This window comes from Paenarthrobacter sp. 10N417, assembly GCF_056394745.1.
The window spans coordinates 1-111,293 of record NZ_JBFTIL010000017.1 but is presented as its reverse complement, the minus strand read 5'-3'; the positions used below and the strand labels follow the sequence as shown (position 1 = coordinate 111,293).

Here is a 111,293-nt window from a genome sequence, read left to right as displayed (position 1 = left end):
CTCCTGATGAACACCACACCGGTGACACTAGAACAAAACCCCTTAGTGCGTGAAAAAGCAGCATTCCGCCAACATCACCGCAGGTCAGAGCCTCGACCCACCCCGAAGCCGCGAGCCGTGAGCCAAGTCAGGTCCGATGCCTTAAAGCTGAAGGGCTCGTGGCCCTGGTGCGAGGATGTTCTCTAAGCCTTGATCAAGAGTCAGGAGCCATGAGTCTTGTTCGGTGCCAACCTTCCGCAGCCCGCTGCTGCGAACGACGTTTCATTGGCCCGCTTATCGCGTGGCCCGCACCGAGATCCCCAACGTCGAATAGCCTCTGGTCGGTGCCTAGGCCACCGTTGGGGCCCTGGTTGCCGAACCGATTGGCTTGGTCGAGGCCCAGCGCCGGTTCCACTGTAATCAGTACCTGTGCCACACAAGACCTCCACCGAGGTCCCACGGCGGGCACGGTCCGCACACTGACTAGGTGACACCCTGGCGGCCGAAGTACTACGGCCGAGGTGCCCCGCAGCAGCGCCTTCCTCGTTCGGCGTCTTGTGGTGGCTGGAGCAGCCTTCTTGGATTTCACAGCTAACTGTGCCTCACACCGATGCACTTTCCCCGGGGGAGGCCGGGTATTTGATGAACACCCCTCTCGGAAAATTTGGTTCCTGCTCGAACCGGCCGTCGATGCTTCGCAAGGCTACGAACCGTGGATGGCCACCATTGTCATCTCGACTTGCCAGCTTGTGAGGGTCCTGGTCGGCCGCGACCGCGAGGCATCGGAGGCTGGCTGCTCGCTGGACCATTGAGTGTTGCACCCGCCAGAACACCCGTCATGGCAGCATAATCATTCTGTACCAATCCTAGGTCACGACCGGCGGCGTTTTGCGGAAGAAGCAGCTATCGCTGGCACTCCACCTAAACCGCCAGACTGGCTGTAGTAGGTGTACGAATATGCGTCCGGACCCTTGATTGGCAACCTATTAAGCACAATGCCCAAGATATTAGAACTAACCATCTCAAGAGCACTCAAAGACTTTTCCAAGTCCTGCTGACGCAACTTTTGCGACCCAACGACCACGACGACGCCACCAACGTTCTGTGAAAGAACGGCTGCGTCCGTGACCGGTAGGAGCGGTGGCGCATCCACAATGACAGTGTCAAATGTCTGCTCCAGGCGATCTATGAGGTTCTTCATTTCAGTGGATCCCAACAGTTCGCTTGGATTGGGCGGAATCTGCCCAGAAGTCAGAACATATAGATTATCGTCACCCCAGTGCTGAAGCAGATCGTTAACGTCTGCTGCACCTACGAGAGCAGTCGTCAGCCCTGCGTTTCGATCCAGGGCCAGATAGTCGTTCACCATTGGTCTCCGGAGATCCGCGTCGACAAGGCAGACCGTCTGGCCAGCCTGGGCCAATGCAATTGCCAAGTTCGTGGCTGTTGTGCTCTTCCCCTCACCGGGAAGAGACGAGGTCACAAGGACTGAGCGAGCTTGGCCCGTCACATTAGCGAACTGAAGGTTTGTGCGCAGCTGGCGGAATGACTCCGCCCTAGGACTCTGAGGAGCTGCCTGAGTAAGCAACGGTTTTTTAGCGGCATCTTGGTCAAACGCAATGCCGCCCAGAAGCGGCGCATTGGTTATACGGCGAACGTCAGCTTCTCCCCGGATGCGATTATCCATCGTTGAGCGCAATACGGCTGCGCCTATTCCCACCGCTAGACCACCCACGAGGCCAACCAGAAGGCTTAACTTCGTATTCGGAGCTGAAGGTTCGGCTGGTGCTGTTGCTGGCATTATGATCGAAAGGTTCACAGGAGATGTACCGCCCCCCTTTGGTTTTTCCAAGGTGTCAACGGCTTTGACTAGACTGTTTGCGATAGCCTCCGCGATCGCTGCAGCCTGTATCGGCGAGCTGTCCTCGACAGCAATCGTTATTAAAACGGTGTTAAGGTCGGTCGTCGCTGTAACATTTCGAGACAGCTCCTCGGAAGTGATATTCAGACCCAACGCATCAATAGCTGGTTGAAGAACTACAGGCGAATTCACTGTCTTAACGTATGACTGGACGCGAGCCTGTCCAAAGGTGTTTCCCTGCTGCAATTCCTGCACCGATCCAGAACTCTGGATCGCTACAAAGAGTTGGGTTTCTGACGTATAAGTTGGCGTGCTCAGAACGGCAACGCCGCCACCGGCTACAATCCCCAATAGCGTCACGGCGCTGATCAAAATCCAACTCCGGCGAAAGATGTGTAAATAGTCACGCAAGTCCAACGGGATCCCCCTGAGTCAATCGCGGCCGGCAACCTAAGGCCTACGCCCAAGGATTCTGGTTTCTTGTCCATAATTCTACTTGCGAAGTGCTGCAACTTGGACCTAGATGTCGCCAAGGGACCGGTGTAACGCCGGACCTGAGTGCGTTCATGTGACGCACTGATTCCCGAGACAGACCAAGCTGTTTCAGCCAGGATTGAATGTCCTTCACCCAAGCATCCTCGCTCCAAGGCCAGAAAAAATGCATGTGGACCTCTACCGTCTCCGCCCAGCAATCCCAAGTGTGTCTCTCGTTCAACCAAACATCTTCGTCAAACCATCATCAGGCCCAAGATTGGCAGCCTGTGAAAGATCCTTCAGCAGTGCCTCATAGGCATGGAAAACAGGTTCCCAACCATATGCCCGTGCCCGAAGCCGACACGCCTCGCCTAATTCAGCCAGCCTCGTTGGCGAGCATTCAACCGCCCAGTAATCGATGGCATCACGCAAACTCTCTGGGGTTGGCTCACAGATGAGCCGCGACGAAAGCTCCCTGACAAGTTCAGGGGAAGCCCCTGCGGAGGTAACAACTGGTACAACGCCACGGGCCATCGCCTCGACCGTCGCCAGCCCAAACCCCTCAAGCGCACGCGTTGGCAAAACCGACAGCGATGCGTCGTCCAACAGGCTTGCCCTCTTCTCCTCCGAAACACGACCGTGGAAAACAGTACTTTCGCCCAAACCGAGCTCGTCTGCCTGCGTACGTAGTGCCGTCAGCTGCGAACCGGTACCGACGATATCCAAGATCCACCCTTCCTGCCTAGCGGACGAGGCCGCGAAAGCTTGGAGAAGGATGTCGATCCCCATCCGCCACTCCAATCTGCGTAAAACAACAATCCGCCGACGGCCTTCAGACGAGGTGTGTCGCGCTGGTAGGGATGCCACTTCAGGGATTCTCGTGCCCCCAGGAATCATGACCAAGCGTCGCGGCGAGTGTCTGGGATGCAAATCTCTTAGCAAACCCCGAGAAAACTCGCTAAGAACAACTACTGCGTCAGCGGAAGTAATACACCTACGCTCCAGGTAGAAGAGTGTTTCTGCCTTGATCCTCGTCACTGCTGACACGCTGCCTCGAGATGCTGCCTCGACAAGTAGCTCATGTGCTGCGCTTGCATGAAATACGTAGATTTGCGGCTTTCTACTTCTCCTGGGCATAAAAGCAGCACCTATAACGGCTGTATGAAATATGGCATAATCTGCTTTGAGTTTGACTCGCCCGAAGGAAAGAATGCCACAGATCAAAAGAGCTGCGCCACGAAGTCGGCTTGGCACTCTGTGCGTGACATCGTGAACGCTAAATGCAGCCCCTACCTCGGCGAACACTTCTTGTAAACCGGCACGGCGCCATTCACGAGTCCACAATGCGCCCTCGTGCCCCTGCTTACCGGCTTCAACAGCCAGCTCGGTGGCGTAGCGTTGCAATCCTCCAGTCCAATCAGGATAGAATGCATCACTAAAAAAATTAAATCTAGGCACCGGCCACTCCTCCCACTAAAAGTCCTAACACGAGCGTACTAGTGACCAGCGCGATCGCATGCGCTGTTTGATTCCACTTCCTGCCTAGATAAAGGCATTGAACTAGCTGGGTGACGACAGTTGAAACAGCAATACCAGCGACGCCAAAGAAAGCAACGAATCCAAAGTTTCCAATCAAGTTCACTCCAAGAAGGAGACATGCAAGAAAGAGCATTTCACGTACACTTGCCCGTCTGTTCCAGACGCGAATCCACACTTGGTTTAGCAAAGCAACGGGTAGAGCAAGGGCAAAAATTACCAAAAGTTTGGCAATGGAGGCGCCGCTTCCATTGTCATAATCGCCTCTCATATCGATGTACCAACTAGCCGGCAGAGCAGAAATCGCAAGACCAGCTGCACACAAGATACCCAAAACAAGGGGGAACTTGATTCCCGCTCGAGAAGTCGACGTAAATGAGCGGGCGACCGCGGCGTTGCCCAAAGCCAAACCCAAAGTTCCAGTGATTGCAGAAAAGGCGATTGTACTCAGATTCAGCAGAACCAAACTCGAATTACCAAGGCCTGACGCGAAGAGTCGATCAATAATCGGCGACGCAATGTTTGCACCAGAAACCGCAACGATCGCGATACCGTCAATTAGAGTACTGCGTCGGATTCCAAAATGCGGCCTAGGGCCCGTACGGAATGCGAAATGGAAGACAATCGCTGCCATCAGGATGGCACCGGCGAGATTACCGCACGAAGCACCTTGAGTTAGTTGTGGCCAAGGAAGTGCTATAACAAACATGGCAACAACTGGCTGCAGAGCCGCAGCGACCATCCCAACTGCCACGCGGCCTTCCCGAATCAGCCGACCGTTCGCGACACCATAGGCTGCAAACAATGGCAACATCGAAGCGAGACAAAAAACGCTTAGAGGGTCCTTTTGATGTGTATTGAAAAACAGGATATATAATGCCGAGGCGCCGAGACAAATAGTGGACGCCAACAAAACGACGGGCATCACGTGTTTACCCCGTCCGCCATCGCGGATCATCAATGCAGATGCAACCCCAGAGAGCAGGCCCCCGAGAGCTAGGAATACAGTGGAGGCCATCACATATTCCGACAATTGATCTGTCGGTCCAAGCTCATGTGCCAGCCACAGCTCTCTAGCTGCGGAGAAAGCACGCCCAATGGCAAGCGCAGCTCCCCCGATGAAGACTGTACGCATACCGCTCACAGGCGCAGAGCTCTCCCGCTGGGACTATTTTCGGTATCGGGCACGAGGCCTCCTGAGCCTAGCGGTGATTCCGGCGGTGAAAGAACCAGTAGCAGAAACAGTGGGGTTATTATCCATGCTCCAAATAGTCCGTTCCAGAAGAACAGACTTACGACTAGCGCAAACAGAGCTTGAACGGTCGCGCTGAACCTGTGCCTAATCGTATAAGCTCCGACAAGAAGTAATGAAAGTCCGATCATTATTGCACCACAATCAGCAGCCATTGCTAACCAGGTCGACTCGATACCGAAGCGGGAGCCTCCAGCAACTGGACTGAGCATTCGTTTGTCGATAAGGGCCGATCCGATAGGATTTCCGCCAGCAGGATGGAGCCCGATCCAGTTCCAAACAAAATCGGTGGTAAAGGCGCGATCAGGATCGGAATTTCGTAAATCGCTGAAGACCGCAAAACGACGAAAAATGCCACCGAATGCGTGATCGGCAGCTGTTTGCAGCCCGACTAAGACTCCAATAATGACACCAGTGGTCATCGCCAACTGCCTGAGTCCTCCCGATACAGCAAATAGCAAGGCGCCCAACACTAGTCCAATAATTGCACTCTTGGATCCGGTCAGGACAATTGCCAAGACAATCAAGAGGCGACCAATCATGCTGTGCATATTTGTCTTCGGAGGCAGGAAGAAGGCAACCATTAGTACCGAGCTGGTAAACAATGGATTTCCAGTTATTCCCAAAGACCTACCGCTGCGCATATACTCCTGGACAGAAATATTTGACTGGATCAGCTGATTGGACGAGAAGCCCGTGATCGCCTCAATGATCACGAGCACCGCCATTAGAACCCCCAGGTAAAACATGTGCCGGCGAACCAAGTCAGCATTCGGGGGTACTAGCGTTAATGACATGGCAAGGGGAAGATAACTAAATATCCACGTCATTAAGCTAGGTTCGGCGACTCCAAAAAAAACACCGGAAAGAAGATAGCTCGCCGGCAACAAAAACACGGCTGTAGTCGCAAGTTTTGATGAGCTAGCAATGTCAACACGTCGAGCGGTTGCTAACCGCATCAGTGCAGCCCAAAGCCAAGGGTTCAGGAGTATGTTAGCGCTGACTCCAGGCAAGAACTGCCAAGGAATGACGAGCAGCCAAATGAGCGACGCGTCGCGCCCTAATCGGACAAGCACAAACACAAGCACCGCGCCGGCAATGGCTGCCAACGCTAGGGACGGCCGAAATCCCGCGAGTGCTCCGAGGGCAATACTCATTGCAGCAGCCAGGAGCGCGATCATCAACAATACGGATGAAGAATTCGAACCCATGCCCACCGGCGCAAACCGCCCCCGTGCAGCGATAGCCATCTTTGCTGAGATACTAGATGTCGTCACGTGCAAGTCTCAGGGCTTTGGCTGCCACAGCAACCTCCCCTACCTTCATGTCGTCGACGACTACGGCATTAGCTCCGACGGTCGATCCATCACCTATCGTGATTGGCCCCAGTATCTTTGCGCCAGGGAATATTCTGACATTGTTGCCGATTTTAGGAACGGGATAGTGGCCGCCTCGACCACCGATTACAACACCTGGAGACAGTATACAATTGTCTCCTATGACAACGCGCGGATGAATGACGATCCCGGAACCGCCGTATGCGACTTTACAATCAGCTCCAATTTGGCAGCTTGCCGGAATATATGAACCAAGAATTACCTGGCCAACAACAGTCATGATCTTGGGCAGGAACGGCACGCTGTTCCTGTGTAGGAAATTTCCTACTCTATAAAAAAACAATGACATTTCAGTTCGCTCTTCTTCGATCCCAGTACGCGCGAGACACAATCGTAATGAATTGGAGATTACCAATCATGTATCTTTTGAACATTCGTCGCGGCTCCTGCAGGAGGCGGAAGAACCACTCCAATCCGAGTCTCTGCATCATGAGAGGAGCACGCTTAGAAACACCAGCAACGACGTCAAAGGATCCTCCAACACCGACGGCGAGGTTAACGCCGAGTTCCGGAAGATTGCTGGACAGAAAAATTTCCTTATTTGGCGACGGAATTGCGACGAATATAACATTGGCACCACTGGCCTTTATCCCTCGAACTAAGTCCGAATCAGACATATGGGAGCGCCAGTAACCGTCATGGAAGCCGACAATGTTGGCTCCCCGTCTGGTGAATTCGGCGGAAACACGAGAGACAACGTCAGCTTTCGCACCGAGGAGATATATGGAGAAGTCCCATTGTGCCGAAGCGTCGACTAAGGCATTCATAAAGTCAATTCCGGCCACGCGTTCAGGCAATGGATCCTCTAGGATCTTACTGGCCCAAACCACTGCCTGACCGTCTGCGTTTACCATAGAACAGGCGTTGATTGCAGCGCGCAAAGTTTCGTCATTCTGCGCCGAAACCACCTTTGCAGCATTTACAACGACATGTTGGTGTGTTCCGCCACTCTTGATTAGCGTGATTGCCCTCTCAACTGACTCCGCCATGGTTAGACGGTCGATGTGAAGGCCGAGAAAGTTGGCACGGGAGGGTAGGCCCTGGTGAGGATTTTCCATCAACGGTTGATCCATTTCGTTAGCGCATGAGCTGCGTGAGCTTGGTTCCAACGCATGAAAACCGGTCCACTCGGCCGGTTTCTAAACGCCCCGTCTACACCTTGGAATTTCCTCAACATCGACACAGCCTCATATCGATTGCCGATACGCTCCGCGCTGATCCCGAGCGACGCTAACGCGCTGACTGCAGTCGCCACGTTATGGATGTCACTTGAGGCGGCCTGACTTGAGGCAAAGTAGAGAGGCTCACCCGAAGGGAGAAAAAGGTTTTCCAGCCAGTAATCGATGCCAAGTTGAATAACATCGCTACCTACAAGCTCTTGCGTTTGCAAATAGTTCAAGCTCTCGAGAACATATGCGGTGTGAAAGTTATCTACCCAGCCAAGATCTTTTCCAAGTCCGTAAGACCAGGAACCATCTGGCCGTTGCGCGTTCACAGTTACCTCGACTGCTGCCCGTACATCGGAGGTATCCCCCGCCAGTCGCATGACAGACTCCGCCGCTAGAAGATTACCATTGTGAATCAGGCGATCGGACATTTCCGTATAGGCAAAGTAGCCATCCCCCCTGCGGAGGGATAGAAGCCACTTCTTTGTCGCATCTGAAACTTCATGGACGCGATTCAGAGAACAAAGGGCACGTATAGCAAACGAAGTCGCTATGACATTTGGTGAACCCGCAGGGTAGTGCGCCCATCGAGTCTGAACGTCGAACTCGTAGCCCCAAGGCCCGCCCCTCGCCGATAGAAGCAAATCATCGGCGAGCTTGTGAGCTAGCTCATATTCGCCGAGATTCGCTGCCGCCATTGAAAATAACGCCAGCGACTTGCTCATTCGCACGTTGGGTATTCCGAGGATCTGACGAGTGAGCTCCCCTTGTCGCTTAATAAGCTGAACCCACACCTGACGGGTGATCCGCGAGGGCAACACACGCGCAACCGGAGAGAGAAGTCCGTCATATGGGTCCCTTCCCGAAAAGTCTCGGGAAGCTGCGTAACAGAGCGCTTTCTCTGCGGCAGCTCGGTGCGGAATCATTCCCGTCTGGTTCATGGAGGTCTTATCCTTTCAAGCAAGCTTCGTAAACGTCGTCTAGACGGTCACGATAGGCAGTCATGGAGTAGCCAGACTCCCATTTGAGGCGGGCAGCGGTTCCGATCCTCTTTGTTAATGCGGGATCAGAAATGAGGGTAAGTAGGGCGGCGCGGATGGAAGTCGGGTTTCCAACCTCCACGAGAACTGCATTTTCGCCGTCAGTTACTACATCAGATATTGACCCTACGTCGGTGACGATGGGGGCTAGGCCCCACGCCATTGCATCCAGGAGCGAAAGAGGAAGCCCTTCTGCGTGAGAAGGCAACACAAATATAGAACTTGCCTTAAGCACGTCCTGCAGTTCAATCTGAGACAACCAACCCACGGTCTTCACGGCGGGAGGTACGTCCCGCAGCATCGCCAGCAATTCATCATCGACAACATCGCCGGCCAGGGTCAACGACCAACTCGGCTTTGCTGGCATACCACGGACCGCATCCAGCAATTCAGGAACACCCTTGCGTTTGCCCAAGCGGCCGGTGAACAGTATGTTGCTTTCCAGCCCACTCCGATTCGGTAATGCCGCGGGGCCAGGAACAGCGTTTGGCAATATGACGGAAACCTCCTGATCGCATTCGAGGGTGCGAACAACGAATTGCTTCCAATCGTGACCTAATACCAAGACGCGGGCCGCTTGAGTCATCATCTTTCGGCAAAGAACCTGTACGGACTTGGAAGATTTGTCGTAGAATTCCCGGAACTCCGAACCATGAAGATGCACGAGGTAAGGCTTTCTGGTCACCCGGAGCGCCCACGAGAGAATTATTTTGCGATAACAGCTGCCTCTCGACGAGAGGTTGATATGGGCAGCATCATAGGTTCCTCGTTGAGCTAGGATCCATGCTATCGCCCGGATGAAGGACCAGCCCCGCCATTTCCCAGTTGATCCGGGATCAAGAAAAGTGAGTCTCGAACGCTTTGACTCTGTGCCCGACAGATGGGTCATCATCGTACCGATGCCCCCGGAAGTTCCAGGGAAAGGACCAAGCACGAGGACCCTTATAACTGCTGCGGCAGCATCGTCGTTTGCGCCTATATATCCTCTGTTCACGAATCGGTCCGTCGATGTAGAGGTAGCAAGATGAATTTTGTCAAGTGATGACTCTGCATAGATTACCTGTTTCTGGCTCCCACTACTTCTATCTCACCGAGTTTCGACGAGCTATCCATCAATGAACGTAGACGTGAATTTCAGACGCAACAAACGCCTACGTCCACTTCATACAAGCTATCAGTGGATGGTTACGACAGTTCGTAGAGCCGTCCGCAGTCATGCACATAACGAAATCGCCTGAGAACTCTCAAGGATCCTTCGATGCGGCCTAAAGGACGCCCCGGCGGAATCTCGTGCTAGCGACTCTCGGGAGTGCGCACGACTCTAAACATTCGGATTCCCTATCGCAAGTACCCAGTCCGTCCAGTCGTAAGTTTAGAGCACGGACAGACCATCCAAAGCGCCACCGGGCATGCCTGATACGAACCACACACTTGCCGGTCCAAACGAGGTGTCCTGTAGGCTACGCAGGGGCTGCGTGCCCGATTCATCTAAGTCATGGGGAAGAAAATTGGGGACGGAGTCAAATTGGCGGTCACGCGTGTCACGCCTATTGGGTGTCGTGGACGCGTTCGTGATCACTTGGGCGGTAACCGGCGCGTACGTAATTCGGTTCGGACTGGACCCAGACGGCTTCGCGCTGACGCAAGATACAAACTACGCGTGGTTTTCAGTTGCGCTGGGTATTGCTTGGTGGTTGATGCTGGGCGCCTGGAGTAGCCGCCAAAGTCGAATCCTTGGCGCCGGGCCTGACGAGTACAAACGGGTGGCTGCTGCGTCTCTATGGCTTTTTGGTCTCATAGCTATCTTTTCATATGTGTTTCGTATAGAGACAGCGCGGGGCTATGTCGGTATTGCCCTGCCAGTTGGACTAGCAGGGATTCTTTCGGCCCGGTGGGTTCTCCGTCAACATCTGAGTGTGGCTCGAAGAAGAGGCCAGTGCATGTCACGTCTCCTGATCCTAGGAGGTCCGAGCGCAGTAGCACATTTAAGTTCATCTCTCCATCGCGTTAGGCATGCTGGCTACCTTCCAGTCGCCGCGTACACGCCAGGTGTGCCAGACCTTACCTCAGTCTCCCAAGAGTCCGGGCTTCCTGTCCTCGGGCATGACTCGGACACGGTGTCCATTCTTCAAGCGGTAACCGGCTGCGATGCAGATACCGTAGCAATTTCGGCGGGCGTTCAGCTCCATCCGCAAGTCATTCGTCACCTTGGCTGGGAGCTGGCAAACAGGAACATAGGGCTGATCATGGCACCTGCACTCACCGATATCGCTGGTCCTCGCATTCACACTCAACAGGTCGCTGGCCTCCCGCTCATCCACGTCACGACGCCGTCACTTGAAGCTGGACAGCGGATCGCCAAGAGGCTCTTCGATGTGCTGGTTTCAACAACACTGATCGCAATACTGAGCCCCCTGCTTGCCTTTCTAGCCCTCCTTGTCAGACTTGACAGTCGGGGTCCTTCCCTGTTCCGTCAGGAGAGAGTCGGAGTCAGAGGCAATAGCTTTGAAATGCTCAAGTTCCGATCCATGGTTCACAACGCAGAAGTGCAACTGCCTGACTTGGTCGAACGCAGTGAAGGAAACGGTGTGTTGTTCAAGATGAGAAACGATCCTCGCGTCACCCGACTCGGACGTATTCTACGCCGATACAGCTTGGACGAATTGCCCCAGCTATTCAACGTATTGGGGGGAACAATGAGTCTCGTTGGACCCCGGCCTCCGCTACCCAGCGAAGTAGCAAAATATGAACAGGATGTTCGCCGGAGACTGCTTGTCAAACCCGGCGTGACAGGTCTTTGGCAGGTCAGCGGCCGATCTAATTTGTCGTGGCAGGACTCCGTTCGACTAGACCTCTATTACGTAGAGAACTGGTCGTTGATAGGAGACCTTGTAATCTTGCTTCGCACTGTGCGCGCGGTGTTCGGCAGCAGCGGTGCTTACTAGACGGGACTCATTCCATGACTTCAAAAGTTCCCCCCAAAAGGTCACGAACTCGATCCAGTGCAGTCCATACAGGCATTGATGCCGCTCGGCAAGAACCGGCATTACAAACCCGCGCTACGAAACGTCGTGCCCGCATGCTCACGGCCATTCTTGTTCTAGGGCTCATAGCGGGAGGCGCGGCGATTTGGCTAAGTGTCAGGGCTTCTTCGATAAATACGGAACTGCAAGCAGCTACCCATCTGATACCTGAACTAAAAGCAAGCGTTATCGAACATCGAACCGACGACGTTTCCGCCATTATGGACCAGCTTAGGGAGCACACAGGCAACGCCCGAGATGCCGCTTCTGACCCGCTTTGGTCTGTTGCTTCTGCACTTCCATGGTTGGGTAAAAACTTTTCGGCTACTTCAGAAATCGTCCAGTCAGCCGACGAAGTCGTATCTCTCGGGATCGCCCCGCTGGTTGATCTCTACAGCACCTTAGGTTGGGACAAGCTAATTCCCGGCAGTGCAGGTGTTGATCTCGGGGCTCTGCAGAATGCCGGGCCGGCGGTCTCATCGGCGGCGCAAGCCGTCGAAGTCTCTACTGAAAGACTCGAAAGGCTGGATGCTGGCAGCCTTTTGCCACAAATCGCCGAACCCCTTCAGCAGGCACGAGCGGAACTCCGTTCGCTGACAAGAACCCTAGACACTGCTTCCGACGCGGCAAAGATCGCTCCTAGTATGCTCGGTGCGCAGATCCCACGCCGATATCTGTTACTAATGCAGAACAACGCCGAGTCCCGAGCGACCGGAGGCATTCCAGGCGCTCTAGCCGTTCTTACTGTCGATAAGGGTAGGTTGAATCTGGAATCGCAGAGCAGCGCCGGCGCCTTAGGCGTCTTCACACCCCCCCTGTCAACAGATCCAGAACAGGTAGCCATATACTCTCCCCGACTAGGCAAGTTCATGCAGGACGTCAATCTAACACCCGATTTTCCGACGAGCGCCAAAACCGCGCAGGCAATGTGGAAGGAACGCACAGGAGAACGATTGGATGGGGTCCTCTCCGTAGATCCCATAGCACTCAGCTTTATCCTAGAAGCCACCGGGCCGGTCACAATCACAGATCCAGTTACCAGACAAATAGGGAGTGGTCTACCCAATGAACTCTCGGGCGAAAATGTTGTAAGAACGTTGTTGTCAGACGCCTACGGGAAAATCACTGAGAGCGGTCTTCAAGACGTCTACTTTGCAGGGGCGGCCAAGGAGATATTTGATGCCCTTTCGTCCGATGCTGCTGATCCGAAAAAACTGATAGAAGCGATTTCGAGGGGCGTAGAGGAGCGGAGGATACTCTTATGGTCCAGCGCCGCCGAAGAAGAGGACACGATTGGGCGGTACCCACTCAGTGGCAAAGTCTCGGGCTCCTCTGTATCACCAGCTGAGTTTGGTGTCTACTTTAACGACGGCACCGGCGCAAAAATGGACTACTGGATGAAGCGAACTGTGCAAGTGGTCAAAGACTGCTCCCGGAGTGGCTACCGTGAAGTCACTGTCCGCGTGACTAGTACCAACATGGCCCCAACAGACGCTGCGAGCTCTCTGCCGGCATATGTCACCGGCGGTGGGTTGTACGGCGTCCCGGCCGGATCCGTGCAAACGAACGTCGTTGCCTATGGTCCGGCTCAGTCTAATATTGACACGGTTGTCAAAGACGGCGAAAAAATCCCGTTCGCAGCGCAGCGCCACGATCAGAGGGCTGTTGGAACAACCACCGAGCGAGTCGCCCCAGGACAGAGCACCACCGTTGACTTCAATTTCGGTCACATCGTCCAGCACGCCGATCCTGCAATAGTTGTCACGCCCACAACCCAACCGGCCAAGGATGTGGTTCTTGCAGCACAAATGACCCCTTGTGAATAGAACAAGCTGAGTTCGTTAATCTTTTGTAACGGGTTTGGATTTTCTTTGCTGTGACTAGCGCTGAAATGGTAAGTTCTATCTGGGCAACACATGAGATTTCGCCTAAGGGTCGCTCAGGGCCTCGGAAATCTCCATCACACACGTGGTAACCAAATCGGGTCTCAGGGGGACACACATGAAGAAATCTCTTGCAGCGCTTACGCTCGCAGGCTCCATCGCACTTGTCGGCGCAGTTCCAGCCGTCGCAACCAACTACCCAGCACCGAACTCTGGCGTTGCAGTTTCCGACGCATCGGTGGCACCGGGCGAAGCATTTACTTTTAGCGGCACAGGTTTTACTCCCGGTGAAGGCATTACCATCACCGTCACGCCGACAGGCACTCCGGCAGCTAGCGGCGGTAGCGTTTCCGCCGGCAGCCTTTCCGTCTCAGGCCGCATTCCGCTGGCGCCCTCAACACTGGGTGCTGTAGCTGACGCAAACGGAGCCTTCGCAGCTCCTGTTGCAATCGACACTCCTGGGGCATACGCCCTGACTGCTACTGGCAACACGTCGGGCCACACGGTTGGTCCCGTCACCGTGGTAGTCGGAGGCACCGCCCTTTCCAACACGGGCGGCAACTCCGGCACCGGAACGGGTCTGGCCAACACTGGCGGCGTTCCCCTCGCAAACACTGGCGCTGACTCCAGCCTGATCCTGTGGTCCATCGTGGGCGCAGGCGCGCTTGCCGCCGGTACCGCATCCGTGGTGGTCGCCCGCCGCCGCGCCAAGAACACTGAGGCTGCTGCCTAAGGCACCACGCTTCTAACCCAGGATGGCTTGTCGACGAAGATTGTTTCGTCGACAAGCCACCCTTTTCTTTTTTCGCGTTCCTGATCCGAGACCTTCTGTGGTATTCATATGATCATGGGGCGACATTGGCGTAGGCGACGGTGGCATTTCGAGCTACGTTTGCCTGCATACCGGATACCGGCACTGCCGCAGGAATTTCCCCAATATGTTCTCCTGGCACTGCTGGCAGTTGCCGCCGCGAGCGTCAGCGCTTGGGCACTAATCCGAACTTCCTGAGGTCCAATTGAAAAATACACTCCCCTCTCGAATAGCGTTAGTCGCCTATTTGGGGGGCTTAGCTGTTGTTGGTTTTTGGCCATCTCCAGTAGACCAACCCATCCAAGGAACACTCGGGACGTTGCTGAAGTTCCTCCACGGGCATGGCGTACCGTCCTGGTTCAACTACCAGGTAGTGGAATCCTCGGCGAACGTAGTCATGTTCATTCCCCTCGGAATCCTTGCCGCTATGGCCTTGCCAAAGCGAACCTGGTGGTTCATCGCTGGGTTTGGAATCATAGTTTCCACCTGCATGGAGCTTGGGCAATTACTGTTCATTACAGCTCGCTTTTCAAGCGTAGTTGATGTTGTCATGAACACGCTTGGGACTGTCATTGGCATCGCAGCAGTGCGGTTGATGGCCCGGACTCGGCCAGTAAAGTTCACCTAGTCCCAAGGCAATTCCTAACCGATGAAGCCCTTCATCCACGTCTTCAGATCCTCGCCGAATTCAGGGCGCTCGGAGGCCAGAGTGATCACGGCCTTCAGGTAGCTGAGCTTGTCGCCTGTATCGTAGCGGCGGCCGCGAAAGACTACGCCATAAACACCTGAGCCATCGCCCTCCCCTGCGGCGAGGGGTTTGCAGGGCGTCAGTCAGCTGAATCTCTCCGCCACGGCCGGGCCCAGTGTTCTCCAAGACGTCGAAGACAGCCGGGTGGAGGACATAGCGCCCAATAATTGTCAGGTTTGACGGCGCATCTTCCACTTTGGGCTTCTCAACCAAGCTATTGACGCGGACATAGCCGTCACCGTCAATGGAAGAGATGTCGGCACAGCCGTAGGCGCTGATCTGTGATGGCTCCACCTCGATCAGAGCGACGACCGAGCCGCCAGTCTTCTGCTGAACTTCCATCATTGTGGTCAGGAGTTCGTCGCGTTCATCGATAAGGTCATCTCCCAGCAAAACCGCAAATGGTTCATCACCCACATGCTGGCGAGCACAAAGTACTGCATGGCCCAAGCCTTTTGGTTCCCCCTGGCGAACGTAGTGGATAGGCCCAAGCGCCGATGCGTGCTGGACCGCGTCCAAACGCGCTTGGTCGCCCTTCAGCTCCAAGGACCGTTCAAGTGCCGGAGTCCTGTCGAAATGGTCTTCCAGCGCCCGCTTGCTTTGGCCCGTGATCATGAGGACGTCAGTTAGGCCTGCGTTTACGGCTTCCTCGACCACGTACTGGATAGCCGGTGCGTCCACAACCGGCAGCATCTCCTTCGGCATTGCCTTAGTGGCGGGCAAGAAACGCGTACCCAGTCCAGCAGCCGGAATTACAGCTTTGCGCACAATTTCCCCCCGTGTAGTCATGAGCAAACTCTATAAAACCTTGCGGGAGTTACGAAATTTGATATACGAATATTAGTTAATTGCTTTCAGGGTGTCTACCTTTTGATTCAGAAGCAGCTTCAACTTCATGGGCAATGCAAGGGCAGGTGCTTTCCGGTTTCCTGGGAAGCACCTGCCCCTGTAAAGCCGTGTTACTTGCTGAAACCTAAGCCTTTGCTTTGGCCCGACGAATCAGCGCTGCCGATGCTGCGCTGGCAGCCAGGGCGCCTCCGCCAACCAGCGACCACAGGACCAGGCTGGAATCGGCATCGGTATTGGCCTGGCCGGTTGCGCCCACGGCTGTAACGCTGGAAGCACCAGTGAATCCGGAAGCCCCCTTGCCGCCCCCGTTGTTGCCTCCGCCTTTGCCGGCGTTAACAGTGATGGCTGCCCAGCGCGTGTTGCCGGACGTGGCGCCGACGGCGCTGATGGTGTACCTACCACTATCCGCGAAGGTAATGGAGGTGGAGAAAGCGCCGGTGCCGTCAGCAATAGCGCTGAAGCTGGACGGAGCGGGCCGTTCGCCGTCCGAATTCTTCTTGCCGCCGGTCCGTTGGAACGAAACGTTGATGGTTTCGCCGGGGATGTAGCCAGTGCCGGCGAAAGTGATGGATTCGCCGGCAGCTATGGTGCCGTCGGAAACGGTGCCCTGCTCGTTGCCCGGCGCCGGGTAGGTGGTGGCCACGGCCGGAGCGGTGCCAGTCAGTGCGATTATTCCTGCGAGTGCAAGCGCTGCAATAGACTTCTTCAAATTGTCCCCCCTGAGACGAATTACGATATTCATGTGATGTAGCGGATGCAGATCCCCCATGGAATAGCGTTCCGAAATCCCAGCTGTCTATCCTGGGACGACGATATCATTCACGGCTTGCTCACAGCAGGGCTACTTCACAGTAGTTACAAAGGGTTAACCTACGGTCTATCTGATCGACGCACAGTCATGAAGTCATGCAGCGTGCGATTTATCGACTATTTTTGACACCATACTTGCGGCAAATGACAAGCCCATGAGCGGATCTGACGGCTAATCGGTCAGGGGCTCAGTGCCTCAGCGCGTTCCATCGCGGCCTGAGCGGCTCCGGCGTCGCCCGTACGCTGGTAAATCGCCGAGAGAATGCGCCAAGGTGTGTCCAGCGTCGGATCGAGTGAGGCTGCCCTTTGAAGGTCATCAATGCTCTCGGAGGTGCGTCCAAGTCCGAAATTCGCCACACCACGTTGAACAAAGAGACTGGTCGATGAGGGCGCCTCCGCCAGCAACTGGTCCAGCAGTTCCTTTGCGTCGCCCAGTTCGCCGCTGTAGATGTATCCGATGGCAAGCGCAAGACCGGCCTCTTGGGAATGCGGAGTAGCCTCGCGCGCCAGGCGCGCCCATTCAACTGCGTGCTGGGCTGAGAGCTGGTCCCCCGTTGTTGCAGGTCCGGCAAAGGCCTGGGCCGCGAGCAATGCCGTATCGCTGTCCCACGGCCGCAGACTGTGGGACAGCTGAAAGGCCTTGTCGGCACCTTCAGGATCCCCTGTCCGCGCCGCTTGGGCGCCAGAGCTCATTGACCACTCCGCAAGAGTGGCCGGAATCGCCACTGCCAGGCAGGCAAATACAAACACGAGCCCTCCGACGCGCGAAAGCAGGGGGCCGAACCTCGTTATCGATGTGACGGCTGGTGGTATGACAACGGTGGAGGCCACCGGAACGCTGTCCCGCCCCACCAGACCGCCGCACAGCAATGCCACCAACGCGGTGGTGCCGATGGAAGTGAAATGCGTCAGGAGAGCAACCCAGTACGCCACTATGGCAACGCCCGTTATCACCAAGTACCGCTTGAGATCGGGGTCCTGAGCCTCCATTAGACGCTTTCGGACCAACCACACAGCGGTCCCCCCGCACGTCAGAGCGAGTAGAAGCAAGGGAACGCCGCCCGCGGCCAAAGCTTGCAGGATCCAATTGTGCGGAGAGTCGGTGGGGAAAGTATCGCCAACACTTTGGGCCCAGTCATCATTCAGGTACGCAGTCAAAGCGTCGACGAAGCCACTGGGGCCAACCCCGGATAGCGGATGGTCGGATATCAAGGCCAGGCTTCTATCCCACAGGAGCAATCGCCCGTCCACGGTTCCGGCTGTGAGCAGCCGTTCCCTCGTGGCCGGGACGATTAAAACAGCCAGGGCAAACCCCGCAGTAACCGCTCCGGCCCCCAACACAGTTCTGAATCCGGACCATTTTCGGCTTCGCATCCACAGGATGGCGACATACAAGGAAACCATCGCCAACCCGAAAAGAGCTGCTCGCGATCCGGAGAGGATGGCAACGAAGGCACAGGATGCCAGCCCTGCCCGCCGCAGCCACAATTGCCAACCGTCTTCACCGGAAGACTGTGAAGACAGAACACCTACGATGATGAATCCGATAAGCCCCTGATCCGTTGCGTTGCCCAAGGTTGCACCCGGGCGGTCATCCAGGCCGCCGCCCAAAGGGCGCAGGCCTAGGGATTCCATGGCAGATATGGCAAGAAGGGGAAGGGCAACGGCGGCCAACGACAGGCGCAGGACCTTCCATTGCGGAAGAGACCCGCTACCGCCCAGCACCTTGGCGCCCACCAGGAAAATGGCCAAATACAATCCGAGAGTCAGAAGGCCCTCGTACCGGGGCCACCGTCCGACGAGGCTGGGCCAAGGGCTTCCCGACAGCGACATTGCGATCAGGATCCACAACCCAAGGCAAAACACCAGGATCTTCAACAATCGTGGAACCCGGGCCCCCGCCGGCGAAAGAACACCGAAAAGAACGGCCAATATCATTACCGCGATTTTGATCCAGACGAATCTGAAGAGCCCGCCAGGCTGAAACGCCAGAATAGAAAGGGCCGTGAACAGGAGACACAGCCTAGGAAGCCGGGAGGCTGCAACGGAGGTGCGAAGCTGGCTCTTATTTTTGCCCACAGTCTTCCCCAATGTTTTCTTCTCTATTAAGCAAACTGCCCAGTGCCCCAAGAATGCGCCATCTCATTCGACACCTTTGCAGGGCGGAAGGTGCTTAGCTGCATATCCAAACTCCAGAATGGAGCAGCTGCACATCCCTGCCAAAGATTGCCCAGGCCCCGTTGTCATTATTTGACTTCTTAGCAGGATCGTGGTTTTCGTCGCTACACTGAGCCTAAATTACAAGCTTTGGGGCTCAGAGACTTCGTTCACCTCTGGGAGCTGCTTGTGCATATTGGGGGGCCTATGCTGCACTTTGCCAAAAATCTGCGTGTCTGGATTTCCGTCTTACTTGCTGCGGCAGCCGGGATGTTTTTCTTAGGCGCCCTCCAAGCAACTGCTGCCGAAACTTCACTTGCCAGCATTAGCGGTAAGGTCACCGCTCCTACAGGAGTCATTCTCAACAACGTGAGAGTGGAGGTGTATGAAACCAATTCGCCTGACTTCTACGTCGATTCTGTTTCGGTGGCTTCCGATGGCAGCTACAACGTGCCGGGACTCCAACCAGACAGCTACAAACTGAAATTCTCGGCCAACGGCACAGGCGCCCTGGACACGTGGTACACCAACGCTTCCACGTTCGACGACGCCACTGCCGTCACGCTCACCGGCGGTCAGAACCTCCTTGGGGTCAATTCGACGCTCGTCAAGGGCGCCACCATCAGCGGCAAAGTCACCGCGCCAGCCAGCGTCACCCTCAGTGGCGCAAAGGTGGAGGCCTACCCAACCAGCGGGGGCGACCAGTTCGCGGCGTCCGCGTACGTTAGTTCTGACGGTAACTACAAGATCGTCGGCCTTTCTGCTGGCACCTACAAACTCAAGTTCACCGGCTACAACACTGGGGCCTTGGATCAATGGCATAACAACGCCGTGTCCTTCGAAACAGCCACCGCCGTTTCCCTCACCGCCGGGCAGGACGTCACTGGCATCAACGCTACCCTCGTAAAGGGCGCCACAATCAGCGGCAAAGTCTCCGCACCTGCCGGCATCGACATCAATGGCGCAAGCGTTGAGCTCTACAAGGCAAGCTCGGAGAATTCCTTCGTAGGCTCCGCATACGTCAATTCAGACGGCACCTATAAGTTCATTGGGCTGCAAGCCGGCAGCTACAAGCTGAAGTTTGCCGGTGGTGACACAGGCGCGCTGGATCAGTGGCACAGCAACGCGGCTTCTTTCGGTGCCGCGACCGCCGTCGTCATGGCCTCCGGCCAGGACCTTACAGGCATCAATGCCACCCTCATCAAGGGCGCCACCATCGGCGGCAAGATCACGGCACCGGCCGGCGTCAGCCTTCAGAGCACGCGCATCTACGTCTACAAAACCAGCGACCAGTCGTCCTATGTCACCTCTGCGTATGCTGCGACTGATGGAAGCTACAAAATCATTGGACTTCCCGCCGATACCTACAAAGTGGAGTTCGCCGGAAATAACAATGGGGCCTTGGAGCAGTGGTACAACAACACCCCGTCCTTCGAAACCGCCACCCCCGTTGCTCTCACCGCCGGCCAGGATCTTACTGGCGTCAACGCCACCCTGGTCAAGGGCGCTACCATCAGCGGCAAAGTCACAGCACCCGCCGGAGTCACCCTAGCCAACACGTACGTGTACCTCTATAGGGCCGACGACGCCGGCTCGACCGTCGATTACACGTGGGTTGGTTCCGACGGCAGCTACAGTTTCATAGGTCTCCCTGCGGGGTCCTACAAGCTGAACTTCAAGGGTTACAACAGCGGGGCCCTGGATCAGTGGCACAGCAACGCGGCTTCCTTCGACACCGCCACTGCAATTACCCTCACCACCGGTCAGGACCTCACCGGCATCAACGCCACCTTGGAAAAGGGCGCTACCATCAGCGGCAAAATCACAGCTCCCGCTGGAGTAAGTCTCGGCAATATGTACGCCTCTGCCTACAGCGCCAGCTACTCCAGCTCCCCCCTTGAGTCAATCTCGGTCAGTTCTGATGGCAGTTACAAGGTCATCGGGCTTCCAGCGGGCAGCTACAAACTGAGGTTCAGCGGGTACGACACCGGCGCCCTGGACCAGTGGCACAGCAACGCGGCATCCTTCGACACGGCCACTGCAATCACTCTCACCACTGGGCAGGACCTCACCGGCATCAACGCTACTCTGGTCAAGGGTGCCACTATCAGCGGCAAGATCACCGCCCCATCAGGAGTTGATCTGACGAACACGCGGGCAGCGCTGTACAAGACAAGCGATTCTTATTCTCAGGTAGCGTCTGCCTACGCCAGTGCGGACGGCACCTACAAATTCACGGGCTTGGCTGCTGGCAGCTACAAATTGAAATTCTCAGGCTACGGCACGGGAACGCTGGATCAGTGGCATCTAAGGGCGAACTCGTTCGATACTGCCACTGTCATCACCCTCACCGTTGGCCAGGACCTCACCGGTATTAATGCCACCCTCGTCAAGGGCGCCACCGTCAGCGGCAAGATCACAGCACCCGCCGGCATAGACGTCCAGGACACCAGGGTGCTGATCTACAAATCCGACTCCTCCTACCCCACCATGGGCTCCGCATACCCTGCTTCGGATGGCAGCTACAAGATCACCGGGCTTCCGGCCGGTAGCTACAAAGTGAAGTTCGACGGCGATGGCACCGGCGCCCTCGAGCAGTGGCACAGCGGCGCGGCCTCCTTTGAAACCGCGACGGCGGTCACTCTCACCAGCGGTCAAGACCTCACAGGCATCAACGCCACGTTGGCCAAGGGCGCAACGATTAGTGGCAAGGTCACGCCACCGGCCGGACTCAGCCTCGGATATTTGCAGGTCTCCATCTACAGTCCCGACAACAAGTACTCGTATGTGGATTCCACCTACGTTGGTTCCGACGGCAGCTACAAATTCACTGGGCTTCCGGCTGGCAGCTACAAGGTGAACTTCGGCGGTAACGACGCAAGGACCTTGGGCCAGTGGTACAGCAACGCGGCGTCGTTCGAAACCGCCACGGTGGTCTCCGTCACTACCGGCCAGGACCTGGCAGGTATCAACGCCACACTCGTGAAGAGCGCGACTGTCAGCGGAAAAGTCACCGCACCAACCGGCGTCGACCTTGCGAACGCGAGGGTCTATGTGTACAAGTCCGACGACCCGGGATCCTACGTGTCGTACTCGTACGTCGGTTCCGACGGAACTTACAAGGTGACAGGCCTCGTTGCCGGCAGCTACAAAGTGGACTTCGATGGAGACAACACCGGTGCCCTGGAGCAATGGCACAGTAATGCCGCCTCCTTCGACACCGCCACGGGGGTCACTCTGACAACGGGTCAAGACCTGGCAGGCATCAACGCCACCTTGGTGAAGGGCGCCACCATCAGCGGCAAAGTCACCGCACCCGCCGGCGTCAATCTAACCAACACCCAGGCCGAGCTCTATAAGACCGACTCGGCCTACAGCGTAAGCTCGGCCAACATCGGGTCCGACGGAAGCTACAGGTTCAGCGGGCTCACGGCTGGCAGCTACAAAGTGAAGTTCACCGGAAACGAGACGGGGGCATTGGATCAGTGGCACAGCAACGCCGCTTCCTTTGAAACTGCTACCGCTCTCGCCGTGACCACCGGGCAGGACCTCACCGGCATCAACGCCACCTTGGTCAAGGGTGCAACGATCAGCGGGAAAGTCACCGCCCCGGCGGGTGTCAGCCTTTCCACCATCAGGGCCTACGCCTACAAGTCCGACAGCGACTCCTACCCGATCGCGAACTCCGTCCTCAGTTCCAATGGCAGCTTCAAGGTCATTGGGCTGCCGGCTGGCAGCTACAAACTGAATTTCTCCGGTTCCGGCTCCGGAGCGCAGGACCTGTGGCATAGCAACGCGACGTCCTTCGCCACCGCCACGCCCATCACCCTGACTACCAGCCAGGACCTGATCGGAGTCAGTGCCACGCTTGTTAAAGGCGCGACGATCAGCGGCAAAATTACGGCACCGGCCGGAGTCAGCCTGGGCGGTGCCAGCGTCGCCGTCTACAAATCCGACAACTCCTACTCGTCCGTCACGAGCACTTACGTCGGTTCCGACGGCAGCTACAAGCTCATCGGGCTTCCCGCCGGCAGTTACAAAGTGAATTTCGGTGGAAACAACACCGGGGCTTTGGACCAGTGGCACGCAAATGCTACCTCCTTCGCCACGGGCACCGCCGTCACCCTGACCACGGGCCAGGACCTCACTGGCATCAACGCCACCCTCGCCAAGGGCGCCACGATCAGCGGCAAGATCACGGCACCAGCTGGGGTCAATCTGGACAATGCCTACGTTTACGCTTACAAGGCCAATGACTCCAGCTGGTACGTGCAAAATGCATCTATCGGTTCAGATGGCAGCTACAAACTCATTGGCCTGCCGGCCGGAAGCTACAAACTGAGTTTCAGCGGATACAACACCGGGGCTCAGGAGCTCTGGTACAAAACCGGTACTACCTTCGCCACGGGCACGGCCGTGACCGTCACCGCCGGGCAGGACCTCACCGGTGTGAATGCCGCCTTCATCAAGGGCGCCACCATCAGCGGCAAGATCACCGCGCCCGCGGGCATAGTCGTTCAAGATACGAGGGTGGATCTTTACAAGAGTGATTCGGCAAACTCCTTTGTGGATTCCGCATGGGTCGGTTCGGACGGCAGCTACAAGTTCATCGGACTTCCTGCGGGCAGCTACAAGCTGAAATTCGCGGGAAATGGCTCCGGTGCCTTGGACCAGTGGCACGCCAACGCGGCTTCCTTCGCCACCGCCACGACCGTGACGCTGACCACCAGCCAGGACCTCGTCGGCGTCAACGCCACCCTCGCCAAGGGGGCGAGCATCAGCGGCAAAATCGCTGCATCTACCGGAATCAACCCTGCCAACATGTACGTCGAGGTCTACTCAGCCACCAGCGCCAGCTCGTCTCTGGTTTCGACTCGGGTCAACATCGACGGCAGCTACAAAATCGTGGGACTGCCTACAGGCTCCTACAGGGTAAAGCTGGTGGGTTCCAGCAGCGGAGCGACTGACCAGTGGTATGGCGGAGCCTCGTTTGAAACGGCATCATCCTTGGCGCTGACCGCGGGGCTGGAGAAGGCATCTGTCAATTTCACGGCCCAACTCGGCGGTTCAATCGCCGGCAATGTCTCAGGATCCAAGCAAGGATATTCACCAGTCACGGTCCTGGACGGAACCGGCAAACCCGTCAAGCAAGGCTACTCGGATCAGGCCGGCAACTTCAGCGTCGTGGGACTTGCTGCCGGCTCCTACAAGGTGGCGTTCAACCGTTCCAGTGGTTACTCCACTGAGGAAGCCCAGTTCTACCAGAACAAGCCCGAGTCCGTGGGTGTAGGACAGGCCTCCACGCTGACAGTCCAAGCTGGAAAGCCAGTCCTGAACGTCAACGCGGCTCTGACCTCCGGCAGCACCCTCAGCGGATCTGTTCTCGACAGAACAGGAAAGCCTGTGGCCAGTGTTCGTGTGTACGCCTACACAACCAACGGCTCGCTGGTCACGCGCAGTTCCTACACGGACTCAACGGGTAAATACTCGATTCCAGGGCTGAGCACGGGCCAGTATCTGGTCAAGGTCAGTACCGGGAAGCCGGAACTGGGAGACCTGTATTCAGGGAACATGACAACCGAAGCTACGGCAAAGCCCGTGGCCATGGTCAGCGGCAACACGACAACGCTCAACCTCGCCTTCCCAGCCCAAGTGCTGAGTCCGGCTCCGGTGCCGACCATCACTGGAACGGCGAAGGTCGGGTCGACCCTCACCGCAGTACCGGGTGTGTGGGGACCAGCCCCGGTCACGCTGACCTACCAATGGAAAGCCAATGGTGTTGCGGTGGTTGGCGGCACGGCGGCCACGTACATCCCGGTGGCCGGCGATGTGGGCAAGACCCTGACGATCACCGTCACGGGGAGCAAGGTCGGGTACACCACTTCCACTAAGACCTCCGTGGCGACAGCTGCGGTCTTGGCGCTGCCTTCCTTGGCGCCGGCTCCCGTGCCGACCATCACCGGAACAGCGAAAGTCGGATCGACACTCACCGCAGTACCGGGTGTGTGGGGACCAGCACCGGTCACCCTGGCCTATCAGTGGAAAGCCAACGGTGTCTCGGTGGTTGGCGGCACGGCGGCCACGTACGTGCCGGTGGCCGGTGATGTGGGCAAGACTCTGACGGTTACGGTGACGGCCAGCAAGGTCGGATACACGACGGCGAGTAAGACCTCCGTAGCGACAGCCGCAGTCCTTGCCCTCCCGTCGTTGTCGCCAGCCCCGGTGCCGTCCATCACCGGCACAGCGAAGGTCGGATCAGCCCTCACCGCGGTACCGGGTGTGTGGGGACCAGCCCCGGTGACTCTCGCGTACCAGTGGAAAGCCAACGGTGTCTCTGTGGTTGGCGGCACGGCGTCCACGTATGTCCCTGTGGCCGGTGATGTGGGCAAGACTCTGACGGTTACGGTGACGGGCAGCAAGGTCGGATACACGACGGCGAGCAGGACTTCTGTGGCGACAGGCGCAGTCCTTGCCCTCCCGTCATTGGCGCCGGCTCCGGTGCCCACAATCACCGGCACGGCCAAGGTCGGATCGACAGTTACGGCCGTACCTGGTGTGTGGGGACCAGCACCAGTCAGCCTGGCTTACCAATGGAAAGCCAACGGCCTGGTGATCACCGGCGCCACTGCCGCGACCTACATCCCGGTCACCGGCGATGTGGGCAAGACCATCACAGTCACCGTGACCGGCAGCAAAATCGGCTACACCACCGCCAGCAAAACCTCCGCAGCAACCGCCGCGGTCCTGGCCCTCCCAGCACTGGGACCGGCACCGATACCCACCGTCACCGGCACCGCGAAGGTCGGGTCAACCCTCACCGCGGTACCGGGTGTGTGGGGACCGGCTCCGGTCACGCTGGCGTACCAGTGGAAAGCCAACGGCTTGGTGATCACCGGCGCCACCGCCGCCACGTACATCCCGGTCACCGGCGATGTCGGCAAGACCATCACGGTCACTGTGACCGGCAGCAAAACCGGATACACCACCGCCAGCAAAACCTCCGCACCAACCGCCGCGGTCATGTGAGAGATGCTCCACGTCAGCATCGACAAGTCTCCGTGAATGGGCAGCCCTCTACCCGGCAATACCAGACAGAAACGCCCCCACATCCTCAGCAACCCGTTCCGGACACTCCCACAACACCAAGTGGCCCGTCTTCTCGTAGATCTTCAATTGAGCCCCGGGGATACGGCTGGCAAGGGTTTCTTGATGGTGCCGCGGCACTATGTGGTCATGTGCGCCCCACAGGATGAGCGTCGGGTCTGAGATGGTTCCGGCTTCGGTTGGTGGTACCGCCTCGTAGTAGCCGCGCAAGGAAGCCTTCCAAACGGCTGCCGGCATGGCCAAACCGTCATTCACCCTGTCCTCGATGTAGGCAGCGGGCACAGCGTGCAGCAGCCGGTACCAGGACAAAGACTCCCTGACCCAGCCCTCCGAAACCGGATCAGTGAGCTGCTCTACCTCATTCGCAAACGGTGGTTTCCCCTGCAGGCTCAACGGAGACCCAACCAGAATCAGTGATGCCAAGAGCTCCGGATGCATGACAGCGAGTTGTTGCGCCACGTAACCACCGCTGGATGAACCCAAGACGTGAGCCCTCGCTACACCCAACGCATCAAACACTGCGACTACATCTTCCACAACCGCTGTCAGCGAGTACCCGTCTTCAGGCTTGTCCGCCCCACCATGGCCGCGCAGGTCCGGCGCCACCAGAGTAAAGGATGGAAGCGAGGCAATTAGCCGATCAAAACTCCGCCAGGATTCACTCCACGCATGCAACAGGACCAAGGGCACGGCGCCGTCGTCGTTCGCTTCACCAAGGTGACCCTGTACAAAGCAGGGCACATTGATCCGGGTGCGCAGAGCGATTGTCCTGACCTCGGACTCCATGCGGTCAGCGTACGCCGGCCTTGGCTACTGCACGACCGTCTTGGCTGAATCCGTTGCCGCCTGGCATTCCGCGCAGCAGCCCGAGTCCTCCGAGGACTCATCACTGACGTCTGCAGCGGGCACAGCGCAACAAACGTCCCCACGCCACGCGTTGATTCCTTCGCGCACGGCGACGGCGGCAATCGCCAGAGCTGCGCCGGCGTCGGCCCACCACCAACCCAGCGTGCTGTTCAGGACCAGACCAATAAGCAGCACAGCAGAGAGATACGTGCACAACAACGTCTGCTTGGAGTCCGCAACGGCAGTCTTGGAACCGAGCTCTCGCCCGGCACGGCGCTGGGCCCAGGACAACACGGGCATGATCGCCAGGCTGAGGCCCGCGATCACGATGCCTGGCGTCGAGTGCTGGGCCTCTCCCCCACCCGTGAGGGACCTGATGGCATCGAACGTGACGAAGGCAGCGAGGGCGAAGAAGGAAATCGCGATGATCCGCAGGGTTAGGTGCTCGCGCCGCTCGGGGTCCTTGGCTGAGAACTGCCAGGACAACGCCACAGCGGAGGCAACTTCGATCACGGAGTCCAGCCCGAAACCAATCAGGGCCGACGAATCCGCTGCACCGCCAGCCCATAGTGCCACTGCCGCCTCGATAACGTTGTAGGTGATGGTGGCGGCAGCGAAAAGTCTGATCCGACGTGTCAGGACGGTTCTGCGTTCCGACGCTTCCCGCAGGTCCGTGCTCATGCCAGGCACGTCCCATCAGGAGCACAGCAGTTGGGGTCCACCGCCAGGACCACACCGATCAGGTCCTTGATGGCGTGGCCCAGACGTGCGTCGGCCAGTTCATAGCGGGTCCTGCGCCCGTCGGGAACCCCGATCACAAGGCCGCACCCGCGCAGGCAGGTCAGGTGGTTGGACATGCTCTGGCGGGAAACGCCCAGGGAGTCTGCAAGCTCCGACGGGAAAGCCGGAGCATCAGCCAGGGCCAGGAGTACACGGGCCCTGGTGGCGTCCGAGATCGCATAGCCGAACCGGGCCAGCACCGGAGCGTGGGTGAGGGTTTCCATGCCGTTAAAGTACAGCTGTGGCTGTATTCAGGCAATTGTGTACTGTTACGCACCGCCGAAACACCCAGGCCGTGCCCTCCCGCCCAACCCGGCGGCAGCTCCGCCGTCGTACGCTTTCCCGACACGACAGAGGCGGAGCCACCCTGGTAGGTGGCCCCGCCTCTGGTGCGTTGGGATTATCCAGTCCTGCCCCCGTCTGTCGGGTTACCTGTTGCGTTGGTATGCAGGGTGGGTCCCACCGCGTACCGACCTGGAATTGCCGGCAGTCATGTGAAAAGTTGTGGTTTAGAGGATGCCGGTCGGAACCAGGAGGGCCCAGGCCAAGGCGGGCGCCACAAGGACCACTCCACCGGCGTAGATCATCAACTGCTTGTAGACGCGCTGACGGTCTGATTCCTGGGCGTTGGCCACGATCAGTGCGCCGTCGGTGGAGAAGGGCGAAACGTCCACCACAGTTGCTGCGATAGCAAGGGCTGCAACCGTTCCTGATGCACTCAACGTGCTGGACGCCAGCAGCGGCCCGGCGAGCGGGATGAACGCGGTCAGCAGCGCGGTGGACGAGGCAAAGGCTGAACCGACGCCGATGACGTAGCAGAGAACCAAAGCGATCAGCAGCGGTGCGCCGAGCGCCAAAGCCATCTCAGCAAGGGTGTCGATAACGCCCACATGCTGCAGCAGGGAGACATAGGTGATCATGCCAGCCACCAGAAGGACGGTGGACCAGGAAACGCCGCCGATGAAGGTCCGGTGTTCCTTGATGTTGACCAGCGCCAGCAGCAGGCCAGCGGACAGAGCAACAAAGCCAATCGGCATCCGGAAGCCCAACGTGCAGACGAGCATTACACCGATCAGCACGAGCGTCAGGATCTGCTGGCCATGAGGCCGCGTGGTGCGGGGAGTTTCGAGGTCCACGTTCTGTACCCCTGCGCCGTCCTTCAGCTTTCCAAAGACGGCGAACAAAGCCAGGGAGAGCGCCGAGAGAAGCAGGTTGATGGCGAAGCTCGCCGCGAAGAGTCCGCCCTGGGAAATGGGGAAGCCGTTATCGTGGGCGATGTTGTGGACCAGGACGCCGGCAACCGAGAGTGGCGAGAACCCACCGGCGTGTGCGCCATTGATGACGAAGGCACCCATGAGGACAGGGTGGATGCGCGACTCGTAAGCGAACCCCATGGCGGCAGGTGCCAGAAGCGCGACGGCGGCAGGCGAGAACGTGCCCAACGAGGTCAGCGCGGCAGCAATAAGGAAGAAGACCCATGGCAGCAGCATCGTCTTACCCCTGACGAGGCGCACACAATTCTGCACGATGATATCGATGGTTCCATTGCGGTTTGCCATGCTGAAGAAGTACGTCACGCCGATGATCGTCAGGACGATGCTGGCCGGGAAGTCCTCCAGGATCTCCTTATCGGACATTCCCAGCATGAAATACCCGACGCCGAACGAGGCTACCAGCCCCATCACACCAATGTTCAGGGGCCACTTGGTAGCGACAACGAACATGAGGACGAGGATGACCAAGGGAATGATCTGGGTAGCGGTCAGGGTCTGCTCCGTTCCCGAGGTGGCCGCCGGGTTGAAAATGGCGCCTCCGAACATCAGAGCGGCCAGACCCAGGACAGCAATCACGGCTGCTGTTATCAGCAGGATACGGCGGCTGCGGTTCGGACGTTTGGAACCAGCCTCCTGAACATCATCCACTGATGTGGAGGCGGCTTGGTAATCGGTCTTAGTCATGATCTTTACTCCTCGTTGAGTGGGCTGATGTCACTGAGCGGCTGATGCGAAGGAAGGCTCCACGGCGCTGCCGAGGAGTTCCGGGAGATGCAGGGTGGTGCTGGCGATAGTGCGTGCAGTACGGTCCACCCCGACCAGCAGGGACCCGTCGCGCTCTTCGCTCCAGGTCTCGATCACGCCCGCAGGAGTACGCAGCCGCAGGATGGATCGCGGTTCGCTGCCCGTGATGCTGTTGAGGACAGTTCCTGAGGTACTTGCTGCAAGCGTCAGGGCGATGCTTCCGGTAATTGCCAGGGCCGGGTGGGGCTTACCCATGGAGAGCATCATGACGTTGACGTCGGCAGTGTCGTCTGCGCCGGGGGCTCCGACTATTGCGAGCTTGGGAATAGCGCGGGCAGCGTCCTTAACTGTTGGGGCAAGGCCCATGCGAACGGCGGCCTGCCGCCGGATCTGGTCCAGGGTGTCCAACTGCAGCTTCACTCCGGCCTGCCAGCTCTCGAAGCGGGCGGTGTCCAGGCCCAGCTCCTCGGCCTTGACGATCACAACTGGAGCTCCGGCGTCGACCATTGAAACTGTCCAGCGCGTCCCGCCGGCACTGATCGTGTCCGTTGGTTCACCGGTGGGCAGCAACTTCCCGGTCGTCTTTCCGGCGGGATCCTTGAAGCCCAGGCCTACCCGGTAGCCGGGAAATACGACGCCGGGCATCTCGGCAGCCGGGACGATCGGCAAAGCGCCTGCTGGGGTGGCAACGCGCTGGATGATGATCTGGCCGGTGTTGGTGTTGCGCGTGACGATCCGGGTGTTGTCGCCGCTTGGCGTGACCCAGCCCTTCTCGATCGCGTAAAGGCCAACAACCGCGGAGCAGTTTCCGCAGTTACTCCCCCAGTCCACGGCCGCTTCCTCGATACCGACCTGAGCGAAAGTGAACTCGACGTCGACATCCGGGTCGGCAGGACGGCGCAGAATCATGGCCTTGCTGGTGGTGGAGGTTGATCCCCCGACGCCGTCGATTTGGCGGTGGTCCGGGCTTCCGAAAAGCCGGGGCAGCAAAGAGTCCAGATCCTTGTGGGTTTCGTCCAGGTGTTCACCTTCGAAGACCCAGCACTTGCTGGTGCCTCCACGCATCCATTCCGCTTCAATCTTCATGGCAATCCGTCCATCTCCTCATGCCGCGCTGGGTTTCAGGGGCCTATTAGAAGAATGATCCGGATCACAAATGAAGACAATGTTGGATATTTGATGGGGTGTGTAGAGATGCTTCATTCATTGAGGTTCTGGCGCTTACAGGCTATGTGCTTTGTGCGTGTTGGCCGTTTTCCGGGCAGTAGCTAGGGGAAATCGCGCAGGATTGCATAGAATGAACTAAAATCAGAGGAGAGTTAACTGATGCTTAATGATCACGGCCAGGAATTATTCGACATTCGGCGGTTGGCTCTGCTGGTTGAGGTGGTGGAGCAGGGATCCATCACTGCTGCGGCCGATCTGATGCTCTACACGCCATCGGCGGTTTCCCAACAATTACGGAAGCTGGAACAGGAAGTAGGGCAGCCGCTTCTTACCCGACGCTCGCGTGGTGTGGTGCCGACAGAAGCCGGCCAGGTGCTTGCCGGGCACGCCCGGAAGATGGTGGGACAGATGCGCGCTGCCCGGAACGACCTCGACCAAATCGCCGGCCTCCGCCGCGGTTCCCTCACCGTGGGCACGTTTCCCACCCTCGCCGGATCGTTCTTACCGCTCGTGATCCGCGCTTTCAAGAAGCGATACCCGGCCATTAGCCTGTCCGTCCGCAGCGCGCGTTTTGAGGAGCTGGTCTCGGACCTCGAGTCCGGAGAGACCGGCCTTTGCCTGCTCTGGGACTACCCTTGGAATCGCTTCCATGACGACGCCATTCGGACAACCGAAGTGTTCCAGGAAAGCACGGTCATCCTCGTGGCCAAAGGACACCACCTCGCCGACCTCGAGGAAGTAAAGATGGAGGACCTGAAAAAGGAATCCTGGATCGTCCGTGCGGATGCTCATCCTGTGGTGGAAGTGCTCCGGCGGTCGGCCAACGAAGCCGGCTTCGAGCCGACCATCGGATTCCTGGCCAACGACTATCAGGAAGCGCAGGCCATGGTCAGCGTCGGAATGGGCGTCGCAATGGTGCCCAAAACCGCCGTCGCTCTTCAACACCCGGACGTCCGGGTGCTAAGCCTCGGCGCTGCTGCGCCACTGCGCCGGGTCCTCCTGGCCCAGCGCCAGGACAAGGTCTACGCCCCGGCAGAGGTCGCGTTCCACACCACACTGTTGGAAATCGCCCGGGAGCATGTTGGGGATTACCTCTAGGGTTGTCACTGGATCCCAGACCATCCCCTTCACCGCTGGAACGGATATCCTTTGTTATGCCCATCCCGGACCAACCGTCGTCGAACACCCCCGGAGACTCGGGAGACATGTCCGGGCTACTACACGACAAGCTCACTATCCCGGAACGGCACGTTGCACCGCGCAGCCAGAACGTCCTCTATGTCATCGCGGTTGTCCTTGCGCTAGTCGGCGCCGGATCCTTCTTCCTCATCCTCGCCGAAGTAAAGCAAAAAATAGATCTGGCCACGGTGGACGAAACAGTCAGCACGTGGTTCGTGAGCCAACGCTCACCGACGGCGACCACGGTCATGGCTGTCCTCGCCACGATTTTCGGCCCAATAGTCATGCCCATCATCGTGGCGGTCGTGACGGGGATCTGGATATTAAGAGCGCGAAGGCTCTGGCGACCTCTCTTGCTGGCCGGGGCCATGCTGACCGGCGTGATCCTCGCCCAAGTCATTACGCGCTTGGTCGAACGGCCAAGACCGCCCATGGATCTCATGGTGCTCGGCGCCGACAGCACCTACTCTTTTCCGTCGGGCCACGTACTCGGCGCCTCCGACTTCCTTCTTGTCGGAGCGTTCCTCGTCTTTTCCCGCCGCCGCAAGATAGGTGCCGTCATAGCCGGCTTCAGTGCCGCCGTCGCAGGGATCGCCACCCAAGCCATCAGCAGGCTCTACCTCGGCTACCACTGGCTGACGGACGTCCTCGCCTCCGTCTCTTTGTCACTCATCGTGCTGGCCGCAGTGATTGCCTTGGACACGTGGCGCACCACTAAGGCGCTACCCGGACCAGAAGAGATGGCCGCGAAAAAGCGCGGCTGACGGCAGGACCACTTCCCGTGCACATTGCGTAGTCTCGTGCCTTGCGCCTGACTGCTTCAGAATACGTTCTGAACTAGAGTGGCCACATGAGCGCAGCAAAATCACGGAGGACCGTCGTGCCTTCCGAAGCCCCAATCCAGCCTTTCAAGACCCGGACGTCATTCCAGTCTTCTGAACTGAGCCGCTCCTCCGCAGATGTCTTTGCAGCAGCGTCGGACCACCCCGTCCGGATCACCCGCCGCGACGGGGAGGCCCTCGTTCTAATGTCCGCGAGCGCAGATGCGGCACGCATCTCCCTGCTGGAACTGGCAGCCCAGCTCGTTGCAGTCTCAACGAGCACGAACGGAACGTTTGCAGCCCGCATGAGCGATCGCTTCCCCTGGATGCTTGCCCTGAGTCCAGCTGACCGAGAGGCTTGTGCCGATGATGTCCTGGCCGCAGCCAGGGCGTCCTTCGCCACCAATCAGCCCCATCTGGCCATTGCAGAATTGACCTCATGGCGAGAGAGTGCCACGGCGATCGCTGCCGGCCTCGGCAAGGAACCTTTGGAGTGGCTCCACGAGCCGGAAGCCGTCGAGCGTCCTTAGTGGTGGCTCCGCCTCGGAGCGGTGGCGTGAAATCGCTAGATGACTACCTCTTCGACATTGACAACAGGCCGTCGAACGGTGAACTTCGGTTTTGGGTCGGGTTTCAAGTGGTGGTCTTCGGCGCCCTTGGTTGTACGGTCCCTTTGTTCATCCTGCACTGGGCTGGTGTGCGCCCATGGGCGCTGGTCATTATTCCATTGCTCTGCGCGGCCGTGTCAGTGTGGTGGTTCTTGCGATTCCTGCTCGTTCCGTTAGGTTCGCAGCCGAAGCTTGGCTGCGCGTTCGATTAGCACTGGCACGTAGTCCCGAATCGGCCCCCCACTGAGGGCGATGTATTCCTCGGTAACGATCTCTTCGACCTCGGACCGAGGAGCCTCCGGGAATTTCTTGACCAGCCTGTCGATAACTGCCGCCACAGCTTGCGCTTCGTCATGTTTAGCCATGGGCTCAGTTTCAGGCTGGGACGGTTTCGTAGTCAACGGAAAACTTTGCAACGCGGTCCCATGCCGAGGATTCAGTCTTAGGTCGCCGGGAGTATCGCTCGGACTCTTTGATCGCTTGCTACCTGTCAAGCAGTGTTAGCGTGGAATCGCAGAGGTTCCTGATTGGTTTGCGCAGGCGTCCCGGCAATTCGCTCCCGTCCACCGCGTCCTTTTCTTCTCGGATAACTTCATCCAGCGCATCAGGGATTATCGTGGCCAGAGCCCTCACTGTGGCCACCAGCCAGTCCTCCTGAAGCCTGGCGTCAGCGGCGAATTTGTTCCAATGTCGGCGTCCTACCCTACCGAACCGCCGCTCACCACCGATTGCCATTGCGGCCTTGCGCAGGCCATCTTTCCTATTTTGGAATCCATCTTCATCTAGATGCTCATAAGGCAATCCCGAGGCAACGTCATAGAGGGGCGCTAGGGCGACCACGCCCGGAGCGAGGATAATCGAATAATTCTTTGCATGTGCATCCGGTGCACCCAGGAGGTAGTTCCCCACCAGACCCTCAACGAACCGAAGGACTTCCTCTTCGTTCGCCCCCGATTGTCGCAAGGTTTGGATAATTTTGAGAGCCGTAGGGCCTTTGTTGGATTCATACTTGTTCTTTGGTGGCGTCGACGTCGCCTGACAGAAGTCCTCTTGATGGATGCGAATCACGCGGCCATTCTCAACGAGCCGGTCATAGCGCTCGACCACGATTGCGAATGAACCATCGAACTCCACATAGCTGGTTTGCGCTACGGAAAGGCCGGACTTAGACAGGGTCCTGAGGGACAAGTGCTCATTTAGGGCCTGGTCTTTGAAATCGTGTATGCCTGGTTTGAAGATGTGGGTTGTCGGCTCAGCCCCTGTCGCCTCGTACCAGCCGTCCGCCCATCTAAGAGCAAATTTGGACTGGGCACCCGCCAACGACCACCGCTCCCGTTCTACAATCCAAGATCCTTTGGGCTCGGAAATAAGTGACCGCAAGCGATTTCCAACGTCCTTCTCCGTACACGGAACCAGGTCTCCCGAACCTAAAAGAGCCGACTCCAGCTCATCAGGGCGCACGAATTGGACGGCTCCCGCGCATTCCAGTCCGATGTGTTCCAGAAGCGCGAAAGGGTTCTCAGGAGAAACGCCAAACTGATCTGCAAGGGCCTGACGTACACCTTCTCCTTCGGGAAGCAGACCATCGATAAACGGTTCGGTCCTACGTTTAGGGTAAGGATCAATGCGGTAAGGCAACGCCAACGAAACCTCGGTGGAGGAGTCTGAATTTTCCAGGTATTGAAATGTTCGATTGCCCTGATTGTTTTGCCTCAGGACACCGACGACCTGCCGATGAAGCAATACGAACAGTTCCTTCACTCTGTCTCGCCCTGCGCTCGGCGGGTGGCGTTGAGAGTGCCTTCGGGCAGTGCGGCTTGGCGGATTGCTTCGAGAGTGTTAGCCGGTAGGGCGGCTTGGCGCATGGCTTCAATGGCTGTCAGCGCCTGACGGGTGCTCAGGGCGACGTCCGCAGTCTCGTCTGCGAACTTAATGGCCATCGTGTTTTCCTGCGCTCTTATGGCAGCTTCGCGTGAGCTAACCTTGGGACCTTCTCGCCCCTCGAAGAGCTGAATGGAAAGCTCAAGGGCGCGCAGGACGTCAAAGACTTTGCCTAGTTCAGCCCTTGTTCGCGCACCTTGCTCGAGGCCAATGAGCCACTTACGAGAAACCCCAGCACGCGCAGCAAGCGCTGCCTGTGTCATACCTGCTCGAGTGCGAGCGTCGTGGACCGCCGTCCCTAGTTGACGCGCAGTAGAAATTGCTCGCTCCTTCATGGAGTGAACATACCATCACATTCTTCAATGTGTACATACCATCACATTCTTCAATGTGTACATACCATCACATTCTTCAATGTGTACATACCGTCACAGTTTTCAATGTGTACAAGCTGACACATCGCAGGATGCGTACATTCCGTCACATTAGAAATTGGGAACGATCCGTGACCCGTACCGCGTGACCGCAGCGCGCGAGTACCGCCCCTTCCTGCTGCTGGTGCACTGCCGTAAAGTCGGGCCATGAATGCTTCGGCTTCTGGTCCGGATCCAGTCCTCGATCCCACCGCCTGGTTCCGACGCCGCAGCGCCGCGATCGCCTTGCCGGTTGCCTTCGTCTGTCAGCTAGTCTGCAATTCGCTCTACGCCGGGGCATCAACCTCGACCGGCCTCAGCGACACGGGCAGCTCCGCCGGTGGCCTCGAGCTCGCCGCTGCGGCTCCCGGTGCCTTGCTGGCAGCCGTCATGTTCGCTCTCGTCGGATCACTGCTGGCAGTGCTCGGGCTTCCCGTTGCGCTGCGACTGCTTCGTCCGGCTCGTCCGCGACTGTCCTTGTGGGCTGTGGCACTCATGGTTGCCGGCTACATCAGTTACTTCGGTATCAGCTTCGCCAACCTGGACAGGATCGCCCTGGCCACGAGCGGCGTGGATGCGGCCGCCGCCCTGGATGCGTCACCCGCCGGGACGTGGGGCCAGCCGTTCTACCTGCTCTTCGCCATCGGCAATATTATTGGCACGCTACTGCTCGGCCTCGCGGTGACCCTGGCCGGCCGCGCCGTCGGGGTGCCGTGGTGGGCTGGCGCGCTCATCATCTGCTGGACCATCGGCCACGTCACCAACATCGTCGTCGGCAACGAGTGGTTCGCCGTGGCCGGTGGCGCGCTTGAGATCGTCGGGCTCACATTCGTTTCCGCGGCGGTGTGGCGGTCGACGAACGCGGACTGGGTGGCGCGCGGCTGACCCATGGTCTCCCCTCTCATTGATCCAAACTTGACGGGTCGAATTCGCTTGGACTGAGAGACGATGGAGGAGAAGGAGGAGCCATGTCAGCACTCACGCACACCATAGAAATCGACCGTCCGCCAGATGAGGTTTTTGCGTATGCGAGCGACCCCCTGCGCTTCCCGGAGTGGCAGGCTGACGTCCTGGAGGTGCACTTCGAGGGCGACGGCGGCAGGGAGGTCGGGTCGCGGTTCACCACCACCCGGCGGATTGGACCCAACGAGCGAACGATGACCCAGGAGATCACGGACGTCGAGCCGCCCCATCGGTTTGCCGCACACGGCGTAGAGGGCCCGATCCGCCCTCACGCGAGCATCGACGTCGAACCGCTCGACGACGGCGCGAGGTCGCGTGTGACGTTCGAGCTCGATTTCGAAGGGCACGGCTTCGGCAAGGCGCTCGTGCCCGCCGTACGTCAGCTCGCCTCGCGCGGTGCCCCAGCGAGCCACCGGCGGCTTAAGGAGCGGCTCGAGGGCCGCGGATAGCAGCTTTGAGGGAGCGAACACCTTCTTGCCGAAGGATTCTGATCGTCATAACAATGACAAGACCGTGCAGAAGGCACCACGCAACTTTGAGTGGGTCAACCGATGGCCCGGTGAAGAAGAGCAACAACATCACGATGGAAGCCGCGGAGAAAACGATAGCTGCGATCAGCGGCGCGGGGGTCATTGTTTTCAAATCACTCAGATTCCAGATCCCAACAAAGATGCCGGCGAGAGCAACCACGCCGAAGGCTACGCAGATGGCAACGACGGCAGCGATCCATCCGGCCGGTACGGATTTGCCCGCAGCCTGGTAGTCCTGAAACTGCCCGTTGCCCCCTACCGTGTACACGACCGTAATCCACGCAGTGAACACCCCAAACATCAGATCGATGAATCCCAGACAATAGCGCCTGAACCTTGTGGCACCGTCAGGAATAAGTGCGGGCGCTCCGCTTGTTGGCACCGTCTCAACGTCGTACTGACCTGCAGAATCTGACTGATCGGTCTGCGGCTGTTCTTGTCCCATTGGCGCGCCCTCTCGCATGCAACGGGGACGTCCCCCACGTTGCCATCACGAAGTGTATCCCGGCCCCACTGACATTGCCGCGGGAAGGGCGTTATCTACGAGGACGGCTGCGATGGCGGCAGCGGTGGCGAAGGTGTCGGTGTTCAGGACCCGGCTGCGGGCTGAGGCGCCGTCCAGGAGCAGCGCCAGTTGCTCACCCAGCTCTTCGGGGTTGTTGGCGCCGGCCTCGCGGGCGGTATCGATGAGCCGGGCGGCAAAGTCTTTCTTGTAATTGCGGGCGTACTCGCGTGCCGGGTGACCGGGGTCGGGGATTTCGACGGCCGCCGCGATGAATGGGCACAGGGGCGCATGGATGTCGAAGATGGCGAGGAGCCGCTCGCGGGGTGTGAGGTCGGTGCGGTCGAAGACCTCGGGCAGGATATCGGGATCGAACTGCCGGAGGCACTCTGCGATCAAATCGTCCTTGCCGGGAAAGTGCTGGTAAAGCGTTCGCTTGGACACCTCAGCCACCGAGCACAGCTGGTCCATCCCGGTGCAGTTGATGCCTTGGTCGCGGAACAGCTGTTGTGACGCACAGAGGATGCGCTCCCGAGCACCTCTACCGCGGCGCAGACCCCGCGGCCCCTTCTCCAACTCCGTCATGGAACCAGCTTAGCCCAAAAACGGTACTGATCGGTGTACTTAACTTGCACTCCATCCAATGACGTGGATACGTTAAGCACTCAGATCGGTGTACTTAGCATCGGCGCGGCAATGAATGGAGCACTCATGGGAAAGCTTGATGGCAAGGTCGCTGTGATCACCGGTGGATCCACCGGCATGGCACTGGCAGGGGCAAAACTGTTCGTCGAAGAAGGAGCGCATGTCTTCATCCAGGCCCGACGGCAGGAAGCTTTGGATGACGCCGTCAAACTGATCGGCCGCAACGTCACCGCCGTCCAGGGTGACGCGGCCGACTTGGACGACCTGGACCGCTTGTACGACACCGTCAAGCGGGAAAAGGGTTCGATCGATGTGCTGTGGGCAAGCGCCGGGATGGGCGAACCAGCCGCCCTCGGCGAGATCACCGAGGAACAGTTCCACCGCGCTTTCTCGCTCAACGCGCGCGGCACCCTGTTCACGGTGCAGAAGGCGCTGCCACTGATCAACGACAACGGCTCGATCTTCATGACCGGATCCAACGCCTCCCTCGGCGCCTTCCCCGGATGGAGCCTCTACGCGGGAAGCAAAGCTGTTCAGCAAGCCTGGGCCCGTGTCTGGCTCAACGAACTGCGCGACCGGAAGATCCGCGTCAACGTCCTGACCCCCGGTCAAGTGGCCACGGCCAAACAGGCAGAACTTTTCGACGACGCAACCAAGGCAGCATTCGAATCCCTGATCCCCCGCGGAACGATGGGCCGCCCCGAAGAAATCGCCTCAGTCGCCCTGTTCCTCGCCTCCGCCGACTCCAGCTACGTCAACGGCCTGGAACTGGTGGCAGACGGCGGCACCACCGCACTCTGAACCCCACCTTGAGAAGAAGAAAAGAGCACAAGTCATGAGCAGCATTACTCTTATCGGTACCGGAAACATGGCCCGCACCATCGGCACGCTCGCGGTGGCAGGCGGCAATACCGTCGAGGTCATGGGACGCGATCAGTCCAAGGCCGATCACCTGGCGAAGGTTTTGGGCGGGGGTTCGACGGCGGGTACGTGGGGTGCCGCACCTGCGGGGGACATCGTCATCACGGCCTTGTTGTACGACGGCGTCGTTCCGGTCGTCGCCGAGTACGGAGACGCCCTGGCGGACAAGGTCATGGTGGACATCAGCAATCCCTTCAACCCCACGTTCGACGGGCTGGCCCATAAGGACGAGACCTCAATCGCGCAGGAAGTCGCCAAAATTGCCCCTGTTGGCTCCAGCGTGGTGAAGGCATTCAACACGATCTTCCGCAATGTCCTGGAGAAGGGTCAGCCAGACGTCTTCGTCTCCGGCGACAATTCGCAGGCCAAGGCGGACGTGGCGGCATTTATCGAGAGCCTCGGACTCCGCGCGCGGGATGTCGGCGGCCTGAAAATGGCTCACTGGCTCGAAGGAATGGGCCTGGTCACGGTGGGCCTCGCTGGCAACGGGGTGGGCCACTGGGACTTCGCCCTGGGCGCCAACGAATTCACCGGCTGAACCACCTGGGCACAGGGACCTTCACCTAGTCCTGTCGGATTTGCATCATCAGTCCGAAGAGGTCCGGGAGACCGTGCTCTTCACTGATTTGACCGTTTGTGAATCGATAGATGTTCATTGCCTGCGTTTGGATGGGTTTGCCTGTCGCAGGTACGCCGAGGAAGTCTCCTCGGTGTGTGCCACGAAGGATGAATCGTGCGGCAACCGTGTTTCCTTCAATGATGGTTTCCTCCAGTGACCACTGAACGTCGGGAAACGCCTGTCGCATTATCCCGATGATTTCGAGGTAGCCGCTTGGACCCTGCACCGGTTCTGGCAGAAAGGGCACATGGAACGTTGCCGACGGCGAGATGATCTCATCACCAATCTTTTCGTCGGCTGAATTGATGAATTCAACGAATCGGTCCATGCGACCACGGAGTTCTTCAGTCATTTGCTTGCTTCCTTAACGTCTCTAGTTGGCTACGGCCCACGCCGCTGGTTATCGGCTATTAGTCGATGAACTCAGGGTCCCGCAAGCGTGTCAGCTCGCTCGCTCGGCAGCCGCCGTCGACCGATTGGCATTTCGCAGCCGGCCCAGCAGTTCCACGAGATCATGCGTGTCCTGCTCGGTAAGCACGGGATTCAGCCGCAGATCCAGCTCGGCTTCAACAGTCCTCCTGGCCCGTTCCAGCAGCATGCGGCCGTCCGCCGTTAGCTCGATGAGGGAGGATCTGCGATCGTCCGGATTATTTCTCCGACGGCAATGTCCGGCCTTTTCAATCCGGTCAATGAGCTTGCTCGTGCCCCCGACGGTAATCGCAAGAGCCGAGGCCACATCGAAAACCCGGCACGCACCCAGGCGATCGACGACGGCCATTGGTTCAAATCTGCTCATAGGGAGGCCATGCTCTTTGCGCAATCTGCTATCGAGCGCGTCCCACAGCTCGGTTTCCAATCGGGTCAGTTCGCTGAAGAGAGGATATAGAGACCCAGTTTCGATGCCCTTGATCATGAAGAGACTCTAACACTTTGCTTCCATGGAATATAGTTCTACGGAAACAAAGAAGTGGAGTTACAAGCGGCTGCTGGGCAGAGACTACAGCTTTGCCCAGCCTCCGCAGCCTTCGGTGATGAACCTCTGGCCCCGGACCAGTTTCACCAGGGGGAATCCACTCGTCACAGCTCCCTCGGAGCTGTCAATGCTGTCTGGGCGCGTGATCTGCCAGGAGCAGGCCCGTGTGACTTCTTTTGTGGTTCGGTACGTGCCCGGCGCGATATCCTTCCCAACGATCCACGTCCCGTCTTGGATGATCCCGTCTTGGAGGGTGCTCGGACCTTGCGGAGCAGCTCCTGGAGCAGCGGCAACGGCCGAATCACGAACGGCTTCAGTCCCGGCAGCAACCACGCCGAGGAAAAGCGAGGCCGCTCCCGCGACCGCAACCACTATCGCCGCCTGTTTGCTTGGTAGCGCAACCCAAGAGGGCCTCTTGAAAATGAGCGAATAGAGACCAGTAAGCAACGCTGCCAGGCCGATGAAGATCAGGATCGATTCGCCATTCCCCGTAACAGCATTGGCCAGGGCAAGTACGGCAAGCAATGCCCCGACGATCCAAAAGGATGGACCTAAGCGCTTCCTGGAACCGCTGGACCAATTTTCCGGCGCAGGATTCTGCGGAAAGGGTGGGGGTCCGAAGCCAGGATGTTGGAATGGCTGCTGCTGGTAATACGGCTGGTACTGAAAAGGTGATTGCTGGAACGGCCCCTGCTGGAAAGGTGGCTGCTGGTACTGGTGTGGCGCCGGAGCAACAGCGGGTGCTGCAAAGGGCTGCGACGATCCATACGGAGGCGAGCCCGGCGGCGCGAAGGACTGCGGCTGTTGCAGCGGCATCGCCGGCACGTTCAACTGGCCGTAAGACGCACCATCCGTGTCATTCGTCATCAAATCCCCCACTGAAAATAACCCCCAAGGCACGTTCGTTAGCAGCTGGCCCAACTACGCATCAGACTACGACACGGAGTCCGCCTATCACGGGCTTGCCAGGACATTTTCCTGGCAAGCCTGAACGCCAATGCCCTATCGGCCGAAAGGGCGCGCTGCCTAAACTGAGGGAGCACGAAGCAACCACGGTTTGCGGGGTTGAGCGTGCTTAAGAACGGAGAGCGCCATGCTCAAGATGCTCATGTGCAAACTGAACTTGAGCCACGCCTGGCACGTGGAATCAGCAGAGGATGGCAGCGGCCGTTACAGGCGATGCGCGCGGTGCGGTAAGTACGACCGTGACTGGGACGGCAGCGGCTTTATGCACTGAACCGGCCTATGCCTTCACGTTCTCCTTGGATGCCGTTGCCGGAAGCGACAAAGTAAAAGTGCTGCCCCTTCCGGGTGTACTGGTGCACGTGATGCTGCCGCCGTGCCGTTCCACGATGGACTTTGTAATGGAAAGTCCAAGGCCCACGCCTGGGATGGCGGCCTGCCGGGCAGCACCTGTCCGGAAGAAGCGCGTGAAAATCTTGGACGTCTCCTCTGTGGTCATACCCATGCCGGTATCTTGAACCTCCAGCTGGATCCACCCGTCGTTCCGGGCGGCCCTCACGGTGACTCGTCCACCACCCGGGGAGTACTTGATGGCATTGGAAACGAGGTTATCCAGGGCCTGCCCCAACCTCAATGGATCAGCATCTGCCCACAGCGGCGAAGGTACATCGGCCACAAGCCCCACATTGGCAAAATCGGCCTGCGCGTGGGCTGAAACCAAGCTGTTTTCAACCAGGCCCGCGACGTCGGTACGCCGCAGGTGGATGCTCTCCACTGCCGCGGCTGACATGAGCAGATCGTCCACCAGAACGCGGAGCCGCTCCGCATTGCGCTCGGCGACTTCCAACCGGGTCCTCGCTCTATCCGAGAGCTCTTCATCGCCCCGGAGCACCAAGTCCAAGTTGCCAAGGATCGAGGTCAGCGGGGACCCGAATTCGTGCGAGACGTTGGCAACCAGTTCATCCTTGGCTGCGAGGGCCTGGACGACGTCGGTCACGTCGCGGAACACGATGACGGCTCCGCCAAAACCTTCGTCGACGCCGTATTTCATGCTGCGTGCGGCGGTCGAAATTGCCCGCTGTTCGGTTCCCGTACCGAACCACACCAGGTAATCCGAATACGTTTCCCCCTGGGCGGCCCGTTGAGTGGGGCTTTTTTCGGGCGGAAGCGGTGTCAGCCGATCCTGGCCAAAGATCAGGAGCTCGTCCCGTGTGGGAGCTGCTCCAGACCGGGATGGAGTCGCCACGCGATGGAATTCTTTTTGTTGGTTGTTGGTCAAAAGCGTCTCGCCCTTGGAATCGACGGCGACAATTCCGACGTCGATTGTGTCCAGGATCGTCCCAAGCAGCATTTCGCGATCCCTGCTCGCCGCGAGCAATTGCCGCAAAGCTTGGTCACGCTGCCTGACACGCTGTTGCTGGATCCTGGCATTCGAGCCGGAGAGCCGAATGGTGACTGCAACGGCAAACATCACCAGGGGCAAGACGATAACCGAGAACATGTCGGACGATGGGGGTTTTGGCAAGTGCGAAATGAACGGCGGGAGGGCAATGATGAGGGGACCAAGAAAGCTGATGATAAGGCTGGACCTGGTTCGCAGGCCTGACGCGGATAACCAGATCACAGGAAAAAGTGCAAGAACGACGAGGCCTGGCAGCGAGCCATAGGCACCATTTCGCGTGAATGCGAGGGCAACCAGATCCAGGACGGGGATGGCCAGGCTTGCGCCCGGCGCCAGACGCTCCCACGGCACTAGGAAGCAACTCAAGAAAAGCATCCCGTGCATGAAGATTCCGGTGACAAACTGCCCGTTCTGTATGAGATTTGGCCAAAGGGCAGGGGCAGAGACGAACAATCCTCCGACTACCAGGGTCAAAGGCAATTCGCAGACGGCTACCCGGGCCCTGGGCGTCAGTTTTCTAAAGATGCGGGCGGCTGTGCGGAGTAAAGGCTGCTCAGTCAAGGCAGAGTCCTTCGTTGGGGGGACACGGACCAAATATCGTTTCGCGCCGATTCCGGGAAGAGCTCGGGGCGGAGCGTAAAACCGGAACGTTGGGACGACGCATATTGCACATATTAGGTGCTATAAAACTTGAATGCTTGTATCGTACCTATTGGGTGACGCTTCCCGCTTTGCGCTGGGCTTGCGGGGATGTGCGCCGACTCGAGGGAATCAATGAACGAGCCTGGGGTTGCTGTAGTCATTGAGGATGATGAAGACGTCCGAAACTTGGTGGGCGCCATCCTAAAAGAGGCGGGTTTTGTGGTCCACTCCGCCGCCACCGGACGTGAAGGCGTCGAAGTTGTCCGACATCATCAAGCCGTGGCGGTCACATTGGATGTCGGACTTCCTGACATGGATGGTCACGAGGTTTTACGGCGAATCCGACAATTCAGTGATGCCTACGTCGTCATGCTCACTGCACGCAAAGACGAACCGGACACCCTGACCGCTTTTCTGACGGGCGCGGACGACTACGTGAAAAAGCCGTTCCTGCCCCGCGAGCTAAGGGCAAGAGTCACAGCGATGATGCGGCGGCCGCGCGTGGGCGTTGGATTGTCTTTGCCTGAGGATGCCGGCGACACTGGCTTGGCCCGTTCGAATGGACGCAATGATGCGGTCATTGAACACAATGGATTGTCGTTGAATTACAAATCCCGGACAGTTGCCCTGGATGGTTCTCCCCTGACTTTGACCAGAAGCGAATTCGATCTGCTGCTGGAGTTGCTTCGCAACCCGGAGGAAGTGCGGACAAGGGCTGACCTGGTCCGTGCTGCCCGTGGTGATTATTACGACGACGACGCTTATATCAGCGAGGCCGACGAACGGGCCGTTGAAACCCACATTGGAAATCTTCGCCGAAAACTGCGCGAAGATTCACAATCTCCGCGGTTTCTGCAGACGATCCGGGGAGTCGGCTATCGACTGGCACCGAAAAGACCGGATTAGGAAATGGGGTCCGGTTCCGGACTTTCATTCCTTAGTACGTAGCTTTTCCTTAGCTCCTTGACCGTGCGCTGACCACACTCGGCAATCTCATCAAGGAGAGGCTGGGCATTGCGTAATTCACCGTTCAGAATGTGTTCCTCAAGCAGGGCTGCAAGAACCGAAAGGCGAACGCCGCCCACCATGGCAGAAGAGGTTCTGAGGCTCAAGATCGTGTCCAGTGCCGCGGCTTCGTCGCCATGTTCGACGGCGGTGGCGAGGCTTTCGTACCGTACTCGCCAGAGCCGGGCAAAGTCGCTTGCAAACTTGCGAGCTATGCCAGGATCGCCCACCTGATCTTCCAAGAGCTGGAATTCCGCAAGGTCCAATATCGGCCGCCGATCGGCGTCGGGCTTCCACGTGGAACCCTCCGCTGGGCCGATATGGTCGGAGTCCCCACGCTCGTCGACCTCACTGAAATCTGAACTGAACATAACCCGATGCTACTTCCTGAACTCAGATTTAAACCGATCTTGCGCTAATCTTGAGCAAATCCTCAGCCCCTCCTGATTTCTTGAGTTACTTTTAATATGCAAATTAACTGCGCTGCTTCATCCACCACTGAGCGTTGTTATAGTGTTGATGACCGCTGGTCCCAGAATGGCAATAAACAGGACCGGAAAGATGAAGAATAGCAGGGGAAAGAGAATTGTTACCGGAAGCTTCATCGCTTTCTCCTCGGCGCGTTGCCGGCGCTTAACCCTCATAACCTTCGCCTGAACTTTTAACACGCGACTAATGGCAATCCCGTACGTGTCGGCCTGGATAACCGCCTGCACGAAGCTTCGGAGTTCAGGAATGTTGGTCCGTTGGGCCAACGCGAGATAGGACTCGCGGCGGCTCCGCCCAACCTGCATGTCCTGGAGTGTCCTCACGATTTCTTCCRCCAGCGGTCCCTTGCCGTTTTCTCCCGCGCGGGCCATGGCGCCTTCGAAGCCGAGGCCAGCCTCAACCGAAATGAGCATCTGGTCCATCGTGTTGGCCAGTTCCAACTGTATTTTCTTCTGCCGTTCCTGACCTTTGCTATAAAGCATCAGGTCGGGAATGAAATATCCCAGCAGGACCACAAAGATCCCCACAAGCTTGATGAGTCCGCTCTGGCTGGTGGTAGTGATAAAGAAACCGAAAATCGCGCCGAGAAGGCCAAGCGCGGGCTTGGCTGCGAGGACACGTCCAAGCGGAAGCGAGGTCGGACGGCCGGCCAGCGCCAGCAGCCTATCCAGCTTCTGGACGTAGCTACCAGGGGTCAGCCTGTATCCGAGGCGCTCCAAGCCCCCGCTCCTGTTCTGCTGCTCCACTTCAATAGCGATTTGACCCCTGGAGAGCAGCTCGCGGACTGCCCGCGGGGTCCTCCGGTCAGTTGAAAGGAGGGACCACGCGAAATAGGCGCTCGGCAACGGAACCAGCAACAAGGATAAAAGCAGGAAAGGGTGCAAGGTTCACCTCAAAATTTCAAATCGATGATCTTGCGCATCCACAGACCACCGATGGTCATCAAGATGACGGAAGCCACGATCATCACCCAACCGAGCGGATTGGTAAACATTACGTTCATATAGCCGGGGTTGACGATCATGAGCATGATGACGATTCCCACCGGAAGAGCCATCAGGATGTACGCGGAAAACTTTCCCTCTGCAGCCAGGGACTTGATGTGTCCTTTGATTTCACTGCGTTCGCGAATGGTGTCGTTCACCTGGTCCAGCACGTCTGCGAGGTTCCCACCCACCTCGCGGTTGATCTGGATCGCTTGGGCTATCCATACGAAATCCTCGCTTCGCATTCTCTCCGCCGTATCGTTCAGGGAAGCTTGCAAGTCCCGTCCCAGGCTTGTCTCCGTGATGACCCTGCGCATTTCTTCGGATGTGGGGCTGACTGATTCCGCAGCCGCGGCGTCGATGGCGCGGAGGATGCTGTGGCCAGCCCTTAGTCCACCAGAAAGCAGCTGTAGTGTGTCACCCAATTGATCCTCGAATTTGTCACGTCTTTTGCCCGCGCGGAACTTCAGGACCAGCCGGGCCACGAAGGGTGCCAGGACACTGAGGAGAATCGCGACCAGAATGCCGCCGACAACCAACCCGATCAAAGCTCCTACCACCGCGCCTGCAATCACCAAAACGACGAAGTCCGCCTGGCTCATTCGCACACCCGCGTCGTCGAGCTGTTCCCGGTTGAAAAGCCGAACGTTGCGCCGCGTCAATACACCATGAATCATGTCCGTGGCGGACCCGGTAAATCGCGTCAGATGGGAACCGGGAAGCACCTGGTAGGGCCTCCTCCGGTCCAGCGGAACCTCGGGGGTCTTAGGCAGAATGACGGCTACTCCGAACAGCACGATGGCTGACAGCATGAGGGCCAGCCCAAAGAAAAGAATCATGGCGCGCTCACGTCCTCGGCGTCGACGTCAGTGGAGCCGCAAAAAGCTCGGGCGAAACATGAATGCCCAAGTCCATGAAACGGTCGATGAACCGGGGACGGATGCCCGTAGATACCGGTCGGCCCAGAAACCTACCGTGAGCATCAACGCCGGCCGAATAGTCGAAAACAAACGCGTCCTGGAGTGTGACGATATCGCCCTCCATGCCTTGAACCTCAGTCACATGGGTAATCCGGCGGGTTCCATCGCGGAGACGCGAAATTTGGATGATGAGATTCACGGCGGACGCGAGCTGCTCGCGGATTGCCCGCAGTGGCAAGTCCATTCCAGCCATAAGAACCAGCGTTTCAAGCCTGGCCACGGCGTCTCGTGGAGAATTCGAGTGCACCGTTGAGAGTGAGCCGTCGTGCCCTGTGTTCATGGCCTGCAGCATGTCCAGCGACTCTCCCCCACGCACCTCGCCCACCACGATCCTGTCAGGCCGCATGCGGAGGGAGTTTCGGAGCAGCTCCCGGATCGTGACTTCGCCCTTGCCCTCCGTGTTTGGTGGCCGGCTCTCAAGCCTGACCACGTGCTGCTGCTGGATCTGCAGCTCCACGGCGTCCTCAATGGTCACTATGCGGTTGTCCTCAGGGATGAAAGAAGACAGGACATTCAACAAGGTGGTTTTGCCGGTTCCGGTACCGCCGGAAACAATAATGTTCAGTTTCGCTTTGACACAGGCATTCAGAAGTTCGGCGATTTCCGGGGTCAGCGTGCCAAAGTCGATCAAATTCCTGATGGTCAAAGGCACTTTGCTGAATTTTCGGATGGTCAGGGACGAGCCGCCAACAGCAAGCGGCGGAATCACGGCATTGACGCGTGAGCCGTCCTCCAACCGGGCGTCAACCAGCGGGGATGACTCATCGATCCGGCGTCCCACCTTGGAGACGATGCGTTCGATAACTCTTCTCAGATGATCTTCGGAGCTAAATCCCGAATCAGTGAGGATCAGTTTGCCGCGCCGTTCGACGTAAATCTGGTCCATCCTGTTGACCATGATCTCCGTGACTTCGGGGTCATCCAGCAGGCGTTGCAGTGGCCCGTAGCCCAGGACATCATCAGCCACGTCCGCCACAAGCCGACTGCGCTCTTCAGGAGAGAGCGGCACCTGTTCAGCGTCAATGATTCTGGTCAGCTCTTCCCGGGCAGCAGTCCGCAGCTCCTGCTCACTCAAGGCCGAGTCGTTGAACCTCGCACCGAGGCGCTCAAACAATGCCGTTGCAGCCCGTCGCTTGAGGGCAGCGAATGCGTCCACCGGCTGCTGGGCCTTTGGCATCGGAGCGTCCGGATGATCAGCCAATTTCACCGAGAGGTGAGGCTTCGACGCAACCGTGGCCTTCGTTTGAAGGTTTGGTTTGGCCTGCTGTGCGGCCTGCGCAAAGGTGGGGTTCGTCGTCGGGAGTGGCTTTGGTCCTTGCCCAAGCGCAGTCCCTGGACCGGCGGATTCTTCTTCGGCGTCACGCAGACGTTCGGACAGCTTCACTGGACTACCACCCTTCTGTGCAGTTTTCGCTGGGCCGAGGCCCGCCATGCGGGGTTGAAGCGTTCAACGAGATGGTTCAAGCCCTTGATTGCCGGGTCCTTCGCCCCCTCTTGAAGCACTGGAATTCCCCGGTTGGTGGAGAGCGCGACTGCTTTTGACCGGGGGATGCTCACGTCGACGGGGGCACCAACGGTGGATTCAACGTCCTGGACGGACAACCCGGACTTGGAATCGGCCATGTTGAGCACCACATGACGGGTTTCCGGGAGCAGATTGAGCTTGCGAAGGATATCCAGGCCGGAGCGCAGGCCCCGAACACTTGGTACATCCATCGCTGACACCCACACCGCATCGGTGCACTGCTCCAGCGCTGCGAGGCCGATTTCAGGCAGTCCAGGGGCTGTATCAACCACCACGTACTGAAACTCTTCGGCAAGTTGCTCAAGCAGCCGAGCCACCTGTTCCGGAGTAATTTCATCTGCTTCAACGGGGTTCTTAGGCGCACAAAGGGCATAGATGCTCGCCGGATGGACCGTGAGAAAGGCCTTGAGTACCAGGGAATCCTGGCTGGCCGACGGTGTGACAGCGTCGGTAACAGTGTGCTCCGGATTGAGGTAGAGCCCCGAGGCGACATCCCCGAACTGCAAATCCAGATCCACGATGACTACGCTCATCGGCGCTATCTTGCCCAGCCCCACAGCAATGTTCGTGGCGATGGTCGTCTTACCCACACCGCCCTTGGGAGAGAAGACGCCGATCACCAGTCCCTTGGGGGCGCCTGCTGGCTTAGGTTCCGAAGTCCGCTGACGGGTGGCGAACGACTGGCAGGCGCGCTCCAGGGTCACCCTGATCTCGGCCATGTCCGCCGCTGGGCTCATGATGTCGCGGATGCCGGATCGCATCGCCTGGAGGATGAAGTCCGGCTGCGGCTCCGCGACAAGAACCACGCTGAGCTCGGGTACCTGAACGTTAAGGACCGTAGCCAAGCGCATCGCTTCCTCCACCGGCACGTCCGGCCCCAGAATCAGCACCTCAAGCTGTCCCTGGTTCAGGGCGCCGAAGAGCTCGGCGGGGTCAACAGGCAGGACGCTGGTGAAGAAGGTCTGCACACTTCCGGGGAGGCCGCCGGCAACGGCTTGACGTAGCCGCTGATCAAATTCAGCACTGGGCGTTATCAGGACAAACCGGCTCACTTGTACACCTCGCTCCGTTGGATGATTCTGGGTCCGCTCTCCTGGGCGTCCACCGGTTCCTTGCTCAGCCAGATTTTGGCGAACTCGGAGGCGAAAACGATCTTGGTTGCGTCCGAGTCGCCCACTGCAACGGTCAGGAGCAGGGAACCCGTAGGCAGGGTGCTGTCCTTGGGATCAGGTGCTGTGGTCCCGGGACTGGGGGCAGGGCTGGGCTGGCTCGTAGGTGCTGGCTCGGGGGCCCGCTGCACTGCAGTCACAAGCACCTTGTGAATGGACAATTGGGTGGTTTCCTTATCGGGCTTGGACTCGATTCCACCGCTTTCCATGGAAATGAAAATCCCGACGTGGTCACCAGGAACCACCCGTCCGCCCACCACACGCACAGGCTCCACCTGGAATGAGACCTCTTGCATTCCGGGAGGCACTGCGACGTTCCCCGGAGTCTTCAGTGCCTCCGGAGCTACAAGGCGCTCGGCCACCAATGGTTCGCCCGGAACGAGGTCCACGGCAGCAACTTTTCCGGTTGAATCGCCCAGCGTCTTGAGTGCCGATGCGGGGACGGAAGACTGCGGAAGCTGCTGGGCAGCCAGGGAAGCCTTCATGGCCTCTACCGGGGTGCCGGCGGGAATCGGAGCCTTGACCATCAAGACCTCAACAGGGGCAAGATTCTGGACAGCCCGTTGATCCGCGCCCTGCGCGTAGACGAACACGAGGATCACCCCTATGACCGCCAGCAGCGCTGCTGCCGATCCTGCCAATAAGCGTGATTTCACTTAACACTCCTGTGCTTCAAAAATTGGAAAAGCTAGTTGGTCAGGCGTACTACGGTGACCCCGTTGGCATCCACCGGCCCCAACGTGTAGCCGTCTGCCAGCGACACGTATTTGACGAAGCTCCCCACGATCCCCCGGCAATTCCCGGTGCAGGACAGCGAGGAGGAAACATAGGGACTCTGGTTATGGAAAACGTCCGGAAGAGTGGTGCCGCCGCTGAACTTCCATCCCGTCACTTTGAATGCTGCAAACGAGATCAGGTGGTAAATGGCTCCGCTTCCCGTGCCGGTGACGGAATTGAAGACCGGAAGCAGCACAATGATGTCTTTTCCGGCGTTGATGGTGGCGGCCCAGTTGTTCAGGGTGGTGGAACAATTTGGCGGCGCACTGTTCCCCGGTGCGCTGCCGCCCTTGTTCAGCGCCAGGTCAATGGTGCCACCGCAGGAGCCAGGATCCTGGACAATCCATCCGAATCCACCCTCTACTGCCGCGCCTGAAGGCCCGTAGTTGCAGCTGGGGTTGGCGCCCGTGCCGTGAGCCTGCAAAAGCTGCTGGACGCCGCCAACGTAGCCCTGCACCTGGCAGATCGAAAACGTCAGGGGGAATGGAGTAGTTCCCTTACGTGGGCTGCCCCACTGTACGGTCGATGAGGTCACAACGTCCGCGGAATTCATGCCAAGGACACGACCGAAGACCAGCGAAACGGCATTTGGAGCACCACCCGCTTGCTGGGAGCCGGCGGACACGGTTACCTTCCGGTTAGTCAGATCAAGGTTTACCGAGTTGATGTTTCCAAGGCCGTCCACAGCATTCTTGTTGGCCATGTCCTTGGCGATCTGGGACGTACTCGAGCAATTCGGATCGCTGGTGCTGACGGCACACTTCTCAGCCACGGCCAGGGCGGCGGCATCGGATCCGTTCTGCGCTTGCGCCTTTTCCGAGTAGAGCTTTCCTGCATCCACAGCGAGGGCGGCAAAGCCAAGTAACGCAACCAGAATCAGAGCTATGAGGACCGCGACGGCCCCGCGTTCGCCGTCGTCGTCATTGCCCTTTATCCGCCACATACCATCACCCCTACGCCTTGCATCGGGAACGGTCCTGCGATTCCCGTGAGGGTGCTGAGTGTGTACTTGACGGTGACGGACATCTGCGCGCCGGACGTGCAGCTGGTAGCACTGAAGGTGAAGTTCGCATCTGCCAGCTTTGGGTTCAGAGTTACAGCCGCGTTTTTCGCCGCGGTCCTGGCTGCCGACTGATCATTCGCGATGGACATCACGCGCACGCCCTCGCGGGCGGCGTTCGTGAGCGAGACCTGCGCGTTGTAGGCGCGCCCGAATTCCATGATCCCCAGAACCAGGAGGATCAGGACGGGTGCGAGCAACGCGAACTCGACCGCTACGGCACCCCGTTCTGATGTCCTGTGCATGTGGATCTGCCTTCGTATCAAAAGTTGAAAGAGGAACGGGTGGGTGGGGCCACCGACCCACCCACCCGGGTACCCGCCGTGAGTCCGACTACTTTGAGCAGCTACCCGCGACGCCGGCGGCAGTAGTAGCGGTCCATGTGCCACCCTTGACGGCACAGGCTGAGCTGTTGAAGGTCTCGACGAGGTTACCGCCGAGCAGGGTTACAGCAACGATGATGACCACGGCGATGAGCGCAACCATGATGCCGTATTCGACGGCGGTAGCGCCGTTCTCTTCACGACGGGCGCGGGATGCGATGTTGGAGAGGGTGACAAACATTTGAAAACTCCTGAGCGAGTTGGGATTTGGGCTGGCCCGATACCAGCTCCCAATCAACGTAGCAACGGAGAGAGGCCCATCTCGGAGTCCTTGGGACTTCCTGTGGAAAGCCTCTGGAACCTGCGCATTTCCTGCGCTAATCCTAGGAATTCCCTTGCCTTACCCGCACAAAAAAGGCCGCGCCATCATTGGCACGGCCTTATCCTGGAGTTTTCGTCAGCCCATTGCAGGCGCAACCACGGGTGGTGCCGAGAGCTGCTTACGCGCCCACCGGGCCAACTTCTTGCCCTTGCCCTTCCACCAGTTGTCTTCATCCTTGTTGTAGTGCCAGCGGAAGATGATCATCACCAGCACGGCCATACTCATGGCCACCTGAATCCATGACCAGCTGACCGCTTCAGCGAGCGCGCTGATCCCCATCACAAGGATGGAAGGCACCGCCAACGTCCTGAAGATCGTATTAGCCACGTACCGGGGGCGTGAACTTGGCACGGACAGCGCACGCACCATATCGAAACACAGGCACACCACTACCATTATTTGCCCCACGGACATAAGGAGAAGCCCGGGCAGCGACCCCGCGAACATTGCGGCCGATTCCATTCCTGTACTCAACGTAAACCCCTCCAACAAACGTCATTTCAGATCCTCTGTGCTCCATTGAATCGGCTGCCGGAGGGGCCCGTCACGAGTAGTGGGTACTCGTTTCCGGCCAGCCCGACTACTTGGTTACTTGCCGGGTACTTGGTCCAGTACGGCCGGACTTTCCACAACGCGGGGTCAGTTACGGCCCATAAATCCCCTCGGAATGGGCCCGAAGTGACCCCGCGTTGGGCGATGTACACTCGCGGTGAGGGCGAAGCGCATGGCCAAGGATTTTCGGCACCGGTGTCAGCGAAGGGGCAGGATGTTCGGTTCAAAGAAGCAGACGCTCAACGATCTGATGGACGAGCTCAGGGCCCGACCTGAGTCGGGAGTCGCTCGGTGTCGGGCCCAACTTCCCGGGCGTCGCCGCGAATCCGCTCCTGAGCAGTGATGCCCGGAAGCGCAATGCGGAATTGCGCAATGGAGCGCTTGCGCTCGGCGTTCTCGTCGACTGGCGGGAGGTCAACAGCAATCCACGCGTGGTCCTGATGTTCGACGTGGAGACCGCCGACGGCATATCGTTCCGCGGCATTGCAGACGAAGACCTCACGATCACCGCTCTCACCCGGCTCGCCCCAGGACAGACGTTGCCTGTGCGCTACCGGCCGGCGATCATGGATCACTACGTCGCCCTTGCCCAGGACGCGGACCCTACCCGAGTGCAGCAGCTCTCTGACGAGATCGCGAGCCGCAAACAGGCCTGACCCGAACGCATCTCCGCAACGCGGGGTCAGTTACGGCCCATAAATCCCGTCGCGACGGGCCCTAAATGACCCCGCGTTGGAGGTTTGAGCGGGACTATGCTTGGCAGCAGGGCTTGGTTTTTCAGATCTGGGGGATGGATGGTGCTTGGCTATGGGGGATAGCGTTTTCTTGCCGTTGGAGGATTACTTCAGCAGAATCGCAAGGCGCAGGGCGATTGTGTTGTGTCAGCTGCCGATGGTGGCGATAGTGACGTTGATTGTTTTCCTGGCCCTTCTCTTCAACCCCGCCAGCCTGTTGCATCCGGCGTTCTTCCTGGTCCTCTTTCTGCACATCGTGATCCTGGCGGCATGCCTCGTGCTTCCGTGGAACCGTCTCCCTTCATGGAGCTTCGTCTTCATCCCCGTGCTGGATTGTCTCGCTCTGGGCCTCTTGCGCGAGGTTGGCGGGCCCGTTCTCAGCGTCGTGGGATTGGTCATGGCCTTCCCCGTGATTTGGCTGTCGGTCAGCGCCAGGAAGGGCCACGTGGCCCTGGCCATCCTGGCACCGCTTTGCGCCACCGTGGCTTCGCCCTTGGTGTTGGGTCACGAGGTTGAACGGTCAGAGCTGATCCGCATGATTGTCTTCCCTGCCATCATGGGTGGTTTGGCCATCACCGGGCATGCTGTTGCTCGCGGGCTGATCAAACACAGCGACCGGATGGACCGAAAGGATCGCGAGTTGGTGCGGCTCCATGGTGCCACCAAAGAACATGCGCAACTCCTGGACACTGTCCTTGAAACCGTCAACGTTGGTGTCTGGGCCATGGACACAAACGGTGCTGACATTCTGACCAACCGTCGCCTTCGCGCCGACCGTTCATGGGCTCACGAGTCGACGGACGCCGTGAATCCGTTCACCGTTGGGACTGCTCACTCCAATGAGGAACGGAACAGTCCGGCCGATCTTGCTGTCCGAGGCGCCAGTTTCACCAACAGACTTGTGCGCGTAGGCGATGGCGAGAAGCAGCGCACCTTTTCCGCCGCCGCCCGCCCCCTGCTCGGCGAAGCGGGCCAGATGAAGGGTTCCATCATTGCTTTCACCGACGTCACAGCACTGGTGAAGGCGCAAACGGCCCGCGACAAGTTCGTTGCCACGATCTCCCATGAACTTCGAACTCCGCTCACGTCCATTCTCGGATACCTGGAAATACTCGACGACCAGCCAAATCCTGCCTTCATGGGCATCATCGAACGGAACGCTGAACGTCTGCTGACCCTCGTCAATGATCTGCTTCTTGTCGCTTCCGAAGACCTCGAACTGCGCCGCCGGCCCACCAACGTTTCGGAACTGCTCCAGGAGTCAGTCAAGAACGCCAGGCTTGCGGCAGCCGCAAGAGGTATCACCATTGCACTGCAAATCCACGGAGATGTAGCGGCAGATGTGGACCCTGGCCAATTCGCCAAAGCCATTGACCAATTGCTGTCGAACGCCATCAAGTTCTCGCCCGAAGGCACCCAGGTAGTCATCGGCCTCCGGGGAAATAACGGCGAAGTGGAACTCTCCGTCCGCGATCACGGGATCGGTATGACCGAACAAGAACAAGACGAAGCCTTCACCAAATTCTTCAGGGCCGATCAGGCAATGGAATCGGCAATACCCGGGGCGGGTCTGGGGTTACCCCTCAGCAAAGCCATCATCGAAGCCCACGGTGGAACCATCGGATTGAACAGCCGGCCAGGCTCCGGCACGACTGTCACCGTCACGGTTCCGCGTTAGCCCCAGAGTTGCGCCTGCTCCGCGGGCGCCGGGTGCAGAGGACGTCGGTTGCCGCCAAAGTAGAGGCATGCCTACTACTGAATGATGCTCACCCAGACTGATTGCTTGTTGGATAATCGAGTATGGGCGCTGAGTTGCTGACAATTCCTGAATGTCCCCATACCGCGGCCGCTCAGGAACTCTTCGAGCGGGCACTGGCGCTGGCCGGGATTTCCGGCATGGTGCACGTGGTGGTGGACTCCGACGAGGAAGCAGCCTCGCTCGGATTCCACGGCTCCCCCACGTTCCAGATCGACGGACTGGACCTCTTTCCGGTCCTGGGAGACCCCGCGCTGAGCTGCCGGATCTATCCGACGACGGACGGGCCCCGGAGCCTGCCGTCTCTGGAATCGCTCCGAACAGCGATTCAAGACAAGCTGAAGGGCATTTAGCTTAGGGACGGGTCAGGAACGATTCCACTTTCCCCGGATCCCGCTCGATCACCGGCTCCAAAACCTGGTCAATCCTGCTGAGCAGTTCAGCATCAAGTTTCACTCCCGACGCCGTGGCGTTGTCCACCAATTGCTCTGGCTTGGACGCCCCCACGATCGCTGCCGAGACGTTGCTGTTCTGCAAAACCCAAGCCACCGCCAGCGCGGCCATGGACAGTCCTGCTTCCTTGGCAATGGGCTGCAATTCCTGGACCTTCTCCAACACCTCGGGACGCATGAACTTGTGGTCGTCTTTCAGAGTTCCGTCATCGGTGGTGAAGCGCGAATCGGTTGGCGCCCCCTTGCCGGGAATGTACTTGCCTGTCAGGACGCCCTGGGCCAAAGGGGACCAGCAGATCTGTCCCAGTCCCAGCTCCTCGCTGGTGGGAACGACTTCCTCCTCGATAACCCGCCACAGCATTGAGTATTGGGGTTGGTTCGAAATCAGGCTGATTCCAAGGTCCTTGGCGAGTTTGGCGCCAGCCCGGATCTCGTCCGGAGTCCATTCCGAAACACCGATGTAAAGTGCCTTGCCGGCCCGGACAATGTCCGCAAAAGCCTGCATCGTCTCCTCAAGAGGCGTTTCATAGTCGTAGCGGTGGGCTTGGTAGAGGTCGACGTAATCCGTGCCGAGCCTGCGCAATGAGCCGTTGATCGACTCCATCATGTGTTTTCGCGAGAGCCCGCGATCATTCTTTCCTTCACCGGTGGGAAAGTAGACCTTGGTGAAAATCTCAAGGCCTTCACGCCGAACCCCCTTGAGAGCTTCGCCCAAGGCCGTTTCTGCACGGGTTCCCGCGTAAGCGTCGGCAGTGTCGAAAGTGGTGATTCCAAGATCCAGTGCTTGCCGTACGCAGGATGTTGCCGCCTCCTGGTCGATCTGTTCGCCGTGGGTGACCCAGTTGCCGTAGGCCAGTTCGCTGATGTACATGCCGGAGGCGCCGAGCTTGCGATATTCCATGGGTTAAGTCCCTTTCATACGTGTGGTTGTTAGCTACAAGGTGTGGTTCTTAGGTGCGTGGCGTGGCAGGTCGCCTGCCTCGCAAGGGAAATGGCGGCGCTGTAGTGCCGCGAATAACCAGCTGGGCGGACAGCACCAAATCCGGCTCCGCACCGGCGTCGGGCGTGATCAAAGCAAGCAACCGGCGCGCGGTTTCGGATCCCTGCAGGGCGACCGAGTGGTCCATGGTAGTCAGGTCGAGGATCTCGGAGAGTTCGTGGTTATCGAAGCCAACCACCGACATGTCGCCCGGAACATCAATTCCGCCCGCTTTCAGGGTGCGCAGCACGCCGAAAGCCATCTCGTCGGAGGCCACAAAGACCGCAGTAGGAGCTACTTCCGCACACAACAACCGGGACATGGCCCTTGATCCGCCAGCCGTTGAATTCTCCTCGTGGACCTCAAGGTCTTGACTGGGCTCCAACCCTGCTTCAGTCAGGGCCTCGCGGTAGCCCTTCAAACGGTTGGCCGGCGGGACCCCGCCCAGCGTGCTGTCTGCAGCCTCGCGGATTCCGATGAAGGCGATGCGTTCGTGCCCCAAATTGATGAGGTGCCGTGCTGCTGCCCGCCCGGCCGCGTGGTCGTCCACCCGAACACCAGGCCTGCCAGGCGTTCCCGACCCCAAAAACGCAACAGGTAAGTTCTGGGCTTCGAGCGCGGCTAGTTCCTCCGGAGTCGGTTGCAAGGCAAAGACCAATACTCCGTCGGCTCGACCGGTCAGGCTCGACCCAGCGAAGAAGCGCTCCCGCGCGGCAGTGTCCGCGAGTTCGTACAACAGGACGTCAAAGCCTGCTTGGCGAAGCACACGCCCCGCCGATGCCAGCACCTGCCCGAAGAACCATCTGGAGAGGTTGGGAGTGACAATCGCGATGGCTCCCGTCCGGCCAGTTGCCAAGCGGGAACCAGCCAGCGATGGAACATAGCCCAGCTCTTGCGCAATCCGTTGCACGCGCTTGCGAGTCTCCAACGAAACGCCCGGCATATCCCGCAAGGCACGCGAGACTGTTGACACCGAGACATTCGCGCGTTCCGCGACTGCATCCACTGTTGACGACATGGGAATGACAGTAACGACAACCAAGGATTGACGCAAGCGCTTGCGAAACGAACCAACTGAAGCGGTCTATCGAGATGGGCTTACTGACGGTGAGGAAGTATCACTGCCCTCCGAGGAACTCATGGTTGGTGTGGATGTCGACGTTGACGACGACGGCAAGCTGCTCTTGCTGCTCGGCGAACTGGTCATGCTGCTGGACGAACTGGTCATCATTGAACTGGGAGATTCGCTACCGCCCTTGGCTTTCTCAAGCACCTTGTTGATCAAGTCTTGGAGTTCCTTCTGGTCAGGATCGCCCAGGTTTGGCCCACTCTTCGTGGCGACCACCAGCAACCTCCCGTCGGCCGCGGAGACCTGCATGAGCTTCTTCTGGGTTTCACCGGAACGTGTACTGACGGTTCCGAATGTTTCCTTTGCCTTCGTCTTAGCGTCTAACTTCTCACTGGAGACTTCATACGTCTGACCCACGGCTTTCACGGTGAACTTGGCGCATTTGTCCATTTTGCCGCTGATGTCCTTGAGAACTTTCTCCTCGTCCGGACCCTCTTTACCAGATTGCGCGGACAAGGACCGGGGCTGATCACTGTCAGACAGGGCGACGGCAACATCTCCGTGTTCAACCTTGTCTACCAGCCCCGCCGTGGCGATGTCCTTGCAATCCTGAGGATCGACGCTTGCCGTATTCAAAAGGAGATCGGCGATCTTGCCGCCTTGGCCTACCTGCTCCTTGGAATAGAGCTTGAGCTCGTTGCCATCTCCATCCTTCATACCGGAGATCAGGTCCCGCAATTCGTCCTCGGTGTAGACCTTGTCCTGAGCCGGCATCGAGGTGGAGGCTGACGAGGTGGTGGCAGAAGAAGGACTTGCCGTGCTGCCCCCACCGCCGCTACACGCCGCCAAAGCCACTGCTGCAACTGCAAAAACTGCAAGCGCTGGAACTTTTCGCATCAGATAATGCCTTCCGGTGAACGTCGGGATTTTCTAAAGCTGCCCGCCAGGACCTGTGTCCTCAACTTCACCGCGCCAAGCACCTGTTTCCGTTCCACGGGATTCGATAAAGTCCTTGAATTTCCGTAGATCGGCTTTGACCTGCATCTCGTCGATCTTCAGTGCCGCACCAGCCTTCTCGGTTGCAGTTTCCGGTGCCCACTCGAAATGGACGTTGACTTTGGTGTGGTTATCATCCATCCGGGTGAACCGCACGACGCCGGCATGGGACTTCCCGTCGGTACTGCGCCAGGCGATCCGATCATCAGGCTGTTGGTCGACGATTTCGGTATCGAATTCGCGCTCCACTCCAGCGATTTTGGTGACCCAGTGGTTGGTGGTGTCACTCAGCTGGGTTACGGCCTCCACGCCGGACATGAACTCCGGAAAGGACTCAAACTGGGTCCACTGGTTATAGGCAGTGTGGACTGGGACAGCGACATCAATGGTTTCTTCAACGGTTTCCATTTTTCCTCCTATTGTTGAAGCGGCCCGCAAACAGCGGACAGCGGTAGACCCCCGAGGCGCGCTGGAGTACGCGTCGGTTCAATAGTTGTGATCTCCGGGAAGTGGAGCACCTGAGGATAGTCGAATGGACTTCGTCCGGGCGATGGACAGTCGCCGGGGAGGTAGGGATCAGAGATGATCGACATCGACTGTTTCCTCAAGAAAGGGAGGCTGCTGCCCACCTCTGGACCTGCTCCCGCTCTTAGGCTAGACCTCGATATGTTGTGGGGCAAGCATCCGAGGAGCCCCGGGACGTGGAGGCAAAAGTGCCTTCTTCGGCAGCAATTTTCAGTTGTTTCCGGAGACAGCACTACCAACGTTGTACCGTCTTGCTTCCAACGTTGTACCCTGTGATCAGGGCGATTCCGGCCCTTTGCGCAGGGAAGGGAGCGGCCATGTCTGTCACAATCCGGGACGTCGCCAGGGTCAGCGGTTTTTCCATCAAGACGGTATCGAACGTCATTAATGGCCATCCGCAGCTGCGCGCGGAAACGCGGGCACGGGTCCAGGAAGCCATTGACCAGCTGGGGTACAGGCCCAACCTCTCTGCGAGGAACCTGAGGTCCGGGCGTACTGGAGTCATCGGCCTCATCATTCCGGATCTCACCACGGCCTATTTTGCTGAACTTGCCGACGCCGTCATGCGTGCCGCTGCCGCCAAGGGAATCGCTGTCCTTATTGAACCGATCGGCAGCGGTCGTGAAAATGAGCTGGCCGCACTTCGTGGCCAACACCGGCACATGGTGGACGGCATTATCTATAGCTCGCTTACTTTGGGATCTGCTGACACGGAAATTCTGAAGGGAGTGGACACTCCGCTGGTTGTCCTCGGTGATACATCCTTCGAAGGTCGAGTGGATCGGGTCACGATGGCGAACACGGCCGGAGCAAAGTCCGCCACCGAGCACCTATTGGCAATCGGCCGACGCAAGGTTGTGGCGCTGGGTGCCCATGAGGGCGACATCGTCGCGTCCGCAGAACTTCGCCTGGACGGATACAAGGCCGCACTCGAAGAAGCCGGGCTGCCCTTCGATCCTAAGCTGGTTCGCTACGCGGATTCCTGGCACCGCAGAGGCGGTGCCGCCGCAATGACCCGGATGCTCGCTGACGGACTGGACTTTGACGCGGTGTTCGCCTTCAATGACACCTTGGCGCTGGGCGCCATGCGCGTCCTTCAAGAGGCCGGGCTGCACATCCCGGAAGACGTTGCGATTGTCGGCTTTGATGACCTGGATGAAACGCAATACTCCTTGCCAACTTTGTCCACCATCAATCCACGGCGGGACCAGATCGCCGAGGCAGCCGTTGAGATGCTCCTGCGTCGCATAGAGAGCGGCGACGAGCCGGAGGCGAACGAGATCGAAACGGGCTTCTCCCTCCAAATCCGCGAGTCTTCCGGCGGATCTCAGGACAGCGCATCCTTGGCAACATCTGCCGCTTGAAATAAAAATGCACTGAGGTCTTGACCCCTCTCGAAGCACGGCGCATGCTTGATACAACGTTTACGTACAACGTTTACCTAAATCGTTGACAGCAGGTTTTGGGGACATGGCTGTCCCATTCACGAAAGGGCTGACATGAAAAGGTCGCTCACATTGCTCACCGTCGTCGCAGCAGCGTCGTTAGCGCTAACGTCCTGTTCGGGCGGGGGCGCAAGCGGGGAAAGCAAAGACGGCGCCAAAGCGGAACTCACGTTCTGGCACGGTTACACCGAGGCTGACGGGAAGGTCCTGAACAAGATCGTGGACGACTTCAACGCCTCACAGAATGAAGTCAGCATCAAGGTCCAGACCAATCCCTGGTCGGTCATTGATGACACACTCTTGCCGGCACTCTCCTCCGGGAAGGGCCCGGACATCGTGGCGATGCCGGCCGAACGGCTCCCCGTCTACGCTGACAAAGGGGCCTTCGTTCAACTGGACGACTTCTACAAGAATCCCTCCAGCAACCTCGACAAGCTGATTCCCGCCGCCGCGGACATGGAAACCGTCAACGGCCACAAATACGGCGTTCCATCCGGCTTCGTTCCCTTGGCGATGTTCTACAACAAGTCCCTGTTCGCCAAGGCTGGAATCACTACCCCGCCCACCACCTGGGACGAATGGATCGCCGCCGCCAAGAAGCTGACCGTGGATGAAAACAACGACGGAACTCCAGAACAGTACGGGCTGGGCTTGCCTGACCACGCAACTGTAGCCAACGGCGTCTGGCCTTCCCTCTTCTACGGCAACGGCGGAAACGTCGTCAAGGATGGCAAAGCTGTAGTGGACTCGCCGGAGAATGCCCAGACGCTCAAGACATGGGTGGACGCCATCCGGAACGACAAGATCTCACCAGCCGGCCTGGACGGTATCGCCGGTGACAAGCTCTTCAGCAGCGGCAAGGCAGCGATGTACCTTGGCGGGCCGTGGATGTCTTCCATCGCCACTGAAAACAAGATCGACTACGGCATTGCCGCCGTCCCTGCCGGTCCCAAGGAGCAGGCAGCGTCCGCCATCGGTATTTCGATGGGCATCACAACGCAGAAGGACGAGGCGAAAGCCGCGGCAGCACAGAAGTTCTTCACGTACTTCCTGCAAAAGGAACAAGCCACGGCCTGGTCCCTGGGTTCGGGTTGGCCGCCGCTGCGCTCGGACATCCCCGCATCTGATGTCGCTGCCAACCCCGTAGTAGAAGCCTTGACCAAGCAGTCTGAGTTCGGCCGCCCGCTCCTGCCCGGCGTCGTGAACAGCACGGACGTTCTGACCGCCGTCGACAAGCTCACACAGCGCGCTGTGGCTGGCGAGAACATTCAGGATCTGCTCAAGGAAACCCAGGCGTCAGTCCAGAAGATCGTCGACGCCAAATAGTTGAACGGAACAGGTGCGGCGCCTAATGGGCGCCGCACCCTCCGGAAAGAAGCTCCCAAATGAGCACCACCATGCACAAGAAAACGACGGCGGCACCCCGGTACCGTGCGCCAGCCCCCTTGGGCGGGCGACGCAACCCGGCTATCGGGCAGCGCCGCAAGAACTTCCAGGCCCTGGCCTTCCTGATCCCAGCACTCTTGGTCCTTGGCGCGTTCACCGCGTGGCCCATGGTCTCGGCCCTGCGGCTGTCCTTTACGGACGCCAGCGGCTTCGGCAAGGAAAAGTGGGTGGGCTTCGAGAACTACGCCCGCATCTTCACCGATCCGGTCATCCTCAATGCAGTACTCAACACTGCCCTGTACGCACTGTTGTTTACGCCAATGGCGGTGGCTCTTGCGCTCGTCCTGGCGCTGCTGCTGAACGATCCCCGGCTGCCATTTCGCGGATTCTTCCGAACAGCCTTGTTCCTGCCGTTCATTATCAGCCTCGCTGTTGCCGCGATCGCTTGGTCCTACCTGATCGACCCCCAGGTTGGTTTGTTGAACTACTGGCTGGGGAACGCCGGGATCCGCATCGGAAACGTCCTGCAGGATCCCGTCCTGGCCATGCCCGCGGTTGCCTTCGTTGCCGTGTGGAAAAGCTTCGGCTTCTACATGGTCATCTTTCTCGCCGGGCTGCAGGAAATCCCAGGATCTCTCTACGAGGCCGCCAAGGTTGATGGCGCCGGGCCCTTCATGCGGTTCCGCCATGTCACCATGCCGATGTTGTCCAACACCACGGCTTTCGTCCTCATCTTCGCCCTGATCGCCGCCCTCCAGGCTTTCGACCAGATCTATGTAATGACTGGCGGAGGACCTTACGGCCACACCGAAACCGTGGTCATGCAGATCTACAAGTCCGGGTTCCAGAAACTCGACGTCGGTTTCGCCTCCGCACTCTCCTATGTCCTGCTGGCCGCCACGCTGCTGCTCAGCGTTGTCCAGTTTGTTTTCTTCGGAAAACGAGAACGGGAAGGTGACTGATGTCCACCACGTTAGAACGGCAGCCCACCCCTGCCCGGGCAGGTTCCACATCCCGCAACGCCACGAGATCAAGGCTGAACCGCGCTTTAGTGGTGGTTCTCCTGGGCCTTGCGACGGCCGTGATTCTCTTGCCCATCGCCATCATTATCTTCACGGCCTTCAAACCGGTGGCCGAGGTTAACGCTTTTCCGCCGACCCTCACCCCGGGCACGTGGACCTTGGACAATTTCACCAGGATCTTCCAGGACCTCCCCTTCATCCGGCTGATCGCCAACAGCTTCGTCTTTGCTGGTGGAGTAACACTCTTTGCCCTCCTGTTCGACTCGTTGGCTGCCTATGCACTGGCCAGAATCGATTTCACCGGCAAGAAGTTCCTGCTGATTGCGATCATTGCCAGCCTCATGATTCCCTTCCAAGCCACCCTTGTTCCGGTCTACCAACTGGCAAGCGACCTGGGCTGGGTCAACACCTTCTCTGCGCTGATCATCCCCCGCGCCGCAGACGCTTTCGGAATCTTCTTCCTGCGGCAGTTCTTCCTGTCCCTCCCCAGGGACCTGGACAACGCAGCCCGGATCGACGGCGCCTCAGAGTGGCGCGTTTATTGGAACGTTGTCCTTCCGAATGCCATGCCCGCGATCCTGACGCTGGGAGTGTTCGTCTTCGTGAACAACTGGAACGACCTGCTCTGGCCACTGATCTTCACCACCGACAAGGACATGGGCACTCTGACCTCAGGGCTGACCCTCTTGACGGGACCGGGCGGAATCGTCCCCTACGGCGTGATGATGGCAGGCGCTCTGGTAGCCATCCTGCCCCTCGCCGCCATCTTTATGTTTGTCCAACGCCGCTTCATCGAGAGCGTCGCCACCACAGGATTGAAGTGAGGAAAAATTTGAACTGGCACGAAGACGGGCGCCTGCATTTCGGCCTCGGGATTGAAGACACCTTCATTCCCCAGGAACGCGCCGGAGAGCGGTCCCTGGACGAATACGAACTCACCCAGCACTACCGCTTCTGGCATCAGGATCTGGGGCTTGCCAAGGAGGCGGGCGCAGAGTTCCTGCGTTGGGGTATTCCCTGGTACAAGATCAATCCCGAGCGTGATGTCTGGAAGTGGGACTGGCTGGACCAGGTGATGGAACGGTTCCAGGAACTTGGGCTGAAGCCCTTGGTGGACCTGATGCACTACGGAACCCCCACGTGGCTGGACAACCAGTTCCTGAACTCCAGTTATCCGGAACGCGTGGCTGACTACTCCGCCCGGGTCGCGGCACGCTACGCCGATACGGTGGTGGACTACACACCGGTTAACGAGCCCATGATCCACACCCTGTTTGCCGGAAAGTTTGGGCACTGGCCACCCTACCTGGCGGGCGACGACGGCCTCGTCGCCTTGGTTCGCAACCTCTCCAAGGGATTTGTCCTCGCCCAGCAAAACATGGCTGAGGTGCTTGGTGAGCGGGCCATCTTCACTCACGTCGATGCTGGTTTCCGGTTCGTCAGTGACTCCAACAACGGCGAACACGATGATGAACTCCGTCACCTCAAGGCGCGCTCGTATCTGGTGGAGGACCTGGTGACGGGCAAAGTGGATGCCAATCACGAGCTCACGCCCTGGCTCTCCCGGCACGGAATGACCGACCACGATCTGGCATGGCACCAAGAGAACATCGTGCTCCCTGATGTGATGGGCGTTAACTACTACCCCCTGCACTCCACCGAGCTCCTGGAATCTGCGCGTCCCGTCCGTGGTGACATCAACGATCCCCGTGCTGTCCGCAACGACTGGACGGAGGGATTGGCCGACGTTCTGACCACCTACGGCAAGCGCTATGGTGCTCCGGTTGCGCTCACCGAAACCTGCCTCACAGGCTCCTATGAGAGGCGGATCGAGTGGCTTGATGCCTCCGTACGATGCGTCCAGGAACTCCGCGCGGCAGGGCAGGACATCGTGGGATACACGTGGTGGCCAGTAACGGACATGTACGAGTGGACCTACCGCTACGGGACCGAACCGCTTGAACATTACCGACTCACCATGGGCCTTTGGGATCTCGTCCCGGACGAAATCGGCACCCTGCATCGAGTCAAGAACCCCGTCGCTGATAGGTTCCAGCATTACGCCGACGCAGCTGTGACCCAGCCGGCCGCTGCTGACATAACCAAAGAACCCGCATTCGTCTCCGAACAAGGAAGAAGCCCGTGGCCACAGCACGCCTGACTCTCGACCCACGACGCACCATCGGCACAGTTAACCGCAGGATGTTCGGTTCATTCGTTGAACACCTCGGCCGCTGCGTCTATGACGGCATCTACGAACCCGGCCACCCACTCGCCGACTCCGCCGGATTCCGGAACGACGTCAAGGAACTCGTCAAGGAACTGGGAGTATCGGCAATCCGGTATCCCGGCGGGAACTTCGTCTCCGGATTCAAATGGGAAGACAGCGTTGGCCCGGTGGAACAGCGGCCCAAACGGCTTGACCTCGCATGGCACTCCACCGAAACCAACCAGGTGGGACTCCACGAATTCGCAGGATGGCTGGAGGAAATCGGCAGCGAGCTCATGCTCGCCGTCAATCTCGGAACACGCGGCACGGAAGAGGCCTTGGATCTGCTGGAATACTGCAACCTCCCGTTCGGTACCGCCCTGGCCGAGAAACGGGCAGCCAATGGCCACGACAAAGCGTTCAACATCAAAATGTGGTGTTTGGGCAACGAAATGGACGGTCCATGGCAGATTGGGCATCGCAGCGCTGACGACTACGGCAAGATTGCCTCCCAGACGGCGAAAGCCATGCGCCAACTGGATCCTTCCATCGAACTTGTCGCCTGCGGTTCCTCAAGTGCGGCCATGCCCACTTTCGGCGAATGGGAACGAGTGGTGCTCGGGCATACCTACGACGACGTCGACTTCATCTCCTGCCATGCCTACTACGAGATCAAAGACGGCGACCTGGGAAGCTTCCTGGCCTCGGCGGCAAACATGGACCGGTTCATCGACTCCGTCACCGCAACGGCAGACCACATCAAGGCAGTGAAGGGAAGCGACAAGACCCTGAACATCTCCTTCGATGAGTGGAACGTCTGGTACAACGAACGTTTCGAGACAGTCGATAAGATCACGGGCATAGACAACTGGCCCATCGCGCCCCGGCTTCTCGAGGACAGCTATACCGTGGCGGACGCCGTTGTGGTGGGAAACCTCCTCATTTCGCTGCTCAACCACGCGGACAGGGTCACCTCCGCTTCCCTTGCCCAACTGGTCAACGTCATTGCCCCCATCATGACCGAACCCGGCGGACTTGCCTGGAGGCAGACTACCTTTTTCCCCTTTGCCCTGACCTCCCACAACGCAAACGGCGCTGCTCTGGACACCGGACTCGAAAGCGAAAAATACGACACTGCCGCCCACGGCACCGTCAGGATCGTCGACGCCGCCGCCACCCATAATCCCGACGACGGATCCGCCTCGGTCTTCCTCGTCAACCGCAGCTCAGACCAGGAATCTACCGTCACTATCGACACCAGCCATCTCCGGGACGTGCAAATACTTAGCGCCCTGACGCTGACCGATACCGACGTCTTCGCCGCCAACACCCTGGCCGATCCACACCGCGTTCAGCTCCGTGACCTCGAGGGAACGGAGCAGGGCCCCGGCACCATCACACTTACGCTGCCACCTGTCTCCTGGACAGCGTTGTTCCTGGCCAGCACCCCCGAAAAGGCCTGATACACAGCCAACAAGAAATGGGAGATCCAATGCACGAACAATCTGTGCCTTCAGCCATGCCCAAATTCAGGAGCAGCCCTCCACGCACCAGACCGATCGTCGCCGCCGTCGTGCTTGTCATGCTGGCAGTACTGGCGGGCCAGTTCACTGCGATAGCGCCAGCCGTAGCAGTGACCACCGGGAACGGTTCGCTGGTGTACTCACCGCCGGCGGGATCCTCGTTCAATCCGGAAGGCGGGCGCGCTGCAGGCACCACCTACGCCAAAGTCATCACACTCAAGAACAACGGGACGTCGAACGGCACGCTGCTGGCCACCTTCGACAAATTGGTGCTGACAAACGGCGTCCAGAGCTATCCGATCCACCGCAGCACAGATAACGGCGCAACGTGGACCAAGGTCTCCGAAGTGAATCCGAGCATTGACTTCCCTGCCCTGACGCGGACGGCCCAGCCTTTCCTCTTCGAGCTCCCCCAGCAGGTTGGCAACCTGCCCGCTGGTACCGTTCTGCTCACGGGCATGGTTATGCCCGAAGACCGTTCCAGCAGCAGGCTTGTTGTGTACAAGAGCCTCGACAAGGGCGTTACCTGGTCATACCAGAGCACTATCGACTCCGGTGGGCCCGCAGTCTACGATCCCAGCCCCACCTCCACCACGAGCACTGTTTGGGAACCCTCCCTCGCAATCGACGGCAACGGCGGACTCGCGGCCTATTTCTCCGACGAGCGGCAAAAAGCAAACGGCGTGCTCCAAGCTGTGTCTTACCGACGCTCAACTGATGGCGGCCTCACCTGGGGTGCTCTGGGCAACGTTTCTGCGCCGACAAACAACAGTGACCGCCCGGGCATGATCACAGTGACCAAGATGCAGGATGGCCGCTATCTGGCCACTTTCGAAGTGGTCAACCGGCCCAGCCAGTCGCAGAACACAGCGCCGGTCTACTTCAAGATCTCGCCCGATGGCCTGAACTGGTCGCCCGAAGCGAGCATCGGCACAAAAGTAGCCCTCAAGGACGGCCGAGGCATTGGATCCTCCCCCTTCGTCAAATGGGTTCCCACGGGCGGACCTAAAGGCATGGTCGTCATCGCGTCGAAATGGTCACTTGACACTGCCGGAAACATCGACGGCGGCCAGAACTTCTACGTCAACTACAACCTTGGCGACGGTCCCTGGGAAAGGCTCCCCTACGCCGTCACATATGACGCCTCCGACACTCAAGGCGGATCCTTTACCGGCTTCGCACAAGGCTTCGACACCAGCGTTGACGGCAGGACTCTCTACCAGGCCACCAACGTTGAAAATGCTGCTACTACCTACAACGACGTTCGAGTCGGCTCAATCCCCTTGGACGCCCAACAGTACGAAGCCGAACGCGCAGTCCGGCAGGATGCAGCCCTGGTGAACGATCCGGATGCCTCCAATGGCTCAAAAGTAGGCAACATCAACAATGCCGGCAGCTCGGTCACCTTCACCGTGAGGGTGCCAACTGCAGGAACCTACACACTGAATATGCGGTACGCCAACGGAACCGGAGCTAACAGCTCGCATTCCGTCAAAGTCAACGGGGGCACATCGACTACGTTGAATTACCCGGCGACCGACGACTGGGGACGCTACGGTTGGGTGCAGATGACGGCTACCCTGGCGGCCGGAGCCAACACGGTGTCCTTTACCAAGGGAACCTCCTTCGCCGAACTTGATGTCCTCCAGGTCTTCAACCCTTCCAGCAGCCTGGATCCGCAATTCCGGGTTACCAACCGCAACAGCGGCAAATCTCTGGAAATACTCAGCGCCCTAACCACCGATGGCGCGGGAGCCGGACAATGGGGAGATACTGGCAATGCCACACAGCTGTGGAGCATCAAACAAGCCAGCGGTGGAATCCAGCTCACCAACGTCAACAGTGGCAAGCTCCTCGAAATTGGTTCGGCAGCTACTGCCGATGGAGTCCAGGCGAGCCAGTGGGGACCCACGGGTAGCCCTACACAAGTCTGGTCACCGAGCGTCAGCGGCGGCTGGTGGAAACTCGCCAATGCCAACAGCGGGAAATTGCTGGAAATAGCTGGTGCTTCCACAGCTGATGGCGCCCATGCCCAGCAATACACGGCCAACGGCTTTACCTGCCAGGAATGGAAGCTGAACCGAGAAGGAATTCAGTAACTCAATGAAGGACCCTCTGCCAGCAAAACCGGCAGAGGGTCCTTCATTGCGTGCCGCCGACGCTACCTCAGGGTTGGATGTGACGCTTCAATGCATCCAAAGTCGTCTCTGGCGAGGTGTTGAAGCAGAACGTGATCCCCGGCGATTCGGCGTTGCATGCGTTGAGAACCCGTTCGAAGAGTTCCGTGTACTCCGGGACCATCCTGATGCCACCACCAATCATCACCAGGCCGAATTGATCACGGGCGAACGCTTCACGAACGTCTGATTCGGCCTCGTCAGGCGAGGTGCCGATCAGGCAGGACACTGCATCAAAACCGGCAGCGATGGTCGCCCCGAAGCCAGCCTCGATCCGCTCGGTCATGGTTGCCTCATCGAGTCCCGGCGGCAGTTTGCTGTAGTCAAGCGCCCGGGCATGGATACCGATCATCAGAATTCGAGTCATGGTGCTTACTGTGCCACGCAGTGAAAAATTTGTCTGCTGACTATGACAGGTTTGGATGGCCCCGGTGGGACGGTTATATCTGGCCCCACTTTATGACTCGCCGGGCACCTTGTGACGGTTATTTGTGGCCCCACCTTCAACGTTGGATTCATCAGTGGATGGATGCGGCGAAAGGTTGGTCTGGATGGAGTCGAGAGTGGAGTTGTTCGCGCGGATCCGAAGGGACGCCCGAGTTGAGGGCTTGTCGGTTCGTGCGTTGGCGGTCCTGTACGGGGTTCACAGGCGAACGGTGAGGCAGGCACTGGATTCAGCTGCGCCTCCGGAGCGCAAACCAAGGCAAAGGGTGGCTTGGCGGCTGGAGCCGTTCAAGGGTGCGATCTACGCGATGCTGATCGAGGATACAACCGCGCCGCGGAAGCAGCGTCATACCGCAGGATCCTGGCCCGGCTCATCGAAGAGCACGGTGCGCAGGAGCTCTCGTATTCCACGGTGCGTGATTACGTCAGGGTCCGCCGGGCCCAGATTGACCTAGAGGCAGGACGCCACGTTGAGGTGTTCGTTCCGCAGGAACACGCGCCGGGCGCCGAAGCCGAGGTGGACTTCCGCGAGATCTACGTCGTGCTGAACGGGCTGCCGTGGTGTTCGGGCAAGGCCGGCAGCGCCATGAGAAAGACCGCTGGGTGTTATTCCGTTCGCACTACGGCTTCGATCCCTTTTGATCCGGGACTGGTGCTGAACCCCAGGGTTGATAGGTCCTCGATGGTCACGGTCCGAATGGTGAAGTACTCCGTCCCAGCCCGGCTCATCGGCCGAAGGGTGGTCTCACTGCGGGCCTCCGAGCTCGCGGTCTTCGACGGCCGCACCATGGCCGCCAGACACCAGCGGGTCCCCGCCCGGTCCGGTCCTGGCCCAGGGCATCGCGCGTAAGAGTTCGGAACAGGTGAACATCCCCGATGCAGGAACCCAAGGTCCCCGCGGAGGTGAATCCGACCTCATGCCACGGGCGCCGGCAGGCACTGGGGTAACTCCCCTCGAAACTTTCCCCAAAAATGTCCGATACGGCATCCGCGTGGGGTAATTTGATCGCTATGTTGACCGGATTCAAGAATTTCATCATGAAGGGCAACGTCGTAGACCTTGCCGTCGCCGTCGTGATTGGTGCCGCCTTCGGTGCCGTAGTCACGGCCCTAGTCCAAAGCGTTCTCATGCCGTTCATCGCGGCCTTGGTCGGATCTCCGAACTTCGATAGCTTCGCCGTCGTGACCCTCAACGGAAACGACATCAAATTCGGTGTCCTGCTCACGGCAATTGTTAACTTCGTGCTCGTGGCGGCAGCCATTTACTTCGTCATCGTCGTGCCCATGAACCACATGGTCGAGCGCCGCAACCGGCGCCTCGGCATCAACCCGGACGTCAAGGAAGAAGCTGCCGAAGACCCCCAGATTGCCCTGCTCACGGAAATCAGGGATTCCCTACAGCAAGGCCGCATGCCCTAATCAAGTCGGCGGACCCAAAGCCCACCAAAAATCAGCTGTCAGGCTGAACCGCGGCCCAATTGCTTCGGCACGCTTACGTTTCCACAGACCGACGCTGCGATAGCGTGTCTCTCAGCGGCGCAGGGATAAATCCCGGCGTTCGTGCAGCCGCAGGCTGGCTGTGCTTGTTTTCCGTCATCGATGAAAGGACATGAAAGTGGCTGTTTCGATTGAATTGGGCAAGGCATTGGACAAGGCCTACGAGAACTCGACTCTGGACGAAGTCCTGTCGGCCCCGCCCTCGGCTCTTGCCGGCCTGACCGAAAAGCACGACGAACTGCTTGCCGGTATGGGAATCAAAACCATCCGCGATCTGGGAAGCAACAAATACTTCGCTACGGCCGGTGTTCTGGTCGCACTCTCCGGCAAGGTCGGGTAGTCGGTCTGGACTGTTAGCGCGTCTCACTGAAAAGGTCCGGCCCGGCGCACGCCAAGTCGGACCTTTTCCATTCCAGAATGGATTTCTCCCCACTCAAGAGATCTGACATGCTACCAACGACGGCGCCCCGACTCCATACCCCCGGGCGGCATCTGCCGTTCCCTAGCGGGATACAGGAACCCTTTACCCAACCGGTGCGAAAAGCCCCGAGGTGCCGTGTTGCCGCAGGATCAACAGCCGCGCCCATCCTCATCTGAACCCATAGAACGCCGGCCTCCGACGACCCAGACGCCCCCCGCGCACGAGACCTACGCACCGTACCGCGAGCCCAAGACCCACAACAAGGCTCCGTGAACCTGGGGCCACTTTCAACCGCCCCTTTGGGGCCAAAAATACTTGACACAATCAGTCTGCCTAGTGCATAAAGCCGCGCCCTACGTTCCGCAGAATGTCCGGTAGGGGCCGAAGCTCTCTGGCGCAGGCCCGACAAACTTTTCCAAGCCCGAGCGCTCACTGAATGGCGAAGTTACCGCCGCGAGCAACTGTTCGGTGGGGACCATGTTCCCCTCTGTTGCCGCGGAAAGCGCCTCTTCCACCAAGTGGTTTCGGGGAATGTAGACCGGGTTGACCCGGTCCATGGCATCAGCATCCGGCGTCACAGCCCGCCAGCGTTCCAGCCAGGCATCGAACGCTGCCAGGTCCAGGATCTGGCCACGCGCGGGTTCAACCTCCCCGCAGGCTGCCTTCCCGAGGTTGCGGAAAAACGAGGTGTAGTCCGCGCGTGACTCCTGGACCAGCTCAAGCAGGTCATCCACCAAAGGTGAGGCAACGTCGTCGTCAATTCCCTCAGGCAGCCCAAGTTTGGCCTTCATGCCGTTGAACCAGGTAGCGCTGTATTGCTGGCGGAATCCATTAAGGGCCTCAACGGCAAGGGCGACCGCCTGCTCCTCATCCTCGTGGATCAGGGGTGCGATCGATTCGGCGAAACGTGCAAGGTTCCACTCYGCAACCAACGGCTGGTTGCGATAGGCATACCGTCCGGTTTCATCAATGGAGCTGTAGACCGCTCCGGGATCGAACCCTTCCATGAAGGCGCACGGACCGTAATCGATGGTTTCGCCGGACACAGTCATGTTGTCGGTGTTCATGACACCGTGCACGAATCCGACGAGCATCCACTGGGCCACCAGCTTCGCTTGGACCGCAATGACGCCCTTTAGGAGACCGAGGTAGCGGTTGGCTTCCCCAGCAGCGGACGGGTGGTGGCGTTCGATCGCGTGATCAGCAAGGCGGCGCAACAGATCCATGTCGTTGGTGGCTCTGGCGTATTGGAAACTGCCTACCCGCAGGTGACTGCTGGCAACCCGGGTCAGGACGGCGCCCGGCAGGAGAGTTTCACGCTGAACGGGACGGCCCGTCGCGACCACTGCCAAGGACCTCGTGGTGGGAATGTTCAGAGCATGCATGGCCTCGCTCACGATGTATTCGCGAAGCATGGGACCAACCACCGCCTGGCCGTCACCGTTCCGGGCAAAGGGCGTCCGCCCCGAGCCCTTGAGGTGGACGTCGAGGAGCTTCCCGTCAGCGCCGGCGATCTCACCCAACAGGAGGGCGCGCCCATCCCCCAAACGCGGTGAGTACCAGCCAAACTGGTGACCGGAGTATGCCATCGCCACCGGGGTTGCGTCCTCCGGGAGGGAATTACCGATGAGCAGCCGCACGCCCTCCGGGCTGCGGAGAAAACCGGGATCAAAACCGAGCTCGACGGCGAGCGCCTCGTTGAGAACAAGAAGCTGGGGATCAGGGGCTTCCTCCGCCCGCCAAGGAATAACCATCTCAGGGAAGTCCCGCGCGAAATGGCCCTCAAAGGCGACGGTGGTATGCGCAATTTCGCTCATCATTCAAGGATAGCGATGCGGGAAGGGCCGCCGCAGGCGATGCCTAGATCATTCCACCGCGCGCGCCGATGATGAGTTCCAAGGATCGGAGCACAGCGAACGGGACAACGCCGCTGGTGCGCGGGTTTTGGGGCGATACTTTGTTGCAGATTTCAAAGCGGTAATTCCCGCTGTTTCCTGAAGCCTCAATCAAGTGCGTCGTAAGCTCGGCCGCGGGGTCGGCCCTTACGGAAACGGCCACAGTGTCCCAGTCCTCTACTGCAAGGGCGACGGCGGCTGCCACGTTGAGCGACTTCGGGAACAATTGAGTGGCTCGGGCGGCGGACCCTGCAAAGATCTCAATGGGGCCGGCAGTATTCCGAATGCGATCAACCTCAACCTCGTCCATCCAGGGCTGAATCAGGGAACCCGGGAGCTTGGTTGTGGTTATCCTGACGGCGTCATAGCCCGTTGCGCGGGCGCCCGACGCCAACAGGTCCAGGCCACCAATGGAACCCGGCGTCAAGAAAAGCCTGCCAGGGCCCGCGGCGGACAAGCGTTGGGAGAGGTGTGGGTCCGCAAGCGCCCCAAGCGATGTCGCGAGCAGGTCTACACCCGCAGAAAGCACTGCCTCGCCATGCTCAACCAAGACCTCCTGCCCAGCACATTCAACCAGCAGGTCACAGAGCTCCAACGCTTGGTCCATCTCAAGCTGGGGTGCTGGCGCGTTGTCTACGGCGCTGCGGCAAATGATTCCCTCAAGGATGGCCCCCTTGACTTTTCCAGCGGCAATGTCAGCAGCAACACGAGCCCCAATGGCTCCGTGTCCGATGATTCCGATCCTGCGGGCTCCTGGCTTCATTCGATTCCTTGCTTGATGGAGTGGATGGACGAACCCGCGCCGTGATCGTCTAGACGTTCAGGGTAAGTTCGTCCGCGGAGGAAGCCTTCGGGTCATAGGCGACGATGGAGGCTTCAGTTTTTTTCAGTAGCAGCGCCAGTTGTTCGATCTCCTTGGCGGTCAGGCCGGCGAGCATATTGCGCTGAGTTTCCAGATGTTTTGAAATGACCTCGTCAATGAGCTTCTTGCCGTGGTCCGTCATCTGGGCGTAGACAACACGACGATCCTCCTTCGACCGAACCCGCTCAATAAGGTTTTGTTCCTCCATGCGGTCCAGCCGGAAGGTGATGCCGCCCGTGGTCAGCATGGATGAACTCGCCAATTCACCAGCCGTCTTCCGGTGCGGAGGGCCGGATCGACGCAAGTTCGCCAAAACATCAAAGGATGCCAACGAGAGCCCGTACTTCTCATAGTTCGCATCCTGCACAGCTCGCTGCCGCGCCACCAGGCTCTGCAACCGGCCAAAGACGCCGATGGTCTTGGGATCAAGGTCCGGGCGTTCGCGATGCCAGTCTTCAATAATGGCGTCCACGGCGTCCGTGTCTGTGTTCCGCGATTCGGTGGTCATGCGCACTCTCTCCTTCATTCGGTCTAAGCATCTTAACACTGAGCTTCCCAACGAAGGCAGCAATCGTGAGCACTTTCCACCAGCATCTTGCAGCGTCTCCCATTATATCTTAGTCTTGAGATAGTTAGAGTCGAGGGAGATCGAATCCATGATGACTCTTGCGAAATTTGGCAATTACCAATCCGAGAGAGGTCCATCATGCGCGACGTTATCGAAAGCAAGTTACCGGAACTTGAGGAGCTGATTGATTCGGCCATCGCCTCCCGTGAGAGCCGGGTTGTTGACTTCAATACCCTGAAGTTCCAGACCAAAATGGGTGAAAAGTTCCGCCGGGGTCAGGTCCGCTACATCGGTTCCGGAGCTACCGGAGACCACTCGGACGATGGCAACATCCTCCAGGCGGAACACTTCACCTTCTCCAACATGGTGCTGCCCGCCGGATGCGTAGGTCCTGAGCACACGCACCCGGACGTCGAAGAGGTGTTCTTTGTCCTCGAAGGAGAGGTGGAGTTCAGTGTCCACGACGTCGAAGACGGCAACAAGAAAGCGAGCCGCGTGCTGGGCTACCGCGATCTGATCCGGGTCCCGGCCGGCGTTCCCCGGAGCTTGCGCACTGTCAGCGAAGAAGACGCAATTATTTGCGTGATCATCGGCGCCAAGAAACCGGAGATCCCGTTCTATCCGCCGACGTCGGAGATGTACGGCGTAACCCGCTAAATCTTCAACAACCCGGGTACCGGCCGCTGTGGCCGGTACCCGGGTTTTTATTGTGCCGAATTGTTTGGGACACAACGGAAAGAGCCTGCAGCTCGGAGAGTTTCGAGCTGCAGGCTCTTCAACAGGCTAAGCGGTTCCTTCTGAGAGAATTGCGGCCTGCTTCTGCGCATCGGCATCATGCACCCGGCGGATTCTGGCTACTCCAAGATCGTGCTGATACAAGTGCTCGTCCTTATCTGCATCGGCAGCCAGGGCCTCCAACAGTTCGCGGTCCTGTTCCAGGACCACCCAGTGTTTTTCCTCGAGAGTTGTCTTGTACATGAATCGCCAAACGTCCCGCTCCCAGTCAGAAACGGTACGGGTACGCCAGTGGAACACGGCGGAGGTATGTGCATCGATAGGAGTGGACATTCCTACGATCCCGAACGAACCCCCGGGACCTGCTGAATCGGCGTACGGGATCTCCAGATCCACGTAGTCCATGGATTCACGGCAGTACTCCACCCAGTCAAAGTTCTTGCCGCGCTGATCCGTTTTCTCAAAGAAGAATCCGCGGTCCGTCTCACGGATGCGGAAGCGGGCACTCGTATCACCGCCAAACATCGAATGCGAGTCACGGTGGAGGAACGCACCGTGCATCGGATCCAGCACGTTGTCCATGTAGAAGCGCCACGGACTGTTCCATTCCGCGTAGTTGGAAAACCAGGAAACCTCGGGGTTGTCCAGGCGGTCCGGCAGTTTGAACTCCGTCACCTCTGAGTCCTCCGTCAAAGGCATGAAGGCAAAGATCATGTCAGCGCCTTCCTCCACAGCCAGCGACGCCGTCACCGTCTTGCCCTCAAGCGCGCAGCCCGGCATGCCTGGAACCGAAATCACGGTGCCATCACCGTTGACCTGAACGCCGTGGTACTTGCACGCCACCCGGTCCCCTAGGTGTTGGCCCACGGACAAAGGGGCGCTGCGGTGGGGACAGCGATCCTCCAACATCCGGATTTGCCCCCTGGCATCACGGAAGAGGAGCCAATCCACGCCTAGGCGCCGGACTTTGACCATGTCGCCGGGACCTACAAATCGGGAAGGGTAAATGGGATACCACCGATCCCTCAGACCCGTCGCGGCCAGTTCCGCGGCGTCGAGTTGGCGGCGCGTGCCGACGACAGTTTTGACCTTGGCCCTGCCGGCCCTGGCTCCGGCTGGAGCGCTTGCAGTTGCAGTTGCAGTTGTCATGTCCTACTCTCCCAGTCGTCGCATTTCGGAACGGAATCGGGTTTCATCCCAGGGTTCACCGTCCGGGGCGTTCAGGCCCAAATTGTTCAGGCCCGAGACGATTGCCGGCAGTTCGTGGCTACCACTGGCAAAAATCTCGGACAGGGCTCCGGCGAGCTTGAGCTCATAAGGATTGGGCGGACCCACCCGGGACTGGTTGGCTTCAAGATATTGTTCAGGCACTGTGTTCCTCCGGTGTTTGGGTGACAGTGTGCAGACCTTCAGCGATATTCATGAATGACCTGCTCCACTCGTTAAATGAATGAGATCGGCTCTGGTGTGCTGGAACGGCGGTGTTGTCGATGATGACAAAAACCCCGTTACTGATGCCGCCGGCGATGCTTTGCGGTATGGAGATATCGGTATGGATATCAGGCGCAGCGGCGATGACCAACGACGGCGCTCGCACCCGCCGGAGCGTGGCGACAAATCCCTCAAGAGACATGTCCACCAACGGGTCACCAAGGATGAGGCTCTTGACCTGCTCCGGGTGCAGCGCAGCGAGCATTATTGCGCCGTACGCGGCTGTTCCGCTGGCCAGAATGTGCGCAGGACCTGCCGTTGAGTCGTAAAGCGCGGACGAGGCTGCTTCAACCCACTCATCCATCTGTCCAGGCGGTCCGGCGACGTCCGACGCAACGCCGATTCCGGGTTCCCAGGCACGGGCTCCCAAAGCATCAAGCTGATGGTCAAACCATTCGCCGGCTCCCTCGCCACCGTGCAAGCACACGACGTCATGCTGTGGCATGACATCGCGGAGTGGCATGATGTCGCCGGGCGCATGGCCAAGGCGCGGATCTACTTCCGTACTTGAATTCATGTGCTCTCCTGCTCCTCTACTGATGTGGGGTTGGAATATGCACCGGCGGCACGAAAGCTCCCGGCACGGGGTCCAATGCGGTGACGTCGATCTCGATCACCGCTGGTCCACGCACCGCGAGCGCTTCCACCAAAGCCCCATCAAAGGACCCGGGCCCGTGCACCCGCCAGAATGGCAATTTCAGCGACTGGGCCAGCAAGGCAAAGTCCGGTGTGTGCAAGTTGACTCCTGCCTCCGCAAAGCCGTTGGCCTTCTGCATGTTGCGCAGGACCCCGTAGCCGCCGTCGTTGAAAACGAGCACCACGCACCAGACCCCTGAGCCGGCAAGGGAGGCGAGTTCACCAAGATGAACGGCAAGGCCGCCGTCGCCGGCAATCACTACCGTGGGAACGTCCGGGCGGGCGCAGGCTGCCCCGATGCCCATGGCCAAACCTTGGCCGATGCCGCCTCCCAGCGGAAAGATATTGGTTTCGCGGGAGTACATTTCCAGCAGGCGGTTACCCCACTGGCTGGAGGGTATGGTCACATCACGGGCAACAACGGATTCCCGATCCAGGCGGTCCCTGAGGCTGTGACAGATTTCCGCATAGCCACCGATGTACTCAGTCAGCCCGGCCCGTACCTCAAGGCGTACATTGTGCACCTGTTGCGACCAGCCGGGGTCCACGGAAGGGCTACCCAACTGGCTGACCATCGCCTCCAGAATCGCACGGGAGTCACCCACCAGACCCACAGTGGCCGGATACACCCGGCCCACGGCTTCAGGGTTGAGATCCAGCTGGATGTGGGTGCCGGGCAGTTTGAGTGAATAGTGCTGCGTCTCGTTGGAACGGAAGTGCGTGCCAACACTCAACAGCACATCAGACTGTTCGATCAGCCGGACGGCGGCGGGAGTGGTAGCAAAGTTGCCGATGACAAGATGGTCATCTTCCGGAACCACGCCCCGGCCAGAGTTGCTGGTCAGCAGTCCCGCGCCCAGCCCGTGCAGCAGAGCCGCAAGTTCCTTTCCCGCGCCCGCCGCTCCTCCGCCGGCCCAGATCAGGGGTCGCTTGGCACCTGCCAGGAGCAGAACGGCTTCGGCGACAGCATCGGCGTCGTAATCGGGTAAAGGCTTCACCTGCGCATCGATCGGGCGCTGATCCTCCGGGTGGGCAAGGTACTGCAAATCTGTAGGCCATTCGATGCTGGCCGGTGTGTGAGGCGAGGAGAGCAGGTGTGCGATTGCCTCCTCCAGGTCCGCCTCCGCATCCTTGCCATTGAAAATGGTGCGGGCATAGCCAGAGACCGCGTGGAGCATCTGCAACTGGCGCGGGACCTCATGGATCACGCCACGGTTGCTGCCCATGAATTCGCTGTCGATCTGGCCGGTAATGTGCAGCACACGGCTTCCCGCGGTGAGTGCCTCCACCATGGAACCCGCGGCGTTGCCGGCTCCCGTACCGGTGCTCGTCAGGGCAATTCCGACTTTGCCGGAGGCGCGCGCATAAGCGTCAGCCGCGTTGACTGCGGCTGCCTCGTGGCGGACGGCAACAAAGTTCAGCTCCCTGTCCACTGCCTCGACGAGAGGAAGATTGTGGATGCTGATGACCCCGAAAGCCGTATCGATGCCGTGGCGACGCATTACACGGACCAGGACGTCACCGCCGGTTGGCCCCCTTGGGACCGTTGCTTCTTGTGTCACTGACATATCTGGATCTCTTTCGTAATGAAGTTCCGCTGGCTAGACATAGCGCCCAACGCCACCGCCGACGTCGATTGTTGCTCCTGTGGTGTATCCGCTGAGGGGCGAGAGCAGGGAGACAATATGGAAAGCCACCTCCTCAGCCGTGCCGAAACGGCCCAGCTTGATGCCGCGGGTGGCGGCGATTTCTGCACTCCAGGCCTCGTAGTCGAGTTCAGAGCCGGCTTCCTCGAAGCGTCGCCGCCACTGGCCGGTGTCCACCAGGCCGAGCAGGACCGAATTCACCCGGGTTCCCTCTGTTGCCAAATCTTCGGCAAGGGAATGCGTGAGGTTCAGCAGCGCGGCGCGGGCAGCCGAGGTGGCAGCCAGGCGCAACTCAGGTTGCCGGGCGAGGATTGCGTTGACGTTGACCACTGAGCCATGGGCCGATGCAGTCAGGGCTGACCTGGCGGAACGAACCATGTTCAGGACGCCGAAGATCTTCAGGCTGAACTCATCACGCAGCTGCTGGTCCGTGGTGTCCTGAAGTGTGGCCATCAAGGATCGGCCGGCGTTACAGACCAGACCATCGACGGCGCCAAACCGGTCCAAAGTGCCCGCGATAAACCTGTTCGTGGCATGTTGGTCCGTGACGTCGCACGACGCAAGGTAAATCGAGTCCTTGTCCGCCCAGGAAAACTCCTCGAATGCTGCCTCCAAGCGGCCGGTGTCGCGCGCACAGGCAGCAACCTGCGCACCTTCGCTCAGCAAATAGCGGGCGGTGGCAAGCCCGACGCCGGAACTCGCCCCGGTGACAACCACCGTGCGGTCCTTCAATTGCAGGTCCATATGTGGGACTCCTTATTAGTGGTCTTCCGCTGCAGGCGGTTCAGTAATCCATGGCTTCGTTGGCCTGTGGCTCCAATGGCCTGTGACTTCAGTGGCTCATGACGAAGCCGCCGTCCACCACGATCGTCTGGCCAGTGATGAAGCCTGCAGCATCGGACAGCAGGAACTGGACGACGCCGGATACGTCCTTGGGTTGTTGGTCCCTGGGCAGCACGCGGTTCTCTTCGTAGAGACGGTAACGGGAGGCCGGCACTGACTCGGTGGCCTCCACCCGGGTCAGCCCCGGGGCGACGGCGTTGACGCGGACTCCGGCTGGTCCCGCGTCGCGGGCCATTGTTCGGGTCATCGCCAGGACAGCCCCCTTTGATCCGACATAGTGGACCAGCCGTGGAGAGCCGTAGAGCGCTGCGTCTGATGCGATGTTGACAATGGAGCCAGCCTTGCTTTGGGCCAGCTGGGCGTAAAGGTGTTTGCTGACCAGCCAGGTCCCGTAGGCATTGATAGTCATCACCCTTTGGAAGAACTCTTCTTCCAGTTCCCAAAAGGCGTCGCCGCCTACGCCGTCGGCCAATGCCGCGTTGTTGACCAGTGCATCAGCGCCGCCCAGCTGCTGGACCGCCGCGGCCAGATCCGCAACCGAGGTTTTGTCAGCGATGTCAGTGATGATCGCCGTCGCGTCAAGGCCCCGTCCGCGGAGTGTTGCGGCAGCATGCTCAGCGAGGTCTGCGTTCTTCTCGGCAATGACTATTCGGTCTCCGCTGCTTGCCAATCGATCCGCGATGTCGAAGCCAAGTCCCCGCCCGGATCCAGTAACCACTACGAGGCGCGTCACTGGATGCCCTCCCAGAAAGCGAGGATGGCAGCGGACATCTCCATCGGCTTTTCCTGCACTGCGGCGTGCCCTGCACCGGGAATGATGCCCAGCGTGGCACCGGGAATGTTCTCGGCCAAGACCTTGGATTCCGCGACGCCAGTGATCACGTCGTCCTGGCCCACCAAGACCAGTGCCGGGATCCGCAGCCGAGGCAGCAGTTCCGTGGTGTCGCACTGCGCCATCATGGTGGCGGCCGACGAAAAGCCGGACAAGCGGACGGCGGCCATGTCCGCGCGAACAGCTTCGGCCACCCAGGCCGGGGCGGACGGGGAGACAAGTCTTGCCGACCGTCGGGCCGCGAGTATTTCGGGCCCGACGGCGGCCAGTTCCGGAACGCGGGCCAGCATGCGTTGCGCCGCTGTCTTGGTAATTCCCGAACCCCGGGTGCTGTCCGCCAGCACAATGGACCGCACTGCCTCCGGTGCTTGAGCGGCAACCCGGGTGGCAATGACGCCTCCCCATGATGTGCCGATCAGGTGGGCGGGGCCCACATTCAGTGTGGCCAGGATGTCCAGCACTAAAGCAGGATGATCCAAACCTTCCGGTGGTGCTGCCGATTCGCCGTAGCCGGGAGCATCCCAGCAAAACGTCTGGTATCCGTGGGCGCTCAGCAACTGAGCCAGGGCACCACAGGATGATGCGGCTCCCCCGATGCCGTGCATGAGGAAGACCGGGATACCTTCCCCGCGAATAACAAGGGAGACCCCGTGGAGAAATTTCCGGCGTTCGGCAATGGTGCCAGTCAACGCGGTGTCAGTCGGGGCGGTATCACTGGATGCTGTGCCAGTCGACGCGGTTTCCGTGGCGGTCGGCAAGGAGCTGCTACGCATGGGCTTTTTCTGCGGCAGGAGCTTCCAGCATGGAGAAGTAATCATCGCGTCCAGGGACCACCAGGGACCTGTACCCGCTATCCGGAACGCCGGCCATGGCGCTTCGGACCGCGGACGTGGGCGGACCCGCGGTTCCCCATTGGTCGGAGAGTTCCGGTGTCCGCTCCCACGTGCGGCACAGCCAACTGTCCTCGTCCACCTGAGCTACTTCGGAGGTGTATTCGCAAACCAGGCCTGAGGGGTCTGTGAAATACGAAAACGTATTGTCCCCGGGCCCGTGACGGCCCGGCCCCCACTGAGGAGCGATGTTGTGCCGCTTCAGGTTGCCGATGCCGCGCATGAAGTGATCAATGCTCTGCATCTCGTAAGCCACGTGATTGACCGAGGTCCAGGGAGCCTGGTTGAACGCGATGGCATGGTGCTCGCTGTTACACCGCAGGAAGGCCATCTGGTGCTCGGACCAATCCGAAATCCGCATCCCCAGCACCTGCGTATAGAAGGCCGTGGCGCGGTCAATATCCACGGTGTTGAGCACAACGTGGGCGATCTTGCGTGGAAGTGCCCGCCGACCGGCCGGCTCCTGGCTGACTACGGCGTGGACATTGGCGGAGAGTTCCACCAGCCTGCCTTCGGGATCCACCAACTGAAGACCGTAGCCGCCGGCAGCATCATCCAAAGGACCGGGCTCACGGAAAAGCGGTATCCCCAAGGCAGTGAGTTTAGTAGCTGCACGGTCAACGTCCTGCGGTGTGGCCAGGGCGAAGGAGACCCCGCCCAGGGCATTCTGCTCGCCCCTTTCGAGCCTCAGGATGTGATGTTCGGACCCGGTTCCGCGGAGCCAAAATTTATCAGTGTCCTCCTCCACAGTGGAAAGGCCCCAGACTTCATGGTAGAAATCCCTGGCTGGCCGCGTATCGGGCACTTTCAGGGACACAGAACGCAGCGACCGCAGATTGCAGACAGGCTCTGCTGAGAAATAGTTCATGGGAATCAACCTTCAGTCGAGTGGTGTTCGTGCTAGAGATCCAAAATCAGTTCGCGGGACCGGCAACGTGAGACGCAAACAAACATTGATTTGTTCTCTGCCCGTTCGGCCGGGGAGAGGAGGAAATCACGGTGCTCAACGTCCCCCTCTATAACCCCCGTTTCACAGGTTCCGCAGATGCCCTCTGCACATGAGCTGGGAACGTTGATGCCGGCGTCGTTCAGGGCGTCCAGAACTGAAACATCGGGCCCAACGGCGATCCGCTGGCCAGTGCTGTGGCAGATGACATCGAAACTTGTCTCGTCGAGTTCCGGTCCGGGCACGATGTCCGGCGCTTTGAACCGCTCAATCCTCAATCGCGATTCGTCTGCCATGGCGCCGGCCACAGCTTGCATCAAAGACTCAGGGCCGCAGGCATATACCAAGGTTTCAGGCGGGAGCGAGCCGACTGCCTCCGACAGATCCGCGTAGTTGCCGTCGGCTTCGTCGGCAGCGTGGATGCTGATCCTATGCCGGGGCAGGTCTGAAATCTCTGACAGGAAGGCCATGGTGGATCGCGAACGCCCGGTATACAGCAGGGACCAGTCAGCTCCGACTGCTTCCAAGCGCCGCACCATGGAAATGATCGGGGTGATGCCGATGCCGCCAGCTACCAACGCATACCGTTCGGCGTGATCAAGCTCGAAGTTGTTGCGCGGGCCCTCAACCTTGATAAGCGTTCCCACCGGCAGTTCATCATGGATCAGCCTGCTGCCACCGCGGGAATCAGGGGTTCGCAGCACGGCCACAGTCCAACTGGTCGAGTCTTCCGGGTCCGAACACAAAGAGTATTCGCGAGTGAGCCCATTGGGCAGGTGCAGGCTCAAGTGGGCACCTGGAAGCCACTGCGGGAGCGCCGCTCCGGCGGGATCAACAAACATAATCCGGATGACGCCGTCGGCTTCCCAGGTTTTCTGCTGCACCCTGAGCGTCAGCACCTTCGGTTCGGGGACATCAGGGGTCACCGCCGCACGGTTCTGGATTTCCACACTCATGGGTATTCACCTCCTCCGATGCGCGATTGCTTCGATTTCCACCGTGGCTCCATAGGGCAGGGCGGCCACCTCCACAAACGAACGTGCCGGGCGCGGCGAGTCGAACAGCTGTTCGTAGTGCATGTTGGCTTCGTCCCGCAGCGTCACGTCGGTGACGAAGTAGGTGGTTTTTACGACGTCCGCCAAGGACATACCGACGGATCCCAGTCGCTCGGAGAGCCTCGCGGCCGCGGCTACCAGCGCTTCGGAGCGGCCGGGTACGGCATTTCCACTTTCATCCACCGACAATGCGCCGGAGATAAAGCCGAATCCCCCGGCTACAAAGGCGGGGCTGTAGGGGTGAGCATTCATTGACGTACCTTTCGAACGCAAGATGGTGGTGGTCGGTCCAGCTAGTTGCCGGCCCATGGGATGGATGCACCCGAGAGGTCGATGTAGATGCTCTTCTGGTGCATATAGGAGCGAATGCCGTCCCGGCCCTTTTCAGTGCCCAGACCGCTTTCCTTATGCCCGCTGAACGGGGTGGAGATACTGAACTGCTTGTAGGTGTTGACCCACACGGTGCCAGCCGAAACGGCTCGCGCAATTCTCCAGGCGAGGCGGTAGTCAGCTGTCCAGATGCCGCAGGCCAAGCCAAAAACGCTGTCGTTGGCTTGAAGGATGAGATCGGCTTCATCGTCAAACGGCAGGACGACGGCCACCGGCCCGAAAATTTCCTCCTGGCAAATGACGTCCGAGTTGCTCACGCCAGCAATGATGGTGGGCTCGTAGAACGCACCAGCCTGAAGCCGGGGGTCCTTGGGGGCAGTGCCACCGCAGAGGATCTGCGCACCAGCCAGCCGCGCGTCTTCAACCATCCCGGCGACGGCGTCACGGTGGGCATGGGCCACCAGCGGCCCTACCTGGGTGCTTGGGTCCGTTCCTGGTCCGACCCGAAGGGCTTCGGCACCCTTGACGAGTCTTTCGACAACGGCGTCATAGACCGATCGCTGGATGAACACGCGCGAGCCGGCAATGCAGCTCTGACCGCTCGAAGAGAAGATGCCATAAAGCACGCCCGCCACGGCCTGGTCCAGGTCGGCATCAGCAAAAATAATGGTGGGCGATTTTCCGCCCAGCTCCAAGGTGATGGGCATGATCTTCTCGGCGGCGATATGGCCCAGTTGGCGCCCCGTGGAAGTGCCGCCCGTGAAGGAAATCTTGCCTACGTCAGGGTGTCGCGCGATCGCATCACCTACGACGCGGCCGGGGCCTGGAAGTACAGAGAGCAGACCTGCAGGTAGGCCCGCCTCCTCGCAAAGCCGTGCCAACAGCAGCGAAACCCAGGGAGCCCAGACCGGCGGCTTCACCACGACGGCGTTCCCTGCGGCAAGTGCCGGAGCCACCTTTTGTGCGTCGCTGGCAATCGGCGAGTTCCAGGGCGTGATGGCACCCACCACTCCGATCGCTTCATAGGTGGACATGCTGAGGTAGTTCCCGCGAGGGGACGTCAGCGCATCCTCCATGGTCTCCAGAGCAGACGCGGTGAACCGGAAGGTTGCTGCCGCGCTCATGGCGAGCGCCCTGGTTTCCACGAGTGTCTTACCTGTGTCCAGCGTCTGCAGTTCGGCAATGCGATCAGCGTTGATCTCGATGGCTGAGCTGATGCGGTGCAGGACAGCAGCGCGTTCGTGGGGGAGCTTCTTTGCCCATCCGGACTCTTCCACGGCTTTCAGGCCGGCAGCCACCGCGGCGTCCACATCCGCCGTCGTTGCTCCGTGGAGGGTGGCGAAAACCTCAGAGGTAGCGGGATTGACCGATTCGATCAGCGCACCGCTGCCTCGGGTCCAGACGCCGCCCACGTAGATCTCATCCCGCGTATCAGGAGCGACCACCATCTGGGCGTCCAGCTGGGCGTCCGCAGGGCTGGGCCGGGAAGTGTTTCCTACAAGGCTGTCCGTACTCATCTTCAGCTTCCGTTCATCTCTCTGTCATGCCCACGCCGTGAATTCATGTGAACTACGTCATAGGAAAAGAATATCAGCACTAAGATACTTCCTGTCAAGATATTTAGGTTCAAAGTTAATTTGCTGCTTGCAGGCTCCCAGCGTTTGGAGGACTGCTTCAACCGCAGTACGACGGCGGCCGGCCGGCTGGGCGCAGCTGGTAACCTGCCCGCTCCAGCACACCCTTGTGGATCGGTTCGCTGGTGTGCGCCAAGGGCAAACCAGAGGTCTGATTCTTGGCAGCGATAATCTCCGCCATGATGGAAACCGCCGTTTCAGCGGGCGTGGAAGCGGAAAGGTCCAAGCCGATCGGCGAGCGGAGCGGTGCCAGCGACTGGTCGGTGTGGCCCAAACCCATTAGCCTCTCCCGGCGGTCAGCGGCAGTTCGACGTGACCCCATCGCGCCTATGTACGCGAAACCGTGCCTCAGGGCTACATCGAGGACTGGAACATCGAATTTGGCATCATGCGTCAACACACAGATAGCGGCATCAGGGGCAAGCTTTCCCAGAGCGAGTTCTTTCTGCAGGTAGCGCGCCGGTTGATCGATCACGATCTCATGGGCTGAGGGAATTCGCTTGGCCGTCGCGAAGACAGCGCGCGCATCGCAAACAGTGACATGAAAACCAAGGAAAGCCCCCAGTTGGGCCAACGACGCGGAGAAATCGATCGCCCCGAAGACGATCAGCCTGCGGGCCGGACGGTAAACATCGATCAGCAAGGACAGTGGCTTGTCAGTACCCGTGGCCGCCGGAAGAGTGACCGACGTCGTGGTTCCGGAGGCTATTGCCTCCTGGACCGCATCCCCGGCGGCGCGGAGTGCATCGGGAGCAAGGACTATATCTGCAAACATCTCGTCGATTTCCGCATTCTGCATGACCAGTTCGGAGCGACCCACCAGGCTAGGTGCGCCGCCGAAGATGGTGACCAGGGCGCAGGGCAGATTCTCATCCAAGGCCCTCTGCAGTGATGCAAAATCCGGGCAGGAAGCCGGACCGTAGGTTTGGATGAAGATCTCAACGCTGCCGCCGCAGGTCAGCCCGATGCCGAAACCRTCGTCGTCTGAAATGCCAAAACGGTGCAGCTCCGGCACACCACTGGCGAGGACGCCGGCCGCTGCTTCCATCACACTTGCCTCTACGCACCCACCCGAAACTGAGCCGACCGGCAATCCGTCTTCGGTGACCAGCATGGACGTTCCGACTGTTCGTGGTGCGGATCCTTCCGTGCGGACCACCGTAGCCAAGGCGACGCGTCGTTCGGTCAGCAACGACGCCTCCAGCGCCCCCATCACCTCACGCATTGCTGTCAGCCTTGCCTTGGCGCGCACGCGCATGGAGGATGCCGTTGTAAACGCGTTCAGGCGTCATGGGCAACGACGTGAGCTGTGCCCCGGTGGCGTCAGCGATGGCCTGGGCAATCGCTGGCGCAATGGGAAGCATGCCGCCCTCGCCCATCCCCTTGCTCCCAAAAGGTCCGGCGCCATGGCCCTGTTCCTGGGTGATGGAGGAAAAGCGCCGGGGAATGTCCTCAGCCAAAGGCACCCGATAGAGGAGCGCCTCGCCATTAAGCAGCTCACCGTCGTCGTACCGCAGTTCCTCGAAGAGTGCCTGGGCCAATCCGAAGACGGCGGCGCCCTCGTCCTGGCCGCGGCAGCCCAGCTTGTTCACCGCCTTGCCGGCGTCGCCACTGACAACCAGCTGCAAAAGCTCCACCCGGCCGGTTTCCGGATCCACCTCCACTTCCGCAGCTGCCCAACCGATCTCCCAAAACATGCAGGGCGCTTCCAGGGGTGCGCTGCTGGAGGAACGGACCTTAAAGTAGCCGTCCCCGGTGAACTCGAAACCTGTTCCGCCGAATCTGTCCATAATCAACGGCGGGAGCTCATAGGTGGTGCCTTCAGCGTCAACGATGTGCCAGTTGTCCAGACGGATCGATTGGCGGTCCAGTATCAGGTGTTCAGCAGCCATGTCCAACACCGAGCACTTCACTCGCTCAGCCGCCTGAAGGACTGCATGACCCATGACCGCGATGCCCGAAGAGGCGTTGGTGCCTTGGTCGAAGGGGGTGTTGTCTGTGTCAATTGCGGCATACTTCACCCGGCCCGGATCGCAGGCCAGTGTCTCTGCCACAATTTGGCACAGCGCCGAATGACCTCCTTGGCCCATTTCCACCAGGCCACAATTCAGGAAGACATCGCCGTTTGTGGTCACCTTGACCCGGGCTTGGGCAGGTTTGTTGACGCCACCACCATCCTTGATGCCGATGGCAACCCCCATGCCACGGTTACCTGAGCGCTGCCGGTCGCGATAACCGATGGCATCCGCCACCAGGTTCAGGCCGTGCTTGAGATCCGAATCGATGGGAGTTTCTCCTGGAACGAACTCCTCGCCCAAATCCTTGGCGTTCTTGAGCCGAAGCTCCAGGGGATCGAAACCCAGCCGCTCGGCGATCAGATCCACTTGGCGCTCGCTGGCCCAGGTGGCCTGGGTTGCTCCGAAGCCACGGTAGGCGCCGGCAGGGACGGTGTTGGTGATCACCGCTTGGCAGACCGAATCTATCCGTTTCCAGCGGTAGGCTCCGGGCATCCGATACCCGGCTTTCTCCGCCACCAAGGGACTGGCATCGGCATAAGCGCCACCGTTGAGCAGCACACGGGACTGACGCGCCATGAACTCGCCGTCTGCCTTGAGCCCGGATTTAACCGTGAGGATGGCGTCATGCTGGCTCAGCGTCAGGAAGACTTCTTCTGTGCTCATGCAGTAGCGAACCGGTCGCCCAGCCGACAACTGTGAGAGCCGAATGGCGATCGCCTCCGTTTTTGGGCCGTTCTTGGCGCCAAATCCTCCGCCCAGGAGCAGGACGTTGACCCGGATGTCGTTTTCAGGCAGCCCAAACACCCTGGCCAGTTCCTTGCGCATTGGGAAAGGGCTCTGGGTTGAGGTCCACACTTCGATTTCATTCGCCGTGGCCTCGGCAACGGTGGCAAACGGCTCCAGGTGCATGTGGTTCATCCGGGAGAAGGTAAAGGTGTCCTCGAAGATGTGGTCGCAATCGGCCCAGACGCTCTCCTCTCCCGTTTCGTAGCGGAATTCGTAGCTGACGTTGTGTGCGGTGTGTGCCGCTCCCGAGGCGCCATCGCCGTACTCCGGATAGGCGGCGAAGGGCTGGTCGGGAAAAATGGCAGGTGCTGACGGATCCATTGCTGCTCTTGAATCAAAGACCGCTGGCAGCGGTTCGTACTCAACCCGAATCAAATCCAAGGCGGCAAAAGCGGTGCGTTCATCCACGGCAGCCACAGCAGCAACGACGTCGCCGACGTAGCGAACCGCGTCCGTGGCAACGATCGGCTGGTCTTTGACGTAGGTGCCATAGGAATGCAGCCCACGGATTTCCTCGCGGGTGACTACGGCAGTGACTCCTGCCAGGGAGCGGGCGGCCGAAGCATCCACGCTGAGAATCCGGGCGTGCGCGTGTGGGCTGCGCAGGACCTTCGCGTGAAGCATCCCGGGCTTCTGGATGTCCACTGTGTAGAGGGCGCGGCCGGTGACCTTGGCGGTGCTGTCCAGGCGTGGGCGGTCGCGTCCGACGATGGGCGAATCGTGCGGAGTGAAAGGAATCACGATCCCGGTCATTCGGATGCCTGATCCTGCTGCTTGGCCCCAGCCAGTTCTGCGGCGCGCTCCACGGATTCCAGGATCATCTCGTAGCCCGTGCACCGGCAGGTGTTCGAACTTATCCAGTCCCGGATCTCTTCCCTGTTCGGTTGCGGATTTTGCCGCAGCAGCCCTGTGGTCAACATCAGCATGCCGGAGGTGCAGAAGCCGCATTGGAAGCCGCCACATTCCCTGAATGCCTGCTGCTGGGCACTCAAAGTGCCGTCTTGGGCAGCCAAGCCCTCAACCGTTTCAACACGCGCACCCTCAATGTCGAAGGCAAACGTGGAACAGGCAGCTACAGGAAGGTCATCAACCAAAACAGTGCAGGCACCGCAGACACTACGCTCACACGAGGCCCGGACCCCTTGCGTGCCGCAGCTGTTGCGCAGCAAATCCAAGACCGTAGCACTCGTGGGGACACAATGCCGTTCCGGGCTTCCGTTCAGCTCAAATTCAACCTTGTGGGTGAACGTTTCCTGGCTTGATTCCGGTGATTCAAGGCTCATGGCTGCCTATCCTTTCCTTTGGTTACCGGTTGCTTCGGCAAGAAGACGGCGGCAGAGAACGCCCACCAGGTGTCGTCGGTAGTCGATGGACCCCGCGTAGTCGCCCGCCTCATCCGGAAGCTGAGCCGCCAGAACTTCGCCCACAAAGGCCGGGTCTAGCTCGGTGATGGCAGTTGCCTCCGCAGTATGTGACAGCACAAAAGGCTGCCGGTATTCACTGCCACAGACGGCCGAGACCGTAAGGCCGGCCACCGTGTTCTTTCGCACCGCGAGGGACACGGTGCTGAGTGGCCGCATCGACCGCTCGTAACCGAACCACAGCAGCGAGGCAGTGTCGACGGTGACGGCGGTCAGAATACCTGCGTTCCCAAGGGTGCGATCCCACAGCGAGTCCCGATCCCAGAGCGATGAAACTGGCAGGACTGCAATGTCTCCACCTTCAAACTGCATCTGTGCACCGAGTGCCGACAGAATGACAGGCATTTCGTATCGATATCTACGGGCAAGGAGATTGCCTCCGAGGGTGCCGCGATAGCGGATTCGAACTGTGGCAATTGATCCCCAGGCTGCAGCGAGGGCCGGGACCGATGACAGGATTTCCGGGCTTCTGCTGCCTTCAGTGTGGCTAACCAAGGAGCCAATGCGCAGAATCCCGGCCTCATTGGATACTTCACGCAATTCCTTGATTCGCTGCACGGAAATCAGAACCTCCGGCTCCAACCCTTCGCGAAATTGCGCCACCAGATCTGAACAACCCGCCGCAATCACAGCTTTTGGATGGTGCCGGGTAAGAGCTACAGCCTCTCCCAGCGAAGCAGGCCGATGCAAAATAAATGGTGGAAGGGCGGACTGGCTCTGGGCTATCAGCCCCGCCCCTAGTTTCTGGCCTCGCATTGGTCAGCCTTCTTTCGCTTTGGCCCGGCTTTTGTCACGGCACCTTCGCCGGACAAAACGTGAGTTCCATATCACCTGGGCCGGGCGGCCCACACACAAGGGCCACCCGGCAAGGCTCCAACAACCCTTACGCCGGGCGATCGCCCTTCAGCGTGACCCGGTGCATCAGCCTGTAGTGCGGGTGGTAGTCCCCCACCGCGTAATGTTGGGTCGATCGGTTGTCCCAGATCACCAGGGAGTTCGGCTCCCAACGGAAACGAACCTGGTATTCCGGCGTTCTGGCGAGATCGGTGAGCATGTTCCTCAGCGCGTCCCCCAACTGGGTGGAAATGCCCGTGAGCCGGGTGGTGAACAACGCGTTGACGTACACGAGCTTGCGGCCGGTTTCGGGATGCTTACGCACTACAGGGTGGGTCATGGGTGGATATTTACGGCGGGTCTCCTCGTAGCGCGCCTCACCATCGGGACCCTGACGGACAACGCCGGTCAGTTCCTTTTCCCAGTCGTGCACTCCCTCCAGACCGTCAATGACGCTTTTCACGTTCTCCGGCAGGGCGTCATATGCGGCGGTCATACTCGCCCAGAGCGTGTCGCCGCCGCACGGGGGTATTTGCTGGGCGTGGAGGCAAGTAGCCGAATTCGGCGTTGCCTGCCAGGTCAAGTCAGAGTGCCAGACGTCGGTCCCAGCAGCCCGGCCACGTGACTCCAGCACCTCAATGTGCGGATATTCGGGGAGCGAGGGGAAAAACGCACTTACTTCCTGGGGGTCGCCAAACACCTTGGCGAATTTGATCTGATCATCCGGCGTAATGTGCTGATCGCGGAGAAACAGTACTTGGTACTCCAGGAAAGCTTCCCGTAGTTCCTCCCGGCATTCGGGGGTGATCTCTTCTCGTAGGTCCAGTCCATGGATATACGCCCCAATGGTGGGTGTTGCTTGTTCCAGAGTAAATGTCTTGAACTGTTGATCGTTGCCGCTCATGGTAGTTCCTTCCTTTGTTGGCGTGTAATACTGCGCCCGTCTCTGTCATCGGTGACTGATCCAGACGAGCTGTTCCTGTTGGGGAATGCTTGTGTCAACTCACTCCGAGTACGTGGGTGTGGCGACTTCATCAATGCCCGTCGCAGCGCTGGCTTCGCGGGCTCGCGATGCCTTGTTTTGGATGACCCGTCCAAGCGAAAGAGCGCAAATGATTGACACGGTTCCGGCGACGAAGACGTAAAGCGATGTTGAGACAGACGCATTTGTCGCAGCAAACAACGCACCGGCAATAAGGGGTGCAATGGCGCTGCCGAAGAGATTGCCGAGCGTAGTAGCCAAGGACAGTCCGCTATAACGCACCTTTGCGTCAAAGGCGGTGGAGAAGTATGCCGGCGTCAGAGCCCATGGGATGTATACGGCTACCGTTGCCGCAAAGTAGCACACGGCGATGAGGCCATAGGTGCCCCCGTCCAGCGCAAAATACAGCGGGAAGGCAACGATGACGATGAGCGCAAGACCCCACAGGTACACCCGTTGGCCGCCGAATTTGTCCGAGAGAGCACCTGCGAGCGGCGTAACCACGAAGCCAATAGCAGAAGTTACGATCACCAGGACCAACATCGACGTCGAATCCAGCTCGCCTGACTTCCCCGCGTAGACAAAGTTGTACACGGTGATCAGGTAGAAGAAGATTCCCGGTGCCAGGCTGGCGCCAGCCACAAGGAACACTTGTTTGGGGTGTGTCCGGAGTACTTCGACTACAGGTAGACGCACAACGCCGTGGTCAGCCTTGACTCGATTAAACTCCGGACTCTCCGCGACCTTCATGCGAATAACCAGGCCAGTGATAACCAGTACGGCACTGAGGAGGAACGGAACCCGCCACCCCCAGGCCATGAACAGGTCTTCGGACATCGACTCCAGGGGTATGTACAACGTCATGGCCAGGATCAGCCCGACTGCAACGCCTGCCTGCGGCCAGCTACCGAAATAGCCCCGCCGACCCTTGGGTGAATGTTCGGTAGCCATCAGCACGGCGCCACCCCACTCGCCGCCGAGTGCGAACCCTTGAGTCAGCCGCAGCACCACCAGTAGAACGGGGGCGAACACGCCTATCGCGTCATATGTGGGCAACAGTCCAATCGCTACCGTGGCGATGCCCATGATCAGGATGGTGAGGACCATCATTGGCTTTCGGCCCGCCCTGTCACCGAAGTGACCGAAGACGATGGCCCCAATAGGACGGGCGACGAAACCGGCCGCGAAAGTAGAGAACGCAAGCAGGGTCCCGGTTGTAGGGTCGAAGCCAGGGAAGAAGAGCTGGTTGAAAACGAGCACCGCCGCGGTGCTGTAGATAAAGAAGTCGTACCACTCGATAGTCGTGCCGATGAGGCTCGCGAATGCGACCTTCCTCGGAGAACTCGCGCCCGATGGTTGTGCGACCACTGCACTCATATTGTGCCTCCAGGTAATTTTGCGAACATTCGGCCCCGCTGTGCGTGGACCGTGGTGATCAGGGCTGCCTAAGGCACCTGTCTCAGAATGAGCTTTGAAGTGATGCAGATTACTTCAGTAGTAATTATCTTATTACTGAGATGCTTTGTGCGCAAGATCTCATTTTTGATGGATCGATGCGGCTGTGGGTGCCATCAGGCCCCTTGCAATGTGTTCGAGAATTTCCTGGATGCCTCGGATGTCCCGAAGGAATGGAGTGCGGACAACGCTGCTGATCACGTGCAGGGCCGCTTTCACCCTCGTCCTGACCACCTCTTGATCTGCTCCCGGGTAAACGTCCTCCACCAGCGAGGCCAGATCGGTGACGTAGTCGCCCTGCGCCTCCATCAAGTTCTGCAAGTCCCGTTCGGGAAGGTGCGGACGTTCGGACACGGCCAATTGCAGGAATTCCGGGCTGCCCAACGAGAACGAAATGTACGAGGAAACGGTGCGCTGGAGTGCCTCAGCTGCGTCAGCGGCTTCGGAGAGAGCCCGCCACATGTCCATCCACCGCACTTCTTTGGCACGATGCAGTGCTGCGGCAAGCATTTCCGCCTTGCTGTCGAAGTGGCGGTAAATGCTGGGACCTGCGACTCCAATTTCGGCGCCGATGTCGTCAAGACTCACGGCTTCAAACCCAAACGCGGCGAACTGTCGGATTGAGGCAGCCAGCAGTGCCTCACGGCGGCTTCGGGGCATGGCAATCGACGCGCGCCGGTGATTCCCGGACGCTTCAATCGGGGGCAAGGGCATGACGAGTACTGTGCGGGCGAGCGTGGCCAACTCGAATTCTTCATCCACCCGCGAGAGCCGGTTAGGGTTCAACGAAACGCTGATCATCACAGCAAACATGGCCCAAGCCCTCAGGTCGGCCTCGGAAGTGGGCACTGCATCGCTGCCGGACTGCAGTTTGCTGCTGATGGCGAACTTGATGCCGCTGGCAATATCGAAGCGGATGGCAGGCGGGAGATGGCGGGATTCACGCTCCCACAGCACGCCGTTTTCCCGGTGCTCCAGAAGTGCCCGACCCAGAGCCGTGATCAACTGTTCGAGGTCGCCGTCGGGAGTCTGGGTAATGCTATCCAAAAAGGGCTGGAGGCTGGCCACCACTGCCTCGCGAAGCAGCTCGCCCTTGCTCGGGAAATGTCGGTAGAGGGCGGATGGCTGAACCGCCATGGCTTTAGCCACATCGGTCATGCTGACTTGCGCGTATCCCTTCTGCGCGAAGAGGTCACCCGCCGCAGCAAGTATGAGCGCGCGCCGGTTCCTCGGCCTGGTGCCGCGCTCCGGGGCGGTGGAGGACTTATTCATGTTCTTAAGATTAGTCAGATTCACTTATTGCGCAATAGCCCGCGGCGTGCCAGAGTTTAAGAACAACCTGCGAAACACTGCGCTTCACTTACCCATAAGCCAGTTGCCGCAAGATAGCAGTGCCTCACCCTAGCGGGAAACGTGATGGTTCCCGCAAATGCGAGCACCGGCCGGAGCATCCCGGCGGCCGATGCGTATTCACTTACGGGACGCCAACTGTGTGTTAGACCCAGAGAAAATCGGCGCTGGGCCCAGAGAAACACTTCCCGTAACCCAGAGCACCGTCCCTACCAATGCACCGTCCCGTGACAAAGGAGTCCCACATGAAACGACGTGCAATAGTCGCTGTTGCTGCACTTTGCAGCTTCGCAGCCCTGACTGGCTGCAGCACCGGGAATGACGCCCCCAATGCCTACGCCGTTAAGACGGACATTCCGACGGCAGCAGCGATGGATCCGGCAATCCTCGACGCCGCCGTCAAGGAAGGCTCGCTGCTGGTTTACGGCGAGGCGAATGAGGCGTCCATGAAGCCGGTCCTGACTGCTTTCCAAAACCAGTATCCGGATATCAAGACCAGCTACATAAGCCTGGGTGGAACCGAAAGCTTCCAGCGGTACCTCAACGAGAAGGCCACTGGCGGAAAGACCGCGGACGTCATCGTCAGCCTCCAAGGCGCGAACTTCCTGGATCTGGTGAAGCGTGGTGACATCCAGGACTTCACACCACCCGCCGCCGCGCCGCTGCCGGCCTTCGCGAAACTCGCCCCCGGGGTCTTCGCAATGGAACTGAACCCGGTCATGGCACTGATTAACACCACCCTCCTGCCAGAATCGGAACAACCCGATTCCCTTGAAGCACTCGCCAAGATGTCCAGTGACCCTAAACTCACAGGGAAGATCGTCACGTATGACGGCACTACGGAGTTTGGCTACACGGTTAATCACGCCTACATAGCCAAGGCGGGAGAGGCCGGATGGAAAGTCCTGGAGCAACTCGGACAAAACACCAAGGTCGAAGCCAGTGCAGGGCCCATGTACAACAAACTCCTGCAGGGCGAGTACACCATGTCCTATTTCCAGTCCGGCGCGACCCGGCCACTCATCACAGGCGCTGCCGCGAAAGTGCTGAACTATAAGTTCTTCGCAGACGGAACACCCTTCATGCCCCGCGGTGCCGGAGCGACCACCGGAGGCAAGTCACCCAACGCGGCCAAAGTGTTTGTGAATTTCCTGATTGACAAGGCGGGCCAAACGGCCGGTTGCGCCGGCGGGTTCGCACCCTACCTGGACGGGGTGGACTGCCCGGTGAACCTGGCCAAGGTAACTGCGCAGTTGGGTGCGGAGAACATCAACATTGCCAAGTGGGATGAGGCCCTGGTGAACGATGCACCGGCCTTCAAAAATCGCTGGAAAGAAGCATTCGGGCGATGAGCAGCTCCACACTTACCCACCCCAAAACCCCGTCACCGCCGCCCGGTACAGGCAACCTCAAGCGGGCATGGCTGCCGGAGAAAGTCATCCACTACGGTGTCTGGATCCTCGCAGTCCTGCTGATCCTCGGCCCGATCGTGCCGATCCTCTGGTCATCAATCTGGTCCACGCCGCTATACGAGAGCGACGGCAGCGCCACCCTGGACAACTTCCAAAAACTGGCGACTGATCCCCTCTGGTGGTCCGCTGTCGCCAACAGCCTGCAGTTCGCACTTTTCGCCACCCTCGGCTCTGTTGTGGTTGGAACCACGGTGGCCTTGCTGGTAGCCCGCACCGACCTCCCGTTGCGGAGGATCTATTCAGCCTTGATTGTCCTGCCCTTGGTCCTGCCTGGGCTGGTGCTCATCGTTGGGTGGCAGTCGATGTGGTCAAAGAACGGATATGCCACCCATTTGCTTGAAGAGTACTCGCCGTTCACTGTTCCCTTTGACCTCTACAGTGTTGCGGGAATGGTGGTCATGGGTACGGTCCTTGGCTCGCCGGTGGTCTACCTTTTTGCCCGCGGGACGCTGTCCTCAGGCGATTCGACACTCGAGGAAGCCGCACGCTGCGCTGGCGCCAGTCCACTCCGCGCCTTGCTCTCGGTGACTCTGCCGTTGCTGCGCCCGGCATTGCTGAACTCCGGATTGTTGGTCTTCGCGTTGGCGCTGGAAACACTGGGGATCCCCCTCATCCTTGGTACTTCAAAGAACATCAACATGATGTCCACCTACCTGTACAGGCAGTGGACCGGAAGCGCCGACGCCGGTGGAGGAGTCCTGCCCGCTGGCGCCGTCATGTTGTTGCTCGCCGTCACTCTGCTGCTGTTGCTGCGCAATCGCCTGGCCGGCGACCTCGCCCGCTTTACCACCACCGGTGGAAAGTCATCCAGACCGGCGAACGTTGTTAAATTGGGCCCCCTCGGCTGGCTGCTCTCCGCTGTCATAGGAGTTGTCCTGGGCTGTGCAACCCTGGTGCCGCTCAGCGGGGTGGTTCTCGCCTCTGTCACCGCCCTTCTGACGCCGGCAATCAACCCGTTCAGCGTTCTGACACTGGACAACTTCTCAGCGATCTTAACCAACCCGCTCTACACCGGAGCGATCGGCAACAGCTTGTTGATTGCCACAGTTGGCGCCGCCATTGCCACCGCTTGCATCGCGGTCATCGCATTGGTTGCCCACCGTTCCAACTTTCGGTTCCGCGGATCCTTGGAGCACATCGTGCTGTATCCCCGGGCCGTCCCGGGCTTGATCACCGGCATGGCCTTCTTCTGGACGTTTGCCATCCTGGACCGCTCCGGAACCTTCAGAGCTACACTTTGGGCGGTCGGAATCGCCTTCGGGGTCCGCGCACTCGCCATGGGCTATGCCGCGTTCTATCCATCGCTTGCCGCGCTGGGTGCGGACCTGGACCGCGCCGCACGCTCGGCCGGGGCGGATTGGTGGACGGCGATGCGCACCATCATTCTCAGCCTGCTGAGGCCTGCCATGGGCATCTCATTCGTCCTGTTGTTTGTAGCAATGCTCAATGAGGCCGACGCCGCAGTTTTCCTGGTAACCCCCGAAACCCAGGTCTTGGGACTGGCAATGCTTCAAATTGCAGCAAATGGCCTCGGCGGCACCGTCGCCGCCCTCGGAGTCATCCAACTCGTCATCACCGCAGCTGTCCTGGGCGCAGGACGCATTCTGTTTGGAGTTCGCCCTCATGCCTGATCTGGTCATTACCAATCTCACCAAGAAGTTTGGCCGTCTGACGGTCCTGGACAACGTGTCGGTGACCGCTTCCGACGGGCAGATCCTGACGTTGCTTGGCCCAAGCGGCTGCGGCAAGTCCACAACGCTTTGGTCCATCGCAGGACTGCTGAAGCCCGACGGCGGCAGCATCGTTGTGGGCGAGCAGACCTTGTTCAACCATGATTCCTCCGCATTCCTGCCGCCGGAACGCCGTGATTGCGGCGTTGTTTTCCAGTCCTACGCTGTGTGGCCGCACATGAAGGTCCGCGACAACGTGGGCTATCCGCTGCGGCTCCGACGCTACAAGTCCGAGGCACTCCGCCGACGTGTGGACGAAGTGCTTGAGCTGGTTGACCTTTCCGATCAGGCAGACCGCTATCCACATCAGCTCTCCGGTGGCCAGCAGCAACGAGTGGCGCTGGCGCGCGCGTTGGCATTCCCTCCGCGCCTGCTGCTCCTGGACGAGCCGTTTTCCAATCTTGATGCCAAGCTGCGCGAACGTACGCGCGACTGGTTGCTTCAGTTACAACGCAAAATCGGCGTCACCACGGTTTTCGTAACGCACGATCAAGACGAAGCACTGGCAATGAGCGACAAGATTGCGGTCATGTCAGCCGGAGCCGTGCGCCAAATTGGTACGCCGGAGCAGATCTACAATGATCCCGCCGATCTCTTCGTTGCTGACTTCGTTGGCACCAGCAACTTGCTGGAGGGGACAGTCATTGGCCGCTCAAAGGGGATCCTGACGATCAAGATCGACGGGTTGGACCAAGCGATCCACGTACCATCCTCAATTACTTCCGACGGCGTCGTGGTTGCCGTTCGTCCTGAAGCGCTGGCGTTGTTGCCTGATGATGCGTCCTCTGACGGCTACGAGATGACTGTCAACGGACCCGTCCTTGAGCGGTCCTATCATGGCCATCACTTCCGCTACACGGTGGGCGTCGGCGAGCAGGCCCTGGTGGTCGAAACCCGCGAGCGCACGGATTCCTCCCATGTACGTGTGGGCATTCCACGGGACGGCTACAAGTTGTTCCAACCCCGGACTGCTACGGCACCCAAGGCCGAACATTGATTCCGGTCGGGTCCAGCTACCCCATCAGGATCGATCTGTTCAGCGACACTATTACCCGGCCAACGGAGGCCATGCGGCAGGCCGTGGCAAACGCCGAGGTTGGGGATGAACAAAAGGGTGAAGACCCCTCCACCAACGAACTGATTGCCCTGACGCGGGAGCTTCTGGGCAAGGAGGAAGCGGTTTTCCTGCCATCAGGAACGATGTGCAACCAGATCGCCTATGCACTGCACTGCCGGCCCGGCGATGCGATTCTTGTTGATGACAGCGCCCATTCGCTGCGCCATGAGGAAACCGGGGCTCCCGCCTTGGCCGGAGCTATGTACAGGCCCATCAAGGCAGATCGTGGCGTCTTCTCTGTTGCCCAGCTTGAAGCGGCGCTCGGCCCGGAGGGAAGGTCATCGGCCCGGAATGCGGTGCTCTCCATTGAACAGCCATCCAACCTCGGAGGTGGCACGTGCTGGTCGCTGGAGGGCATCACATCAGTGACGAAGGTGGCGCGGGCTCATCGGATCAAAACCCACATGGATGGCGCCCGTCTGCTCAATGCGGTGGTGTCCACCGGCGTATCCGCCCACGATTTTTGTGCCCCGTTTGACTCAGTCTGGCTGGACCTCAGCAAAGGCCTGGGCGCTCCCATGGGAGCGGTGCTGGCCGGCGACGCTGATTTCATCAATGAGGCGTGGCGGCTCAAGCAACGGTGGGGTGGTTCCATGCGTCAATCAGGCATTGTGGCAGCAGCGGGTACTTTTGCCCTCCGCAATAACGTGGACAGGCTGGCAGATGATCATGCGAATGCCCGCCTGCTGGCCGAGTTGCTTGCCGTCCACCCTCACATTTCGATCGACCCACTGGCAGTTCAGACAAATATTGTCCTCTTTGACCTGGTCGACTTCCCCGTCACGGCTGCGGTGCTGGTGGACCGCCTGCTTCAGGAGAGCGGGATCCGGATGGGCGCTTTTGGCCCGTCCACGATTCGTGCCGTCACGCATCTCGACGTTGACATGGAAGACGTACGCCTCGCCGCTGGCGCGCTCAGGGAGTTGCTGGACGAAACCTACTCGATGCACGTAAGCACAAGGAGCAACTAACATGACCATCACTTTTGATGTGACGGACCGTCCCGTACCGTACAGCGTCAGCCGGGCCGCCCGGACAGGTGACGACGTCACCGTGCTTCTCAATGCGCGTGTTGTTGATCCCGAGTCGGGTACCTCTGGTTCCCTGAGCGATGTGTGGCTCCAGGCAGGGCAAATCTCCCGTATTAGTCCTGCCGGCAGTGAGCCCGGCATGGGCAGCGTCCTGGATCTTAAGGGCAGCTTTGTGGCTCCCGGGCTGATGGATGCCCATGTTCACCTGGCCTTCGATGGTGGCGATGACCCGAGGGGAACCTATCAGGGCAGCAGCGATGAAGAGATCATTGCGCAGGTTGTGGCGAATGCGCGGATTGCGCTTCGTGCCGGGACAACCACTGTGCGGGACTGTGGGACACCCCGGCACCTGCTGGCCCCCATGAGGGCAGCTCTCGGTATGGTGTCGGACGTCGCCACGGTGGTTCATTGCGGTGCGCCAATCTGCCGAGTGGGCGGGCACGGTCACGACATGGGCGCAGAGGTACGAACCCGTGAGGACATCGAGACCATCATCGCCGAACAGCACGCGGCCGGCGCCACGTGGATCAAGGTCATGGCCAGCGGCGGCGGCTTTACTCCCGGAACCAGTCCGAGCGTCTTTGAATTCGACCCCACGCTGCTCCGTGAAGCAGTGGCCATCGCCGGCTCGTACGGCATGAGGACTGCAGCCCATGCCCATGCCAGTTCCTCGATGGCCGCGTGCATCAAGGCGGGCGTGCACTCGTTGGAACACGCCTCCATGCTGGGGCCGGATGAGCAGTGTGCGCCCGATCGCGAGCTGTTGCACAGGGCGGCCGATGCCGGGATCCACATTGTGCCGACCGTCGTCGTAGCGGACATCGTCTCCCGGCAATTGCGGGAGGGTCACCAAGTCCTGTCCAACCCGCAGGATCGCAATGTGGTGGCGCGATTGGAATCGCGGTTCACAAACGTGACTGAGTTCCTCCACTCCGGCGTGTCGATCGTGGCGGGGACGGACGCAGGCCCTGCGCACGTCACCTTTGATCTCATTGCCCGCGAGTTGGAACGCTATGTCGACGCCGGACTGGCAGCACAGCATGCACTGCAGTCTGCAACGTGTGAAGCCGCCGACATGCTCGGGTTGGAGGCGCAAGCGGGTCGCATCCGGCCCGGCCTGTGGGCCGACCTCATCGTCACGGCGGCGGACCCCATGCAGGACATCAGCACTCTCGCAACGCCGCTTGGAGTCCTCAAGCGCGGACTACTGATCACACAGTAGCCACCCGACACTGACCAACCAACACTCTCCCTAAGGCATGCAATGAACCTGATCCATGTCAGCGATAACCTGGAGGCGAAGACCGCCTCGACCTTCGAAGACCACCCCCAACTGGACGCACTTGCTGCGATCGAACGCCGCGTTCTGTGGCTTGCGACATCCATGATCCACCACGCAAACAAGGTGCGGCCGAACCCGTCCGGCATCAAGGTAGGCGGGCATCAGGCCTCGAGTGCCTCCATTGCCACGATCATGACCTCGCTCTGGTTCGGGCAGCTTCGCGCCGAAGACCGCGTCTCGGTGAAGCCCCACGCCTCGCCGGTGCTCCACAGCATCAACTATCTGCTGGGTAGCCTGGATGAAAAGTACCTCACAACGCTGCGCGAGTTCGGTGGGCTGCAGAGCTACCCCAGCCGCGCAAAGGACCCGGATCCCGTTGACTACTCCACCGGCTCCGTCGGCATCGGGGCCACCGCGCCAATCTGGGGTGCCATTTCGCGGCGATACATCGAGACCGTGAGCGGTACACCGAACCGTGGGCGCCAGTACTCGCTCGTCGGCGACGCTGAACTGGACGAGGGCGCCATCTGGGAGGCCGTGCTGGACTCGAACGTTGCGGATCTTGGTGAGATCGTCTGGATCGTGGACCTGAACAGGCAGTCCCTTGACCGGGTGGTGCCAAACATTGCCGCGGGCAAGATTGAACGTCTCTTCGAGGCAGCTGGCTGGCAGGTCATCACCGTACGGTTTGGGCATCTCCTGGAGAGCCTCATGGCCAGGACAGGAGGCGCCGCGCTCCGGAAGCGCATTGTTGAGATGTCCAACCCGGAATACCAACGGCTGCTGCGCTGCTCCGCCGAAGAACTGCGCAACAGGCTCCCTGGTGAGGGCGCAAGGGGTGCGGCCATCGCGGAACTTATTGCCGGCGTCGAGGACCAGACCCTGACCCGGGCCATCAGGAACCTGGGCGGGCACGATCTTGCCGCGTTGCGCGAGGCCTACTCCCGGATCGATGACACCCGTCCCACGGTCATCATTGCTTACACCGTCAAGGGCAACGGACTGCCCACCGAGGGCCATCCGCAGAACCACTCTTCGCTCCTCACTGTCGATCAATACCGCCAGCTGGCAGAAAAACTGGACGAGAACCCGGACGCACCATGGGCGCGGTTCGATCCCGTAAGCAGCGAGGGTCAGCTGGTACGGACCACAGCGGAAACCCTGCGCCGCACGGTTGAACCTGCGGTTGCCCCGCCCGCAGTACCGGCAGATTTCGGCAGAACGCCCTCGGGAACAGGCACCACACAGGCAGCCCTGGGCCGCACTTTGCTGGACGTCACCCGTGCGGCGCCCGCCGTCGCCCGTCGATTGGTGACGGTCAGCCCGGACGTGAGTTCCAGCACCAACCTCGCCGGTTGGCTGAACAAGGTGGGTGTGTGGTCAGTGGAAGAGCGCCCCGACTGGTTCAGCGACGACACCGAGACCGTCATGCACTGGCGGGAAAAGCCCACGGGGCAGCACATCGAACTTGGCATAGCCGAGGTAAACCTTGTCAGCCTCCTCGGCGAGCTCGGCGCAACCTGGAGCCGCTGGGGCCAGCCGCTGTTCCCGATCGGAGTGCTCTATGACCCGTTCGTTGAGCGAGCCTTGGAACCATGGTCCTACGGCATCTACGCCGGCGGCCAGTCGATCCTGGTAGGTACGCCGTCGGGCGTTACGCTTGCCCCCGAAGGCGGTGCGCACCAGTCCATCAAGACGCCGTCCATCGGCCTGGAACAGCCCGGCTGCACCAGCTACGAACCAGCCTTCGCCATCGACGTCGAGTGGACGCTGCTCGCCTCCGTGTCCCAACTCGGGAGACCGGGCGGCAAATCCGCCTACCTGCGGCTCTCCACAAAACCCATCGACCAACAACTGGCTGCCGTCCCGGAAGATCCAGCCGCGCGTGAGCGTCGCCGTCGCCAAGTGGTCGCGGGTGGCTACATGCTCCGCGCGGCGGCGACACCGTGCGCGACAATCGTCGCCATGGGCGCCATGGTCCCGGAAGCGGTTGTGGCCTCCGAGCGACTCGCCGCCCAAGGCACCCCCGTGGACGTCATATGCGTCACGAGCCCAGGCCTGCTCTACGACGCCCTGCAAGGCCGCAATGGGCAGAACCCGGACGCGCCGTCCTGGATCCTGGACCAAATCCTGCCGTCAGGGCGCGCCGTCCCCATGGTCACCGTGCTCGACGGCCACCCCCACACACTCGCGTTCCTCGCCGGTGTGCATCAAGTCAAAAGCCGCAACCTCGGCGTAGACACTTTCGGCCAGGCTGGAGGCCTCGAGGACGTCTACCGCTACCACGGGATCGACACCGACAGCATCGTCCGCGCTGTCCTGGATTTGGTCCAATGACAGGGGCTCGGGATCACCCCTTGAAAACCGGCGCCCGCTTCTCCTGGAAAGCCCGGAAACCCTCGGCGTAATCCTCGGTCTTGCAGAGGCGGGCCTGCTCAGTGTTTTCCTCGGCCATGGATGCCCAGAGGCCAAGTCGCTGATCGCGGATGTGGGCCACGAGTTCCTTGGAGGCCTTGAAAGCCTCAGTGGCTCCGGTAGCCACCCGTTCGACGATCGCTCGCGTCATGGCAAGCAACGCATCATCGGGCATCGCACGGCTGAACATTCCCCGTTCAACGGCCTCGGAGCCAGAGATCAGATCGGCTGTGTAGATCAGATCCAGTGTGCGATGCATGCCCAGACGCTCAGTGAAGTACCAGTGCCCGCCGGAATCCAGGGTGGCGCCCAGCTTGGCGAAAGGTGAACCAAATTTGGCATTCTCCCCCACGTACACCACGTCCGTGGCCAACAGCAGTCCGAGACCGACACCCAGGCAGGCACCATGCGCAGCGGCAAAAGTGGGTGCCGGGAATGCGGCCATCTTCTTCAGGAGCGGCTCCACCAGCCCACCGAGATACGCCTGCGCGTCATCGGTTTCGGGGGTAACGCCGGCAATGTCGCGGCCGGCGCAGAAGGCTCGCCCCTCTCCGCGAAGCAGCAGCGCCCGCACCTCACCCCGTGAGCCGGCGGCAGCGGCGTCGTCGTACGCCTTATCCAGTTCCGCGAGCGCGTCCTCGTTGAGCGAGTTCAGCTTTTCGGGGGCATTGAGGACAATTTCGGCAATGCCGTTGGCAATGGAGAGCTCGATCATGGGGACTCCTTAGACGTCGAAGTCGACGGTAACTTCTTCGCTCGTGGGGTGGGACTGGCAGGTGAGGACGTAGCCCTTATCCAGCTCGTCCTGCTCGAGGGCGTAGTTCTCATCCATGGACACCGTACCCGTCACCAGCTTGGCGCGGCAGGTGCCGCAGACCCCGCCCGCACACGCGAACGGAACATCGGGGCGGACACGAAGGGCAGCGTTGAGGATGGACTCGCGGGCATGCGTGGGACTCGCCACCTCGCCCGTCAAGCCGTCCAGCTTGAACGTGATCTTGTAGGTTTCCTTCGACTCGTCCTCCACAACGGGACGGCCGGCATTGCCCTCAGGGCGGTCAGGACGACCAGTGGTGAACAGCTCGAAACGAACGTGCTCGGGCTTCACACCACGGGCAGCGAGTGTGTCGCGGCACAGTTGGACCAGCTCGAACGGCCCACACAGGAACCACTCGTCCACATCCTCGGAATGGATGGCACTGCTCAGCAACGCCTGCAGCTTCTCGGAATCGATGCGGCCGGTCATCAGCGGCGCGATCCGCTGCTCGCGGGACAACACGTGGTGCAGCGCCAGGCGCGAAGGGTACTTGTCCTTCAGGTCCGCCAGTTCCTCCAGGAACATGACGTCCATGGCGGCTTTGTTGGCGTAGATCAGGTCAAAAGTGGTCTCAGGGTTGGCGGCCAGCAGTGTCCGGGCAATCGCGATCACGGGCGTGATGCCCGAGCCTGCAGCGATCGCAACGAAGTTCCCGGGCTCTCCCGCCAACTCCTCGGGGTGGTTCATGGAGTTCATGACGTTGTGCTGGACCGCCGAGCCGTCCTTGCCGTGCCGCGAAATGAACGCACCCTGTGGGCTCATCACGTCCAGGATGTCGCCGGCTTTTAGCTCGGCGTTGGCCCACGTGGAGAAAGTGCCGCCAAGGTCCTTTTTGATGGCCACCCGGATCTCGCTGCTGCCGTCCGCGAAACTGCGCGGCTCTGCGCAGATCGAGTAGCTGCGGCGGACCTCGTGCTGCTCACCATTCTCGTCCGGCAGCGTGGTGCGGAGCGCGACGTACTGGCCAGGAAGGTAGTCGTACTGACCGGCCAGCTCGGCGGGAACAGCGAACGTCACCTCGATTGCGTCGTCCGTAAGGCGCCGGACTTCCGAGACGGTCAGGGAATGGAAAGACGCACGACGGCGGCTGGCCGTCTGGGTTTCGGTGGTCATGGAATTCCTTAGAGGACTTTGAAGTAGTCGAACGGTTCCTTGCAGTCCTGGCAGACGAACAACGCCTTGCAGGACGTGGAACCAAAGCGGGTCAGCTCCTTGGTGTTCAACGACGAACACTGCGGGCATTTCACAGCCAGATTCAAACGAACGGGACCGGAGTGGCCGCCGGCTTTTGAATGGCCACTTGGAGGGGCGATCCCGTACTCCTGCAGCTTGGCCTTGCCGGACTCGGTCATCCAGTCCGTAGTCCAGGCCGGGGAGAGCACCAGGTTGACGTGCACACTCGCGTAGCCCTCCTTTTCGAAGGCCTTCCGCACGTCGTCAGCAATCGCGTCCATCGCCGGGCAGCCCGAGTACGTGGGCGTGATGGTGACCTCGACGGCGGTACGTGAGGTGCCGCCGTCGTCCGCCTTGACTGTGTGCTGCTGCGTATCAGTCGCCTCGACGACGTGGACGCCGCGAAGAATGCCGAGGTCCTCGATGGTGAGGACCGGGATCTCCGGATCGCAGACCGTGGACGCAATGTCCCAGGCCCGCTGCTCTTGTGTCCGCATCTGCGTCCCTGACAGGCTCGTCATGGTGGTCACCAGCTCGCGCCGGGGTGTTCGCGGGCCAGGACCTGCATCTCAGCGAGGATGTAACCCAGGAACTCGGAGTGCTTGCCGCGAYGGCCGCCACCGAGTGCTTGCGGTACGGCGGGGATGTCCAATTCGGCTTCGGCCATGATCTCGCCGGTGAGCCGATCGAACGCAGCGCGCAGGCTAGAGGGCTGAACAGTCACGCCAGCCTCACCCAGGCGTGTAGTGAGCTCATCGTCCTCGAAGAGTTCGTCCACATAGGGCCATACGAGCGTGAAGCCCTGGATGATGCGGGCGCGGGATTCGTCCGTTCCGCCAGCCAGGCGCAGTACCCACTGGGCGCTGTGGTCGCGGTGGTAATCCACTTCCTTCACGGCCTTCGCGGAGATGGCAGCGAGGGTGGGATCAGTGGACTCCATGAGCTGCGTGTAGAGCTCGTACTGGTAGTAGCTGACGATGAACTGGCGAGCGATGGTCACCGCGAAGTCCCCGTTGGGCTGCTCGAAAAGGTGTGCAGAACGGAATTCGTGCTCGCGGCGGAAGTACGCGAGATCGTCCTCGGACTTGTCCCAGGCGGCACCGGCGTAGGTCAGGAACGAGCGCGCGTGGCCCAACTGGTCCAGCGCAATGTTGCCGAGTGCTATGTCTTCCTCGAGCTCCGGAGCACGGGAAATCCAGTGGCCCAGGCGCTGGGCCAGGATCAGTCCGTCGTCGCCGATCCTCAGGGCAAACTCGGCAACGTCCTCGCTCGGCTTGACCTGTCCACGCCGTACTTCAAGGGCGATGTCCTCCGGACGGAGGGCGTTGCCCGGCGTGATGCGGGTGGCGCTGGCTGAACCGTCGCCGGAAGCTCCCGCTCCGCGGACGCCCACGGAGATATCGCCGTGGCCTTCAATAGCGAAGTCAGTGTCTTTATCAGTCATCACAGGTGCTTCACGCCTTCGCTCTTGGTGTAATACGTTGCGTGGCGGTAGTCCTTGCCCTGCGGCGATTCGAAGAAGGCACCCTTGGAATCCGGATCGCTGGAGGTGATGGCATCGGCTGGGACAACCCAGATGGAGACCCCTTCGTTGCGGCGCGTGTAAAGATCGCGTGCATTCCTGAGGGCCATGGCGGCATCAGGAGCATGCAAAGATCCTGCGTGTACGTGCGACAGGCCCCGACTGGAGCGCACGAACACTTCCCAGAGGGACCACGGGGTCTCGTGGTGCTGTTCAGTGGCGGCTGCGACTTTGGGCGCCTCGCGCTTGATCTCGCTGGCCGAGCTTGCCGGTTCTTCCGGGTTACCGTGGGGAGCCATTATGCTGCGTTCACTTTCTCTGCTTGCTTGCGGGCGTAGGCAACGGCGGCTTCGCGAACCCAGGCACCGTTTTCGTGTGCCTCGCGGCGGCGCTCGACGCGCTGCGAGTTGCAGGGGCCGCGGCCGGCCAGGACTTCCTTGAACTCGTTCCAGTCCAGGGGTCCGTGCTCCCACTTCTTGGTTTCTTCGTTGAAACGGATGTCCTTGTCAGGCAGGGCCAGGCCGAGGACCTTGACCTGCTCCACCATCATGCCGACGAACCGGCTGCGCAGTTCATCGTTGCTGAACCGCTTGATGTTCCAGGCCATGGACTGCTTGGAGTTGGGTGAGTCATCATCCGGCGGGCCGAACATCATCAGCGATGGCGCGTACCACCGGTTCACTGCTTCCTGGGCCATCTGCTTCTGCGCAGGCGTGCCGTTGGAAAGTTCCAGCAGGATCTCAAAACCCTGGCGCTGGTGGAAGGACTCTTCCTTGCAGATGCGCACCATTGCGCGCCCGTAAGGACCGTAGGAGGCGCGGCACAGGGGCACCTGGTTGCAAATGGCGGCGCCATCCACAAGCCAACCGATGGCTCCCATATCCGCCCAGGAAATCGCCGGGTAGTTGAAGATCGACGAGTACCGGGCTTTGCCGGCAATGAGGTCTTCCATCATCTTGTCCCGGGTCTGCCCCAGGGTCTCAGCTGCCGAGTAGAGGTACAGGCCGTGGCCTGCCTCGTCCTGGACCTTGGCCATGAGGATGGACTTGCGCTTCAGGCTCGGAGCGCGGGTGATCCAGTTGGCTTCCGGCTGCATGCCGATGATTTCCGAGTGCGCGTGCTGCGAGATCTGACGCAGCAAAGTCTTGCGGTAAGCCTCCGGCATCCAGTCGCGCGGTTCGATGCGCGAGTCTTCCGAGATGATGCGATCAAAGTATGCCTTCCCGGCTGCCTCCCGCTCCTGCTCTTCCGGGGACAGCTCAGCGGGCACTGATTGCAGATTCTGCGATGCCATGGTTGCTCCTAATAAATTACCGACCGTTCGTTCAGAATATGCGGAGCGGGCGTTTTCAGTCAAGCGTTCGGTTCTCGTTGAAGACCCGTTGAGCAGCATGGGTGCAGCTGGGCGTTGTGACAAGGTGGTCTTTGCTGCCCGTGTTAACTTGGGATGGGACCTGAGCCGTCCAAAGCCCCCGCAAGAAAAGAGCCTCACGTGGAATCGCCCCAGCCCTTTAGGATCCTCACCGTCTGCACAGGGAACATTTGCCGCTCCCCTGTGGCAGAACGGCTGCTGCAGGCGGGGCTGAACCACGCAAGCCCAGGATCATTCGAGGTTCGCAGCGCCGGCACCCGCGCCATGGTCGGAGAGCCGATTCAGCCCCTGTCGGCCAAGATGATCAGCACCTTCCGTGGCAGCCCCGACAACTTCGCTGCCAGGCAGCTCAACCAGAAGATCCTGCGGGAAACCGACCTCGTGCTTGCCATGACGTCCAGGCACCGGGGCGAAGTTCTTCAGCTGGATGCTTCTCTGCTAAAGCGAACGTTCACTATCCGTGAATTTGCCAGGATGCTTGCCGTCCTGGAGGCCCGTGGCGATCTTGTTCCGGAGGGCGACATCGTGGAATTCTGGCGGGCTCTTCCGGCCCGGGCCGCTTCCGTACGCCATCTGGCCCTGCCAGCCGATCCCACCGATAACGACGTCGTAGACCCCTACCGACGAGCGGAAGAGGTCTACAACCAGATGGAGGATGAGCTGGCCCCGGCCATCCTGGGCATACTCCGGTTTGCGCGTCTGACGGCCCCGGCCTAGTTAGCTGTCTTTCCAGTTAGGTCGGACTAGTTAAGCCCAATCACTAACATCTGGCTCGTGCCGGGGATGCACGTCTGCAGGACAACTGCCGGGAAGCCGCCGAAGACAGCCGCTACGTTGTTGGTTGTTCCGGGATTGGGCACTTGTCCCCTTCCGGTCACTGTGTACGTGCCGTAGCCCGGGATGTTAACCGTTTGTCCCACACCGATGCCGGAGAAGCGTGCCCAACCTCCACAGAAGTCGTGCTCGGTGATGAACAATGCGTAGCCATCCGTGGGAGTGAAGTGGATGGGCCCAATGCAAGCGTCCACCAGGCTCTGGCCTCCGGATCCAGCCACGTAGATCGTCCAACCTGCGGCTACTGGAGCAGCAGCTTGCGCTGGAGCAGCCTGCGCAGGGGCCGCCTGGGCGGGGGCGGCAGCGGGTGCTGGTGCCGGCGCCGGATTGATGAGCGGAACAGCTGGTCCAGTAAGTTTCAGCACTTGCCCGGGCACGATGACCGAGTAGCCGCTCAGGCCATTGGCAGCCAGCATGTCATTCATGTTCACGCCGAACCGTGCAGCTATGGAGCCCACGGTATCTCCGCTGGCAACCGTATAAAGGTTGGTATCCACAGCTGGCGGCGCTGGTTCGGCCGGCGCAGCCGGTGCAGGTTCTGCAGGCGGCGCCGCCGCTGGCACCGCCGGTTCGACGGCGGGAACCTTGGCTTCGGCTGCAGGCGCCACTGCTGCTTCACTCGCGGCGGCCGTGGCCGGGTTGGAGTCTGTGGCCTGGTTGGAGTCAGTGGCCTGGGGAGCCGCCAGTTGTTCATTGGACACCGTTTGGCCCATATCAGCGGCGGGGTTGTTTGCCTGTGAAAGAACCCCAAAAATCAAAGGGATTAGCCCTATGACAACAATGATGGCAATTGCGATCAGAAGGACTTTATTCTTGCGAGACCCAAGCAGCAGGGTACCGCCGGGCGCGCTCTTTGACAGAGTCGTTTGAAGCTCGTCATGATAAATGTTCATTGGGTATCCCAGAATCCAAGGCGTCGGTCTGAGCACGCAGAAGTCCCATGGGAGGGGCGTATGCGATAGCGCAGAAATGTTGTGGGGAGCACCACTCGTCACGTGCGAGGGAGCGAACCACCGCTGAGCCGGCGGAACAGAATTTCAGAAACCCTAGGGAACTTAATGCTAGGAATTGGCCATTGGCACCGCACGAGTAACAGATACTCGTCTTTTTCTCCGGAGTCCGGGAATTGCACTAAGTAGTACGCATCTTTTCCGGAACACACCACTTGCCTTGATCTTTTCCTGAGCAAGTGCTGATGGATTGCAGGAGTGGTTCTTGATCCTGGCCCGGCACAGTGTTTCTTGTCAGCCACTCAGGGCCGGCACATGAAACGGCCGGCCGGCAGCGGTGGCCTCCCGAAAGGACACCGATTCCCATGGCCATCAGCCTCAAGACCACCTCCGGCAAGGTCCTCGCTTCCGTCGCACTGCTCGGCACCGCAGCCGCGGTCGCCGGCATGGGAACCTACGGCGCGTTCACTTCCTCCACCTCGGCCAGCCAGCAAGTCGGCCAGCCAGCAAGTCACCGCCGGCA

At 59.6% G+C, this 111,293-nt stretch carries 100 protein-coding genes and 3 pseudogenes; 34 read left to right on the top strand and 69 right to left on the bottom strand.

Going from position 1 to position 111,293, the window contains the following annotated elements:
- Nucleotides 1–850: 850 nt before the first annotated feature.
- From AC1DCM_RS19540 to AC1DCM_RS19505, 8 genes are all read right to left on the bottom strand, one after another.
- On the bottom strand, nucleotides 851–2,257 hold the full coding sequence (locus tag AC1DCM_RS19540) for a tyrosine-protein kinase domain-containing protein (RefSeq protein WP_477519406.1): 1,407 nt from the start codon (nucleotides 2,255–2,257) through the stop codon (nucleotides 851–853).
- 294 nt (nucleotides 2,258–2,551) lie between these two features.
- Nucleotides 2,552–3,772 carry a glycosyltransferase family 4 protein gene (locus tag AC1DCM_RS19535; protein WP_477519405.1) on the bottom strand — a complete coding sequence of 407 codons (1,221 nt, stop codon included), beginning with the start codon at nucleotides 3,770–3,772 and terminating at the stop codon, nucleotides 2,552–2,554.
- Nucleotides 3,765–4,985, bottom strand: coding sequence for a lipid II flippase MurJ (locus AC1DCM_RS19530; RefSeq protein ID WP_477519404.1), 1,221 nt, complete (start codon nucleotides 4,983–4,985; stop codon nucleotides 3,765–3,767). The genes AC1DCM_RS19535 and AC1DCM_RS19530 overlap by 8 nt, the downstream gene beginning before the upstream one ends.
- A gap of 5 nt (nucleotides 4,986–4,990) precedes the next feature.
- On the bottom strand, nucleotides 4,991–6,352 hold the full coding sequence (locus AC1DCM_RS19525; RefSeq protein ID WP_477519403.1) for a hypothetical protein: 1,362 nt from the start codon (nucleotides 6,350–6,352) through the stop codon (nucleotides 4,991–4,993).
- A 13-nt stretch (nucleotides 6,353–6,365) separates the two neighbouring features.
- Nucleotides 6,366–6,788 carry a serine O-acetyltransferase gene (locus AC1DCM_RS19520; RefSeq protein WP_477519402.1) on the bottom strand — a complete coding sequence of 141 codons (423 nt, stop codon included), beginning with the start codon at nucleotides 6,786–6,788 and terminating at the stop codon, nucleotides 6,366–6,368.
- 1 nt (nucleotide 6,789) lies between these two features.
- Nucleotides 6,790–7,557 (bottom strand): WecB/TagA/CpsF family glycosyltransferase, encoded by a 768-nt coding sequence (locus tag AC1DCM_RS19515; protein WP_477519408.1) that lies wholly within the window; start codon nucleotides 7,555–7,557, stop codon nucleotides 6,790–6,792.
- On the bottom strand, nucleotides 7,557–8,606 hold the full coding sequence (locus tag AC1DCM_RS19510) for a prenyltransferase/squalene oxidase repeat-containing protein (protein ID WP_477519401.1): 1,050 nt from the start codon (nucleotides 8,604–8,606) through the stop codon (nucleotides 7,557–7,559). The genes AC1DCM_RS19515 and AC1DCM_RS19510 overlap by 1 nt, the downstream gene beginning before the upstream one ends.
- A gap of 7 nt (nucleotides 8,607–8,613) precedes the next feature.
- A complete protein-coding gene (locus AC1DCM_RS19505) occupies nucleotides 8,614–9,390 on the bottom strand; it encodes a glycosyltransferase family 4 protein (RefSeq protein WP_477519400.1) in 777 nt (258 codons plus the stop codon).
- Nucleotides 9,391–10,114: 724 nt separating this feature from the next.
- On the opposite strand from AC1DCM_RS19505, the gene AC1DCM_RS19500 reads away from it, so the two are divergent.
- From AC1DCM_RS19500 to AC1DCM_RS19485, 4 genes are all read left to right on the top strand, one after another.
- Entirely contained in the window at nucleotides 10,115–11,650 is a 1,536-nt protein-coding gene (locus tag AC1DCM_RS19500; protein ID WP_477519399.1) for a sugar transferase, read from the top strand.
- Nucleotides 11,651–11,784: 134 nt separating this feature from the next.
- Nucleotides 11,785–13,554: a DUF4012 domain-containing protein gene (locus tag AC1DCM_RS19495; RefSeq protein WP_477519398.1), complete on the top strand. Its 1,770-nt coding sequence runs from the start codon at nucleotides 11,785–11,787 to the stop codon at nucleotides 13,552–13,554.
- 175 nt (nucleotides 13,555–13,729) lie between these two features.
- The gene (locus AC1DCM_RS19490) at nucleotides 13,730–14,344 is read left to right on the top strand and encodes an LPXTG cell wall anchor domain-containing protein (protein WP_477519397.1); all 615 of its coding nucleotides are present in this window, start codon (nucleotides 13,730–13,732) and stop codon (nucleotides 14,342–14,344) included.
- A 283-nt stretch (nucleotides 14,345–14,627) separates the two neighbouring features.
- Nucleotides 14,628–15,050, top strand: a complete 423-nt coding sequence (locus AC1DCM_RS19485; RefSeq protein WP_477519396.1) for a VanZ family protein — start codon at nucleotides 14,628–14,630, stop codon at nucleotides 15,048–15,050.
- 14 nt (nucleotides 15,051–15,064) lie between these two features.
- On the opposite strand, the pseudogene galU reads toward AC1DCM_RS19485, so the two are convergent.
- From galU to AC1DCM_RS19470, 3 genes and pseudogenes are all read right to left on the bottom strand, one after another.
- A pseudogene (galU, locus tag AC1DCM_RS19480) lies at nucleotides 15,065–15,959 on the bottom strand (UTP--glucose-1-phosphate uridylyltransferase GalU).
- 184 nt (nucleotides 15,960–16,143) lie between these two features.
- Complete coding sequence (locus AC1DCM_RS19475) at nucleotides 16,144–16,728, bottom strand: hypothetical protein (RefSeq protein ID WP_477519395.1); 585 nt, start codon at nucleotides 16,726–16,728, stop codon at nucleotides 16,144–16,146.
- Nucleotides 16,729–17,009: 281 nt separating this feature from the next.
- Nucleotides 17,010–18,767, bottom strand: coding sequence for an O-antigen ligase family protein (locus AC1DCM_RS19470; RefSeq protein ID WP_477519394.1), 1,758 nt, complete (start codon nucleotides 18,765–18,767; stop codon nucleotides 17,010–17,012).
- A gap of 426 nt (nucleotides 18,768–19,193) precedes the next feature.
- Here AC1DCM_RS19470 and AC1DCM_RS19465 point away from each other — a divergent pair, with 426 nt between their 5' ends.
- Nucleotides 19,194–26,012, top strand: coding sequence for a carboxypeptidase regulatory-like domain-containing protein (locus tag AC1DCM_RS19465; RefSeq protein ID WP_477519393.1), 6,819 nt, complete (start codon nucleotides 19,194–19,196; stop codon nucleotides 26,010–26,012).
- A gap of 48 nt (nucleotides 26,013–26,060) precedes the next feature.
- Here the strand turns inward: AC1DCM_RS19465 and AC1DCM_RS19460 are convergent, their stop codons facing one another.
- The 5 genes from AC1DCM_RS19460 to AC1DCM_RS19440 form a co-directional block, all read right to left on the bottom strand.
- The gene (locus AC1DCM_RS19460) at nucleotides 26,061–26,876 is read right to left on the bottom strand and encodes an alpha/beta fold hydrolase (protein ID WP_477519392.1); all 816 of its coding nucleotides are present in this window, start codon (nucleotides 26,874–26,876) and stop codon (nucleotides 26,061–26,063) included.
- A gap of 24 nt (nucleotides 26,877–26,900) precedes the next feature.
- A complete protein-coding gene (locus AC1DCM_RS19455) occupies nucleotides 26,901–27,617 on the bottom strand; it encodes a cation efflux transmembrane domain-containing protein (RefSeq protein ID WP_477519391.1) in 717 nt (238 codons plus the stop codon).
- Entirely contained in the window at nucleotides 27,614–27,940 is a 327-nt protein-coding gene (locus AC1DCM_RS19450; RefSeq protein ID WP_477519390.1) for an ArsR/SmtB family transcription factor, read from the bottom strand. Before AC1DCM_RS19450 ends, AC1DCM_RS19455 begins: the two co-directional genes overlap by 4 nt.
- 285 nt (nucleotides 27,941–28,225) lie before the next feature.
- On the bottom strand, nucleotides 28,226–29,674 hold the full coding sequence (locus AC1DCM_RS19445; RefSeq protein WP_477519389.1) for an SLC13 family permease: 1,449 nt from the start codon (nucleotides 29,672–29,674) through the stop codon (nucleotides 28,226–28,228).
- A gap of 30 nt (nucleotides 29,675–29,704) precedes the next feature.
- A complete protein-coding gene (locus AC1DCM_RS19440; protein ID WP_477519388.1) occupies nucleotides 29,705–30,820 on the bottom strand; it encodes a PrpF domain-containing protein in 1,116 nt (371 codons plus the stop codon).
- Between the two features lie 240 nt (nucleotides 30,821–31,060).
- On the opposite strand from AC1DCM_RS19440, the gene AC1DCM_RS19435 reads away from it, so the two are divergent.
- The 3 genes from AC1DCM_RS19435 (at nucleotide 31,061) to AC1DCM_RS19425 (ending at nucleotide 33,431) form a co-directional block, all read left to right on the top strand.
- Nucleotides 31,061–31,999, top strand: coding sequence for a LysR substrate-binding domain-containing protein (locus AC1DCM_RS19435; RefSeq protein WP_477519387.1), 939 nt, complete (start codon nucleotides 31,061–31,063; stop codon nucleotides 31,997–31,999).
- A 56-nt stretch (nucleotides 32,000–32,055) separates the two neighbouring features.
- Nucleotides 32,056–32,844, top strand: a complete 789-nt coding sequence (locus AC1DCM_RS19430; RefSeq protein ID WP_477519386.1) for a phosphatase PAP2 family protein — start codon at nucleotides 32,056–32,058, stop codon at nucleotides 32,842–32,844.
- A gap of 86 nt (nucleotides 32,845–32,930) precedes the next feature.
- Nucleotides 32,931–33,431 (top strand): prevent-host-death protein, encoded by a 501-nt coding sequence (locus AC1DCM_RS19425; protein WP_477519385.1) that lies wholly within the window; start codon nucleotides 32,931–32,933, stop codon nucleotides 33,429–33,431.
- A gap of 251 nt (nucleotides 33,432–33,682) precedes the next feature.
- On the opposite strand, the gene AC1DCM_RS19420 is transcribed toward AC1DCM_RS19425, so the two are convergent.
- The 4 genes and pseudogenes from AC1DCM_RS19420 to AC1DCM_RS19405 form a co-directional block, all read right to left on the bottom strand.
- Entirely contained in the window at nucleotides 33,683–33,874 is a 192-nt protein-coding gene (locus AC1DCM_RS19420) for a three-helix bundle dimerization domain-containing protein (RefSeq protein WP_477519384.1), read from the bottom strand.
- A gap of 118 nt (nucleotides 33,875–33,992) precedes the next feature.
- Nucleotides 33,993–35,270, bottom strand: a complete 1,278-nt coding sequence (locus AC1DCM_RS19415; protein WP_477519383.1) for a type II toxin-antitoxin system HipA family toxin — start codon at nucleotides 35,268–35,270, stop codon at nucleotides 33,993–33,995.
- The gene (locus AC1DCM_RS19410) at nucleotides 35,267–35,449 is read right to left on the bottom strand and encodes a hypothetical protein (RefSeq protein ID WP_477519409.1); all 183 of its coding nucleotides are present in this window, start codon (nucleotides 35,447–35,449) and stop codon (nucleotides 35,267–35,269) included. Before AC1DCM_RS19410 ends, AC1DCM_RS19415 begins: the two co-directional genes overlap by 4 nt.
- A 78-nt stretch (nucleotides 35,450–35,527) precedes the next feature.
- Nucleotides 35,528–35,725: pseudogene (locus AC1DCM_RS19405) on the bottom strand (helix-turn-helix domain-containing protein); the annotation flags it as partial.
- A gap of 246 nt (nucleotides 35,726–35,971) precedes the next feature.
- On the opposite strand from AC1DCM_RS19405, the gene AC1DCM_RS19400 reads away from it, so the two are divergent.
- On the top strand, nucleotides 35,972–36,688 hold the full coding sequence (locus tag AC1DCM_RS19400) for a hypothetical protein (protein WP_477519382.1): 717 nt from the start codon (nucleotides 35,972–35,974) through the stop codon (nucleotides 36,686–36,688).
- 83 nt (nucleotides 36,689–36,771) lie between these two features.
- The gene (locus AC1DCM_RS19395) at nucleotides 36,772–37,215 is read left to right on the top strand and encodes an SRPBCC family protein (protein ID WP_477519381.1); all 444 of its coding nucleotides are present in this window, start codon (nucleotides 36,772–36,774) and stop codon (nucleotides 37,213–37,215) included.
- Here the strand turns inward: AC1DCM_RS19395 and AC1DCM_RS19390 are convergent.
- Nucleotides 37,187–37,741, bottom strand: coding sequence for a hypothetical protein (locus AC1DCM_RS19390; protein WP_477519380.1), 555 nt, complete (start codon nucleotides 37,739–37,741; stop codon nucleotides 37,187–37,189). The two genes, AC1DCM_RS19395 and AC1DCM_RS19390, sit on opposite strands and share 29 nt — an antisense overlap.
- Before the next feature lie 45 nt (nucleotides 37,742–37,786).
- Nucleotides 37,787–38,383 carry a TetR/AcrR family transcriptional regulator gene (locus tag AC1DCM_RS19385; protein WP_477519379.1) on the bottom strand — a complete coding sequence of 199 codons (597 nt, stop codon included), beginning with the start codon at nucleotides 38,381–38,383 and terminating at the stop codon, nucleotides 37,787–37,789.
- A 126-nt stretch (nucleotides 38,384–38,509) separates the two neighbouring features.
- On the opposite strand from AC1DCM_RS19385, the gene AC1DCM_RS19380 reads away from it, so the two are divergent.
- Nucleotides 38,510–39,244, top strand: coding sequence for an SDR family NAD(P)-dependent oxidoreductase (locus AC1DCM_RS19380; protein WP_477519378.1), 735 nt, complete (start codon nucleotides 38,510–38,512; stop codon nucleotides 39,242–39,244).
- 34 nt (nucleotides 39,245–39,278) lie between these two features.
- Nucleotides 39,279–39,902: an NADPH-dependent F420 reductase gene (locus AC1DCM_RS19375; RefSeq protein ID WP_477519377.1), complete on the top strand. Its 624-nt coding sequence runs from the start codon at nucleotides 39,279–39,281 to the stop codon at nucleotides 39,900–39,902.
- 25 nt (nucleotides 39,903–39,927) lie between these two features.
- On the opposite strand, the gene AC1DCM_RS19370 is transcribed toward AC1DCM_RS19375, so the two are convergent.
- From AC1DCM_RS19370 to AC1DCM_RS19355, 4 genes are all read right to left on the bottom strand, one after another.
- On the bottom strand, nucleotides 39,928–40,335 hold the full coding sequence (locus AC1DCM_RS19370) for an ester cyclase (RefSeq protein ID WP_442016609.1): 408 nt from the start codon (nucleotides 40,333–40,335) through the stop codon (nucleotides 39,928–39,930).
- 90 nt (nucleotides 40,336–40,425) lie between these two features.
- The gene (locus tag AC1DCM_RS19365; RefSeq protein ID WP_477514805.1) at nucleotides 40,426–40,896 is read right to left on the bottom strand and encodes a MarR family winged helix-turn-helix transcriptional regulator; all 471 of its coding nucleotides are present in this window, start codon (nucleotides 40,894–40,896) and stop codon (nucleotides 40,426–40,428) included.
- A gap of 84 nt (nucleotides 40,897–40,980) precedes the next feature.
- Nucleotides 40,981–41,823 carry a hypothetical protein gene (locus AC1DCM_RS19360; protein WP_442016611.1) on the bottom strand — a complete coding sequence of 281 codons (843 nt, stop codon included), beginning with the start codon at nucleotides 41,821–41,823 and terminating at the stop codon, nucleotides 40,981–40,983.
- Nucleotides 41,824–42,199: 376 nt separating this feature from the next.
- Nucleotides 42,200–43,882: a sensor histidine kinase gene (locus AC1DCM_RS19355; protein ID WP_442016612.1), complete on the bottom strand. Its 1,683-nt coding sequence runs from the start codon at nucleotides 43,880–43,882 to the stop codon at nucleotides 42,200–42,202.
- Nucleotides 43,883–44,095: 213 nt separating this feature from the next.
- Here AC1DCM_RS19355 and AC1DCM_RS19350 point away from each other — a divergent pair, with 213 nt between their 5' ends.
- On the top strand, nucleotides 44,096–44,869 hold the full coding sequence (locus AC1DCM_RS19350; protein ID WP_442016613.1) for a response regulator transcription factor: 774 nt from the start codon (nucleotides 44,096–44,098) through the stop codon (nucleotides 44,867–44,869).
- Here AC1DCM_RS19350 and AC1DCM_RS19345 read toward each other — a convergent pair.
- The 10 genes from AC1DCM_RS19345 to AC1DCM_RS19300 form a co-directional block, all read right to left on the bottom strand.
- Nucleotides 44,866–45,339, bottom strand: a complete 474-nt coding sequence (locus AC1DCM_RS19345) for an Hpt domain-containing protein (protein WP_442016614.1) — start codon at nucleotides 45,337–45,339, stop codon at nucleotides 44,866–44,868. The genes AC1DCM_RS19350 and AC1DCM_RS19345 overlap by 4 nt on opposite strands.
- Nucleotides 45,340–45,456: 117 nt before the next feature.
- Nucleotides 45,457–46,341 (bottom strand): type II secretion system F family protein, encoded by an 885-nt coding sequence (locus tag AC1DCM_RS19340; protein WP_477519376.1) that lies wholly within the window; start codon nucleotides 46,339–46,341, stop codon nucleotides 45,457–45,459.
- An 8-nt stretch (nucleotides 46,342–46,349) separates the two neighbouring features.
- The gene (locus tag AC1DCM_RS19335) at nucleotides 46,350–47,282 is read right to left on the bottom strand and encodes a type II secretion system F family protein (protein ID WP_442016616.1); all 933 of its coding nucleotides are present in this window, start codon (nucleotides 47,280–47,282) and stop codon (nucleotides 46,350–46,352) included.
- Nucleotides 47,283–47,289: 7 nt separating this feature from the next.
- Nucleotides 47,290–48,600 carry a TadA family conjugal transfer-associated ATPase gene (locus AC1DCM_RS19330; protein WP_442016664.1) on the bottom strand — a complete coding sequence of 437 codons (1,311 nt, stop codon included), beginning with the start codon at nucleotides 48,598–48,600 and terminating at the stop codon, nucleotides 47,290–47,292.
- 203 nt (nucleotides 48,601–48,803) lie between these two features.
- Nucleotides 48,804–50,000: a CpaE/TadZ family protein gene (locus tag AC1DCM_RS19325; RefSeq protein WP_442016617.1), complete on the bottom strand. Its 1,197-nt coding sequence runs from the start codon at nucleotides 49,998–50,000 to the stop codon at nucleotides 48,804–48,806.
- Nucleotides 49,997–50,773: a Flp pilus assembly protein CpaB gene (gene cpaB / locus AC1DCM_RS19320; protein ID WP_442003595.1), complete on the bottom strand. Its 777-nt coding sequence runs from the start codon at nucleotides 50,771–50,773 to the stop codon at nucleotides 49,997–49,999. The genes AC1DCM_RS19325 and cpaB overlap by 4 nt, the downstream gene beginning before the upstream one ends.
- 32 nt (nucleotides 50,774–50,805) lie before the next feature.
- Nucleotides 50,806–51,837, bottom strand: coding sequence for a Tad domain-containing protein (locus AC1DCM_RS19315; RefSeq protein WP_442003594.1), 1,032 nt, complete (start codon nucleotides 51,835–51,837; stop codon nucleotides 50,806–50,808).
- Nucleotides 51,825–52,199 carry a TadE/TadG family type IV pilus assembly protein gene (locus AC1DCM_RS19310; protein WP_216926392.1) on the bottom strand — a complete coding sequence of 125 codons (375 nt, stop codon included), beginning with the start codon at nucleotides 52,197–52,199 and terminating at the stop codon, nucleotides 51,825–51,827. The genes AC1DCM_RS19315 and AC1DCM_RS19310 overlap by 13 nt, the downstream gene beginning before the upstream one ends.
- A gap of 88 nt (nucleotides 52,200–52,287) precedes the next feature.
- On the bottom strand, nucleotides 52,288–52,518 hold the full coding sequence (locus AC1DCM_RS19305; protein ID WP_442003593.1) for a Flp family type IVb pilin: 231 nt from the start codon (nucleotides 52,516–52,518) through the stop codon (nucleotides 52,288–52,290).
- 216 nt (nucleotides 52,519–52,734) lie between these two features.
- Complete coding sequence (locus AC1DCM_RS19300; RefSeq protein ID WP_442016618.1) at nucleotides 52,735–52,956, bottom strand: hypothetical protein; 222 nt, start codon at nucleotides 52,954–52,956, stop codon at nucleotides 52,735–52,737.
- A 620-nt stretch (nucleotides 52,957–53,576) separates the two neighbouring features.
- On the opposite strand from AC1DCM_RS19300, the gene AC1DCM_RS19295 reads away from it, so the two are divergent.
- The 3 genes from AC1DCM_RS19295 to AC1DCM_RS19285 all read left to right on the top strand — a co-directional run bounded on the left by AC1DCM_RS19295 (nucleotide 53,577) and on the right by AC1DCM_RS19285 (nucleotide 56,054).
- Nucleotides 53,577–53,867, top strand: a complete 291-nt coding sequence (locus AC1DCM_RS19295) for a hypothetical protein (RefSeq protein ID WP_442003591.1) — start codon at nucleotides 53,577–53,579, stop codon at nucleotides 53,865–53,867.
- Between the two features lie 247 nt (nucleotides 53,868–54,114).
- Nucleotides 54,115–55,623: a sensor histidine kinase gene (locus AC1DCM_RS19290; protein WP_442003590.1), complete on the top strand. Its 1,509-nt coding sequence runs from the start codon at nucleotides 54,115–54,117 to the stop codon at nucleotides 55,621–55,623.
- 122 nt (nucleotides 55,624–55,745) lie between these two features.
- Nucleotides 55,746–56,054, top strand: coding sequence for a hypothetical protein (locus AC1DCM_RS19285; RefSeq protein WP_442003589.1), 309 nt, complete (start codon nucleotides 55,746–55,748; stop codon nucleotides 56,052–56,054).
- Between the two features lies 1 nt (nucleotide 56,055).
- On the opposite strand, the gene AC1DCM_RS19280 is transcribed toward AC1DCM_RS19285, so the two are convergent.
- The 4 genes from AC1DCM_RS19280 to AC1DCM_RS19265 are packed head-to-tail and all read right to left on the bottom strand — an operon-like array spanning nucleotide 56,056 to nucleotide 59,605.
- Complete coding sequence (locus tag AC1DCM_RS19280; protein ID WP_442003588.1) at nucleotides 56,056–57,054, bottom strand: aldo/keto reductase family protein; 999 nt, start codon at nucleotides 57,052–57,054, stop codon at nucleotides 56,056–56,058.
- Nucleotides 57,055–57,103: 49 nt separating this feature from the next.
- Nucleotides 57,104–58,174 (bottom strand): LacI family DNA-binding transcriptional regulator, encoded by a 1,071-nt coding sequence (locus AC1DCM_RS19275; protein WP_477519375.1) that lies wholly within the window; start codon nucleotides 58,172–58,174, stop codon nucleotides 57,104–57,106.
- Nucleotides 58,175–58,216: 42 nt separating this feature from the next.
- Complete coding sequence (locus tag AC1DCM_RS19270; RefSeq protein WP_477519374.1) at nucleotides 58,217–59,098, bottom strand: hypothetical protein; 882 nt, start codon at nucleotides 59,096–59,098, stop codon at nucleotides 58,217–58,219.
- Between the two features lie 33 nt (nucleotides 59,099–59,131).
- The gene (locus AC1DCM_RS19265; protein ID WP_442003585.1) at nucleotides 59,132–59,605 is read right to left on the bottom strand and encodes an SRPBCC family protein; all 474 of its coding nucleotides are present in this window, start codon (nucleotides 59,603–59,605) and stop codon (nucleotides 59,132–59,134) included.
- A 434-nt stretch (nucleotides 59,606–60,039) separates the two neighbouring features.
- Here AC1DCM_RS19265 and AC1DCM_RS19260 point away from each other — a divergent pair, with 434 nt between their 5' ends.
- The 7 genes from AC1DCM_RS19260 to AC1DCM_RS19230 all read left to right on the top strand — a co-directional run bounded on the left by AC1DCM_RS19260 (nucleotide 60,040) and on the right by AC1DCM_RS19230 (nucleotide 69,406).
- Complete coding sequence (locus AC1DCM_RS19260; protein WP_442003584.1) at nucleotides 60,040–61,086, top strand: LacI family DNA-binding transcriptional regulator; 1,047 nt, start codon at nucleotides 60,040–60,042, stop codon at nucleotides 61,084–61,086.
- A gap of 135 nt (nucleotides 61,087–61,221) precedes the next feature.
- Nucleotides 61,222–62,493, top strand: a complete 1,272-nt coding sequence (locus AC1DCM_RS19255; RefSeq protein ID WP_442003583.1) for an ABC transporter substrate-binding protein — start codon at nucleotides 61,222–61,224, stop codon at nucleotides 62,491–62,493.
- A gap of 59 nt (nucleotides 62,494–62,552) precedes the next feature.
- The gene (locus tag AC1DCM_RS19250; RefSeq protein ID WP_442003582.1) at nucleotides 62,553–63,515 is read left to right on the top strand and encodes a carbohydrate ABC transporter permease; all 963 of its coding nucleotides are present in this window, start codon (nucleotides 62,553–62,555) and stop codon (nucleotides 63,513–63,515) included.
- Nucleotides 63,515–64,399, top strand: coding sequence for a carbohydrate ABC transporter permease (locus tag AC1DCM_RS19245; protein ID WP_442003581.1), 885 nt, complete (start codon nucleotides 63,515–63,517; stop codon nucleotides 64,397–64,399). The genes AC1DCM_RS19250 and AC1DCM_RS19245 overlap by 1 nt, the downstream gene beginning before the upstream one ends.
- Nucleotides 64,396–65,736 (top strand): family 1 glycosylhydrolase, encoded by a 1,341-nt coding sequence (locus AC1DCM_RS19240; RefSeq protein ID WP_477519373.1) that lies wholly within the window; start codon nucleotides 64,396–64,398, stop codon nucleotides 65,734–65,736. Before AC1DCM_RS19245 ends, AC1DCM_RS19240 begins: the two co-directional genes overlap by 4 nt.
- A complete protein-coding gene (gene arfA, locus AC1DCM_RS19235) occupies nucleotides 65,718–67,247 on the top strand; it encodes an arabinosylfuranosidase ArfA (RefSeq protein ID WP_477519372.1) in 1,530 nt (509 codons plus the stop codon). The genes AC1DCM_RS19240 and arfA overlap by 19 nt, the downstream gene beginning before the upstream one ends.
- Before the next feature lie 29 nt (nucleotides 67,248–67,276).
- Nucleotides 67,277–69,406 (top strand): RICIN domain-containing protein, encoded by a 2,130-nt coding sequence (locus AC1DCM_RS19230; RefSeq protein ID WP_477519371.1) that lies wholly within the window; start codon nucleotides 67,277–67,279, stop codon nucleotides 69,404–69,406.
- Nucleotides 69,407–69,473: 67 nt separating this feature from the next.
- Here AC1DCM_RS19230 and AC1DCM_RS19225 read toward each other — a convergent pair whose 3' ends face one another.
- Entirely contained in the window at nucleotides 69,474–69,851 is a 378-nt protein-coding gene (locus AC1DCM_RS19225) for a hypothetical protein (protein WP_442003577.1), read from the bottom strand.
- A gap of 184 nt (nucleotides 69,852–70,035) precedes the next feature.
- On the opposite strand from AC1DCM_RS19225, the pseudogene AC1DCM_RS19220 reads away from it, so the two are divergent.
- The 3 genes and pseudogenes from AC1DCM_RS19220 to AC1DCM_RS19210 all read left to right on the top strand — a co-directional run.
- Nucleotides 70,036–70,754 (top strand): annotated as a pseudogene (locus AC1DCM_RS19220) (Mu transposase domain-containing protein); the annotation flags it as partial.
- A 185-nt stretch (nucleotides 70,755–70,939) separates the two neighbouring features.
- Nucleotides 70,940–71,347, top strand: coding sequence for a large conductance mechanosensitive channel protein MscL (mscL, locus tag AC1DCM_RS19215; protein WP_442003576.1), 408 nt, complete (start codon nucleotides 70,940–70,942; stop codon nucleotides 71,345–71,347).
- Nucleotides 71,348–71,543: 196 nt separating this feature from the next.
- Complete coding sequence (locus AC1DCM_RS19210) at nucleotides 71,544–71,765, top strand: hypothetical protein (RefSeq protein ID WP_442003575.1); 222 nt, start codon at nucleotides 71,544–71,546, stop codon at nucleotides 71,763–71,765.
- 434 nt (nucleotides 71,766–72,199) lie between these two features.
- Here the strand turns inward: AC1DCM_RS19210 and AC1DCM_RS19205 are convergent, their stop codons facing one another.
- From AC1DCM_RS19205 to AC1DCM_RS19195, 3 genes are read right to left on the bottom strand one after another with little or no spacing between them, the layout of a single operon-like run.
- Nucleotides 72,200–73,663 carry a protein adenylyltransferase SelO gene (locus AC1DCM_RS19205; RefSeq protein WP_477519407.1) on the bottom strand — a complete coding sequence of 488 codons (1,464 nt, stop codon included), beginning with the start codon at nucleotides 73,661–73,663 and terminating at the stop codon, nucleotides 72,200–72,202.
- 43 nt (nucleotides 73,664–73,706) lie between these two features.
- On the bottom strand, nucleotides 73,707–74,504 hold the full coding sequence (locus AC1DCM_RS19200; RefSeq protein WP_477519370.1) for an aspartate dehydrogenase domain-containing protein: 798 nt from the start codon (nucleotides 74,502–74,504) through the stop codon (nucleotides 73,707–73,709).
- A gap of 49 nt (nucleotides 74,505–74,553) precedes the next feature.
- A complete protein-coding gene (locus AC1DCM_RS19195) occupies nucleotides 74,554–75,111 on the bottom strand; it encodes a MarR family winged helix-turn-helix transcriptional regulator (RefSeq protein ID WP_477514835.1) in 558 nt (185 codons plus the stop codon).
- Between the two features lie 198 nt (nucleotides 75,112–75,309).
- Between AC1DCM_RS19195 and AC1DCM_RS19190 the strand changes: the two genes are divergently transcribed.
- Nucleotides 75,310–75,828 (top strand): cupin domain-containing protein, encoded by a 519-nt coding sequence (locus AC1DCM_RS19190; protein ID WP_442003571.1) that lies wholly within the window; start codon nucleotides 75,310–75,312, stop codon nucleotides 75,826–75,828.
- Nucleotides 75,829–75,954: 126 nt separating this feature from the next.
- On the opposite strand, the gene AC1DCM_RS19185 is transcribed toward AC1DCM_RS19190, so the two are convergent.
- The 18 genes from AC1DCM_RS19185 to AC1DCM_RS19100 all read right to left on the bottom strand — a co-directional run bounded on the left by AC1DCM_RS19185 (nucleotide 75,955) and on the right by AC1DCM_RS19100 (nucleotide 95,001).
- Nucleotides 75,955–77,055, bottom strand: a complete 1,101-nt coding sequence (locus AC1DCM_RS19185) for a Rieske 2Fe-2S domain-containing protein (RefSeq protein WP_477519369.1) — start codon at nucleotides 77,053–77,055, stop codon at nucleotides 75,955–75,957.
- A 3-nt stretch (nucleotides 77,056–77,058) separates the two neighbouring features.
- Nucleotides 77,059–77,277: a recombinase-like helix-turn-helix domain-containing protein gene (locus AC1DCM_RS19180; protein WP_011774623.1), complete on the bottom strand. Its 219-nt coding sequence runs from the start codon at nucleotides 77,275–77,277 to the stop codon at nucleotides 77,059–77,061.
- Entirely contained in the window at nucleotides 77,270–77,914 is a 645-nt protein-coding gene (locus AC1DCM_RS19175) for an alpha/beta fold hydrolase (RefSeq protein ID WP_477519368.1), read from the bottom strand. Before AC1DCM_RS19175 ends, AC1DCM_RS19180 begins: the two co-directional genes overlap by 8 nt.
- A 16-nt stretch (nucleotides 77,915–77,930) precedes the next feature.
- Nucleotides 77,931–79,601, bottom strand: coding sequence for a thiamine pyrophosphate-binding protein (locus AC1DCM_RS19170; RefSeq protein WP_477519367.1), 1,671 nt, complete (start codon nucleotides 79,599–79,601; stop codon nucleotides 77,931–77,933).
- Between the two features lie 33 nt (nucleotides 79,602–79,634).
- Nucleotides 79,635–80,423, bottom strand: coding sequence for an SDR family oxidoreductase (locus tag AC1DCM_RS19165; protein ID WP_477519366.1), 789 nt, complete (start codon nucleotides 80,421–80,423; stop codon nucleotides 79,635–79,637).
- A gap of 88 nt (nucleotides 80,424–80,511) precedes the next feature.
- Complete coding sequence (locus tag AC1DCM_RS19160) at nucleotides 80,512–81,255, bottom strand: SDR family oxidoreductase (protein WP_477519365.1); 744 nt, start codon at nucleotides 81,253–81,255, stop codon at nucleotides 80,512–80,514.
- Nucleotides 81,252–82,127 (bottom strand): alpha/beta fold hydrolase, encoded by an 876-nt coding sequence (locus AC1DCM_RS19155; protein WP_477519364.1) that lies wholly within the window; start codon nucleotides 82,125–82,127, stop codon nucleotides 81,252–81,254. Before AC1DCM_RS19155 ends, AC1DCM_RS19160 begins: the two co-directional genes overlap by 4 nt.
- Nucleotides 82,120–83,112 carry a VOC family protein gene (locus AC1DCM_RS19150; RefSeq protein ID WP_431116277.1) on the bottom strand — a complete coding sequence of 331 codons (993 nt, stop codon included), beginning with the start codon at nucleotides 83,110–83,112 and terminating at the stop codon, nucleotides 82,120–82,122. Before AC1DCM_RS19150 ends, AC1DCM_RS19155 begins: the two co-directional genes overlap by 8 nt.
- A 32-nt stretch (nucleotides 83,113–83,144) precedes the next feature.
- Entirely contained in the window at nucleotides 83,145–84,146 is a 1,002-nt protein-coding gene (locus AC1DCM_RS19145; protein WP_477519363.1) for a PDR/VanB family oxidoreductase, read from the bottom strand.
- Between the two features lie 6 nt (nucleotides 84,147–84,152).
- Nucleotides 84,153–84,497: a RidA family protein gene (locus AC1DCM_RS19140; protein WP_477519362.1), complete on the bottom strand. Its 345-nt coding sequence runs from the start codon at nucleotides 84,495–84,497 to the stop codon at nucleotides 84,153–84,155.
- A 41-nt stretch (nucleotides 84,498–84,538) separates the two neighbouring features.
- Complete coding sequence (locus AC1DCM_RS19135) at nucleotides 84,539–86,092, bottom strand: aldehyde dehydrogenase (protein ID WP_477519361.1); 1,554 nt, start codon at nucleotides 86,090–86,092, stop codon at nucleotides 84,539–84,541.
- Between the two features lie 157 nt (nucleotides 86,093–86,249).
- Nucleotides 86,250–87,434, bottom strand: coding sequence for an XdhC family protein (locus AC1DCM_RS19130; RefSeq protein ID WP_477519360.1), 1,185 nt, complete (start codon nucleotides 87,432–87,434; stop codon nucleotides 86,250–86,252).
- On the bottom strand, nucleotides 87,427–89,766 hold the full coding sequence (locus tag AC1DCM_RS19125) for a xanthine dehydrogenase family protein molybdopterin-binding subunit (RefSeq protein WP_477519359.1): 2,340 nt from the start codon (nucleotides 89,764–89,766) through the stop codon (nucleotides 87,427–87,429). The genes AC1DCM_RS19130 and AC1DCM_RS19125 overlap by 8 nt, the downstream gene beginning before the upstream one ends.
- Nucleotides 89,763–90,296 (bottom strand): (2Fe-2S)-binding protein, encoded by a 534-nt coding sequence (locus AC1DCM_RS19120; protein WP_442016643.1) that lies wholly within the window; start codon nucleotides 90,294–90,296, stop codon nucleotides 89,763–89,765. Before AC1DCM_RS19120 ends, AC1DCM_RS19125 begins: the two co-directional genes overlap by 4 nt.
- Before the next feature lie 6 nt (nucleotides 90,297–90,302).
- The gene (locus AC1DCM_RS19115) at nucleotides 90,303–91,190 is read right to left on the bottom strand and encodes an FAD binding domain-containing protein (protein WP_477519358.1); all 888 of its coding nucleotides are present in this window, start codon (nucleotides 91,188–91,190) and stop codon (nucleotides 90,303–90,305) included.
- Nucleotides 91,191–91,317: 127 nt separating this feature from the next.
- Nucleotides 91,318–92,172, bottom strand: a complete 855-nt coding sequence (locus AC1DCM_RS19110; RefSeq protein ID WP_442016645.1) for a TauD/TfdA dioxygenase family protein — start codon at nucleotides 92,170–92,172, stop codon at nucleotides 91,318–91,320.
- Nucleotides 92,173–92,271: 99 nt separating this feature from the next.
- Nucleotides 92,272–93,627: an MFS transporter gene (locus AC1DCM_RS19105; protein ID WP_477519357.1), complete on the bottom strand. Its 1,356-nt coding sequence runs from the start codon at nucleotides 93,625–93,627 to the stop codon at nucleotides 92,272–92,274.
- 159 nt (nucleotides 93,628–93,786) lie between these two features.
- Complete coding sequence (locus AC1DCM_RS19100) at nucleotides 93,787–95,001, bottom strand: TetR/AcrR family transcriptional regulator (protein ID WP_477519356.1); 1,215 nt, start codon at nucleotides 94,999–95,001, stop codon at nucleotides 93,787–93,789.
- Between the two features lie 299 nt (nucleotides 95,002–95,300).
- Here AC1DCM_RS19100 and AC1DCM_RS19095 point away from each other — a divergent pair, with 299 nt between their 5' ends.
- From AC1DCM_RS19095 to AC1DCM_RS19070, 6 genes are read left to right on the top strand one after another with little or no spacing between them, the layout of a single operon-like run.
- Entirely contained in the window at nucleotides 95,301–96,407 is a 1,107-nt protein-coding gene (locus AC1DCM_RS19095; RefSeq protein ID WP_477514853.1) for an ABC transporter substrate-binding protein, read from the top strand.
- Entirely contained in the window at nucleotides 96,404–98,158 is a 1,755-nt protein-coding gene (locus AC1DCM_RS19090) for an ABC transporter permease (protein WP_477519355.1), read from the top strand. Before AC1DCM_RS19095 ends, AC1DCM_RS19090 begins: the two co-directional genes overlap by 4 nt.
- Nucleotides 98,151–99,254, top strand: coding sequence for an ABC transporter ATP-binding protein (locus AC1DCM_RS19085; protein WP_477519354.1), 1,104 nt, complete (start codon nucleotides 98,151–98,153; stop codon nucleotides 99,252–99,254). Before AC1DCM_RS19090 ends, AC1DCM_RS19085 begins: the two co-directional genes overlap by 8 nt.
- A complete protein-coding gene (locus AC1DCM_RS19080) occupies nucleotides 99,251–100,345 on the top strand; it encodes a threonine aldolase family protein (RefSeq protein WP_477519353.1) in 1,095 nt (364 codons plus the stop codon). Before AC1DCM_RS19085 ends, AC1DCM_RS19080 begins: the two co-directional genes overlap by 4 nt.
- A 1-nt stretch (nucleotide 100,346) precedes the next feature.
- A complete protein-coding gene (locus tag AC1DCM_RS19075; RefSeq protein WP_477519352.1) occupies nucleotides 100,347–101,627 on the top strand; it encodes an amidohydrolase family protein in 1,281 nt (426 codons plus the stop codon).
- Nucleotides 101,628–101,669: 42 nt separating this feature from the next.
- Nucleotides 101,670–104,024 (top strand): transketolase-like TK C-terminal-containing protein, encoded by a 2,355-nt coding sequence (locus tag AC1DCM_RS19070; protein WP_477519351.1) that lies wholly within the window; start codon nucleotides 101,670–101,672, stop codon nucleotides 104,022–104,024.
- A gap of 13 nt (nucleotides 104,025–104,037) precedes the next feature.
- Here the strand turns inward: AC1DCM_RS19070 and AC1DCM_RS19065 are convergent, their stop codons facing one another.
- Genes AC1DCM_RS19065 through paaA form a run of 6 tightly spaced genes read right to left on the bottom strand, consistent with a single transcriptional unit; the run spans nucleotide 104,038 to nucleotide 108,908 of the window.
- Entirely contained in the window at nucleotides 104,038–104,817 is a 780-nt protein-coding gene (locus AC1DCM_RS19065; protein WP_477519350.1) for an enoyl-CoA hydratase/isomerase family protein, read from the bottom strand.
- A 9-nt stretch (nucleotides 104,818–104,826) separates the two neighbouring features.
- Nucleotides 104,827–106,032, bottom strand: a complete 1,206-nt coding sequence (gene paaE / locus AC1DCM_RS19060; protein WP_477519349.1) for a 1,2-phenylacetyl-CoA epoxidase subunit PaaE — start codon at nucleotides 106,030–106,032, stop codon at nucleotides 104,827–104,829.
- Between the two features lie 8 nt (nucleotides 106,033–106,040).
- Complete coding sequence (gene paaD, locus AC1DCM_RS19055; RefSeq protein WP_477519348.1) at nucleotides 106,041–106,613, bottom strand: 1,2-phenylacetyl-CoA epoxidase subunit PaaD; 573 nt, start codon at nucleotides 106,611–106,613, stop codon at nucleotides 106,041–106,043.
- Between the two features lie 5 nt (nucleotides 106,614–106,618).
- Entirely contained in the window at nucleotides 106,619–107,536 is a 918-nt protein-coding gene (paaC, locus tag AC1DCM_RS19050; protein WP_477519347.1) for a 1,2-phenylacetyl-CoA epoxidase subunit PaaC, read from the bottom strand.
- The gene (gene paaB, locus AC1DCM_RS19045; RefSeq protein ID WP_442016656.1) at nucleotides 107,536–107,913 is read right to left on the bottom strand and encodes a 1,2-phenylacetyl-CoA epoxidase subunit PaaB; all 378 of its coding nucleotides are present in this window, start codon (nucleotides 107,911–107,913) and stop codon (nucleotides 107,536–107,538) included. The genes paaC and paaB overlap by 1 nt, the downstream gene beginning before the upstream one ends.
- Nucleotides 107,913–108,908 carry a 1,2-phenylacetyl-CoA epoxidase subunit PaaA gene (gene paaA / locus AC1DCM_RS19040; RefSeq protein ID WP_442016657.1) on the bottom strand — a complete coding sequence of 332 codons (996 nt, stop codon included), beginning with the start codon at nucleotides 108,906–108,908 and terminating at the stop codon, nucleotides 107,913–107,915. Before paaA ends, paaB begins: the two co-directional genes overlap by 1 nt.
- A 198-nt stretch (nucleotides 108,909–109,106) precedes the next feature.
- Between paaA and AC1DCM_RS19035 the strand changes: the two genes are divergently transcribed.
- Entirely contained in the window at nucleotides 109,107–109,703 is a 597-nt protein-coding gene (locus AC1DCM_RS19035) for an arsenate reductase/protein-tyrosine-phosphatase family protein (RefSeq protein ID WP_442016658.1), read from the top strand.
- Nucleotides 109,704–109,729: 26 nt separating this feature from the next.
- On the opposite strand, the gene AC1DCM_RS19030 is transcribed toward AC1DCM_RS19035, so the two are convergent.
- Nucleotides 109,730–110,713 (bottom strand): LysM peptidoglycan-binding domain-containing protein, encoded by a 984-nt coding sequence (locus AC1DCM_RS19030; protein ID WP_442016659.1) that lies wholly within the window; start codon nucleotides 110,711–110,713, stop codon nucleotides 109,730–109,732.
- Between the last annotated feature and the right edge of the window lie 580 nt (nucleotides 110,714–111,293).

Excerpts from the sequence above, each read along its gene's own strand:
- AC1DCM_RS19395 (WP_477519381.1), top strand. The coding sequence starts at position 36,772 with ATGTCAGCACTCACGCACACCATAGAAATCGACCGTCCGCCAGATGAG.
- AC1DCM_RS19470 (WP_477519394.1), bottom strand. The coding sequence starts at position 18,767 with ATGATATTGGCCGTTCTTTTCGGTGTTCTTTCGCCGGCGGGGGCCCGG.
- AC1DCM_RS19450 (WP_477519390.1), bottom strand. The coding sequence starts at position 27,940 with ATGGAAACCCTCACCCACGCTCCGGTGCTGGCCCGGTTCGGCTATGCG.
- AC1DCM_RS19515 (WP_477519408.1), bottom strand. The coding sequence starts at position 7,557 with ATGGAAAATCCTCACCAGGGCCTACCCTCCCGTGCCAACTTTCTCGGC.
- AC1DCM_RS19360 (WP_442016611.1), bottom strand. The coding sequence starts at position 41,823 with ATGACGAATGACACGGATGGTGCGTCTTACGGCCAGTTGAACGTGCCG.
- AC1DCM_RS19365 (WP_477514805.1), bottom strand. The coding sequence starts at position 40,896 with ATGATCAAGGGCATCGAAACTGGGTCTCTATATCCTCTCTTCAGCGAA.
- AC1DCM_RS19445 (WP_477519389.1), bottom strand. The coding sequence starts at position 29,674 with ATGACTAAGACCGATTACCAAGCCGCCTCCACATCAGTGGATGATGTT.
- paaE (WP_477519349.1), bottom strand. The coding sequence starts at position 106,032 with ATGACCACCGAAACCCAGACGGCCAGCCGCCGTCGTGCGTCTTTCCAT.
- AC1DCM_RS19175 (WP_477519368.1), bottom strand. The coding sequence starts at position 77,914 with ATGAATTCAAGTACGGAAGTAGATCCGCGCCTTGGCCATGCGCCCGGC.
- AC1DCM_RS19385 (WP_477519379.1), bottom strand. The coding sequence starts at position 38,383 with ATGACGGAGTTGGAGAAGGGGCCGCGGGGTCTGCGCCGCGGTAGAGGT.
- AC1DCM_RS19185 (WP_477519369.1), bottom strand. The coding sequence starts at position 77,055 with ATGACAACTGCAACTGCAACTGCAAGCGCTCCAGCCGGAGCCAGGGCC.
- AC1DCM_RS19260 (WP_442003584.1), top strand. The coding sequence starts at position 60,040 with ATGTCTGTCACAATCCGGGACGTCGCCAGGGTCAGCGGTTTTTCCATC.
- AC1DCM_RS19170 (WP_477519367.1), bottom strand. The coding sequence starts at position 79,601 with ATGTCAGTGACACAAGAAGCAACGGTCCCAAGGGGGCCAACCGGCGGT.
- AC1DCM_RS19090 (WP_477519355.1), top strand. The coding sequence starts at position 96,404 with ATGAGCAGCTCCACACTTACCCACCCCAAAACCCCGTCACCGCCGCCC.
- AC1DCM_RS19510 (WP_477519401.1), bottom strand. The coding sequence starts at position 8,606 with ATGAACCAGACGGGAATGATTCCGCACCGAGCTGCCGCAGAGAAAGCG.
- AC1DCM_RS19105 (WP_477519357.1), bottom strand. The coding sequence starts at position 93,627 with ATGAGTGCAGTGGTCGCACAACCATCGGGCGCGAGTTCTCCGAGGAAG.
- AC1DCM_RS19250 (WP_442003582.1), top strand. The coding sequence starts at position 62,553 with ATGAGCACCACCATGCACAAGAAAACGACGGCGGCACCCCGGTACCGT.
- AC1DCM_RS19390 (WP_477519380.1), bottom strand. The coding sequence starts at position 37,741 with ATGGGACAAGAACAGCCGCAGACCGATCAGTCAGATTCTGCAGGTCAG.
- AC1DCM_RS19195 (WP_477514835.1), bottom strand. The coding sequence starts at position 75,111 with ATGACCACCGAATCGCGGAACACAGACACGGACGCCGTGGACGCCATT.
- AC1DCM_RS19135 (WP_477519361.1), bottom strand. The coding sequence starts at position 86,092 with ATGAGTACGGACAGCCTTGTAGGAAACACTTCCCGGCCCAGCCCTGCG.
- AC1DCM_RS19125 (WP_477519359.1), bottom strand. The coding sequence starts at position 89,766 with ATGACCGGGATCGTGATTCCTTTCACTCCGCACGATTCGCCCATCGTC.
- AC1DCM_RS19530 (WP_477519404.1), bottom strand. The coding sequence starts at position 4,985 with ATGCGTACAGTCTTCATCGGGGGAGCTGCGCTTGCCATTGGGCGTGCT.
- AC1DCM_RS19495 (WP_477519398.1), top strand. The coding sequence starts at position 11,785 with ATGCTCACGGCCATTCTTGTTCTAGGGCTCATAGCGGGAGGCGCGGCG.
- AC1DCM_RS19430 (WP_477519386.1), top strand. The coding sequence starts at position 32,056 with ATGCCCATCCCGGACCAACCGTCGTCGAACACCCCCGGAGACTCGGGA.
- paaD (WP_477519348.1), bottom strand. The coding sequence starts at position 106,613 with ATGACGAGCCTGTCAGGGACGCAGATGCGGACACAAGAGCAGCGGGCC.
- AC1DCM_RS19435 (WP_477519387.1), top strand. The coding sequence starts at position 31,061 with ATGCTTAATGATCACGGCCAGGAATTATTCGACATTCGGCGGTTGGCT.
- AC1DCM_RS19285 (WP_442003589.1), top strand. The coding sequence starts at position 55,746 with ATGGGCGCTGAGTTGCTGACAATTCCTGAATGTCCCCATACCGCGGCC.
- AC1DCM_RS19115 (WP_477519358.1), bottom strand. The coding sequence starts at position 91,190 with ATGCGAGGCCAGAAACTAGGGGCGGGGCTGATAGCCCAGAGCCAGTCC.
- mscL (WP_442003576.1), top strand. The coding sequence starts at position 70,940 with ATGTTGACCGGATTCAAGAATTTCATCATGAAGGGCAACGTCGTAGAC.
- AC1DCM_RS19420 (WP_477519384.1), bottom strand. The coding sequence starts at position 33,874 with ATGGCTAAACATGACGAAGCGCAAGCTGTGGCGGCAGTTATCGACAGG.
- AC1DCM_RS19230 (WP_477519371.1), top strand. The coding sequence starts at position 67,277 with ATGCACGAACAATCTGTGCCTTCAGCCATGCCCAAATTCAGGAGCAGC.
- AC1DCM_RS19410 (WP_477519409.1), bottom strand. The coding sequence starts at position 35,449 with ATGGCCATTAAGTTCGCAGACGAGACTGCGGACGTCGCCCTGAGCACC.
- AC1DCM_RS19120 (WP_442016643.1), bottom strand. The coding sequence starts at position 90,296 with ATGAGCCTTGAATCACCGGAATCAAGCCAGGAAACGTTCACCCACAAG.
- AC1DCM_RS19440 (WP_477519388.1), bottom strand. The coding sequence starts at position 30,820 with ATGAAGATTGAAGCGGAATGGATGCGTGGAGGCACCAGCAAGTGCTGG.
- AC1DCM_RS19165 (WP_477519366.1), bottom strand. The coding sequence starts at position 80,423 with ATGGACCTGCAATTGAAGGACCGCACGGTGGTTGTCACCGGGGCGAGT.
- AC1DCM_RS19380 (WP_477519378.1), top strand. The coding sequence starts at position 38,510 with ATGGGAAAGCTTGATGGCAAGGTCGCTGTGATCACCGGTGGATCCACC.
- AC1DCM_RS19030 (WP_442016659.1), bottom strand. The coding sequence starts at position 110,713 with ATGAACATTTATCATGACGAGCTTCAAACGACTCTGTCAAAGAGCGCG.
- AC1DCM_RS19345 (WP_442016614.1), bottom strand. The coding sequence starts at position 45,339 with ATGTTCAGTTCAGATTTCAGTGAGGTCGACGAGCGTGGGGACTCCGAC.
- AC1DCM_RS19190 (WP_442003571.1), top strand. The coding sequence starts at position 75,310 with ATGCGCGACGTTATCGAAAGCAAGTTACCGGAACTTGAGGAGCTGATT.
- AC1DCM_RS19465 (WP_477519393.1), top strand. The coding sequence starts at position 19,194 with ATGCTGCACTTTGCCAAAAATCTGCGTGTCTGGATTTCCGTCTTACTT.
- AC1DCM_RS19400 (WP_477519382.1), top strand. The coding sequence starts at position 35,972 with ATGAATGCTTCGGCTTCTGGTCCGGATCCAGTCCTCGATCCCACCGCC.
- AC1DCM_RS19155 (WP_477519364.1), bottom strand. The coding sequence starts at position 82,127 with ATGCGTAGCAGCTCCTTGCCGACCGCCACGGAAACCGCGTCGACTGGC.
- AC1DCM_RS19145 (WP_477519363.1), bottom strand. The coding sequence starts at position 84,146 with ATGAGTGTGGAAATCCAGAACCGTGCGGCGGTGACCCCTGATGTCCCC.
- AC1DCM_RS19070 (WP_477519351.1), top strand. The coding sequence starts at position 101,670 with ATGAACCTGATCCATGTCAGCGATAACCTGGAGGCGAAGACCGCCTCG.
- AC1DCM_RS19370 (WP_442016609.1), bottom strand. The coding sequence starts at position 40,335 with ATGACTGAAGAACTCCGTGGTCGCATGGACCGATTCGTTGAATTCATC.
- AC1DCM_RS19375 (WP_477519377.1), top strand. The coding sequence starts at position 39,279 with ATGAGCAGCATTACTCTTATCGGTACCGGAAACATGGCCCGCACCATC.
- paaA (WP_442016657.1), bottom strand. The coding sequence starts at position 108,908 with ATGGCATCGCAGAATCTGCAATCAGTGCCCGCTGAGCTGTCCCCGGAA.
- paaB (WP_442016656.1), bottom strand. The coding sequence starts at position 107,913 with ATGGCTCCCCACGGTAACCCGGAAGAACCGGCAAGCTCGGCCAGCGAG.
- AC1DCM_RS19140 (WP_477519362.1), bottom strand. The coding sequence starts at position 84,497 with ATGAATGCTCACCCCTACAGCCCCGCCTTTGTAGCCGGGGGATTCGGC.
- AC1DCM_RS19150 (WP_431116277.1), bottom strand. The coding sequence starts at position 83,112 with ATGAACTATTTCTCAGCAGAGCCTGTCTGCAATCTGCGGTCGCTGCGT.
- AC1DCM_RS19460 (WP_477519392.1), bottom strand. The coding sequence starts at position 26,876 with ATGGAGTCCGAGGTCAGGACAATCGCTCTGCGCACCCGGATCAATGTG.
- AC1DCM_RS19280 (WP_442003588.1), bottom strand. The coding sequence starts at position 57,054 with ATGGAATATCGCAAGCTCGGCGCCTCCGGCATGTACATCAGCGAACTG.
- AC1DCM_RS19270 (WP_477519374.1), bottom strand. The coding sequence starts at position 59,098 with ATGCGAAAAGTTCCAGCGCTTGCAGTTTTTGCAGTTGCAGCAGTGGCT.
- AC1DCM_RS19315 (WP_442003594.1), bottom strand. The coding sequence starts at position 51,837 with ATGTGGCGGATAAAGGGCAATGACGACGACGGCGAACGCGGGGCCGTC.
- AC1DCM_RS19520 (WP_477519402.1), bottom strand. The coding sequence starts at position 6,788 with ATGTCATTGTTTTTTTATAGAGTAGGAAATTTCCTACACAGGAACAGC.
- AC1DCM_RS19500 (WP_477519399.1), top strand. The coding sequence starts at position 10,115 with ATGCCTGATACGAACCACACACTTGCCGGTCCAAACGAGGTGTCCTGT.
- AC1DCM_RS19245 (WP_442003581.1), top strand. The coding sequence starts at position 63,515 with ATGTCCACCACGTTAGAACGGCAGCCCACCCCTGCCCGGGCAGGTTCC.
- AC1DCM_RS19455 (WP_477519391.1), bottom strand. The coding sequence starts at position 27,617 with ATGAGCACGGACCTGCGGGAAGCGTCGGAACGCAGAACCGTCCTGACA.
- AC1DCM_RS19350 (WP_442016613.1), top strand. The coding sequence starts at position 44,096 with ATGAACGAGCCTGGGGTTGCTGTAGTCATTGAGGATGATGAAGACGTC.
- AC1DCM_RS19225 (WP_442003577.1), bottom strand. The coding sequence starts at position 69,851 with ATGACTCGAATTCTGATGATCGGTATCCATGCCCGGGCGCTTGACTAC.
- AC1DCM_RS19305 (WP_442003593.1), bottom strand. The coding sequence starts at position 52,518 with ATGTTTGTCACCCTCTCCAACATCGCATCCCGCGCCCGTCGTGAAGAG.
- AC1DCM_RS19110 (WP_442016645.1), bottom strand. The coding sequence starts at position 92,172 with ATGAGCGGCAACGATCAACAGTTCAAGACATTTACTCTGGAACAAGCA.
- AC1DCM_RS19255 (WP_442003583.1), top strand. The coding sequence starts at position 61,222 with ATGAAAAGGTCGCTCACATTGCTCACCGTCGTCGCAGCAGCGTCGTTA.
- AC1DCM_RS19065 (WP_477519350.1), bottom strand. The coding sequence starts at position 104,817 with ATGATCGAGCTCTCCATTGCCAACGGCATTGCCGAAATTGTCCTCAAT.
- AC1DCM_RS19335 (WP_442016616.1), bottom strand. The coding sequence starts at position 47,282 with ATGATTCTTTTCTTTGGGCTGGCCCTCATGCTGTCAGCCATCGTGCTG.
- AC1DCM_RS19525 (WP_477519403.1), bottom strand. The coding sequence starts at position 6,352 with ATGGCTATCGCTGCACGGGGGCGGTTTGCGCCGGTGGGCATGGGTTCG.
- AC1DCM_RS19265 (WP_442003585.1), bottom strand. The coding sequence starts at position 59,605 with ATGGAAACCGTTGAAGAAACCATTGATGTCGCTGTCCCAGTCCACACT.
- AC1DCM_RS19085 (WP_477519354.1), top strand. The coding sequence starts at position 98,151 with ATGCCTGATCTGGTCATTACCAATCTCACCAAGAAGTTTGGCCGTCTG.
- AC1DCM_RS19075 (WP_477519352.1), top strand. The coding sequence starts at position 100,347 with ATGACCATCACTTTTGATGTGACGGACCGTCCCGTACCGTACAGCGTC.
- AC1DCM_RS19330 (WP_442016664.1), bottom strand. The coding sequence starts at position 48,600 with ATGCCAAAGGCCCAGCAGCCGGTGGACGCATTCGCTGCCCTCAAGCGA.
- AC1DCM_RS19310 (WP_216926392.1), bottom strand. The coding sequence starts at position 52,199 with ATGCACAGGACATCAGAACGGGGTGCCGTAGCGGTCGAGTTCGCGTTG.
- AC1DCM_RS19095 (WP_477514853.1), top strand. The coding sequence starts at position 95,301 with ATGAAACGACGTGCAATAGTCGCTGTTGCTGCACTTTGCAGCTTCGCA.
- AC1DCM_RS19490 (WP_477519397.1), top strand. The coding sequence starts at position 13,730 with ATGAAGAAATCTCTTGCAGCGCTTACGCTCGCAGGCTCCATCGCACTT.
- AC1DCM_RS19200 (WP_477519370.1), bottom strand. The coding sequence starts at position 74,504 with ATGAAGCCAGGAGCCCGCAGGATCGGAATCATCGGACACGGAGCCATT.
- AC1DCM_RS19425 (WP_477519385.1), top strand. The coding sequence starts at position 32,931 with ATGAGCGCAGCAAAATCACGGAGGACCGTCGTGCCTTCCGAAGCCCCA.